Raw genomic sequence first — 115,343 nt, 5'->3', positions numbered from 1 at the left:
AAAATCCTTTTACCTTCAGTTCGGGGTCGCTATCCGCATGCGCATACAAAGTGATTTTGTGGCCGAGACATATGTACTCTTTACATAATGCGTAGGTAAACGCTTCTAAGCCTCCTCGAAATGGCTCAGCTATCGGCAGTCTGGTTTTGGCTATAACAGCAATCTTCATATGCCCACTTTATTTCAATGTTCGCGGTTGTAAGAGCCTATTGATAACACGCGGTCGTTTTCGGATATAGCTTCTTCACCAATACCTTCTTGCAACAATACTTCTCTATATAGCTTTACGTAGCTCGAAGTCATATTTTGTATATTCATGGTCGATGCAAATTCTTTACATGTACCCGGACTGATAGCATTACTCTTTCTAACGAGCTCTACTAAGTCTTGCCAACGGAGAGATGCAGTTGTTAATACACTTTCATGCTCCCAATTCGGCGGAACAGCGGTATTAAAGCCAACGATTGGCACGCCGCTCGCCAACATCTCTAAGGCAGCCAAACCAAACGGCTCTTGCCATGTTGCCGTTGCGAGATAAGCAGACGCTTTTTTCGCTAAGCCGCTCAGTTCGCGCTGGGTCACGTGCCCAACATACTGAATTTGATTATTAAGGTGCGGTTTGACCTTCTCATCAAAATAATGTTGGTCAACAATTCTGCCAGCAATCTTCAGCGGCAGCTGCATATGGTTTGCCACGCAAATGGCAGCTGCAACATTCTTTTCTTCATTGATTCGTGCCGACCACAGCAGATACTCACGGTCCCCCGAGCTGTTTGTCGGCCAAAGATCCATGTTTATACCGTTGTATATGAGTGGCATATCTATACCAAGCGCCTGTTCCCATTGACGTTTGACCCTTTCTGATATCGCTACGAATATGACATCGCTCTGCTGCGAAAGCTTTTTATAGGCCGATATTCGTGTGCTGTCAGCCGGCGAATGTAGCGTCAGAAACGATGTTTTGTTGTAATGCAATCCTGCCTCTAACAGATGCGGGTAAAACATATTATAGTGAATGACATCATATGAATCGACACCCAGATTTTTAAACTGACGCTTTTCTTTTAAACGTGTAAAAAAGTTAGGTCTTTCTGAAGAAAATGCAGTAAACGGGTTTATGAGCATAAATTTAGCGCCAGCTTCCGCCTCATCCGCAACAACATCTACCGCATGCCCTTCATCAACAAGTTGGTTGGCAAAAGAAACTATAAACGCTTCTATACCGCTGTTATAAGGCTCTTTCAGTGAGATGCCAGGACCTGACACAAGTAAAATATTCACGTATAGAAATGAAAGTTATAAAGTGGTTATCTAATTTGTAAATATAGTTTTTTGATGGAGTATAACGGTGGCACAGGGATTCGCGATTCAGGGATCTTGCAAAAAATGCGGGTTTAAAATGATACGCCTGAGGTTGACCATTTAGTCAAAGTGATTCAATCCGGAATTGCTACACTGAAAACATGTGCATTTTTTGATATGATATGAAAAACAAAAATGCCCGCAAATCATTGATTTACAGGCATTGTGTTTGACCTTGAACTTATTTCAAGGGCGGCCGCCGCGCGGAGGGAGACGGGTCTCGAACTTTGCCTTTAATCGGCTCATATTCAAGGTTTTAACCCCGTTATTTGAAGTGAACTACACGAAAGACTCACTATTTTTTATACATATAGTACAACAGTATATTTGTTATGTATAATTCTTTTAGCGAAAATTGAGGTGTTTAGGGGTGATTTTCGCTGGGTTTTGAGTGCGTTTTCGGGTGGTTTTTGGTGTTCAAAGTTTGGAAAATGCCTGTGGGTTTTGGCGGTGGTAACTGCGATTTTGCTTCACAAAGTTAAGCAATTATCGTACTCTCAAACTTCTTTGGGCGCTTACCTTTTACCTCTTGTGATGAATTATTTTTATTCCACCTACCATATGCTTTTCCGTAAATAGCCTCGCATTCTTTTCATATATGAAAGTTCCAACAAACGGTCATTTATCCACCTGACATTAATATCGATCAGCTCAGGGTGTACTGGATGGAGATTTGCCTTTCCATTGTCGTAATCCGCGGTAAATATTCTGAAACCAGTGTCAATGTCTTCATCGGCCTTCGCAAGAGAGATATTTGTAGCGTATCCAGTGGTAGCACCGCAGTCACGAGCATAAAGAATGGCTTTGTGAGCTCGGTTAGGCGAATACAAAGTTTCATATCTCGTATTCTCACAATCTGGTAGCCATAAAATAAATACAAATAATAACAGGATTGACATTCCAATCAGCCATCCTACCATTAACAACCCAGCTCGTACGAAAATCCAGAGAGTACGTATCAATTTTGCAAGCCAATGTTCAGTTTTAAGGCCAAATCATGAAAATACTGAGGACTCCAAATATCCAAAACGCTGGCATTCGGTATAAATCTCCGAATGTCATCCTTGATCCGCTGGAAGTTAACCGCATCTATTTTGGCATTCAACAGTTCCCGAAACTCGGCTTCACTGATATTTTCCTGCTCCCAATCTCCGCTGTCTTTTGCACGTAATGCGAAGTGTTTTAGGTTCAATGGAACGCCTTTTCGGATATACCATTCCATATCATACCAGTCTCGACCCTTCACATTGTCTTTCCATTTTCTGAAAAACAGTGCGTGCATTTTTCCAGCGAAGAGGTCTGAAATGCTGAAACATTTTACATAAAATGAGAATGGTTTCAGCAGCAGCTTTTCTTCGGTATCAAAGCCCGACGGCGGCATCGTATCGACTTCCAGTTTGATCTTGATACTGGCCGTTTGTCCGAGCCCTTGCTGAGGCACGACGCCTTCCAAAACCAGTTCGCGCCAAATTGTCTCTGACTTTAAAAATGCAGAATCAATGTTGGTTTTAACCGCTTTCTGTTTTTCCTTGATTGATACATGCATTCCCAGCGCCTTGAATTCATCGACGAGAGCAGGCATGTAGGTATTGATCGAAAAATTGGGGTCAACTTCGAGCAGGGAGAAGTCGAGATCCTCTGAAAAGCGGTCGAGTCCGTAAAAGATGCGGAGTGCAGTTCCACCATAAAATGCAGCCTTTTCAAAGAAGCCTTTCCGATATAGTCCAGCCAGGGCAACCTCCTGCATGATTTCACGCAAGGCCTGAGCGGCATCATCCTTGTTGGCGGGATTATAGCTCGCGAGCCAATCTTTAATCATAGTTCCTCGATGAATTTAATGACTTGTGCCAAGCTCTCGCGTTTAGGGGAGTCCGTTAGCCAGGTTTCCATTGTTTTTATACCCAGCTGCTGCAACTGATCCGCGTCTATTCGCAAGTTTTCAATCAGGTAGTCGCTGGCTGCAATTTTACTGCGTAGCTTCAAACCTGCTGTGTTGACTATTTTGTCGAATAGCGCTTTTTCAGGAGATGCGATCAGCACATTCTGGTTTTCTCCCAGCTTAACTTGATGAATTCCGAAGCTGTAATAAGGAAGTGGCATTCGTGTAAAGCTGAACGCGCCTGTCGGTGTATTAAAGCTGCGGGATGCCTTTATCGTTGCGGAAGATACTTCGAACACCCTCTCTGGAATTAGTCCATAGTATGAGAGTGCGCTGTCAAAAGACACGTAACTGGGGCCAAGCATGTGGTTTGCAAGGAGGAATGGCTCCGTACGCGTTTCTGAAAGTTTCGTCGACGGCAAATATAAACCCTTTTTTATAGGTTCAATAATGCCTGATGAGATGAGTTCATGGATTTTATCATTGGGACGTTTGTAATCCTTCAACAGCGAGCGGAGCAACTGGTGGGTTAGTGGCTGGCTAGAAAGACTTAGTATACTTTGAATCAAATCCATGTGTAAATTTAATAAGATAATCGGATATATACCGATTATCTTATTAAAAAAAACCATTGTTTGCCGCTTGCAACACGTCTTAAATTTGACACGGTTTAATAAGAATATCACAGCATCATTTAATATATTTTCAACGACTCGCGGCATCCGCATGTCTACGCCGCAATCGGCACTGATCAATAGCTTATATGCGTAATACTACTGATAAATGTAAAGCGCTCTAGTATGTAGTCATTGGAAAATGCCAGTGAAACAGAACATTGAATCTTTTGCTGCCTTTCTGAGCCATATGGTCAACTAGGGTATGCGGGGTAGAGTATACGACACTACCAGTGCCGGATTGAAAAGTGGTTGAATCTAAACGCTTTTCTGTATGATAGTAATGATTCTCCCCCTCGTCTTCAAATTCCTGGATAATTAAAGTCCGACGCAGCTAGCAACTACCTATACCTCGCCGCTCGAAACGATATCGATTCTATTTCTATAATGGCATCGTTCCATTTCATTTTTTGAGTAGGAGCGGTGAATAGAAACTTTCCGCCAGTCAAAAGCGCCTTTGCTAATTTTTGAGTCACGACTTCTTGTATTTCTTCCGTCAAAAGGAACATTAGCCCCTAGCAACAATCGCATCGAATTGCCGGTTGAAAAACGAGGAATCTTCCACGGATTCACAGGCAACGGTACTATATGGGAAGTTCTACTTGAAGATTTGAACCATTGATGGTGAGGGGTCGATGCCATAAACAGTTAAACCATCATTTACCAATGCGATCGAAATCGGGTCGCCTTCGCCACAACCTACATCCTGAACAGTCGCATTTAAAGAAAATTACCTTGCCCAGTTTTGAACGGACGCCGCATCGACTCCATCAATACCCTTGGAGCGACAAAATATGAATGTCACTGCGTTTACTCATATCCGTTTGATTTGTCCTGATAGTCGTTTAAATGCATGAGGCGGAATCAGTTATCCTGTCCAGATTGCTCGAGGTGAACCAGGGAATGGAGATGTATCCAATACGCAGTAGAACAACATCATTTTTATTTCTAATTTAATCAGACCTTTTTGGAGACAATTGGCATGATGCAGAATTTGCCAATGGGTGTGTGGACTGTTTAAAGTCTTATTATACGAATGCACAGGTTAGAACAGAAAAATTCATTGTATATATAAACGATTTAGTATATTTATTAATTTAAGAAAGAAGTATGCTTTTCTAACTATATCGCCTTCCATCATGGGTCTTAAAGATTTTTTTAGAAATTTGGCATCATCCCCAGCCGAACTGCCGGTTTTTTTTCGCATTCCTAATGAGAATATTGACATTGGTGCTGACCTAAAAGGCCAGTTTGAGCCAAATCAGCATTATTTTACGGTTAAAGTAAATGAAATGTTCTTATCAGAGAGACGAAGATGGTTCAGAGAAATTGAGCCTATGGTTGTTTGTCTTTCCAGCTATATTTACGGAGAACAGGAAATAGATAATCCCTTTATAGTCGGAAGAAACTTAATAAAAAATAAGGTTCAAAACATTCCGGAGGGTATGCTTTTTAGTGATACCAGGGTAGCAGGTATCCACCCTTATTCTGGGGGACGCGTTGTTGTGAGCATGGTGTTATGCGAGTCTTTAACGCAAAATCATCTCTCCAATTCACTAGATTTTATCGAAAAGGTTGCGAGTGTTTTCAGCGAAAATATTGCTTCGTTAGTTAGCAGTTATTTGAAGATTGCTAATGTAGTATTAGGTGCAATCGATACGCTGCTTGACACAAAAAGTCTAAAACCAATTTTAGGTTTCAGACAAGAATTTGATAGGGATGCGAATGATCAATTTGCGCCTGGGTATCACGTTATAATTGATAAATCAACAAAAAATTGGAATCCTAAACATTTTTTTGTCATTGGAAATAGACTTTACTACGGCAGTAGTCAAAATGTAGCAAAGGTTTTTAGGGAAGATGAATATGTTATGTTTAGCTTAACCCGTTCGGAGACGCGAAGTGATATCAGGCTCTTACCGGTATGGCAATCCTATCAAAAGATTCTGAATGAACTTAAGGTCACAGAGGTATCCGCAGATCATAAGGAGCGGATAAAAAAAATGCTTACGGTATTGAGTATAGAAATGCGACAAAGTCCAGACCTCACTCAGGCTCACGCTAAAAAGCTGATCCTGGACTTCGCAGACGAAGTAAAAAGCCTAATTAAGCCTAAATTCAATCTGGGGGCGAATCATACCAACACAGAAAGTGAAGAGTTTTGGGATATGATTAACTCCAAAATAGCAGCAATCTAACTCATTAATCATGGCTGAAAATAATTTTGTTAACCTCAGAATTAGTATTGGAAAGGAGAAAATTACCTTTATAGATAAGTTGCTGTCTGCAAACGATGTGTCTTTCAATTTGGATGATAACAGCGAAAACACACCGATCGCCAAAAATATTCGTATTGAGCTCGGCATCGCCAAGGTTTTTCATAAAGTTCTTAATTTGATCAAAGCCGAGAGGGATCTTTTCCAGAAACAAGATTTTGAGTTTTTGGGCGAAATGCTCGCAAGAATTTTATTTGGTAAACCCAATGATAAAGACATCAGGGATTATTTTTTGAAAGTAGCAGAAACCGATTTGGAAATTTCAAGACGCGATGCTACAAAAATTTGCCGGATATTTCTCGAGTTCGACGAGAAGTCCGGAATGGCCATGCTGCCGTGGGAATATATACTTTATAAGACACGAACACCGGAGGATTCCAAAGCCATCTACCTCTCAGCAGACATTAAGGGAAGATTTCAGCTTATTAGACGGATAAAATCTAATGTGACTGTTCATCCCAATGCGGAACGACTGTTTGTTATCGCACTTATTAATGTTGGGGGTAATCGAAATGCTGCGCCTCCCATTGACAGTCGCCTGGGTGAATTATCAAAGGTTAAAGCATATTTTACGAAACTCCAGGGGAAATTCCCGGACTCTATTGTTGTGGAATATGTAGAGTCAGCATCATTTGGAGAAATTAAGTCTATCATTGAGACTATCTACAGACAGTGGCAGAATGATTATGAAGATGAGCCATGTTACGTCGTACATTATCTGGGGCATGGAATGCTAGACAAACAGATTGGGATGCTTGTACTCCAAGACGAAGATAAAATTCCTGAATGGAGGGAGGATAAAAAATTTGCGGCTCTATTTGGGGAAGACCGGTTAGATGTAAAACAGCCAGCACTTGTGAGTTTTCAGGCATGTGATAGCGCGAAAATCGGAAGTATCAATGACACTTTAAGAGGTATAGCTTTTGAGTTTACGAAAATTAACATACCGGCAGTTATTGGTATGCAGAACGAAATAGACATGTCGTTTTCCAGTGCCTTCTTTGAGAGATTATATGAGCAAATTTTAGAGGGAAAAGATATTGCGGAAGCGATAACCGCTGCCAGAGATTATTTGGGTAGAGGATTTGGAGTTGAAGATGAGATATATGTCAATAATTCCTTTGGAAGCCCTGTTCTGTTCATTACGACACTGGAGCCAATCACACTTATCAGACGAGAAATTCATTCAGGAGTTGATTCGAATGACAGCATAATACTAAAATCCGAATCTCCTATTATTCAACGAACGCCTTTTAGTCTTGGAGCAAATGATGGGAGGCAGAAAAAAGAAACTAGTACACCTGCCGTAGCCAAAAAAATAAATCAAAACCTGATCGCCCAGACGGATCTAGCCAGAGAAAGCGGCGATGGAAATTCTGAAAAAATGGTGCAAATAGAGGATACGTCTTCTCCTGTTAACCCACCCAATCAAACAGACCAATGATTACAAAACAGGATTTAAGAAGCCTTTTTTCAAAATCTTACGCTGAGACAGCCATGTTTGAAAATGTCGACATGCGTCTTACGGCCGATTTACTTGAGACTATCAGAGAACAGCTTGATCTTTCAAAACCTTATGTTGCCTGGGATTTTATCAATATTGATGGAAAGAAGTTCGACAGTGATTTATCACTTAAAGCACTAATCCAGTTACGGGAGTCTTATTATGCCTTGTTGTTTCAACAACAGCTTGCCAGCCTGGATCAGCTATTTGACACAAACAAAGACGAGGCAAGAAAGCTTTGGTATAAATTTTATGTGGATGCCGCAATTTATTTTCGTGATGAATTCATTTATTTGCTTTGTGTCAAAAGGAATACTTGGGATAAGGGAGCGGCGGACAATTACATAAAAATCGCTACCTATATTAGGGAAAACCGTTGGCCGGATTGCGTGCCGTTCTACAACGAAATTGCTGAAAATTCCGAAGTTCCGGCAGAGATACGGGCACAATCACAGATCGTGATGGCCCAAATAATAATCTATTATTATCCTGAGACTTCTCTGGTATCAGGTTTTCTGGAATCGGCTGCAAAACACTTGCCCCACACGGTTGAAATTAAAAGGGCTGAGGCAGAGCACCTAATTAAAAAGGGCAGTTATCAGGAAGCGCAGGATTTACTGGTGCAAACGATTGCATCTAAGCCGGCTGATTATTCGTCCATTAGTTTAATGGGGGATTGCTTTTTTGTAGAGAACAAGCTGGAAAGCGCTGAATTTTGGTACAATGAGGCTACACGAGTCAATTTTTTGCAACATCACTCTTATAAAAGGCTGCTAAATCTTTACTGCCTGGATACTTGGATAAAGGATAAAGAGCCCCTAATTCTTACTTTGCTCGAAAAAATTGAAAGCAGACCAGAAGTGTTTCTTTCTGAGCATCCATTGATTCCTATTGACAGGGTTGCGGGAAGTTTCGAGAACCTGGTCATTTATGATTCTTATCGTGAGCTGGGATTGGCGTGGCTGGTGGTCAAAGAGTGGGACAAAGCTGAGTTCTGGTTAACAAAGGCGATTAAGCTTCAACCATTGATCGCCCCTGCTTATCTTAATATAGCGTCGTTGTACAAAGAAAATGGGCAAAATGAAAGAGAACTTTCCAACCTGTTGAAAGCGCTGCAAGTTGATCCGGAAAATTTCGATGCTCACATGGCACTCGCTGATTATTATGATCGCTCCAACAGGAAGATGGAAGCTCTTGACCATTATGAAAAAAGTATCTCTATTCGCCCTCACTGGGCAGACTGGGTTTACAATTTTATTGGAAACGTCTATTTTTCTATTGACAATTTCGAGAAATCTGAACATTTTTATCAAAAGGCGCTTGATTTGAACGGCAATCAGCCGGTTTACAGAGAAAATCTCGCAGGGGCAATTGAAGCTCATGCCGATGCTTTAACTACGAAACTTCAATTTGATGAGGCTCAATCACTCTATCTGAGAGCAGTCCAGATAGATGATGGTGCCGACAGGTGGAATGCCTTCGGTACTTTTTACATGAAGAAGGAAGACTGGCATCAGGCGCTGGAATGTTTTAGCAAGGCCATCGACTTAGAGCCAGATAGACCTGACATTTACGAAAATATCGGAGACGCGTATCAAAATTTGGATAGATTGGAGGACGCAGAAAGAAGCTTTTTAAAAGCGCTTGAAATCGCTCCGACAGACGACATCTACGCGAACAGGCTTGGCGTATTTTACTATGAAACTAAAAACTATAAAAACGCAGAGCAGTATTATAGGGAAGCGCTAGCGAAAAACCCATCCAGTCCAGTATATCTGCAAAATATTTGTTTGACATTCGTCGAACTAAACGAATTGGACCAAGCGGAACCATTTTGTTTGGGATTAATTGAGAAGGAGCCATCTAATGGCTATGCGCTAAACTTATTGGGAACAATATACTATCATCAGAAAAAATATGATGCCTCTATTAACTGCTTTATTAAAGCAATAGATGTTGACCCATCAAACATCATATATTATGAAAATCTTAGCTCTTCCTATCGAGAAACTAATCAGTTTTTATTAGCGATAGGGGCGCTTGAGAAAGCGCATCAATTAGATCCAGGTAATGATGTTATTTTAAACAATATAGGGGTTCTATATTTTAGTAATGGCGATTTTGGAACGTCCATTGAATTCTATTTCAAAGCACTTCTGATTAAACCGTCTACTTCTTTATACTTAAAGAATATTGCTGCGTCATATGATCTTCTTAACGAGTTTGATAAGGCGGTAGAATATTATCAAAAAGCACTCGAATTCGATCCGGATAATGCACCTCTACTGAACGCAATTGGACTGATGCTCTATTACAAAAGGGACTACGGACAGGCCATTACATTTTACAGCAAGGCGCTTGGTTTGGATAGCAATAATGGCACATTTCAATCAAACCTTGCGCTGGCTTTGAATGGTAACGGGCAAGTATCGGAGGCGATAGAGGCTTATCGTGAAGCGATAAAATTGAAACCTGATTATTATTTAAATTGGAACGATTTGGGGATTTTGCTCTACCAAATACGCAATTTTAACGAGGCGATTGAGTGTTATAATCAAGCAATTTTGCTATCACCGACTGATGCGGTGCTTTATGTAAATTTGTCATTGGCTTTGTATGAGAGCGATAAAGCTGCTGAGGCGTTAAACGTACTTTCTCATCCTCAGCTTGATAATGAAACTGAAAGCAGGGTAGAAAGTCTGTTAAAGCAGGCTATTCCCGCACTTTTTTGACTTTAAAGCATTTGAGAGATTTTAGATTCATTTAATTTGTTGGAATCGTTTTTGGTTTGGATTATTGTACCACTACGGCTGCGTCTTATCCCGTTTTTGCCATGAATATGCCGCAATCGAATTCTTCCAGAAGTATTTTTCTGCAACATTCGGGTCTTTTTCCATGAAGTAGGCGCGAACCAGATTTAGTCCATCTGCAAAGGAAGACATTGGTCACTATTGGGCCAGTCGCTTCCGTAAAGTATCCTGTTCTCTGCTAATGTCGCGTCGAGCGCATCCATTCGTTCACGGTAAAAATCCAGATCAGTCGGGATCTGTCTAATTACCCGGCGAACTACCTCGGAGGTTTTTACAAATGTATGCGTCCGATAAAACCATGTTTTAACAGATCTATGTGGCTCATAATCTTGTTTCATGAAAAATGAAACATAGAAAATGCCTGATTTGTACGATCAGTGGCAGACACAAGGGATAAGCAAACAGGCTTTTTGCAATCGGAATGGTATGGGATACTATAAATTTAATTACCGTGTTAAAAAATTCCGTGGTAAGAATGTGGCCGGGTTCGAACAGTTGGGCGCGAAAGCTTAGAGATTGAAGGACTGTTGGCGACAGTCCTTTTTTATTGTAGCTCAAAAAATAGCTGCGGAACAACCTATCGCCCGGCGCGATGCTCTGTGAAAAGAAAGGCAGTGCCTTCGTTTCTTTGGATTGTCGCTTAAATTTGAAACTATTATTTTTCACCTCAGCGCAATCGCCTATTCTCACACAAAGCAAAAAGTGACTGGGTTCACCCCTTGGCTGCAAATCCATAAGGCGGTTTAAGGAGCGGCGCCAGCCGCGGTAAATAGCCTCATGGACTTGAAGTCGTCACTTTTTGCTTTGTACCTTTCGTTGCACTGTGGTGCAAGCGCATTCCTCCAATAACTCAAAATCCCATCGAAAACCCTTTCTGCTTCTTACGTTTCGGCTTCTTCAACTGATGCGGTGTATACTCTCCGTCCTTAACAGGAGACAACAAAGAATCAAGAGACTTATCATTCTCTAACGAGCTACCATTTCCGGCATGATAAACATTACCTGCACCGGCAGATTGGCCGACATCCAGCCCTATCCTTTGAGACTTTTGCTGATGAAGAGAAAAAGGATCCTCGATGCATCGCTCGGCAATTCCCTTCGCGCTATACTGCTTACCCAATGCACTTCCGTTGAAGACGGATCTCGTACGATGATCACAGTATGTGATCCCGTACAGCAGGCCTTCCTCATTCTTTCGGATTACCGTATCGATCCCGTCTTTTTGAAGAATATCGATCAGCCTGGGCAATGACACGTTTTGTTTGCCATACAAAGTAAAATCTATACTATTCCTAATTCGTAACGAATCCTTCGTACGGTTTGGATTCATCTCATTGAAGAGAAAACGCACTTTCAGATTTCTATGTGTTGGCTTGAAATGAAAGTCGCTTGCTTTGATGGGCACCCCAACCCGGTTGCCATCCTTATCCAGTACTCGGTATAAAATGCCATTGTTCTTCCGGATCCTTGAATCCTCTGAGCCAATGTCCGCAGCAACATTATAATGGTTGAGCACTGCATTTAATTCTCCCATCGTGGTGAACTTGTAATCGTTCAGAACCTTTTCGAGCACATTGGCAATGGCCTTCTTGGTTTCTGACCTTCCATACTCCGCTTTGATGCTGACTGGCTTCAAAGTAAACTCCTGCGCTTTTCGGTCTTGTGCCTTCACCAAACCAAAATCTACCTCGATCTCCTTCCTGGTTTTCTCCGATTGATTTTTGCCCAGATTGTGCAACGAAATCCGGCTTCCATCAGCTTTGATGTTGGTCGTCACAATATGCACATGTGGGTGACCGGCATCCCGATGCTCGTATACGAGGGCGGGTTGTTTCTCAAATCCAATACCCTTTAAATAGGATTTTGAAATCTCCGCAAGCTGTTCTTTGCTCAGCTTTTCCGACGGATCAAAGTTCAAAGACACGTGAACCGTATTGACCTTTGTCCTTTTGTTCAAAGCCAGCTGCCGCTGAATCCGGTTCAGCTTTTGATCAAAACTCAGCGCATCCGCATCCTTAGGATAGTTGATTGCCGAAATGCATTCCGCATGTCCCTGTTCCAGCTTGTTCTCATTGTATTGCAGCACAGCCCGGAGCCGGTTGCTGGTGTGGATTACTGCAACCATCGATCTGCCAGTTTATCGGTTTGCAATTTGATCTTGTCCAATATCGAAAACAGGAATGCCTTTTCAGTTTCGTAGCTGGCGATCCAATTTCTAAACTCTGAGATTTGGTTGACGGCATTGAGGCGTTTGGTTGCCTGGTTGAAGTTGTTGCCAAGCCGGTTGAGCTCTTCCCGCAGCTCCGATAATTCGCCAATCATCTGATCTTGCGACCCGTTCCTTTCGATCACAGTTACCGGTCGGTTGAAGATCAAGAGTCGTAAAAATTCACTTAATTTCCGACAAGTGGTGCGGCTGCGTTTGGCTTCCAGATTGGCGTATTCTTTGGGTGTTAACCGGAAGATTACAAGCTTTGTCTTGTTCGATTTTTCTTCTTTCATCACGATCCTATCTCCACTTCAAACGTTAAAAACTCCTTCACAAACCTGGACCGACTTTGGAGGGGAAGGCCAGATCGGGTGCGCAGCAACCGGCGATTGTATTACAATCGTACATCTGGCCAGACGCGCAAAGCAGGCGGCTCGTTTGGATTTCAAAGTCTCTAAAACCAGGTGCTGAGCCGATTTGTGAATCTAGTTTATTGAAATGGGATTTGCCTATCCTGTGTAAATTTGACTTAGGATAAAACCTCCAAAGGACACTATCTGACTGATTGAAAAACGTCTAGGTCTTCCTAAAAAAAGTCGAAAATGTTACGAGAATAAGCTTGGTAAAATGCGTTTCTAGAATGTTCTGAAGCTTCGCAAATCTCCTCACGGTTTGCCAGTGTTTATTTTCTGATAACCATTATATTTACACACGAATATGTTATGGAAACAAGACATATACCTATTAGTACTATTTGAAGCTCTACTGCTTTGGGACTTTTTGAATATGTGAGCCCAGCGCAAACTAATATTATAGAAAATTTATTTATTCGTTTTACACAACCAAACGATTTGAACGACCTTTCGAGCTGTTGTTAAATATGTCCGCCTTGATGACGGAATCTCAATATCGAAATTTTCTTTATCTAATATTGACACATTCTCAAGTAAAAGAATCGAAGGAAACTCAGCCACTTCAAAAACTAATCTGGGCATTTAACTGCAACTAACATTCATTAAAAAATTTTGCTTGAGAGCGTAAAACAACACCAATCCGATGTCTACAGAACTTCCAGCCCGACTTTTAGCTAAGACCCGATTCTTGACACCTGAAAACCTTGAAAACAATTTACTTAAGCAGGAAGATGAAATATTTCTTGCTGGGTCATGGAATTTAAGCAAGATAACATCAGGCTTGTTTTTTGATCTATCGAGTGTTGAATGGGTAAATATCGGCGCAGCTGTCAGACTGGCGGTCCTAATTGAAAGCGCACTAAAAATGAAAATCAGGGTGCTTGTTGCTCTTCCTTTCTGTAAGCCCGGTGCTTCTGAAAAATTCGAAGATAAGATTGCAAGAGCAAAAAGACGGAATGCAGCAAACATTTTTCTGAAGACAATTCAATTCGATTCGGCGGTACAATGCGCTCACATCTACCAAGAAACGGAAATTCTGCTAAGCGAGAGTTTCGACTTTTCTAAACCATATAACAACATTTCTCTTATAAATGAATTTACAAAGTCGAAAGTTCACTCAGTTGATTTTTCAGAAAACAACATTCGATTTAACTACAATTTTATAGTCCCCATTTCTTGGATCGATGCTAGTTCTGATGTAGAGATCGAAAGTAGTCTTGACAATCTATTCACAAAGGTGCTAACAAATGAAGAGCGAGGTTTAGATAGCATCGATTTAAAATCCATTAAGAACGTTATCCTAAGCGAGCTTATAAAAAATGTCGAAGAACATACCAATTGCAATAAAGCATTGATAGCCATTGGTCTACTACCGGTAAGAACGCTGGTAGCAAATAGAGAATCAAACTCAAAAATATACTCAAACAAAATCGAAGAAAAGTATGTTAAATGGGTTGACCAAAATGGGATCAACAATCTTATTGAAATTTACTTTGGAGATTCCGGAGGAGGCTTAATAAGTCATGATTTGCAACGTTCTTATCGCCGCAAATCAAGTACCGATTACATACACAAAAGTAAAAGCGAAGACTTAGAAATTTTAAAATGGTCTTTCGATAAATGGTCATCAAGGAAGATAAATGAAGAGATAAGAGGCACTAAAGGATTGTATCGAATCAATCGAATTGTTAACAAATACAATGGAATATTTTTAATAAGAACTCAAAAACTATACGGAGGGTACCAGAAGGGAGGATATTCATCGTCACACTGGGTTGACAATGAAAATAAGAAGTTATCCAGTTTTCCTGGAACATTGATTGAATTGAAGCTATGTCCATATTCCGAAATTAAGGAGTTCACTTTTAAATTTAAAAAATCCGGAAATCGCCGAAAATGGAAAACTGCTCAATTTATAGTCAAGGACAAGCACACTGATTTATTTAAAAAACTAATCGATGGCCTGAATAATAGCTCATCAACATACAACTTAATTATAATCTTCAAGTCAGAAAAAAACTTATCATTCACAGACTTTAAGGAATTTCTTTCCGCTAGCCTACAGTATTTGAGCTACATTCGTCATCCTAATGGAATTGTTGTATATATACTAGACGAAATTGGAAAGGACTTGCAGGATATTATCGCCGATTCTGCAAATGAACTGAGGCAAAAAATGGATGGCCATACCCTTGGCCAGGAAGTATCTAATCCGCACAATGAAATTGTTTATGATCCAATACTAATTCTTGGAAATGACACTATAAGTTGGTTTGGAGGGGACCAAAAGATTATCGAAATACTCAACGAGGCCTATCTTGATGGTCGAGAGGCTACAAACCTACTTAAGTTATCAAGCTTTAACCGCTTGATTCCAGCTGATCGAACAATGATACTATTTCACTTCCAAAACGACGACTCTCTTGTTACAGTATCGGATAAGTTTGATCTTGAGTTCAATTTTACACATATCGGTGATCTATTTCGAAAGAAACTATCAAGCTTTTTGAGTGGCATTAGTCCCTCTGAAAACCTGACATGTACCCCGACACTCAAACCAGTGACCAAATGGTATGATGTCAAGGACATTTTGAGAAACGGCGACCGCGTGGGTTATGCACTTGCTATGTACCTTATGATGAAGGAGCAATTCAGCAGTTGGAAGCCTTCAAAGGTTACCCGCATATTAATAGATCATAGTTATATATATGAGCTTGCTGCGGAGTTTAGCAAAATTTATGGAATCGGACCACACAACATTGTTAATATCAACGACGATATCGACTACGACATTCCAAGACGTAGTAGATTATTCAATGCCGGTGATGAAGTAATAATACTCACTAGTATAATTTCATCGTCTGAAACCATTAGAAGGCTTGATAAGTATGCAAAACGCGATTTAGCTAATGTGTTATGTATAATTTGTCTGGCAAATTTTCGTGAAAGAAATGTAGATAACTTGACAACTTGGGGAAGTTCCACACCTATACTCAGTATTTACAAAAAACACAAAGTCGATCAAATCAGCATTAATATAAGCTCTTCATTTATAGATTCTTATAAAAGAAATGCGGACACACTAGCGAAATGTAAGAATTTTATACAGCCCGATTACAATATTAAAGGCGAAAACTCAATCTTCATTGAATCGAATGAGCCTTTGAAAACTGAGGTGAAGGAATTTTTAATTCGAACGAAATCGTTACATTACAATCATTATGGAAAATTTAATGGACGTCATTTCACCTTTGCCCTCGATCAGAAGAAAATATTAGAGACACCTAGTTTCGTTTGGTCGCGTTTTACTAGTATAATAGCTGACTGGCAGGGCGATCGGTTTGATCATTTTTCCATAGTTAAATCGGGAGAAAAGCGTGGAAATGCACAGTTTTTTAACGCTCTTATTAGACATCTGAGAAATCGTTTTCGCGTTGAAGCAGTCGTAAACGCATTGCCGGACACAAATATTAACGCAAGTTCAAAAAATGTCGTGTTTATCGACTTTGGAGCGCTTACAGGCGAGTCCATCAATAAGCTTTTTACTACAATTCGCGATGTTGATAATGTACTAGTTTGTATCTTATTTTCGCAGTTTAAGAACAATGAACAACTTTTCTACGAACGAATAAGGACGATAGGCGTTCCTATAACTCTTGGCCCATTTGAGGGTAAGCAGTTCAATCTTTTTGATAACAATCCGCTTAACTATAAAACGGGAGAAGCCCAAACACAAATTACCTTTTTGTTCAACTTTCCACTGAAGTTCTACACATCAGCAATATGCCCAATCTGTGAGCAAGATCGTGCGCTTAGCCTCTATCCGGTACAAAATAAATATGCTAGTGATTACGCCCAAGACAGGAAACGCAGAATCAGGATTAAGGACAGAATAGATATGCCACAATTTCCTTGCGACTTTTATCTCGGCTCGACGGACGAAGATAATAATTTTGAACTGTCTAGTAGATTGATAATGTTGATGTATGAGCTTAGTGTCCTCATTGAAAATGCTACTATCGATACATCAAGCAGAGTGAAGCTATATTGGTATCTCGTAGATGTTCGCAGTAACATGGCTGAGTTTTCAATGGATCCAGACTCCAAATTATATGCTCTTCTGTATCTATTTTCAAATGAAGTCCATTTGCTACAGCGACAGCCGCTTGTATTTAGAGATCTTAGAAACATGGTGGCCGATATGGCAACATACATATGCACTGTTCCTGCTGACAGGTTAGTTGAAGATTTCTACGACCCAGACGCTTCCCATACTAATCCTTTAAGACTTTGTGTACGGTTTAAATTTGCCGCAATCACCGTTTTAAGGGCGTCAAACAAGTACAAATTTTGCGAACTGTTAGCTGATATTGTCAAGGCATCGCGGTACGATAATCGAATACGTGACAATTTGCTGCAGAACATATTTTTTCATGTACAGACCTTGCATGAAAACCAATATAATAGGAGCACTGATTATTTCTCTCTGTTGCAACATCAATTTAATCAAATAGATAGAACATTATTTTCGACAAATCAAAAGGCTGCCTATTTTTCACTAAGAACTCAAAATCAGTTAGTTAGACGTAGTTTAGAGTGGGATCGAAACAATACCATTTCTCCGAAAAATGTCATCAAAAGTTTGAAGCAGGAGTTTTTTGCACTTTATAACCTCGATAGTCATCCACCACATTATGAATCATTTGTGTCACTTGATTTTCGAAACCTAGATTCGCATGCCTTTCCTGACTTTATTCTTAATCGTGAGAGTTCCCCCTTTTATAGGATTTTTAACCAGAAAATCAGCTATTTGCTTGACAGGTGGGATCACGTAAATCATGTTATCAAACCAATCGTGAAGCTCTATCTAGACAAAATCGAACCTTTGATGTTTGAAAGCCAGATTTTTCAGCGGTATTCTATTTCCGAAAAAGTCATATCAATATTTGGATCAAAGAAATCGAGGAGAATTGCACAGGAGTTTTTTCTTCTAGTTAATGAAATATCTATTAATCCTATATCGCTCATTGATAAGTATCAAGAATATCACGATTACTATGACGACATGTATGAGGCAATAATTAGCTATAAAAAAGCGCAATTCAACCAAACAACAAGTTCATTACTGCTACGCTTTTTAGATAATTTTCCATGTGATGTCTACGAGGCGTGTTCTATGATCTTCGGATCCGTTGGTTTCGGATCCGTCAGTATTGAGATCGATAAACGAGACAGGATGGTCTTCTATCCAAAGGAGGTACTGAATTACTATCTCGACCATATAAGGCAGAATATTCTAAAAAGAAAGAATCCAGGTGTTGTTGAGTCCCATATTCACATTCGAATTACAGGTAACAGAGATCAGGAGGAGAATGAGGCATCGGTAAACTTGAAAATCGAATACAATGGCACCGATATGTGTACGGATGAGAGAAAGTTAGACGGAGGTTTGAGCCAGTTTGAACGGGATTTACAGATTTTCTCCGGCACACTGGATCATGGCTCAAGAAATAGATTGTATCAATTAAATATAACTATGCTGTCTTATGAATAGAATAATTCGCGTATTTCATTATGAGGACAATCCATCGACTCAGTTAGATGTAGATTCTTATTTCATTTCAATGAACGCAGAACTTCAGCGATATGGAATATCATTTCACTATGTACCGTTTGGAGATACGTTGCCTATGGAGAAGGACTTACGGACGTCGCCTCCCGACATACTAATTTTGGACATGTATGACTCGAACAACAGACAGGTCGGTGAACATGTACTCGAAAAAATCAAATCTCTGGGTTTAAACATTGAAGTTCTTGTCTATACTACAGGCAGCCTGTCAAGTGGTTTGATTGACTATGACGAGCTTCATGACAGGTATGCATACATCGGGCCAATTTTAAAAAGTGTACGAGCAAGCGAGTTAAAGAGACAAGTGAGACGTATTGCCCTCTCTAAATTCTTGACGACAGAGTTGTTTTCTTATGACGTGGACGATATCGGCTTGGAAGCTAATATTCAATCATTAGGTAAATCGTCCGTTAGAGACTTAGTTTTTCAAATAAAACAGAAATTGGACTATCAGGATGAATTATCGCTAGAAAGCTTTCAGTCGGGTTTGAGTGGGGCAGTTAATTTTCGACTAAAATTTCGTGATCGAAGTTTCATTCTTAAAATCTCTAAAGATAAACCATCTCTTAAGACTGAAATTCATAATGCATCCGAATTGTATCTACGTTTTCCTGCGAGGTTTAGGACCAATATCGCGCCGATATACTACGAAAATGAAGAAATTTTAGGTGTTCTAGTAGAGGAAGTAAAATCAAGTGAGACTTTGTTTAAGTGGCTACAAAAAAATCCGGATAATGATAAAATTGATTTCTTTCTTAATGAATTGTACTTTCGAAATGGACTAAAGGATCACTTCATAGCCAATAACGCCGCTCCCGAAAAGTTCTACTTCATTTTTGAGAAATTTTCTTTCTCGGGATTTAACCTCGTCCAAACCGCAATAAGCGAATTGAAGCCAATTTTGGATGCCTTTCCACATGACTTCGATCCGGTCCAACTTCGAAATTTTATTGTGGGTGGAAGTTTTAGAACTCTTGGCAAGCAAGACTCGTCAGGTGTAATCACAAAAAAACCACTGGTCTTGTCTCATGGGGATTTTCATGCTAGAAATATTTTAGTTCAAGGAAATAGGCCGACGTTGATTGACACTGGCGGTATAAAGTATGATTATTGGTGTAACGATATCTGTCGATTAATTGCTTATCTATTTATTGTTGGACTTGACCATGGCTGTTATGAATACCATGATATTAGTTACTTAACTCAGCAATATTTGACCGGTAAAAGAATTGTGGATAGAATGATGATTGAACTCGACGGGAGAAATGATGGCACGATTCAAGGAATTAACTGGTTAATAGTGAACGTCGATACTATCTATCCAAACTATTTTAGTCTTTGGGAGTTCAATCTTGGTTTTATGAAAGAATTACTTCAGCTTTCATATAAAACTAATTCTATTCCCGCTCACAAAAGGGCCTTAGCACTATTTGTCGCATATTATAGCTTGCAGAGATCCGAACAAGATTTTAGTCAATTAATCCGATCTTAACTTTGCGCAATATCCAGCTCCATTCAACTAAATATTCTATTCGATGGAATTTATAAGGTTGTATCGAAATTGAAGCGAACTTAATTCCAGTAATTGCCACTCGCCCATCTTGATCTGGCCTCAATGAGCATTACATCTCGTCGATCCTATTGGCAAGCTTGTGCCAAGAAACTTTCGGCTCGCTTTGATGATCATCAGCTGAAAATCCGTACATCAAAATCTCACGCTGCATAAGATCTCAGTCATGGCCTACTCAGGAGCCAACGTACTCTGCTTGTCGGTAAGCCATATGGCCAAGTAATCAAACTCGATTGCCTGTTGGAAGTCTTTACTTTAATTTCTTGACCGGATTTCTCTACCCTTTTAAAGTACCTAGGCTTCTGGAAAGACCTATCCTTACAATTGTCAAGAAAACCTCCGTTTTCCTTACTTGGTGCTCCTTGTTGTGGCGGTGCAGGCTGCTTCATGAACGAGGTTTTTTTGAGATTGATGTTCAAAAATTGTAAACAGTATCGATAATAGTAGGACTCATTCTCTTTATTCTCTCGTTAACGGCATCAAGAAGTTTATCAATATCATGGACAAAATACGAGTCCTTTTTAGGATCATCAAACTTTCAAGTTTTCCGACATCGTCAAAATTCCCTGAAAAGAAGTCTCTGAGTTCAGATGAACCCTTGGTCAGACTCTCTGTAAGAATCTGATAACGCTTCATTGTCTCTTTATGACCCTTCGCATTTTTCTTTTTACCGGCAGCGAGATGATTTTTCTCTCTCACATACTCGTAGCGATACTTCTGTAAAATATCAAGTTTTTCAATCCATTTCTCTAAATCCATAATTTCTAGGCGTTTGGTCTTATTCTTTTCAGGGTAATCCAAGAATGTCACAAAATGTATTCATCAAAGGATCTCTCCGTTTTATAAGCATTTGTGACAGAGCATGTTTTACAAAATGAAACGAATCGCGATGAATACTTATCTTTTCAATAACTGGCCTTTCCAAAAAATGGAGGTATGGAATTGGACTAAAGTGATCAAATTTAGAATACATGTCATATAGGCCACGAAACGACTTTATGTGATTCGACCCTTTTAAGTACTCAATAAACCCATTTGTTGACACATGGTTTAGTATTTTTTTCTTTCTATTATTATTTATATCTTTTTTACAGCCGACATTGAAATAATTCGCCCCGTTCATAATTTCCTTATCCCTTACTGCAGACAGGCCCGATGGAGTCATCAGGTAAGACGACACTATTAAGTCTCTTATAAATTTAGATACTCTGCTTTTATCCTTGACCCAAGCGCTCATCAATAATGAATCCAATATACAGCTGCGTAGGATTACATTTATGGAGAATTCAAATCTGTAAAAGTCTTCATGTGAATGTGTGTCTGAAAGAGTGCTTAAAGTCTTAAAGTGTTCATGGGCCCTAAGAATGAATAATTGGCAGCCTATTATAGCCAGTTCTTCTTTAGTGCATTTGCCAGAATAGTCATTAGGATGAGTTATACCTATCTTACAATTTTGCGCATAGTATGCACAGGCGGCGGCAATCTCACGTATTTCTCTTTTAAGTTTCGAATATTCTGATTGATATAGTAAGTCTGATACTGTGGTTATTATATCGGACAACCTATCCTCGGCATCAGGAATATTTCCATTGCCGTCTACATACCAATCTACCACCTGACTATAATTTGGGGTCGATATTTTCAATAGTACTATCTGTTCAGGCTTAACAGTCTTTATTTTAAAAGTGATGTTTAACTTAGCAAATAGCGTGTTCTTTAATGCTTTTGAAAATTCTTCCTTGTTCATAGGGTTTGATTGGTTGACTAGTGCAAAATACAATTTTTTGTACTTTGACGGAGACACAGAGAAATAAGTAATTATCGGACTACCAAGTATGATCCGGGCCTCAGATAACAGAGGCTGCCCTGCAAAATCCGTGATCTGCATCGCGCAGGGCACACCTATTCAACTCATGTGCTTACCGAACTAATTGCCTTGATAAGGTTACTTAACTAGCAAGAGTCAGGGTTCTAAACCGTTACGTAATAAGTTAAGCTTGCTTTTCAAATTAGCATTGTAGGCATGTTGGCAGTCTTTATTTTCCTTTATTTTTTCTATAAGCCCATCCCTGATTAATGTAGCCCTTACTTTCGAATTTAGTGTAGCCTAGGACGGTCTCTGCATGCTGACAGGGAAAGGAGTATTCCATGATGTTATCATATGCCACTACTTTTGCACCGTACACTTCTGCCGCGAATTTATTAAGTTCTTTATCGGACGAAATTAGCGTTCCGCCACTGTTTATGACTTTTGACAAAATAAGTATGTCATTCCACGAGTTTCGAAAATCAGGTTTCATATTGTGCGTATCAGTGAAGGTGTCTAGCAATTGATATGACCTTTCAATATCCTCTTTTGTCAATGGATGGCAAACCAAGTTATTCTCTATAATGAACTTGAACTTTGATTTAAGCTCCTTAAAATCTTGCTTTTCTAAAAAAAATATTGAAGCTTGATACAAACTTGCCTGTTTCTCATTAATTGCATTCGCAATTGATTCATTGTTGTATAGAACATAGTTATTAGCGTTCTGCTTGAATTCAAATGATATGGAATCGGAGTAAGAACTACGAAACGGCCGCTTTCCATGTAACTTTAAATATTCTCGATTTATAAAATCATGTGAGCCAAATCGATAAGGTACATAGTACTTTGATCGATTTGGGTGTGATTTTTCTATATTTTTTAAGAATTCCAGGGCGCTAATGGATACGATATTTGTACCTGATATGGTATCGGGGTATGAGTTTGAAAATTTGTAGTAAAGGATATTGGTATCAATAAATTTCATACGCATTTGATTATTTTGAGAAGATTACAATGGATATGTCGCTTATTTTTTTACAATGAAAACAACAAGGTATATTAGTTTTGGATTCGATCCAGCTGGAGCCGAACATGGTATTTATTGATCAAATTCAACCTTGAGAAAGAAATTGCATATTTTTACTAAAATTCGAACTCTATCAGCCATTGTTTGTCTGATGGTTGTCTTGGTGCGTTGTGGGTCTAACAATGATAGCCATGGCAACCAACCTTCTGAATCACAGACAGTTTACAAAGATTCAACTGGTATTCCGACAAGTGAAAACGAACCTGACACTATTCGGCAAGCTGAAAAAATTTATCAACAAGTAAAATTTAAGATACCAGATGGTATCGACAAAAGTCATTTTGTGGTGGCCTTCTACGATGAACCTTGTAAATGTCCGATTGTAATCGTCTACGACGATGCCAAGCACAAGAAGGCTACTAGAATCACATTTTACCCAGATGGAAGAACTTTCCGGAAGACGCTAATACCACAATCCGGATCTTCTTTTGGGGAGAGATTTGTGGATTGGCCGGAGGATAAGCCACATTATGAAATTTATCCGGCTATTGTTCAGTATGTTTATACAAGTGGGAGCATTGGGGCAACATACGAAGTTTTGCAAGTAGAGTAGAAACAATTCAGATCGAAAGAACAGGTAAAAAATGGGAAATTATCGAAACGTTGAAATTGATTTTATTGAACGAACCTTAGAACTGATATCTCAATATGAAGGACTTTTGTATAGGTTCAAATTTGATAAACAATTCAATTATACTTTGTTAACTAATTGTCTATTGGGTATAATTGTTTTTCCAAAAGAAAAAGCGATAAGCTTTTTACCAAAAGATAGGATTACAGAAAAACTTAGAGTTACAATGGGGATCAATGAATCCACAATAAACAAAGACTATGTTGATTTGCAGAGCTTCGTTTATGCGTTAAGGAATTCAATCGCTCACTTCAACATAGAGTTTGAGTCCCAGAATGAAGAGTTTTTAATTGATCGAATTGTCTTCAATGACTATCAAAAAGCCGCTGGCCATGTCGTTGCTTCATTTGTTCCAGTAGAGTTGTTGTCGTTTATCCGGTACTATGGATCATGGTTTGTTAGCAATGCCCGAAAATATAGGAAGGATATTTACGAAGCTCCATCATGAGCAATGATCAAGCCTATTCGACATAACTGTAAACAGCGTCGGAAGTTGCTCTAAATAAGCTTGCATGACTTCGGGGAGTGAGCCAAGTACTAGGCTTTCAATCTGATATTTGGCTCACTACCTCGACTACATCCCCTTCAACCGCTCCCTCAACCCCTTCATATCCTCACTAATCTTCACATCTAAAATCTTAGCATAAATCATAGTCTGCTTCAAAGACCGATGCCCAAGCATCTTCGAAACCGTCTCAATCGGCACCTTATTACTCAGTGTCACCGTAGTGGCGAACGTGTGCCGAGCAATATGAAAAGTCAGCGTTTTCGAAATCCCACAGAGGTTAGCAATCTCCTTCAAGTAAGCATTCATCTTCTGATTGCTCAGAACTGGCAGCACAACGCCAGCCGCACAGCATTGCGGATGATCCTTATACTTCTCAATAATTTCCAGCGCCGTATCCAGTAACGGAATACGTGTAGGCGCATCCGTTTTTTGCCTTGTTGTGTCAATCCAAGGCTCGCCATCCATGCCGACAACAATATCCGTTGTCTTCAATTGCTTTACATCCACATAAGCTAGTCCGGTGTAGCAGCAAAATAAAAAGATGTCCCGTACCTGGCCGATTCTTTCGACCTCGAACACTTTTTCCGTTAGTCGTTTCAGCTCATCCCTGGACAGCGGGTTCTTCACAACTTCTTTCTTGGTCAACTTAAAGCCTTGGAACGGATCTTTCTTCAACCATTTGTTATTGACACAGATCAGCACAACCTTTTTGAGGTTACTCAGGTATTTGATTGCCGAATTGTGATTGCATCCTCTCGCGCTGCGAAGCCAAAAATTAAATTCAGTAATGAATTCAAAATTGAGGTTTTTGATTTCAAAGTCGTCCTTCTTGTATTTCCATTTGATGAAGGAGGCGGTATGCTCCTTGGCAGTTTTGTATCGCTTTAAAGTAAGCGGCGCGAACTCTTGACCAACCAATGCTTCCATTTGCTCATTATGGCGCTGGAAGACTTCAAGAATCGTGCGAGTCTCATTGCTCTTCCCGAGCAGAACATTCTTCAATGCCTCGGCTGACAATTCCTTGTCATCCTCGATCAACATCTTCTTCGCTTGAAAAACTTTTGAGCTCAACATGTCCAAATAGGCATTGAGCGTCCGGGTGTCTTCTTTTTGGCCGATGGCTCTGCCCGCATCCACATTCCATCTGGCGGGGCTCCAAAGTTGTTTTGTGGACATTTCGACGGGCTTGCCGTCGACGGTAATTCTGAGGTAAACGTAACGTAAACCATCCTTCTGATTCTTGGCTTGTTTTAGATAGAAAAACAGGCCGAAAGTTTTTTCCAACATGACGCTAGCATTTAAGTGGTTAAATATCGCGTTACCAGCCTTTTCAAACAAGATGTTTATCTCGTAAACATGTTGTTAATCAGAAACTTACGGGCATTTTCCAGCGTCTTTTTTCGCAAAGCGTCGAACTACACGAATGACGCTGGAAAACATGGGAATTTTTGCATTTTTTGATATAATCTGAAAAACAAAAATGCCCGCAAATCATTGATTTACAGGCATTTTGTTTGACTTTGAACTTATTTCAAGGGAGGGAGACGGGTCTCGAACCCGCGACCTCTAGAACCACAATCTAGCGCTCTAACCGACTGAGCTACAACCTCCGTTCTTGGGGCAAAACCCCTTTCGAGGACACAAAATTAGGAAAAGGTTTGAAGGTTGCAAGGCTAATCGTGCAATTTTTATCGACCTCCAAACCCAATTCTATATTTTCAATCCTTATTTCGCTGCAACGTAGAGAGCGTCAGCAGCTTTCCAGTCCACTACATTCCAATATGCTTCGATGTAGTCCGGACGCTTGTTTTGATATTTCAGGTAGTAAGCATGTTCCCACACGTCCAGACCGATAACGGGCGTTCCTTTTGCCTCGGCAATATCCATCAACGGGTTGTCCTGGTTTGGGGTAGAAGTGATGGCAACACCGTCGCCAGTTGCGATAAGCCATGCCCAGCCTGAACCGAAACGGCCGATGGCTGCTTTCTTGAATTCGTCTTTGAAAGCTGTGAAAGAACCGAATTTTGCGTCGATTGCTTTTGCAAGCTCTCCTGTTGGTTCTCCGCCGCCGCTGGAAGAAAGTGATTTCCAGAAAAAGCTGTGGTTCCAATGTCCGCCGCCGTTGTTGCGTACCGGTGCAGGGGCTTTGCTGATGTTTGCAATGATTTCTTCTATGGTTTTGCCTTCCAATTCGGTTCCTGCTACTGCTGCATTCAGGTTAGTAACATAAGCCTGGTGGTGACGGTCATGATGTATTTCCATGGTCAATGCATCGATATGCGGCTCTAATGCATTGTTTGCGTAAGGTAAGGGATCAAGTGTAAATGCCATTTTCAGTGTAGTTTAAATGAATAACAAATATAATCTATTGGTTGGCTAACAGTAGAAGAACGCTTTATGTTCTTAATTGCCTAAAAAATTTGAGGAGCAATTCCTGTGATTCTGTGGCTAAAATGCCATTTGAAAGCTTGGTTTTGGGGTGTAAAATGGGCTTTCCAAGTCGGGAATAGCCGCGCTTTTCGTCTGCCGCTCCAATCACCACTCTTTTCATCTGGGTCCAGTAGAGCGCACCTGCACACATCACGCAAGGTTCCAGGGTAACATATAAGGTGCAATCGGTGAGATACTTGGAGCCCAGGTGGTCCGAAGCCGCGGTGATGGCGATCATTTCGGCATGGGCAGTCACATCGTTAAGCAGTTCGGTTTGGTTATAACCTTTTCCTATGACTTTTTCACCGATCACCACGATGGCGCCAACGGGGATTTCGCCTTCGTCGTAAGCTTTATGGGCCAGGCGCATGGCTTCTGCCATAAAGTAGTTATCAAGAATGTCGGCCTGGATATCCACGTTGACGATTAGGGTTGAAAAAAACAGGACACCTGATGCATGGCAGCAAATGTCCTGTTTTAATTTAAAAAATGAATTGCGATTAAGGTTTCATAACCCGCTGAACGGTGCTCAGGTTTCCATTCTGAATGCGTAACAAGTACAATCCGGAGGGGTAGTTTACAAAGTCAACTTCGGTAATTTTTCCCTGGATCTCACTGCTGTATTTCGAACGGCCATTTAAGTCAAATACTTCCACACCGGCTTGTTTCGGTGAAACGACGCCCGGAATTTCAATGGTAACCCTGGATTGCGTGATAATGGTAGGATATACCTTGACCCAGTCGGCCGACGCAGGCGGTTCAACACCAAGAATCGGATCTACCTGTATTCTTGCGGATCCTACTCCTGTACCGATACCGCATCCATTGGTAACCTTTGTAATCGTGTATGTTGTGGTGGTTTTTGGCGTAACATTAAAGTTATATGGAGTTGCAACGGCCGTGATCAGCGAATCTTTGGTCCCGTTGTTCAAGGTAAATGTCCAGGGCGATTTGCCTGTGATCTCCGCTTTCAATGTCACAGTTTCTCCAATGAGAATGGTTTGAGCCCCAGTTAGTGTTGCAACTGGAAGCGGACTTGCAATGATTGTGATAGAACTTACACTCCCTTTGACGGTAAAATCAGGATTTGTACCAGAACTGATCACCCTGATGTAGTAGCTTCCACCCTTGGTCGTATCTGGGAATGTTGCGGTAACCGAACTAGCTGTGGCTACAGAAGGAATGGTCCAGAATTGCGCGTCAACATTCGCAGGTGCTATTTGTACTTTAAATGTGTTGCCGGTAGGAAAATCCCCCGACTGCTGGAATGGAATGCTGAAAGATTTACCTGCACACACTTCTGCAATAGAAGGGTTACCCGAATTGATGGTGGGGACTTTAACCGTTACCAGGGCGCTGCCAATTGGTAAGCCTTTACCGCAAGCATTGGAAACTTCGGTCACGACGTAGGTGGTGGTGGTACTTGGTTTCACCTCAACCGGATGGTTTGCCTGATTGGTTGTGTCGGTAATGCCGTTTGAAAGCACATAGATCCATGGCCCGTCGCCTGTGAATTTAATGTTGATCGTCGCTGTTTTGCCGAGATCAATTGTTGCATTGCCGGTTATGGTCGCCGATGGCAGTGACCTGATGTGGATCTTGATTTCCTCCTTCGGACTTTCGCAGCCATTTTCCGCACCGGTTTGGGTTACATAAAAGGAATAATCCTGCACTTTTTCGGTAAATGGTGTAAAAGGTACGCCCTGAAATTCGGTGCCGTCAGCTTCGCGGTACCATTTCAAAACATTGCCTGTCGCGCTCAACGGGCCAGCAGCCTCATTCTGGCAGAAAGCCAATGCTGTGGTAGTGGTAGGTTTTGGTGTGGTATTGATCTTGACATCGATTTTGGCGCGGTCGCTGAAACAGCCGTCAAGCGACTGGGCCACATAAAATGATGTTGTTCCTCCTTCGGCCGTGGATGGTGTCGGCGCGGTGTTACTGGCACTTCCGCCTGTCGCATTTGTTCCATACCAGCTCAGAATGCCGTTAGCAACCTGTGTTGCAGTCAATGGGGCCGCTTTGATAAACTGGCAGTATTCTATTAACGGCTTTTCAATGGTCGGTAAACCCGGGAGAGATTTCACGCGAACTTTTTGGATCGCGCGGTTCAAGCTTTCGCAACCTTTTGCAGAAGATTGTGTGGCATAATAAGTGAATTCGCCAGCAGTTTTAGCATTGATCGTCGGAGTAGTTGGTGAAGCAGTTCCGCCAGTTGTGATCGTATACCAATTCAATGTATTTCCCTGCTCAGCTGTGGTTGGGAATTTATAAGTTGAATCCACTCTTGACTGGCAAAAAACGTCCGAAACTGTTGGTAATGCAGCTGGTGTAGGATTTACGACCACATCTTGTTTAGCGCGAGGACTTTCGCAAACCAACGCACCATATGTATTTGATTGAGTCAAATAATAAGACGTTGTTCCCGGAGTAGTTGTCAACGGAGTTGGAGCAGTAGCTGATCCAGCGCCGCCCGACACAGTTGTGTACCATCTGTTAGTTCCACCAGTAGGCGTGAGTTGGTTCGCTTTTACGCCAACGCAATAGTCTATCGGAGTGACAATCGGAGCAACTGGGGTAGTGTTTACAATAACATCAATTTTGACCCGCTCACTTTCACAGCCGCTAGCTGAGGTTTGTGAAACGTAATAACTGGTAGTGCCCGCAGTGGTTGCGTTCGGAATAATCGCCGTTGTCGATCCGGTTCCTCCATTTAAGGTTGTATACCATTTAAGAGTATATGTGTTGTTCGTCGCTGTGGCTGTCAATGCTGCTGCTGTTGGCGACTGACAGATATTCAGTGGGGTCACTACTACTGGTAAAGGCAAAGTAGCAGGGCATGGAGCTATCGTAACTATAATCTGTGCTCTTGCACTTTCGCAATTATTGACGGTTTGAGAAACGAAATAATTGGTGGATCCCGCTTTTGCTGTTGAAGGAACGGGTGCGCCTTGAAGTGGAGAACCTCCCGTTGCTGCCGCATACCATTTCAAATTGGTGCCGGTGGCAGTTAATGCGGTCGCGGTTTCTCCGAGAAAGTAATTCCTATTAGCAACCGTCGGTGCCGCTGGTTGCGTACATGCACTTACTGTGACAACGATTACCGCTCTGGCACTTTCACAATTACCGACCGTTTGAGATACAAAATAACTGGTCGAGCCTGCTGTTGCTGTCAAAGGGGTTGGAGCGACCGCCAAAGGTGATCCGCCTGTTGATGCGCTGTACCATTTCAATGCAGTACCTGTCGCTGTTAAAGCTACGGCTGCGTCGCCAACCGTATAACTCTTATTGGCAACTATTGGCGCAGGAGGAGGAGTACACACGCTGATCGTTACATCAATTTTCGCGCGGGCGCTTTCGCATCCACCAACTGTTTGAGTTACATAATAACTGGTAGTACCAACAGAGGCAGTTGAAGGCGTAGGAGCGCCACCGAGTGGAGATCCGCCAGTCGCGGCGCTATACCATTTTAAAGCAGTACCACTTGCAGTTAATGGCGTTGCCGCGTCTCCAACCGTGTAACTTTTATTAGCAACTCCCGGCGCAGCCGGTGGTGTACATGCAGATACCGTTACGACAATTTCTGCTCTTGCACTTTCGCAGCTATTAACTGATTGGGATACAAAATAGCTGGTTGCACCTACGGAAGCAGTGGAAGGAGTTGGTGCGGCACCCAGCGGTGATCCGCCAGTTGACGCGCTGTACCATTTTAAACCAGCGCCAGTCGCAGTTAATGGCGTAGCAGCGTCTCCAACCGTGTAACTTTTATTGGCAACACCCGGCGCGGCTGGTGGCGTACATGCAGAAACTGTTACAACGATTTCTGCTCGTGGGCTTTCGCAACTGTTAATCGTTTGAGAAACAAAATAGCTTGTTGCACCTACCGAAGCAGTTGAAGGAGTTGGAGCAGCACCCAGCGGTGATCCGCCGGTTGATGCGCTGTACCATTTCAAACCGGTACCAGTTGCCGTCAATGGTGCCGAAGCATCACCTACAGTGTAACTTTTATTGGCAACACCCGGCGCGGCGGGCGGCGTGCACGCGGATACCGTTACGACGATTTCAGCTCTTGGGCTCTCGCAATTGCTAACTGTTTGGGAAACAAAGTAGCTGGTCGCACCCACCGACGCGGTTGAAGGAGTTGGAGCAGCGCCCAGCGGCGATCCGCCTGTGGAGGCGCTGTACCATTTCAAACCAGCGCCAGTCGCAGTCAATGGCGTTGCTGCGTCTCCAACCGTATAACTTTTATTGGCAACGCCCGGAGCAGCAGGTGGAGTGCACGCGGATACCGTTACGACGATTTCAGCTCTTGGGCTCTCGCAATTGCTAACTGTTTGGGAAACAAAGTAACTAGTCGCTCCAACCGAGGCAGTTGAAGGTGTTGGAGCCGCGCCCAGCGGCGATCCGCCTGTGGAGGCGCTGTACCATTTCAAACCAGCGCCAGTCGCAGTCAATGGCGTTGCTGCGTCTCCAACCGTATAACTTTTATTGGCAACGCCCGGAGCAGCAGGTGGCGTGCACGCGGATACCGTTACGACGATTTCAGCTCTTGGGCTCTCGCAATTGCTAACTGTTTGCGAAACAAAGTAACTAGTCGCTCCAACCGAGGCAGTTGAAGGAGTTGGAGCAGCGCCCAGCGGCGATCCGCCAGAAGATGCGCTGTACCATTTTAAACCATCACCGGTTGCTGTTAACGGAGTAGCCGCATCGCCAACGGTATAGCTCTTATTTGCAACGCCCGGCGCAGCAGGCGGCGTACATGCAGATACCGTTACGACGATTTCAGCTCTTGGGCTCTCGCAATTGCTAACTGTTTGGGATACAAAGTAACTACTCGCTCCAACCGAGGCAGTTGAAGGTGTTGGAGCCGCGCCCAGCGGCGATCCGCCTGTGGAGGCGCTGTACCATTTTAAACCGGAGCCAGTTGCAGTCAATGGCGTTGCGGCTTCTCCAACGGTATAACTTTTATTGGCAACGCCCGGAGCGGCAGGTGGCGTGCACGCGGATACCGTTACGACGATTTCAGCTCTTGGGCTCTCGCAATTGCTAACTGTTTGGGATACAAAGTAACTAGTCGCTCCAACCGAGGCAGTTGAAGGTGTTGGAGCCGCGCCCAGCGGCGATCCGCCAGAAGATGCACCGTACCATTTCAAGCCATCACCGGTTGCTGTTAACGGAGTAGCCGCATCGCCAACGGTATAACTCTTATTGGCAACACCCGGCACAGCGGGAGGCGTGCAGGCTGATACTGTTACAACGATTTCAGCTCTCGCACTTTCGCAACTGCCGACGGTTTGAGAAACGAAATAGCTCGTGGCACCCGCAGAGGCAGTTGACGGAGTAGGCGCGCCACCCAGGGGAGAACCGCCGGTTGATCCGCTATACCATTTAAGACCTGCCCCGGTTGCAGTCAAAGGCGTAGCCGCATCTCCAACAGTGTAAGTTTTATTAGCAACGGTCGGAGCGGCGGGCGGTGTGCATGCTGCTACCGTTACGACAATTTCAGCTCTTGGACTTTCGCAATTGCTAACGGTTTGGGATACAAAATAACTTGTGCTTCCCGCAGAGGCAGTTGAAGGCGTTGGCGCTCCGCCAAGCGGTGATCCGCCTGAGGATGCACTGTACCATTTCAAACCGTCGCCGGTTGCGGTCAGAGGTGTAGCAGCGTCTCCGACTGTATAATTTTTATGAGCAACACCCGGAGGGGCTGGCGGTGTACAAGCTGCTACTGTTACAACAATTTCAGCTCTTGGACTTTCGCAATTGCTAACGGTTTGGGATACAAAATAACTTGTGCTTCCCGCAGCAGCAGTTGAAGGTGTTGGGGCTCCGCCGAGTGGTGACCCACCTGTAGACGCACTGTACCATTTCAAACCGTCTCCGGTTGCAGTCAGTGGAGTAGCTGCTTCGCCGACCGTATAACTTTTATTAGCAACTCCCGGCGCGGCTGGCGGCGTACAAGCATTAACCGTCACGTCAATCTTCGCACGCGGGCTTTCGCACCCGGCAACCGTTTGGCTAACATAATAGCTCGTTGTACCTACCGTTGCAGTCGACGGAACCGGTATAGTTCCGGAACCTGTTCCGCCGTCGGCAGCATCGTACCAGAGTAAGCCCGTACCTGTTGCGCTTAACGCGACGGCAGCTGCATTTTGAGTATATACTATGGGTGATGTAGCGGTAGGAGCTGCAGGAATAGCGTTGACTGTGAACGGGTCACTTGCAGCGCCATCGACGGCCGGAGAAGTGGATATTGCCCTGGCTACATAACCTGCGCCAGCGGCAGCACCTGCTGGAATGGTAACATTAATTGGACTGGCAGTACCCGTAGCGGTTGCCAGAGGAGTCGTAAACGATCCTGCTGCGTCTGAGACCTGTACGGTGTAGGTTGTTCCTGCCGGGAAGGTAGCGGGCGTAAATTGGACTGAAATTGAATTGCCCGGACACACACTTGCAGGACTGGTCGTGCTCTTAGAAATAGTCTGTCCAAATACAGTTGCCACAGACAAAATAGTGGCCAGAAGTGTGGTAAAAAGGTTTTTTTGGGTAAATGCTTGTTTCATGTAATCGTCTAAATATCTTTCCGCTACCTGTTTGATTGGTAAAGTTAGAGATATTTTTGAAATACACTTCCACTACATTAAGGAAGCTGGCTTTTCCTTTCCAGGAGCGAACTGTAGACAATGTCCTGGATTTTTCTCCGCGTTCTTTGGGTGGTAATGCTGGTGTTTTCAGCATCAGGATTCACTCTGTTTGAAAGAAATATGAACATTAAATCTTCCTCCGGGTCTATCCAGACCATCGTTCCGGTAAAGCCGGTGTGGCCAAAAGAATTCACTGACGCCTGTGAGGAGACGTAAGAACTATTACCATCTGCAGGTGCTTTATCCCAGCCCAATCCCCGGTGATGCGACTCGTCATATATCCTTGAAAAAAAGGGTACGGTAGGTTGCTCAAAGTATCTTTTCCCGGCATAATTACCTTTCCAAAGGTTCATTTGAAATAGAATAGCCAGGTCCCTCGCCGTTCCAAACAAGCCCGCATGTCCTGCCACGCCGCCTACAATGGCGGCCATCTGGTCATGGACGGTTCCCTGCAATAATTGGCCGCGAAAACGGTAATCATTTTCGGTTGGGGCGATTTGTTTCTCAGGGAAACGCTTTAAAGGATTGAAACCGAGATATGCCAAACCAAGCGGTTCATAAATATTTGCAGCAACAAAAATATTCAAAGGCTGCCCCGTAACCCGTTCCACGACTTTTTGAAGAGTAAGAAATCCGAGATCGCTATAAAGGAACCCATAACTTCCTGACCGGTCCTTCCTGTTATTCATTGGCGATTCGATCACCCATTTCCATACTGAATCGCGCAATGCAGCTTTGGCAAAAAGCTTGGGAGCGACCTGCAGATAATAGGTTGTATCTGCTTTAGAACTATAATATTCCTGCAATAAACCTCCCGCGCTGGTTTTGGTACGGTCCCAAAGTGGCGGATAAAAGGATACCAGCCCCGACCGGTGCATCAGCAGATCGCGGACTGTAAAATTCTGTTTGTTGGTTTCAGCAAGTTCGGGCAGATAAAACGATGCTTTTTCATCCAGGTCGATCTGCTTGCGGTCGTATAAAAGCATGATTGCCTGCAATGTCGCGGAAACTTTGGTGACCGAAGCGAGGTCATAGATGGTTTCTGAGGTTACCCTTTCCGGCGTACGATAATTAAGCCCGCCGAATTGCTTATCGTAAATGATCTTGCCTTTTCTTGCAACCAATACTTCACAACCTGGGAAAACGTGATCATTCACAGCAGCATTTGCCACTTCGTCAATCCGTTTCAGCCAGCTTCCGTTCATCCCCACGCTTTCAGGGGTTCCAAAGGCAATTCGGTTGATCGAGGTAGTAGTAACCCCGGTTCCAAATTTGTAGGACGATACAGACACAGGTAATTTTCCCTGCGAACTCATTGCACCGAAAACAATCTGCGGAACAATCTCCTGCTGTTCTTTCCCATCCTGGTTTGCACAGATCAGCACGTCCGTTTCCGGGAAGTACTGAATGCTGTATGGTGTTCCGAAAAGGCAGAGTATGACCTTTTTGTTTTGCTGTTTCAATTGGCTCACAAAGTCGGTCATGCCGGAAGTAACGCCGTAATTTCTTTTTGGATTCGAAGCGATGCCGTGGATATCTACAATCACGGTATTGTAAGGTTCCAGATAGGTCAGCATTTCTGAAATCTGCTCCTGGGAAGACGGCCCTTCATAAAAAGCGTAGGAACGCATTGGTTTGTAGGTCGATAGCATTTTCTGAAACGAGGCACTGCTGCCTTCTCCAATGCTCACCGAAGCCATGTTATTGTCGAGCACCGAGCCGATGGGGATCAGGTCATTTTCATTTTTAACAACCGTTACCGATGCCTCACAAAGTTCTCGGTAAAGCTCTTTGCTATTTTCGGTATTAAGATCGGTATATAGGTTATAGACGTCGATAGGCGTGTATTGACTGAGTCCTGCCCAATATTTGGCTTGAAGGATTCGCTTAACCTTATCGTCAATGATTTTTTCGCTGATCAATTTTTGATTGATCGCATCCTTAATTTTATTCACTGTCTCCGCAATGCTTTCGGGATAAAGCAACACATCATTACCTGCGATAATTGCTTTTAGATTCACATCCGCCGCCTTTCCGTTTTTCAATACCCCTTTCATATTCATTGCGTCCGTGAACACTAGTCCGCGGAAACCCAGTTCTTTACGCAAAAGACCATTCACGACCTTTTCGGATAATGAGCTAGCCTGATTGGGCGTGTTATCAAGAGCAGGAATGTTGAGGTGCCCATTCAAAACGCCCATTAAACTGTCGGCGATCATTTCGCGATAAGGGTACAGATCCGTCTCGGTTAGCTGATCAAGTGAATGTGCTAAGACAGGTAATGTAAAATGCGAATCTGCGTCTGTATCGCCGTGGCCTGGGAAATGCTTGGCAGTGGCGATGACCTTATGATGCTGCAAACCCTTCATATAAGCAATCGCTTTGCGGGTCACATTCTCACGGTCTTCACCAAATGAACGTATACCTATCACCGGATTGGCCGCATTGCTGTTGATATCGGCTACCGGCGCGAAGTTAATTTGTATACCAAGCCGGTTGCATTGGCGGGCAATGTCGCTGCCCATTCTGTAAACCAGCTGATTGTCCTGAATAGAACCCAGCACCATTTGTTTTGGAAAGGTAACCGTGCTGTCGAGCCGCATACCCAAGCCCCATTCGCCATCGATACCGACAAAAAGCGGAATATTGGAATGTGATTGATAACGATTGGTGAGCAGAGCCTGACCGACTGGTCCGCCCTGAAAGAAGATTAATCCGCCAATGTGAAATTCGCTGATCAGACGGTCGATGTATTTGTAATGTGCCTCGTCGCGGTTGGAAAAAGCGGCAACCATAAAAAGTTGACCGATCTTTTGGTCAATGCTCAGGGATTTGAGTGTGCTGTCGACCCATTCGTTTTCGGGAAGCACCAGGACTGGATCAGCTTTCTTTTTCGGCGCTTTTACAACTGGTTTTTTAACAACATTGGTTTCCAATGCGACGGTTTCAGTCCTAACATTCATACGCTTCCAGGCAACGGAAGCCATTGATGTTAAAATAACCAATACCACAATATTTACGACAACACGAAACCGGCTAAAAAACCAATCTTTCATATTTGTATCACTGACTTTAACGAGGGAAATGTTAGCTTAATCAAACGCGACACGGACATTTTAAAGTAATCGTTGATTATTGTTATAACAGTTTAAAGTTGCTATAAATGCGAGCAAACGCCTTTTTTAATACAATTCTAATAATTGTTTGGATGATTATGGTTTAGACAACTAAGCCCATCTAATATACTCAATTAGTAAGCTGCCGAAAAATTTCTTCCAAAGAATTTCCAGTTGCCCGAAGTTCGTCCAGTGAGCTGTCGCTCACCACTTTACCTTTATTAATGATGATCACGCGGTCGCACAATGCTTCCACTTCCTGCATAATATGGGTCGAGAAAAGAACCGTTTTGTCTTTGCCTGCCGTGCGGATCACATCCCTGATCTCCTGTATCTGGTTCGGATCAAGACCGGTTGTGGGTTCGTCCAATATCAACACCTGCGGATCGTGCAGAAACGATTGCGCGAGCCCAACACGTTGACGATAACCCTTTGAAAGCTGCCCTATTTTCTTGCGCTTTTCGGGTTCCAGGCCGCACATGGCAATCACTTCGTCCACCCTGGTTTTGAGTGAAGTTCCGCTCATGCCATATAGTTTTCCTGAAAAAAGCAGAAATTCTGTCACGTACATATCAAGGTAGAGCGGATTGTGTTCGGGCAGGTATCCGATGGATTTCCTTGAGGGCATAGGTTGCTCCACCACATCAAAATCCGAAACCTTCGCCAGTCCTTCCGTGGGTTTGAGATAGCCGGTCAAAATTTTCATAGTGGTCGATTTTCCTGCGCCATTCGGGCCAAGGAAACCTACGATCTCACCCTTTTTCAACGTAAATGAAATCCCATCTATCGCCCGCTGCGCTCCGTATACTTTTGTTAGATTGGTAACTTCGATGGACATATTTTTTAGTTTGGGGAGGAAGGGGAGGATGGAGGAAGGGGAGGATGTAATAACGCTTAATATTAATAATCCCTTTCGTCCCTTTCATCCCTTTCCTCCTTTTTCCCTTTCTCCAATGTTATACTTTTAGGAAGAGTTTGTTTCGATATAGCAAATACATAAATGCCCATTGGACCATGATGAAGGCGATTATTTCTCCCACGGCTTCAACAGGTTCGGGGAAGTAGCTGAGGATACCGCCAAAAATTGCATGTGTGGTATATCCAAAAGAAATAAACCGGCCGATCATGTATATCACGATGGAATTCATCCCGATCACAACAAAAAACAATGTCCATTTGCGGTAGTTTAGTACGTCCACAATCCAGTAGAACAAGGCGAGCAGCAATGTGCTGAAACCGCCTGCGCAAAGCACAAACGAACTCGTCCAGAGATTCTTATTGATCGGGAAAAAGTAATCCCAGACAACACAAACCAAAAGGCTGACAACGCCTGCAAAAACTAGATAAACGACTTTGTTATTTTTTGATAAGGTTTCTTCACTGGTCCGCAGCAGTTCTCCGGCGAAAATTCCCATCAATCCGGTTGCAATGGCAGGGATTGTGGATACCAGCCCTTCAGGATCATGAATGGTAAGGTGTAAACGCCCGGGAATGATCATTTTATCAATATAACTGGCCGGATTACAATCCATTGTAAGCAAACCTGCTCCGCAACCAGGAACCGGATAAAATGTCATAAATAAATAGTAACCGATCAGTATGCTACCAAACCAGATCCACCTCGCCCTTTTTCCAGTGTATAAATAAATGATCTGGGCAAACATTCCCGCCAAACCAATGCGCGCCAATACGCTTGGATAGCGCATGTTGTGCCATTCCGTTTCAAAAATCCCATTATTATAAATAATCCCAAGCAATACAAGGATAAGCCCTCTTTGGATGACCTTTCGGATCAGTTGTGATGGCGGAATGCCTTTATCCAGCCGGCTTCCCAATGAAAATGGTGCGGACACCCCGGCCATGAATAGGAATGTAGGAAAGATCAGATCGTAGGCGCGGAAACCGTTCCAGTCGGGATGTGTGAACTGGTGGGCCATGAAGATCGCCCACGACCATCCGGTTACTTTGGCAAGTACGGCGAAAATTTCTTCGCCTCCCGAAATCCAGAACATGTCAAAACCACGCAACGTATCCAGCGACAATAACCTTTGTGGAGGGGCACTATCTTTCATTTGATAAATAAGAGTGAAGGGAAATAAAATTTGGAAAAATGGGGAGACATTAAAATAAAAACTAATGATAGGTACTGCAAAGATGCTAAAAAATACCACTTCCAGCTTTCCGAAAATTAACATTTATTCGGATCAGCCTGAGTAACAACCGAGGTACATGTGAAAATTAATACTATTAATTTCTGAACCGTCCGAATGTCAAACTCAGATTGAAGCCTCTTACTACTTTGGCATTGTTCAAATTTGTGAATATCGCACAGCCAGCAGCCATATGTGTCCTCAGGCGATAAGTCAGACGCACCTTACCGTTCAAGCCTGGCACGAAACTGGTTTTCTCATTGAAATCATAATTTCCTGATGAGAAAAAATCAAAGCCTGCACCCTCACTGCGGAAGAATTCGTGGCTGTCATATTTAATCAAAGAAGGCCCTGCTAAAACGCCGAGGCTTAATCTTGGATTTTTAAGCGACCATTGGTAAAGCCCCATCAGCGATACGGTCAGTACTTTATCCTGTGGAAGGCAGTTACCGAAAAAGCACGTTCCTTTTTGATAATTCGGGGGCAATTCGCGACATCTGTAAATGCTATAATTCGCATCCGCAGAAATGCCGAGGTGATTGGAAGACACCCAAAATAACTCGCCGCCAAGAACGGGCCTGTTGTTTTGAATGCCGATCTGGCCACCGCCATAAATACCCGCCATGTCGGCCGGATCATTCAGGGTATTCTGGGCATTTGTGCCCAGGCAGCTCAATAATAGAAAGAGAATGCAGTGATACTTGTTCATAAAATGGGTTCGGATAAAATGAACAATGCTTGGCTAATGTATCTGACTGATGGTAATGATGAATGAGAGAAATTTGTAGGGAACTGTTACATTAAAAACTTGTACCGCCCCAAACAGAAGGGCAAAAGCGATGGATTGCGGGTAACTCAATTTATAAAACCGCCTGGAACCTACTGCAACAAAAATGCATGCGCCCAGGTAAACGAGAATTGCCACTATTCGTTCGGCAGGACGGAGGTGCGTGTGATTGATCGAATAATTGACGTAATCAGCCAGGAGCAGAAGTACCGGGAATGCCAGAAATCCCCAAAGGAGAAAAATGCAATTGGCTTCTGTAGCGAAGATAATCTGGTCAAAAAAGTACTTTCGCCTCCGGAAAGTCAACAGCCAAAAGAATAGGGCGGTAAGCGGAATGAGGACCGGGAGCAGGAATTTCGAAGTCTTCTCGCTTTTTGCCCGAAAGACTTCTTCGAGCTGCGCAAAGGACATGCCTGTTTTCTGCATGACTGATTTAATTTTCTGACCCGCAAATTGGCCGTAGACTGGCTGACGTTCGTAAAACTGCAAACGCATATTGAGCCCCTCAAATTTGGGAAAGAGCAGGTATAATACCACCAGTAAAAGGTACAGGGAGATTGGTTTGAAATATTTCTTGCGAATCCCGAAACAGTAATCGTCCGAAACTTTTCCGGGGTGGAGAATAAAGGTTTTAATGGTGGTTAGAAGCGCCCCCTCAAAATGAGTGGCAAAGTGAAATACTTCTTCCAGAAAATGCAGTACCGAGCGATCGTGCTCTCCGTAGACCTTCTCCCCGCAGTGGCTGCAATACTTGCCCGAAAACTGGTTCCCACAATTTTTGCAGGCGATTAAAGATTTCTCCATAACGTAAAAAGTGCGGTTGAGCCCGGCCGAATGTCTCGTAATAATACATTTTTTTATATTTCTGAACCACAGCTTTGCGTTATATGCATCAACATTTTAATCCCGTAGATGTCTGACATGAAAAAATCCCTGATGCTGTTTTTTGTGATTACCACATTGTGGCTCACAGGTTGTGCGACGTCCAATACCGCCAATACGAGGGACAATGATGAGAGTTACCGCAATGAAGAGCAGCCAACCAATAATAACCTGAATAACCGCAGGTTCGAAAAAAACCTCGACCGTTTTGCAGAAGAACTGAGCCTGAGCAAACGCCAGCAAAAACAGTTTAAGAAAATTGACAGAAGATATAACAGGTTGGAAAGGAAGCTTTCCCGGAACGACGATGCCAAACGCCGCGACCGCAAAAGGCTGGCGGAAGAAAAAAGGGCTGAAATGATCGAGGTACTCAATCCTGAGCAGCAGCAACAACTGGAAGCATTGGCCAAGAAAGGGAGGTTTAGCCTCGATCAGTTATTTGGCAAATAGCATTGGTCTTCCACTTCAATATTTCAATTCTTTCAGCTTTGTAACCACCCGGTTGGCCACAATCTGGTAGCCTTTATCATTGAGGTGTATTTTATCAGTGCTTTCGTTAGCTCTGAGGCCCCTCGGGAAATTCATATTTTCCAGATCCGTATTATCCTCAGATGTCGGCGTGTAACCGATTGCTTCCAATTCGGCGGCGGTCGGTGGCGTCATGGGCACAAATGATTTGCCGTATCTAGCCGCAAGCGTATCATTGATCTCCGTCACCTGACCGTATTTTACGGTTCCTCTAATGTCTGGTGAAGCAAGTAATACTCCAAGAACAAGATATCGTTTCGGGTCCGTAATGTAGGCGATAGAGCTTTCCAGCGCTGTAAGGATCTTTTCCTCCGCAGACGCATCGCCAACGTCATTGCGGCCATACCACAAGATTTGCGTTGCGGTTTTAAGATGGACCGCATCGTCGAGGATGAATACCGAGTCGGCCGGGATTTCGGTCGTGCTGGTAGATTCAGGTGTGATGGTATAGCTTTCACCAGAGGCGGAATTGGCTGTCCTCGTGATGGTACACTTTATGTCGGCAATTGTGCCGGTTCTGCTATACGTATTATCGTTGATTGGCGTGGATAAGAACTCGTTGCTTAATTTGGTGATCTTAACCGCATTTGTCCCATCGAATTTTCCTCCTTCGACAGTTATTGTAACTGGTGTTCCGCCCTGTCTGATGGAAATCGACTGTGCGATCTGGCCCACAATACCATCGCTGAAAACGGTCCTGCCAGATAATGCTGCCCCCACTAATGCTCCGTATGGGCGGGTACCGCCCGTTCCAATGGTGAGGCTGTCGCCAAAAAATGCCAGCGTTTTGTCCCGTAAAGGCGGCTCCGGTTCTTCTAATCCCGGCTTGTCCTTTTTCGGGAGCAGGTCGTCCAGTACACCGCTGCAGGATGTTAACATGTTGGTTGCCAGGATTGCTGCCCCGGAATGTAGAAAAAAGCGTCTGCGGGTCAATAAATTGTCCGGGCTACCAGCGCCGGATTTAGTCTGATTCTCTTGATTCATTCTTTTAGGGGAGCTTTGAGTATTTTCCGAGGTACATACAACAAGAATCATTCCAAGATTTTTGAATATGCGGTAGTAAAACGTGCAACCCAAACTTGGCTTATATTCGCCCGCACTTTGTCGTGAATCCCCTCTTCTGTCTTGGAATGTGACAATTACCTTTGTTTCATGCCATCACCAAACATTAGCAAGTCAATTCAGCCCAAAGCCGGACGCCGCGAATGGGCCGCATTGGCCATACTGATCATTCCGACACTCCTGGTATCGGTTGATATGACCGTCACTTACCTGGCACTGCCGGTACTGAGCATTGGCCTGAAGCCCAGCAGTACCCAACTTCTGTGGATCACGGATATCTTTGGATTTATGAATGCGGGACTGTTGATTGTAATGGGTTCGCTTGGCGACCGGTTGGGAATGAGGAAGGTACTTTTATGGGGAGCTTTTGCATTCAGTGTTTCGTCGGTCATGGCGGCTTTCGCACCTTCGGCTTTCTGGCTTATTATCGCACGAGGGATTATGGGAATTGGCGGCGCTGCTATATTGCCTACCGTGCTTTCACTGATACGGAATATGTTCGTCAATGAATCCGAGAGGACCTTTGCTATGGGATTGTACACCACCTGTTTTTCATCGGGAACAATGTTGGGGGCCCATCGTTGGTGGCTTTTTGCTCAATCATTTCTGGTGGGGTTCGGTCTTTCTGATGCCGGTGCCACTTATTGTCGCGTTACTGGCAGCTGGGCCGTTTCTATTGCCTGATATCAAGGATACCCAAGCCAAATCCATGGATCTGCTTAGTGCTGTATTGTTAATAGCGGGCATTCTGGCAATTATTTTTGGTATCAAACAAATGGCACAAGACGGAATCAGCCTCATTGCATTGTTAAGTACTCTGCCCGGCTTCGGGATTATTTTTATTTTTATTCAAAGGCAAAAAAAGCTTGAATTGCCGCTGATTGACCTGAAACTTTTTTCCAATGCCAGGTTCAATGCCGCTTTGGGGGCGTTGTTTATCGGGATTTTTAGCTGGTCGGGTATGTTCCTCTTTGTAGGGCAGTACCTGCAATCGGTATTGGGGCTTGGATCATTTGAAGCTGGATTGTGGATGCTGCCGGGTGCATTGGGTAGCGTTGTTTTGTGTATGCTCGCGCCAATTGCGCTTAAACATTTTAGCCGGGGCGTTGTTATCACCGCCGGTCTTTTGCTGCTGACTACGGGAATTGCATCACTTTCATTGCTTACTGACAATGGATTGCCCTTGCTTGTGGTGGCCATGGTGCTGATGTCGGCAGGATGCGGGCTGACGGTAACCGTAGGCATTGACCTTGTTCTGGCATCGGCGCCGGCCCAAAAGGCAGGTGCGGCAGCAGGCCTTTCCGAAACTAGTACTGGATTTGGTGGCGCATTGGGCGTTGCCATTCTGGGCAGCGTATGGAATACACTCTATCGCCATGATATGGACAATTCCACCGGCAGCGCGGTATCCCGCGATACGATCGGCGGCGCAATAGCGGAAGCACACCGGTTGAATGACACCGGACTTCTAGCACAGGCAAAGCAAGCATTTATACATTCTCTGCACATAACTTCATTTTTGAGTGCCTGCATTATTTTTGTTGTTGCCGTTCTGGTTGCGATTAAATTCAGCAGATAACCAATCGGAATGCAGGCAGGCATTGCAACAGAACCGGAGTTGCTGGTAAAAATCAGGGGTTAAGTGCTTTTCATCAATGAAAACTTAACCACTTCTATGAAAATCCACCCAAAACATATCCTTGCTAAAAGTCTGATTTTAAGCTTTTGCTATCTCGCATTCAACTGTACGCAAAAAAGTGGGAACGAAAGTGACGACAATTCAGAGGCGACCGATGATAAATCTGCTTACTACACCGACGAAGACTTCGGGAAGATTTCCAAAATTAATACCCACGTACATTTCAAAGTGTATGATACCACTTTCATTGCCCAGGCCAAAAGGGATCATTTCAAATTAATAACGGTCAATGTGAATTCCGGCTATTCCCCGCCGATCGGAGAGCAGCAGGGGCTGGCTGTAAAACTGTTGAAGGCTTATCCAAATGACCTTGCCTATGCGACAACAATTTCGGTGAAGGACTTCAATGAGCCGGGCTGGGCGCAGAAAACGATTTCCTATCTGGACGATTCCTTTGAAAAGGGTGCGATTGCGGTTAAGATCTGGAAGAATGTCGGGATGGAGTTGAAAGATGCCAAAGGTAAATTTGTAATGATCGACGATCCGAAGTTTGATCCTGTCCTGGATTTCATCGAAAAGAGTAACGCTACGTTCATTGGCCACATTGGCGAGCCCAAGAACGCCTGGCTGCCCGTTGACAAAATGACCGTGGCGGGTGATAAAAATTACTTTTCTGAACATCCGGAGTATCACATGTACCTGCATCCGGAATATCCAACACATGAATATATCATGGCGGCCAGGGACCATATGCTGGAAAAACATCCGAAGTTAAAGTTCGTAGGAGCGCATCTGGGAAGCTTGGAATGGGATACGGATACATTAGCAAAGCGATTGGACCTCTATCCAAATATGGCCGTAGATATGGCCGAGAGGATCACACATTTTGAATTTCAGGCGGTAACAAATCCAAAAAAGGTGCGCGACTTTTTTGTTAAGTACCAGGACAGACTTGTGTATGCCACCGACGAAACGGTTAATGAAAAAACGCCCATTGATGTATACAGTAAACAAGCGCATGAAAATTGGCTGGAACATTGGAAATTCTTCACATCCTCGGAAAAAATGAAGGTTGCGGACGTGGAAAAGGAATTCAATGGATTAAGACTTCCAAAAACCGTTGTGGACAAAATTTATCGGACGAATGCTGAGAATTGGTTTTCGCTGGAAAAATTTAAGTAGTGAAGTCCCAGGCACGAAAATTGAGGCGGCCATTTCATAAACTTCATCAAAAATGGCAAAGGCGAAAACAGGGAGCAGGAAAAAGAATAAGTTGGGTGTAAAGAACTCGCTGGTTAACAATATCAATGCAAGAAAAAAGAAAGGCACTTCCCGCCCAAAAAGTAAGAAAACCGTTGACAAAAAGTCTTATTCCAAAATGAAGACAGACTGGGGTGAGAAAAAGAAGGATGAATAAGCTACGAAACCACGTTCATTGGTTTGCCTTCCATGAATTCTTTGAGGTTATCTGCCACCATTTGAAGCAATCGTTTTCTTGACTCGAAAGTAGCCCAAGCCACGTGTGGGGTAATGACACAATTGGGTGCTGAAACGAGTGGGTTATCGGATTTAGGCGGCTCAGTAGACAATACATCCAGACCTGCCCCTGCAATCGTACCTTCTTTAAGAGCATTGGCCAGATCAACTTCATTAACCAACGGGCCCCTACCCGTATTGAGTAAAAACGCGGTTGGCTTCATTTGAGAGAGGGAGTGCTTATTGATGATCTCCCTGGTATCATCCGTAAGCGGACAATGTAAACTGATCACATCGCTTTTTGTGAAAATATCGTCAAGTGTGACCATTTCTATACCTTTGGTTTCGGCCGGGTGTTTCCGGTAAGCGATCACTTTCATGCCAAATGCCTGCGCTATTTGGGCGACCTGTGATCCAATATCTCCCAATCCAATCAAACCCATCGTTTTTCCAGCTAATTCAGTGAGTGGCGTTTTCCAGTAGCAAAAATCCTGCGATGCAGCCCAATCACCTGCAAAAACGCTTTGACTGTGCGTTTCGGCCCGATTAACCAGTGATAGTAGCAAGGCGAAAGTCTGCTGTGCGACGGACGCCGGGCCGTATGCCTTCACATTAGTTACTGTAACGTTATTTTTCTGAGCCGCAGCGATGTCAATGTTATTAAATCCCGTAGCCATTACCCCAATGTATTTCAGCTTTGGAAGCTGGCTTAACGTTGATTCTGACAGGACCACTTTGTTAACAAGCAATACCTCCGCATCCTTAGCCCGCTCCAAAATTTCATCCCCTTGCGACCGATCGAATATGCTCACATTCCCAAGTTTAAGAATCGGTGCCCAGTCCTGGTCACCCGGATTTAATGTATAGCCGTCGAGGATTGTGATGTTCATCATTAATAATTATTAATTCAAATATTTCTCCAAGCAGAAACTTTGTATTGTGTCCGCTGCTGGTCAACACCTCCTGCGTAAATCAGTGTTTTTGTTCCAACTTTGCTGCCTGCCATCTCGCTAAAATAATTCATTCCTTTAAAATGCTCTGTCATGATTGTATGGGTGGATTTGATTTCGAAAATATCAAAAACATTGCCATTTTGGGTTAAGAGGTCAATCTCATGACCATTAGAATCCCGCCAGAACCAGTAGTGACGATGCAGGTACTGATGTTCACTTTTCTTATAAAACTCTGCTGTGATCAGGTTTTCAAAAATATTCCCTTTCAGCGCATTTTCCGTAAGAACTTCTGTATTTCTGATCCCCAAGACATGACATAATAGTCCTGTATCATAGAAATAAAGTTTCGGTGTTTTAATGATTCGCTTGTTGAAATTTTGGTAGAATGGTTGCAGCTGAAATACAATGTAACTTTTTTCCAAAGTTGCTAACCAGGCCTTTGCAGTAGGCTGAGATATACCGCACTCATTAGCTAGGGAGTTTAGATTTAATAATTGCCCGACTCGTGCTGCACATAGTCCAAGAAATGTCCGAAACTGTCGGCTATCTCTAATATTAGTTAATTCTGCAACGTCTCTCTCTATATAGGTTTGGAGATAGTTTGAGTAAAACACCGATGGGTTTATTGATCTGTCATAAATAGCAGGGTAAAATCCATTGATACACGCATCAGCAAAATTTTCTGCAAGAAGGCTCGCTGATTTCATTTCATCAAAATCGAAAGGTAGGAGTCTAAATAATGCGACCCTGCCCGCCAAACTTTGCGTGATATTGCTTAATAAGTGGAAATTCTGCGAGCCTGAAAGAACAAATTGCCCCATTTTCCCGGATTGATCAACAAGAGTTTGAATATATGAAAACAGGACCGGAGCCTGCTGTGCTTCGTCAAGGATAACGCGATCCTGATATATGCTGAGAAACCCCAGCGGATCTTCATTTGCAAAGGCTCTGTTGTCTGGGTTTTCAAGAGAAATATACCGGTAATCTTCAAACAGGTTTTTCAAAAGCGTTGTTTTACCTGACTGTCTTGGACCAGTAACAGCTATAACAGGATACTTCTCTTTTTGTATCCTGATAGCTGATTCGATATGTCGACTTACAAAGCTCATAATCTTGTATTTAACACACAAATATAAGTCCTATTTTGAAATTACATAACATCTATTTTGAAATTACATAGACTTTACTTTGAAATTACATGAACTTTATTTTGAAATTACATAGGTTTCATTTTGAAATTGCATAAAAAATCCTTCCTGATGCTGACCCAGGAAGGATTGGACTTATTGGAATTTTGAATGCTAATTTTTAGGATCTGTGCTGATCTTACCGGCTCCTTGGCCTTGCTCTTGCATGGGGTTTGGCGCTTTTTTGGTTTGATCTTTGAAAATTTGAAAACGGGTTGGTTTGGCAACACGAGGGAAAGAATTGTTCTCGGTATCAATGTCCGCAATTTGCATGTACGGATCCAGCGTCCACTGCACAACTTTCTTCCTGGTCGAGATCACTTTATTAATTTGCTGGTCATTGAAACGCCAGATTTCAGCTGGGAAGACCGCTACTGAATCGGTGCCGTCCTCAAAACCCATTTTAACGATGACTGGCATTGGCAACCCACCTTTATTTTTGACTGAAATAGTGTAAAAATTCTGGTTATCCTGGATCAGCTGGCGTTCACTTTCGCTTAATGTCGCCAGATATTCATCATATTTCTGCTTATCCGCGGCTGTTACCTTAAATGGATCGTAGCGATTGTAAAAGTCGGCCATGGTCGAATCCTGTGCGACAACTGTTTCGCCTTTTGTTTTGGCATCCTGCATTTTGCTCATGGTACCTAGTTTCCGCTCCGCTTCTTTACGAGCGATCTCCTTTTCAATTTCGGGGTTCTGGGTGTTAATGTTAAACCAATCTACACTTACCAGATCCTGATCAACCGGTTCGGTTCCATAAAACCATCCTTTCCAGAACCAATCCAGGTCCACGCCGGAGGCATCTTCCATGGTACGGAAGAAATCAGCCGGGGTGGGGGTCTTAAATTTCCATCGGGTTGCATATTCTTTGAAAGCATGATCAAACAATTCGCGACCCATCACGGTTTCGCGAAGAATGTTCAATGCAGTTGCCGGTTTCCCATATGCATTGGGTCCCAAGCCAATCACATTCTCTGCGGAGGCCATAATGGGTGTAAGTACCGATTTGTCGGAAGACATGTATTGGGTGATCATATTCGGCTCGCCGCGGCGGGTCGGGAAGTTATAGTCCCATTCTTTTTCGGCAAGATACTGGCAGAATGTGTTAAGCCCTTCATCCATCCACGCCCATTGACGTTCGTCGGAATTGACGATCATTGGGAAAAAGTTATGCCCTACCTCGTGAATGATCACGCCGATCATGCCATATTTTACAGCTTCCGTATATGTACCATCCTCTTCGGGGCGGCCACCATTGAAGCTGATCATCGGATATTCCATTCCACCACCTGAAACGCCATGACACGAAATGGCAACCGGATAGGGATATTCAAAAGTGCGGTCTCCGTAAGATTTCAGGGTATGGGCTACTGCGCGGGTCGAATATTGCTCCCAAAGTGGGTTACCCTCTTTTGGATAAATAGACATGCACCAGATTTTGCGCCCGCTTTTGTAAACATCCGTTTGCATAGCATCCCAAATGAATTTCCGGCTGCTTGCAAATGCAAAATCACGCACATTATCTGCTTTATAAACCCAGGTTTTCTTTCCGGGCGTTTTATTCTCGCGTTTCTCTGCTTTTTCAGCTTCTGCCTGGGTTACGATCAGGACGGGAGTTTTGGAAGTTTCAGCTTTTTTCAGACGTTGCTTTTGGGTGGACGTCAAAACTTGTGCAAAATTCTGACATTCGCCACTTGCCGCTACGACATGGTCGGCGGGAACCGTGATGGCTACTTTATAATTTCCAAATATCAATGCAAACTCACCCTGACCCAGGAATTGCTTGTGGTTCCAGCCATTTACGTCGTCATAAGGTGCCAGACGGGGAAACCAATGCGCAATGAAATAATTGGCATTACCATCTTTTGGAAAGTGTTCATAACCGCTGCGGCCATAATATTCGGTAATGTTATAGCTCCAATCTACCGAGAAAACGACATTTGTTCCCGGTTTCATTGTCACGGGAAGATCAATACGCATCATGGTATTATTGATGGTATATGTCAATGCTTTTCCGGTTTTATCTTTTACGGCCGATATCTTGTATCCATACTCAATTTTAGGATCCAGCTTGGCACCACGCCCGTTGTTCAAGTCAGCCAATTGGTCGGGTGTCATTCCCTTTTCACTATTAATCGTTCCGGTCCTGGACATGGCGCCAATACCATCTTTCTTGAAAAGATTCTGATCCAGCTGCATCCAGATGTATTTCAGGTCATCCGGGGAATTGTTAAAAAAAGTGATGGTTTCGGACCCGATTATCCTGCGGTTATCATCGTCCAGCTCGGCTTTAATGTCATAATCGGCGCGTTGCTGCCAGTATTCCCGTCCTGGCGCTCCCGAGGCTGCGCGATAGGAATTGGGTGTTGGCAATCCTGTTCCAAGTTGCTCGAAACGGTCGTTGTACTTGAAATTAGATGAAGTTGGGATCTGCTGGGCTATCGAAGCGGTGGCAATCAGCAGGATCAGTAATGGGAGCAGTGTTTTTTTCATAGTTGGTTATTCATTAAGATGTTGACAGGCACTAGTTGACAGGCGATCCTACCGCAGGCGAGCTTGTAAGTGTTTCAAACAATGCGTTGTTCAAAATAAGTGATAACGCCATTCCGACTATAATTCCTGATAAGATGTTGATCCAACTCGTTCTTTGGATCCTCAACAGTTCGATCAGTACAAAGGCGACGGATAAAGTAATTAGTACAATAACAAGCTGGCCTAGTTCAAGGCCGATATTGAAACCTAGCAACGGATAAAAGATTTCGGCTTCCTTGCCCAAGAGTGCCTTTAGATAATTGGAAAAACCGAGTCCATGGACGAGGCCGAAAAATAATGCAATTGGATATCGTAGCGAAGAGGGTTGTTTCTTTTGGGAAAATGTGCTTTTTGGCTCTTTATAAAAAAAATTAAGGCATGCGGTAATGACAATGGTTACAGGAATCAAAAGCTCTATCCAATCGGGTTTAACAGCGACGTAACCCATGGTTGCCAGCGCAAGTGTAATGGAATGCCCCACGGTAAATGCCGTTACCAGCACGATCACTTTTTTCCAATTAATTAATGTGTATATAGTACAGAGCGCCATGATAAAAAGAATATGGTCATAGCCATTGGAATCGGTAATATGAGAAAATCCTAACTGAAGGTAAGCCTGGAATTCGGACATTAAATGGAATAAAAGGAAAAATCCTGACAAAATAATTGTCAAGACAAAGTAAGTGAATCCGAAGATATTCTATTCAGGGCAGGAAAACAATATGGAAAGAAAAAGACCGGAAGCATATGCTCCCGGCCTTTCTAAATTCTGACACCAATTATATAAGATTTTTATTAATTATAAGGCGTATTCTGGGGATCAAAGTTCGTCCAGCCAGTGGTCCAATCAGTGGTACCGAAAGCACCTCTGAAAAGTTCTTTCGTAAAGAACGCATCAGCGCCTTTACCTTCCCAAACCGCATCTTTCAACAAGGGTGAAGCGGCCAGTGGCAAGAATGCAGGAGCAGCTAGATTAAAGTTGGCTGCGTTCAGCATCAAGGTAGGAATATCGGTTACCACATTCTTGCGTGTAGCAGCATTGAAATATGCTGTTGCTTGGGCGTCCGTCACACCAGTTGCGGCGCGGTCGCCTCGCAGCGGTGTAGTCACATTAGCAAGTACTATTCCTTTTAGGTCCAATGTTCCTGCAGTGGCATGTGCCAAAGTGTTTGCACCGTCCAAACGAAGTCCTTCCGGGTATCCGACAAAAAGAGAGTTTAAGATGGTAATGTCTGTATTACGGCGTAGATGCATCGCTGACTGATATGATCCGCTTCCGGATGCAATAGCCGAACTAGGCGTTCCGCTGAACACGAAATTACTAACGTTCGCAAACACTGGTGCTGTTAACGGCAACCCGTTATTTGGTCCCGTTGCAGGCTCACCTGTACCGTTAAAGTTATCAGATTCAAAACCATTAGAACCTGACTGGTCGGCAAACAAAGGATCACGAAGGGATAACGCGTACTGTACTTTTCCGATAAAGCCCCAGTCTGTATCAAAATCGTCATCAAAACCCCTGAAAGCTACAAGGTACTTTGAATTGACAGTTCCGCCAAACCATTCAAAGGAATCATCACCACCGTAAGAAACCTGAATGTGGTCCATTATTGTACCTGAACCAACACTGTAGAGCGTCAATCCGTTGATCTCACTTCCTTGAGAAAGCGCGATACCTGGAAACTCGATACGAACATATTGTAACGTACCTGAATTGTCTGCTGCAATAGCATCACCACCAAGCTGACCGGAAATACCACCTTCAAACCCTTGGCTTACAAGACGGTTATGCGGCGCTTTTCCAATAATCACTACTCCACCCCAGTCGCCGTACTTACGGGCTCCAACCGCGGCATTTGATGTGAAAACGATAGGCTCAGTAACAGTACCGACTGCCATTATTTTCGCTCCGGCACCAATGATCAGCGTTCCGCCCTTTGCAGAACCCGCAGGGTCCAAAGCAGGTGCACCACCTTTTATGATCGTTCCTGCCTCGATAGTAAGCGTAGCTCCTGACGCAACCGTAACAAAACCTTTCAACAAATAGATATTATTTTTTGTCCACGTTTCGCTGGCGGCAATGGTTCCCATTTTTTCCACAACAGCGCGGGCTGCTATGTCAAAATTCCCAGTACTTTTTGCAGTTGTTCCAGCGACGGTCACTGATACCAAACCTGTAGTTGCGCCCGCTGGAACCGTCACTTCAAGAGTTGTAGCGGTTGCAGCAGTAACCACAGCAGGAGTTGTATTAAATAAGACGGTATTGTTTGCTGGTGTAGGATCAAATTTGGTACCCGTTATGACCACTTTCGTACCAACCGGTCCATTTGAGGGAGTCAGTGATTTTACAGACAGTACTTCTGCTGGTGGTGTGGGTTCATCATCGTTATCACACGAAGCAAGTCCTACAAAGAGACCCATCATAAGGAGTAAAAAGTACATCCGGTTTTTTAAAATATTCATAGTAATTGTTATTGGGTTACAAAATAATTGATGAAAAATGTAGAAGAAATTCTTTTCTTATTCGGCCTTACCTGTTGATTTTCAAGGAATTACCGTTCTTCTGCCAAAGGTATATGCTGCTGTAATCGTAAAGTAGCTGCCTCTTTTAAATTTCCGCACGTCCTGATCCGCGTCGGCAGTCTGGGAAGTTACATCGCTGCCGATTTTACCATCGCGGTTAAAATCCTGGGCAAATCTTACTGGCTGGTTCAGGATATCCTGGATACCCAACCTGATTTCAAGATTCTGTTTGATTCTCTTGCTGATGTTCAGGTCTAGCACATTCCTGGGCATTTCATAAACAGTCGGGTTGTTTTGGTTACCCACAGCGAAAATACGTTGACCGAACACATTGTAAAGTACATTCCACTGCCATCCCGAGGCTGGATCGGCATAATAAACTCCTGCATTGATCAAAAAAGGCGATTGGTTTGCCATCGGTCTCTTTTTATCAGTAAGCCCTGTCAGATCGTAGTTCTGAATCGTCCCGCCCAAATCTGGACCTTCAATGAAATCACCCAGATTGATACTACTGTTGATGAATGAGGCATTTCCGATCAACGTCAGGTTTTGGAAAAATTTGCTGGATGCCCCTGCAAAGCCTTTTCTTATTTCCAATTCAACTCCATAATTTTCAGCAGATCCTGCATTTATGAAAGTGTAAGCCAGGCCACTACCTGTTGGAAGCAGGAAAGACTCGATTGGATTTTTGAAATGTTTATAAAATCCGGTAACTGAGATTAATTCGTTTGGAGAAGGATACAATTCCCATTTAACATCCACGTTCTGCACTCTTGCCGTTTTGAGTGTCGTGTTACCTCTGATCTCAGCCAAAAGGTTGAAATCAAAATAGACAAACGGGGCAAGCTCTCTAAATTCTGGTCTGTTCAGAGTTGAAGAATAAGCAAATCTTAGATTTTGCTTGTCTGTGAGCTTGTAGGTGAAGTTAACGGATGGCAGCGGGATAAAGATCTTGTTATTGACCAACTCTCTTTCCTCATTAACGATGACCGAAAGGAGCTGTTGATTGTTGTATTCCCCACGGAAGCCAAGCGTAAGAATGGCCTTGCTTCCAAAGTTGACATCACCGCTTAGGTATGCAGCTCCGTAGTTATTGATCCCCTGATAAGAGTCAAGATCTTTTGATCCATCACGAATCGTAAGCCCGCCCATTTCTCCATTTACGTTCTGGGCCGAAAATATAGAACCGATTGGCTGGCTTAGAACGGCACTGGAATTGCCGATGCTGTTGTAGCCATAAAAGTGGGCAGAATAATCCCTGTCCTTTCGTTCGCCATATATGCCAAAACGAATGCGGTTAGGCTCGCGGTCCGTCGGATTTCCGAGGGTGCGTTCTCCATTAACCGAAAGCGTAAGTACTTTTTCGCCCAGTTTGGAGTAAAAGCGACCAACCTCCGCAGCAGTAGGATCAGTAGGTGTAACGACAGTAAATGCAGAAAGTTGACCGTCTGGTCCCATGGACCCTGTTACGCGCTGAAATCTGACACGTTTCCAGTCCGGCTCCCAACGGCCAGTATATCCAAAACCGGAGATCCAGTTCAATTTGGTAAGTTCTCCGAATTTGTGGTCGCCGGAAACCTGTGTAGTAACGATCGTCCTGTTTTCAAATCTTTGGGAATAGTTGAGCGCGTCGTAACCATCCACGACCTTTTGCCCTGTTCGAACTACCGTTTCAGTATTTCCGAGTTGGTTGAACAACGTTTTCCATTCGAGGTTGAATACCGGCGAGAAGCGGAATGTCCAGTTATGTAGTACGCCAATGCGGGATTGACGGGCAAAGTTGGCGTCCGAGTAAGTTTCAGCTACTTCGTTTGCAGTGACGCCATTTTGAAAAAGTGAGAATGCAATATCGGCGCGTTGGTTGGTCAGGGAATAGTTGATGTTTGTGATGTTGCTTGCATCTACATTTCCTATGTCAAACCTTCTGCCCAGATTTAGGGCAAACCGCAGGTCGGGCGATATATTGAGATCTTTAAGGGCCCAGGTATTAGGAAACAGTCTGCCGAAAGAAGCCCGCTGAGCATCGGAAAGAACATTAAAATCAGCTGATCTGGTGGGGAATGCACTGGAAAGCTGCTGGTCAGCGCCCCACAATCCCAGCCAGTTAGCACCGCTTCGTGTATGCGTTTGTGCGTTCTGAAAGGTTGTATTTCCACGATAACCGATCGTCGCAGCTGCATCCATAAAATTCTGGTCAGGACGCCGTTTCGTGTAAATTTTTATAATACCTCCCGCAAAATCGCCGGGAGACTCGGCCGACCCTGATTTGTAGACAATCATCCGGTCGATGATATTGCTCGGAACCAGGTCGAAAGAGAATGCACGTGTGTCAACCTCGCTGGACGGTGTGATCACATCATTGATCAAAACAGAGTTGTATCGTGACCCCAGGCCACGGATCATTACAAATCGATTGTCGACAATGCTAACTCCGGGAACCCTGCGAATGGCCGCAGCAGCATCCCTATCTTGTGATTTCTGGATTTGCGCGGCTGAGATACCAACCGCTATGGGCTTCAATTGCTTAATCTCGCTGATCACGGCTACCTCTGTATTGGTTGCACGTGTGCCCCTTACCACAACTTCCTGTAATGCAGTACCTTCTTCGTCGAGTTCGGTATCAATAACCGTTGTATTACCAGATTCAACTCTTACATTAGGGATTTCTTTTGTTTTGTAAGAAACAAATGTGATGATGACTTTATGCGATCCTGCCGGTACATTGGAGAGGACAAAATTGCCGTCAATGTCGGCCGCGGCACCTATCTGTGTGCCTTCAATCAGGACGGAGGCGCCGATGAGGGCTTCTTTGGTTTTAGCGTCTTTAATGGATCCGCGAATGGATCCTGGGTCTGCGAATGCTGTCAGGACAGCTGAGAGGGAAAGTAGAATAGTAAACAGTTTGGTTTTCATCATTCGGTGTCAATTTTTTCGACACAAAAGTAGATCTCCAATGTTACCTCAATGTTAAGGCTAGGTTATGACTCGGTTATTTAAAACTGACTTTTCCTTAATTATCAGACACTTATTCCACAATACCTTGTCCTTTCTCAGCTGTAAAATTGTCCAGATCGTGCACGAAGCCGTTAATTACCGCATATTTAACTTTGCCAGCCTTTTTAAGAATGAATGTTGCGGTGCTACCCAATCCGGGCGTACCCGACGGAGACGCCTGCCCAGCGCGGAGGATATGCAATGGGGATGTTGTAAAGTAAAGCCCCAGGGCACGGGTATTTGAATCAGCGCTCAGCCGTATATACGTATAACCGTCTTTCAAAAGGTTCAGCACATTGAGTTTGCTGATTTCGCTGACGTTCTTGTAGGTGGTTGGATATACTTTCCCTTTTTCAATGGTTAATCCCGCTGCATCCACTTCCTGGCTTCCATATTGCGGATGCAGGTCACCAAAATCCTCTATTTTACTGTAATAAAAGAATTTGGTGGCATTGGAATAGCTTACCTCATTGCGATTGATGCCCAAATCGGCCGTGAATGATTTGCCGGCCTGTCTTACGGTAGCATTGCGGACGACAAGATCGTAAACCCACCTTCCGTTTTCGGGAATTTTATAGTAATCCTCCCGGTTTTCCTTGGTCAGCGAATTGTCGGAAATCTTACCTAATGCTGATAAGATGGCCATAAAGTTTAGCTGGCGGATGTATTGTTTCTCCGGATCGCCCACATAGCCTCCCGATTCGATCAAGACGAGCGTTGTACCCCATTTTTGAACATTATCACCAAAGCCTCGCGGTTCATGATCATCCGCATATCGGGCCACCTGGCCTGGAATGTACTTTTGGAGAATGTTATTCATTCCAACGATCAGCTGCATGGAGCGTTCGCGCACTTTGTTGATGGAAAGCTCATAATCATAGGAAGTTGCCAGAAACGAAATCGTGGCAACTTTCGGACTGCGGCCCGCCGAATATCGTGGGCTTTGGTCATGCAGATTGAAACCAAAATCAGGTTTTAATTTATCCACCAATTCTTTTAGTATCACAGCCTCAGGTGTTTGCCTGGATGCCGCATCGCGGTTCATATCCACACCCTGTGCTGTCCGTCGCTGGTAGCGTTCGGCACCGTCTGGATTGAGCATAGGGACAAAGTATAAGGTCGTATTTTCAAGCAGATCTTTGCGGAAGCTGTCGAAGCCATCATTTTTTCCTTCCAGAAAGTTGAAAATATCGAAGCTGGCCATTGTGGCGGTAGGTTCGTCACCATGCATTTGACTCCATAACAACACCTTTTTCTTTCCCGAGCCTACTTTGATCATCTGAATTGACCGGCCCTCAAACGACTCACCAACTTTTTCAATGGTATAAAGCGGATTGTCCTGGCGCTTTGAAATCAACGGAAGAATGTCCTTTTGTTTGAACCGGCGTTGGGTTAGGGAAGCTTCCCGGTAAGTTGCGTGTTTATCAAAAAGCCGGCGGGCCATTTCTTCGGACTGCGCCTGGGATTCAATGGTGGTCAAGGTAATGATTGTAAAGAATAATTGTGAAATGAATGGTCTCATGCGTCGCAATGCCTGTTTACGATCGCAATGTACAAGAATTTTCTAAGCAAATTTTAATGTAATATTTACAAGGAGGCTATCCTTCATTTGTAATTTTTGCTTACATTTGTTCCATGTTTAAAGCTGAAACATATCATCAATATCATCATTGCCATCTGGCTTTCGGACGTCTTGGATGATATGTTTTTGCAAGTAGTGTTGTAATAAGGTTGAATACATAGTATCCCAGAAGCCCGATTTTTTTGAATCGGGCTTTTTTTATTTGTGCCTCAATATCACATTTCAATGAAAACCGTAATTATCAAATACAATGCAGGTAATGTACAGTCGGTGATGTACGCGCTGGACCGCATTGGCGCGGGATACCTGTATACGGACGATGAGGCTGAGATAAGGTCTGCCGACAAAGTGATTTTCCCGGGCGTGGGTGAAGCGAGCACGACCATGAATTATTTGCGGAAAGTAGGATTAGATAAAGTGATACCAACATTAAAACAGCCCGTTTTTGGTACCTGCGTCGGAATGCAGCTGATGTGCCGGTTTTCAGAAGAAAACAGTACCGAATGCATGGGCATTTTCGACGTAGACGTAAAACGTTTTCCTTCCGATACCAATCTGAAAGTACCGCATATGGGTTGGAACAACATTTCCAATTACAAGTCCGCGCTCACTTACGGTGTACCCGACAATGCGTTTGTATACTTTGTGCATAGCTTTGCGCCGCCCGTTTGTGATTATACGGTAGCGATTTGCGAATATGTAATGCCTTTCAGCGCCATGTTGCAAAAAGGTAATTTTTACGCAGCCCAGTTCCATTGCGAAATCAGCGGGGATGTGGGGCAAAAAATCATTGAAAACTTTTTGAAAATCTGAATTAGTAAACCCACCAATAAATGATTGAAATAATACCAGCCATTGATATGATCGACGGAAAGTGTGTCCGGCTGACTCAGGGAGATTATGGCAAGAAAATAATCTACAACGAAGACCCGCTGGAAGTAGCATTGGAATTTGAAGATGCGGGATTGAAAAGATTGCATCTGGTGGATCTAGATGGGGCTAAGGCCAAAAAAGTGATTAATTGGAAGGTATTGGAAAAAATCGCTTCAAAAACTTCCCTGCACATTGATTTTGGAGGTGGGGTACAGTCCGATGATGACCTGCGGACGGTTTTTGAAAGTGGCGCAAAACAGGTGACGGGCGGGAGTGTAGCGGTGAAGCAGCCGGAGATTTTTCAAAACTGGCTTGAAGTTTATGGCGGCGAAAAAATCATTCTGGGCGCTGACGCAAAAAATGAAAAGATAGCAGTAAGTGGCTGGGAAGAAGGGACGCAGATTTGGGTTTATGATTTTGTTGAAGAGTATGTTGAAAAAGGCGTAAAATATACGATCAGTACAGATGTTGCCAAGGACGGGCTTCTTAAGGGACCCTCATTTGATCTTTATAAAAATATTCAGGATAAGTGCCCTGACCTGAAAATTATTGCCAGCGGAGGGATCAGTGGGATGAAAGACGTAGAAAAACTGGCTGAAATGAACATTTATGGTGTGATTATTGGCAAGGCGATCTACGAAAGCAGGATCACCCTCGCCGAATTACAGCGTTTTTCTGCTTAGGATATGCTCACAAAACGAATCATCCCCTGTCTGGATGTAAAAGATGGCAGGACTGTGAAAGGAGTCAATTTTGTGAATCTCAGAGATGCAGGCGATGCAGTGGAGCTGGGCGCATTGTATGCTGCTCAGGGAGCGGACGAGCTGGTTTATTTAGATATCACTGCGACAATTGACGGTCGTTCAACCTTTATTGACCTTGTTCGGCGAGTGGCGCAAACGGTTAATATTCCGTTTACGGTAGGAGGCGGAATTTCGTCCATTGCTGATGTTTCTGCATTGCTTCTTGCCGGTGCGGACAAAGTTTCCATCAATTCGGCGGCTGTAAGAAATCCGGACCTGATCAATGAGCTTGCGCTTGAATTTGGCAGCCAATGCATTGTTGTAGCGATCGATACGCGTTACATTGCAACGGAGAACAGTCAGGAACATGTCGTGCACACACATGGGGGCTGGAAACCCACCGAAATTCGAACAATACCCTGGGCAAAAGAGGTGGAAGAACGCGGTGCAGGGGAAATATTACTTACATCTATGGACACGGATGGTACGAAAAGCGGCTTTGCGCTTGAACTGACTGCAACCATCTCTGGAAATGCAAGTATCCCGGTGATCGCATCGGGTGGTGCAGGTACCATGGAACATTTCTATAACGTTTTTACCACCGGAAAAGCCGATGCAGGGTTAGCAGCCAGCATTTTCCATTTTAGGGAAATTGATATACCTGATTTGAAAGCATTCCTTAATTATAAAGATTTGCCGATCCGGATGACCCGATAGAGCTTCCCGGCGTGCATCATAAAATTTAACCGACAGACGTAAATGAGCGAAACCTATTCAACCATTGATTTTGACAAATCGGCCGACGGGCTTGTACCAGTAATTGTCCAGGACCTGCATACAGATAAGGTGCTGATGCTGGGCTATATGAATTCTGAGGCATTGGAAAGAACAAAAAAAGAGGGAACCGTTACTTTTTTCAGCAGGAGCAAACAGCGGCTTTGGACCAAGGGTGAAACTTCCGGCAACTTTCTTTTTGTAAACGAGATAATTGCCGATTGCGATGGTGATACAGTGCTCATTAAAGCCACACCGGCAGGCCCTGTATGCCATACGGGAGCAGATACATGTTTTGGGGAAAAAAATAGTCAGCATGCGCGGATCGGGGAAGCCGATTTTCTCAATTACCTTCAGAAAAAAGTGATCAGGGAAAGAAAATTAAATCCTACCGAAGAATCGTATACCAGCAGCCTTTTTCAGAAGGGAATTAACAAGATTGCGCAGAAGGTTGGTGAAGAAGCGGTGGAGGTAGTGATTGAGGCAAAAGACGATGATAGTGACCTTTTTAAGAATGAAGTTTCGGATTTATTGTTCCACCTTTTGATCCTTCTGGAACAAAAAAACATTGACTTAGACGAGGTAATTGACGTACTTCGTAGCCGTCACCAATAAAAAAGATACCGCATGAAATTACTCCTACGTCTTGTAATCAGTACTTTGGCAATTCTGGCCGCCGGTTATTTTGTGCCGGGAGTTGTAGTTTCCAGCGTTGGTTCAGCCTTCGTTGCCGCGATCGTATTGGGAATTCTGAACACGTTTCTTAAACCTATACTTCAGATTTTAGCCCTGCCGATTACAATCCTCACGTTAGGTCTGTTTTATTTTGTTATAAATGTGTTGGTCATTTATCTGGCTACGTATCTGGTTGATGGATTTGCGATAAGCAATTTTATTTCCGCCTTATTATTCAGTCTTGTGGTTTCGGTCGTGTCGGCTATCCTTGGTATGTTTTTGGATTAGTGTTAAAGCGGCCTGAAAATCAGGTGGCCTGCAAAAGGCTATAATGTTCATGCACATGTTCTGACAACTACTACTATGCTAAGTCAATTAGAGGATATCAAAGACACACTTTTTAAATATTTCGAGACAAGGATCGATCTGTTTAAAATCGAAACCAGAGATAAGATTGAACGCGTAGTGGTCATGGCCATTTATGCCGCCCTGGTGTTATGTATTGCGCTGACGATATTGATTTTGATCGTCATTTTGGTGGGGACTTTCCTCAATAAATGGCTTGATAGTGATTATTTAGGATATCTTATATTGTTGGGTATTTTCGTATTAAAGCTGATCCTTTGGATCGTCTTTAAGGAAAAGCTGATCACCCTAATTCGCAAGATTATTGTTCGATTTGCAGGAGATAAGGAGGAATAATACTTAGGATGGCTTAATTTGGGAATAAATCGCCTGCGTCACTATTTAAAATTCCTTTCAAAATTTTATAAACCACTAGTAAACAGGGACAAAATGAATGTGCCAATAGACTCTTCGGTAAAAATAAAACCGTTTTCTTCTGATACGGATAAAGATAAGCAAGGCTTATTACTTGATGCAGAAATTTACCGCGATAAGCTTGACAACCAATGGACTGACCTTAAAACAGAAGCTACCGGATATGGAAAGAAAGCATTGGTGATAGGAGGAGTTGTAGCAACCACTTTCCTGGTAATGAATGCTTTTTTACCAAAAAATAAAAAGGCAAAAGTGAAACCAGAGCCGCCAGAAGAATTAGTTTTGGTTGAGAAGAGTAAAGTTTCAAAAAAGAAAAGCCAGTCGACAGTTGGACAGGCGGTTCAAAGTTTAGCCTGGACATTGGCCGTGGGATGGGCTAGAAAGAAACTTAAGCATGTCATTGAAGACGAACAAAAAACTGAATGAAAGCAGCGAATCATCAAATCGCAGACCTCCTTTCTACTCGAAAAAAGGAAAAAAGGAAATCGTTTGCTGTTCTCTTAGATCCTGATAAAGTTAATTTTTCTACCTTTCCCCAGTTCCTCACATATGCGGAAGGGCAAGGTGTTGACTTCTTTTTTGTGGGAGGAAGCCTTATTACCAATTACGCGATCGATCAATTGATTGCCGCAATTCACGAGCATACCAGTATTCCTGCTATCCTTTTCCCCGGAAGCAGTGTTCACATTGAGCCATCTGCCGACGCAATCCTTTTACTTTCATTAATTTCCGGACGCAACGCAGAGTTGCTGATTGGCCAGCATGTGATCGCCGCTCCATTGTTAAAACGCAGCGGCATTGAAGTATTACCTACAGGTTATCTATTAATAGAAAGCGGGAAACTGACAACAGTTTCCTACATAAGCAACACCATACCCCTTCCAAGGGACAAGCCTGGAATTGTAGCTTGTACTGCCCTTGCGGGAGAATATCTAGGTTTAAGAAACATTTTTCTGGACGCTGGCAGCGGCGCACAGTTCCCGGTAACTGCTGAAACGATTGCCGCAGTACGGGCAACAGTGGATACGCCTATTATTGTAGGAGGAGGCATCGATTCTTACGAAAAGGCGGATAATGCATTAAAGGCGGGTGCCGATGTGATTGTTGTGGGTAACGGAATTGAACAAAATCCAGATCTTCTCCCGGAGATAGCTGCCTGTGTGAAAGCGTTTAACAGGAAATTGGAACGTGTTTAAGGAAACGTAGCAGAATTAATAGGACTTTAGGAAGTGTTTAGAATATTTTCTAAGGAAATTTTAAGTTCTTGGAAAAATACAAACTCAAAATTTAGGAATATTGCAACTGTTCGACTTACCTTTACATCGAACCTTAATTACACCCAAGAAATGAAAAAAATCTTTGCTTTAGCGTTCGTTGCCGGGATGGTAACTTTCGCTGCTTGTACTAGCAAACCAGCTGATGAATCTGCTGACACAACTGCTGTAACTGTTGAAACTCCTATGGTTGATACAACTGCTGTTGATACAATGGCTACTGATACAATGTCTTCTGACACTGTTAAGTAATCAGGCGTACAAGTCGAAAATCTTGAAAAGCTCTATGAAAATAGGGCTTTTCTTTTTTTATTTAAGGGATGAAAAACATATCCTTCGCCATGCATGTACCTGCGCTGGCAAGCTCATATTGTGAAGAGTTATATCATAATCATAAGTTCGAATTCTTTCTCTCACGCCCTCGCAGGACCCGGCTTGGTGATTTCACAGCAAGGCCAGGTTTCACACCAAGAATTACTGTCAACGTCAATTTGAATCACTACAACTTCCTGATTACCTACTTACACGAAGTTGCGCACTGTGTGGTGCACTATAAATATAAAGGACGGTTAAAAAAACGCATAGCACCGCATGGCGCCGAGTGGAAACAAGAATTTCGGACGCTGTTACTTCCAATGATGACAGAAAGTATTTTTCCGGAAGATATACTTTCCCCGTTGCTTCGTTATGCTCAAAACCCTGCTGCATCTACCGGAAGCGATTTGTTACTTTTTAATGCGATCCGGCAGTATGATGAACAGGCTTTACAAATGGGAAGAATTGCCCTGATGCAATTGAATGAAGGATCGAACTTCGTTTTTCAAAACAGGACGTTTACCCGCGGTACTATGCGGAGGACCCGAGTACTTTGCACGGACAAGGCTTCGCAGCGACTTTACACAATTCCAGCCCATGCATTGGTTGAAGCATGTTGAAGTACAGAAATTGAAGTTCCGGATGGTATTTACCTGTCTGGCAGTTCTACTCAATTTTGCTTTGCTAGCTCAGAAATCGGTGCTGTCAACGGGTGAATGGTATAAGCTTGCAGTAACCCGGACAGGTATTCATAAAATCGATCCCTCATTTTTGCGTAAAATGGGTGTCGATCCCAATAAGATAATTCCCAATCAGTTACAGATATATGGTAACGGCGGCGCCATGCTGCCTCAGTTAAACGTTGCAGATCAAAAGAATGCCTTGACCGAGAATGCCATCTGGGTACAGGGTCAAGAAGACAGCAAGCTGAACAGCACAGATGCCATATTTTTTTATGCAGAAGGACCCCACGTAATTTTGTTTGATTCTTTAAAGGCAGAGTTACAACACCAAATCAACTGCTATTCCGACACCAGTTTCTACTTTCTTACTTTTAATCAGGGGCCAGGATTAAGGGTTAAAAATGCGCCCGAAATTGCTGGGGAAAATGCCAAAGTAATCGATCATTTCACAGACTATTGGTACCATGAATCGGAATCCTCAAATTTGCTCAAATCTGGCCGGGAATGGTTTGGGGAATATCTCGGCGGCGCACCATTGACGATCAATGCTGACATACCCGGCGTAATTCCTGAATCGGAAATAATCGTCAGGACTTCTGCGATCGGCGCTGCACAGATTGCCACTAAGTTTGTCTGGCAGCTCAATGGCAATGTGGTAGGAGAAAGCCCAATCGGGACGGTTAGCAGCGGAACCTATGATGTAAAGGCACTTCGGTCTGATGCTACGTTTTATCAAAAAGCGGTTTCACCTGCGCCAGCATCTTTTAAGATCAACATTGCTTACAATAAAAGCGGGCAAGGATCAGCACAGGCATACCTTAATTATGTTGCGTTGCAAGTGCAAAGGGAGCTAGCCATTTATGAAAAGCAACAGCTATATTATTTTCTGCCTGAGAAATTCGACAAGGGTCAATATCAATTCAAAAATGGTGGCAATGACTGGAATCTGTGGAATGTTACCAATGCACAAAGGCCTTCAATAATCCTAAATACGACAGGTAACTTTTCATTCGCGACTGACGAAGCCAGGAAACTGAGTAAATACATTGGTTTCAAAACTAATGAGGCCTATGAGCCGACTTCTGGCCGAAGAATCGCCAATCAGGATATCACATCTCAGGAAGCGCCAGACTTATTGATCGTCACGCCCAAAACCTGGGAAAGCGAAGCAAGACGACTTGCGGCTTTCAGGGAAACACAGGACAATCTTCAAACACTTGTGGTTACCAGCGAGCAGATTTATAATGAATTTGCTTCCGGAAAACCGGATCTCACTTCAATCCGGGATTTCGCTCGAATGCTTTACAACAAAACCCCCGGGAAACTTAAGTATCTGCTTCTTTTTGGAGATGCTACTTATGACTACCGCAACAAATGGAAAAATCAGAGCCAGGAGCAGCGCAATAACTGGATACCAGTTTATGAAAGTCGGGAATCTTTAAATCCGGTATATACCTATTCCTCAGACGATTACTTTGGGTTCATGGAAAATGGAGAAGGGGAGTGGTTAGAATCTCTATCCGGTGATCACACCATGGACATTGGAGTAGGCAGGTTGCCCATCAAAACGGTTTTTGAGGCCAAGACGATTGTTGATAAACTGATACGATACGAATCCAGTCGATCGACCGGTAATTGGAAAAATGTGATCAAATTCGTTGCTGATGACGGGGACGGGAACATTCATCAGAGGCATGCGGATGAACTGGCCAAGCTCGTGCAGGGACAATTCATGTCGTCCCGTTTATTTGTCGATGAGTTCAGGCAGGCGACGACCAATGAAGGTGAAAAAGCCCCGGAGTTAAATAAAGCAATAAGAAAAGACATTGAGAGAGGGACTTTGATCCTTAATTATACGGGACACGGCGGGGTAAGTGGCTGGGCGCAGGAACAGATCCTTACGTTGGCCGATATGCAAACAGCCCGTGGTATTGATAACATGCCGCTTCTATTCACCGCGACCTGTGATTTTGGCCGTTATGATGATCCCGGAACCGTTTCAGGTGCAGAGCTTATGGTTTTAAGTCCAAAAGGAGCTGCTATTGGCGCCATTAGTACAACGCGCACTGTTTATTCCAGCACTAATTTTACACTAAGCAAGGCGTTTTACGAATCTTTGGTCCAGCCTGGGCGTGACAAACGCATGGGTGATTTTTTCAAGAAAACTAAAAATGGTGCGCTGGTAGGGAGCCTAAACCGCAATTTCGCACTCCTGGGCGACCCATCCATGAAGCTGGGGCAGCGGGAAAAAGCAATAAGATGGACACAACTGCCGGATACATTGCGTGCTATGCAGAAAATAGTACTGAAAGCCGAGATCTTTGATCAATTAAACGGTTTGAGGGATAGCCTTTTCGACGGTCATGCACGAATAACGGTTTACGACAAACAAACAACATTCCCGACTCTCGGTAATGAAGGTAACCCCGAAAGCTATTCAGAATTCCGAAGCAAGCTGTTTGATGGCAATGTAACCGTCAATAAAGGAATTTTCACTTGTGAATTTATTGTTCCCAAAGACATTGATCTCAGGATCGGAACCGGGCTGGCAAGTATTTATGCAACAGATATTGATAGCACATTGGACGCTGGTAGTCAACTGAATCTGGTCATTGGTGGAAGGGGTAACACCGTAACCGATAATACCCCGCCGGAGATTTCAGCATATCTCAACAATCAATCGTTTAGAGATGGCGATGTGGTAAATCCTTCTCCAATTTTGTGGATAAGAGTAATTGATGAAAATGGCATAAATATATCTAAAACCGGCACCGGACACGACATTACCCTGGTCATCAACGATACGCTGACGATTGGTCTGAATGATTATTTTATCGCTGATCAGGATGATTACAGATCAGGGATGATCCGATATCCGATGGATAATTTGCCGACCGGTAAATATGTGTTGCGTGCAAAAGTATGGGATACTTATACTAACTTTTCCGAAATAGCGTTCGGATTTCTAGTGGAAGCGGCAGATGGCATTAAAGTTACCAGACTGAATGTTTATCCAAATCCTTTTCACAAAGACCTTTCATTTGAAATGGATCACAACAGGATAAATGAAGATCTGGAAGTTACGCTTCATTTTTTGCTTTCAACAGGGCAGCATTTGGAAGGATTTCATTGGCAATATTACAACAGCGAGGCGACCATCAGGGAAACATTGAATTTGAGCAACCTTGGAAAAAGAATCCAGCCAAATACAATGATTTTGTATCAAATGCTGATTCGCTCCTTAAAAGATAATAGTACTGACCAAAGATCAGGAAAGCTTATCAGCTCTCCATAATTGAATAAAACTTATCATTTTTTTAGTAATAACTATCTTTCATCGTATTTTTGACCCTTTAAAGAGGCTGAATCAAAGCTTCCTATCGCAAATCCAATTTCTATGAGACTTTTTTTTGGTGCATTATCCTCACTATTCATTTTATCTTCAGGCACACTTTTGGCGCAAAGTAGAATTCCAGCCTCACCACTATCTTTTTTAACTTTTGCCCCTGATGCCCGAAGTGCCGGGATGGGGGAAGCAGGTGTAGCATTAAGTCCGGATGCTAATTCAACTTACTGGAATGCTGCCAAGCTTCCTTATAACACGAGGGATTTCGGTGTTTCAGCTTCTTACACGCCCTGGCTTAGAAATTTGGTTGACGATATGTGGCTCGGGTATTTGTCGGTTTACAAAAAATTGGGCGATAGACAAGCCGTAGCCTTCTCCGCAAATTATTTCAATAACGGTGAACTTGATTTGCGCGATGCTGTGGGAACGCAAATGGGCTATTTCAATTCAAGAGAAGTTGCATTAAACGGGACATACTCACGTCAGTTGGGAAGAAACTTTTCAATGGGACTAACATTAAAATATATTTCCTCAAACCTGGCAGGAACGGCCGTAATTAATGGCGTGTCATTGAGTCCGGCGCGCGTAGCGGCAGGTGATATCAGCGCTTACTACCGCAAGGAAATCAAAAATGAAGAAACAGGTGGCGAATTTACCTGGTCTCTTGGTGCAGTACTTTCAAATCTTGGTGGTAAGATTAACTATGGTTCGGGAACCGAAACTGAAAATTTTATACCGACTAACCTCAAACTTGGTGCCGGTCTTTCATTCACGGGAGACGGAAGAAACCGGTTCAATTTTATCGTTGACGCGAATAAGCTGATGGTTCCAACTCCGGACGGAATAACTAATATTAATTCAAAACCTCTTCTACAAGGCATATTTGGGTCATTCTCTGATGCACCTGATGGATTTAAAGAGGAAATGCAGGAAGTGGCCATTGCAGCCGGATTAGAATACTGGTACAACAATATCTTTGCTTTACGGGCTGGTTATTACGGAGAAAACAAGAATAAAGGAGATCGCAGGTTTTTCACCGCTGGTGCTGGAGCAAGATTTATGGACAAATATTCTGTCGATTTTGCGTATCTATTCCCAATTACTCAGGGCAGCCCTTTGGCACAAACACTTCGTATCACGCTTTCACTTGGCTTGAATAAAGCCGAAAAACTGGACGTTAGTGATACAGAAAATTAACTGAAATAAGAAAATTATTTTTTCCGAACGAATGGCGTTATTGCGACGTCATTCGTTTTTTTATACTCAACCTTCCGCATGTCACTCGACCGCACCATAGCCCCTGATTTTAAAGTAATCAATTCAGTAAACCTACCAGAACCTAAGACTTACAACCTCGATAATGGTATTGCATTACATGTGATCAACATTGGTGAGCAACCCGTAATCCGTTTGGAGTGCATTTTTGAGGCTGGGAGCTGGTATGAGAAACACATTGGAGCATCTTATTTTGCGATCAAAATGCTGTCAGAAGGAACGGTTAATATGACCTCACAGGAAATTAGTGAGTCGTTTGACAGGCTTGGAGCATTTACAGAAATGACACATACAGCCGATCGTATAGGAGTTGTCGTTTATTGCCTTTCGCGGTTTCTACCGGAGGTTTTGTCATTGGTAAGCCAGCTGATTAGTGATGCTTCTTTTCCCGAAAAAGAATTACAGGAATTAAGAAACATCACTATTCAAAACTTAAAAGTAAATAAAGAGAAAAACGCATATCTCGCGACGACGGAGTTCAGAGAAAAATTATTCGGCATTGATCATCCCTATGGTCAGAGTCAGGATGAAATTAACATTACAAAGTTATCCATTGATTCCATCCTGGAACATTACAACCGATTTGTAAAGAGTGGTAGGTTTACGGTTGTGCTGGCAGGGCAGGTTGCTGAATCAGACGTGCGAGTTGTGAATGAGACGCTTGGCAGAAGTCAATACACTATTGATGCCTACAATGGAATCTTTGCGCCGTCAGTCTCTTACCAGAATACGGAAGCGTTGGTTGAAAAACCTGAAAGTGTACAGTCTTCTATCCGGATGGGACGAATCCTTTTCAATCGGCATCACGAAGATTATTTCAAAATGTTGGTAACCAACGAGATATTGGGCGGCTATTTTGGGTCAAGGCTAATGAAAAATATCAGGGAAGAGAAAGGACTGACTTATGGCATTTCCTCTTATCTGGTAACGCTTCGCAACGAAGGTTACTTCATGATTGGAACCGACGTTAAGAAGGAGTTTACCCAGCAAACCATTGGCGAAATCAAAAAGGAAATCCATAAGCTGCAAAATGAACTGGTGACCGAAGAAGAACTCACAACAGTCAAAAATTTTATGGCCGGAGAGTTTGCAGGATCACTGAATACGGCATTTGAAGTCGCCGACCGTCAGAAAGTGCTCTTACTAGATGGCCTGCCTGCTGATTTTTACAACCATTACATCGACAATATCCACGCCACAACTAGTGAAGATGTACTGTTGATGGCCAAGAGGTATCTGCAACCCGAGGATATGCTGACAGTTATCGCGGGAGGTAAATAAATTTACTGCCCGGCTTTGTCTAGGGCTTGCTTATATGCAATTAGGCAGCGTTCACGTGCCAATTTATGATCTACCATTGGTTCGGGGTAGTCTTCGGTCCCAAATTCGGGTATCCATTTCTTGATGTATTCCTGTTTTGGATCGAACCTTTCGGCCTGCGCCATCGGGCTGAAAATCCGGAAGTAGGGAGCAGCATCAGTCCCAGATCCTGCCGCCCATTGCCAGCCACCATTGTTTGCGGCCAGATCGAAATCCAAAAGCTTCTCAGCAAAATAAGCCTCCCCCCAGCGCCAATCAATGAGTAAATGTTTGGATAAAAAGCTTGCTGTGACCATTCGCACCCGGTTATGCATAAAACCAATGCTATTTAATTGTCGCATTCCTGCGTCGACCAGTGGATACCCTGTTTTTCCTTCGCACCATTTTTTGAAGTCATCCTTATCATAGCGCCAATTGATATTATCATATGCACTTCGGAATGCTTTACCCTTTCCTACTTCCGGAAAATTCCAAAGTATCTGCTGATAAAAGTCCCTCCATATCAGTTCGTTGAGGAATATATCGCTATTTTCTTTTGCTTTTCTTGCCAGTTCACGAATACTGACCGTCCCGAAACGCAAGTGAACACCAATTCTGCTTGTAGCCTGATCAGCCGGAAAATCCCTTTTTGCCCGGTAGTTTTTCAACAAAGCGGTTTCCACCTCATCCGCCGGAAAAGCATAGTCAGAGGCCTCAAAACCCATGTCTTTCAATGAAGGAATGTTAGATGCTTTCCATTTTAGGAAATTTTTAGAATATTTTTGAGTAGGGTAAGACGATAAGAAGAATTCATTGCTTTTATCTCTCCATGCCCTGCTATATGGGGTGAAAACAGTATACGGCGAGTTCTGGCCCGACAGAATTTCTTTTTTTTCAAAGATGACCTGATCCTTGCAGCTTTTAAAAAGCGTCTTTCTCTCGTTTACTATTTTAAAAATGTTCCGGTCTCTTTCTGTCGCGTAGGGCTCATAATCCGTATTGGTATATACTTCGGCAATGTCATATTCATCGCTCAGTTCTCGCCAGATTCTTTCAGGAAAGCCGTATTCGATCAGGATGTCAGCCTCAACTGAAATCAATTCCTTGCGAATGCTTTCCAGGGCATTATAAATGAAAGTAAGGCGATCATCCTTTTTATCGAGGTCATCGAGGATGTTGCGGTCAAAAATGAACAACGGGACTACCGGGTATCCCGAGCGCAACGCATAATACAAACCCGCATTGTCCTGCAATCTCAAATCCCTTCTAAACCAGAATATGGCTATTTTCTCTTTGGCTATTAAGCTCATGAATGTCTTGCGTAAGTATATCCACTCTCATAATGTCTCGAATTATTCAAAGGACAAAAATCCGACCACAGTTTGCGGTTTACCCAAACCATAATCATGAAAATACAATTAATAGTCCTGTTCAGCCTGATTTACGAGACGGTGATGGGGCAAAAAAGTACAGATAAGCAGGAATGGAAGCAGCTTTTCAACTGGAAAAACCTGGACGGCTTCGATATCAAAGTCTGCGGCTATGATCTGAATAATAATTATAACGATACTTTTCGGGTCGAGGCTGGCAAAATGGTTGTCAGTGATAATAAGTATGATGACTTTAACAAAAGTATGGGCACATTTTCCACAAAAGTGAATTCCTACTGCCGCACACTGGTGGAATACCGGTTTGTTAGCGATCAGGAGTGAAAGCCACCCAGTCGAATTCAGAAAGGTTGAAATTTTGAATCTAAAAGGAAGGGCGACATTTACAATCTCACGATCTCGGCGCCGATTGCATTTAGACGCGTATCAATATTTTGATAGCCGCGGTCAATTTGCTCAATGTTGTCGATGATACTTACTCCTCTCGCTGACATGGCTGCAATAAGGAGCGCTACACCTGCACGTATATCCGGAGATGTCATCCGGATGCCACGAAGCTGAGTTTCCCGGTTGTGGCCGATTACAGTTGCCCTGTGCGGATCGCAAAGAATAATCTGCGCACCCATTTCAATGAGTTTATCTACAAAAAATAACCGGCTCTCAAACATTTTCTGATGGACCAGAACGGTTCCCTGCGCTTGCGTTGCGGTAACCAGGATAATACTCAGCAAGTCGGGCGTGAAACCTGGCCACGGCGCATCAGCAACCGAAAGTGTAGAGCCATCCAGATAATTTTCTATGCGGTAATGTTCCTGTGCGGGTATAAAAATATCATCCCCACGAAATTCCATTTTTATACCAAGTCTTTGGAAGACATCCGGAATAATACCCAATTGAGGTATCTGGCAATTTTTGATGGTAATTTCGGATTGGGTCATAGCCGCCAGACCGATGAAACTACCAATCTCTATCATGTCGGGAAGCATCGTATGGTCTGTTCCGTGCAGCTCGCTCACACCTTCTACCACCAGAAGGTTGGAAGCAATTCCGGAAATCTTAGCACCCATCCTGTTTAGCATCTTGCATAATTGCTGTAAATATGGCTCGCAAGCTGCATTATAAATCGTAGTGATACCTTCGGCCATAACCGCCGCCATCAACACATTAGCAGTTCCTGTCACCGACGCTTCGTCCAGTAGCATATACGTACCTCTTAGATTGGCGGCATCTACTTTGTAAAAGCCTCCATCCTCCTCATCGTAGCTGAATGTCGCACCTAATTTTTCGAAACCAAGAAAATGGGTGTCGAGTCTCCTTCGGCCGATTTTGTCTCCACCTGGGCGTGGTATCCTGCCTTTGCGGAATCGGGCCAGCATTGGGCCAAGTAACATAACAGAACCGCGTAAAGCTGCCGCTTTTTGCTTGAATGAATCCGATTCGATGTAATCCAGGTTGATTTCGCTCGCTTCAAACCGAATAGCGCTTTCGCTTAAACGCGTCCGGCGGACACCCAGATCGCCCAAAAGGTTAATCAGTTGGTTTACATCGCGGATATCAGGAATGTTATGGATGGTGACGGCCTCTTTGGTCAGGAGCACCGCACATATTATTTGCAAGGCTTCGTTTTTAGCGCCTTGTGGTACAATTTCACCGTTGAGACGTTTGTCCCCGGTTATTTTAAATGAAGCCATATAAGGTGTTGGGCAGTTGACTCAAACCCGGTTTTACAACCCAGGTTTTTTGCGGTTATTGCGGTTGTTGCTGTTGTTATTGCGGCCGGAGAATTTGTTATTAGGCCTGTTGCGGTTGGGATTATTGGGATTACCCTGGTTATTTCCTCCCTGCCGTTCCGGATTGTGATTCGATTGTGCCTTGAAGCTTCCGCCGGCATGATTACCACGGTTGCGTTCCTGACCACCATTATTGTTACGATCTTTTGGAGCAGCGTCAACCGGACCATTCTGACGGATATAGTCAATTTCCTCTTTTAAAGAGCCTTTGCTTAACTGTTCAAGTTGCCCGAGAAGCACACTGTCCTCCGGGTTATCCTTGTTCCAGGCATTGAAGAAAGAGCGCATAAGTCTAAAAATATAAGACACAAATGCCAGCTTATCTTCCTTATTCTCAGTTTGAACCGCTTTCTCAAGTAGTAAATCAATGTTTTTGCCGTAATGGCGGTACATCAGATTCGACTGGTTGTAGCCCACTTTAAGAGGTTTCCTACCGAGCGCTTCTGGCGAAGGAGGTGGAAAAGGGCTGTCTACATCTAATTGGAAGCCGGAGATAATGTACAGGTCGTCCCACAATTTATTGGTGTAATCCTGATTGTCCCTCATATTCGGATGTATTTGCCGCATAAGTTCAATCAAAATGTGGGCGTAGAGATTGCGTTTTGCCTTATCCTCCATCTTTACGATGTGTTCGGCAAGCTTTTGTACGTTACTACCGTATTCTTTCAAGGGATTGTATTTGTTATATAATTGACAAAAATAAGAAGTTTTTACCAAAAGAAAATTCTTAGCGAACCCATAATAATCGTCCGCTTAAAGCCTTTCCGACCTCAGGGGATGCAGGTGGGATGTTTTTTGATAACATAATCCGATATAAATATGCACCTGTTGGAAGCGTTCCTGGATCCCACGTCCATTCATTCAGACCAGGATGACATTGAAAGGATGTTTCTAAAAGGAGTTTGCCAGAAATGTCGGATATGAAAAGTCTTGCTTTTTCCGTCGGCACTGTTCCTTCAAGCTCCAAGGTAAACCTGAATAGATAATCGGTCGGATTAGGTGAAGCGTTAACGCTAACAAGGCCCGACTTATCACTGACCCGGAGGTCGATTTGATAAAGAGGTGCGAAGTTTCCTATCAAATCTTTGGCCTGAACCGTCAAAAGGTAAGAACCATTGGCCAGCTTATTATGGAACGGTATTTCTACGCTAATATGTTCCGGAGAAATGCTTTTCCAGATCGCATTGTTCAAATAAACTCTCTTTTCCACACATCCGGTGCATTTTTTCTTTAACCAAATTACAATGGCCGTAGTGTCACGGGCAGCGAGATGCTGATCAACAAGTTCAATATTGATGGTAGGTTGGGATGAAATAGCGTCATTATTAGCCAATTGTCTTCCATCAATTTCTACCATTAAAAGCGGAGGGATCATATCTGGTTGCGTGGACGAACTTTGAATATCAGCGACACGGATGACCAGTTTATTATTTACTTCATTTTCCTCTAACAGCTTATTGTCTTCGTCAATAATGAATTGCAATTGATCCTTTTCGGTAATACGCGGATTATTTGGAATCGTAAAATACATTGTATCCAAAATCGGCGGCGCTGGTAATGTTGTCAGAAACTGTTGCAGGATCGTTGATCCCGCCATTCTTCTGAAAGTGAATTGATAGTTCTCCTTTTTATATCTACCATTATTTCTAACCACAACTTTGACCAGAATGCTGTCGCTGGAAGTATTCAATTCTTTTCCGGATAAATCAAAAAGCCCAACAGACGACGAGTCAGGCAGATAATCGGGTAGGGCCGCCGGAAAAATCCGTATGGCCGGATCTCCGTGCAATGTCATTTGCTGAATTGTCGTCCGATCGTAAATGCTGTGACTACTTTGCAAATTTCTTTTTATCATTTCCTGTTGAATTTCTCCAAAAGCCCGATTTGTAAAGACACTATCGGCAAGTACCTCGTAAAAGAAATCAGTATACCGTTTAAGAGATGAAGAGACACCATTAAAGGTATGTGCCAGAAAAAGTGCTGCACCGCTTTTGGGCGCAAAGATCCAGTCACTGCTGAGGGTTTTATCAGAATAAAATATACTACCTAAGGCGCAGCCATTGACGACTACGGCCGGATATCTTGGATGATTGTCAATCATTCTCTTTGGGTCGCTCGCATACCCAATGTCAATGTCCGTCACGTCAAGACTTGAATGTCCAAAGAGCGTAACCAGCGCGGCACCTTTGTTGATTGGAATATTTGTTTTTAGCTGTTCGACGGGGTCATCAGTTTGCTTCGAAATGGTTGCAATTGACGCTCCAATTGCCGAACCTGAGATTTTTTGCTCAAAGGATTTTACATATCCTTTAAAGACCGATAATTCATCGCGAGACCGTCCACCGCTCAAATGCAGGATATTTTTTCGCCAGGCAGCGGAGGCTGGTTCGGCTTCCACGGCCTTTACTTTGAGCAGATAATCATGTACATTTTGAGAAGTCAGTGCATTGATCCTCCCAATCGGTATGGAAGGGAATGTCTGGGTTGAATCCGCTGGATCCATCGTCAACGCAATGTCCGAACCCGGCCAGCCTGCATTGGGTACCATATCAACTTGTCGGGCTTCCGGCGATTTTCGTGCTTTTTGCGGATCAATGGACCTGCCAATTAAAAACACAAACTTTAATCTTTCGGCATTATGGAGCCAGGAAATCATATTTCTAATTCCCTGCGGCCCGGGATCTCCAAAATTGAATTGATTATAGACTTCGGAGGAATTAATAATCAATGGCTCATATCGTCCGCCTGCCGTCGAAGCGCGGTAAGCCGCATATGCATTGACAGGATCAATTCCTTCGACTGGCAGGTGCATGAGCGGATGGGAAATAATAAGGTAGTCGAAATCCAATGGGTTGATTTTCCTAAAATGAATTTGGCTTATCTCGCTGACATTCAATGCTTGTTTTACTCCCAATACTTGCGTGGAACCATCAAGTAAGATGCCGAAATCTGTTCTTCTTAATTTTCTGGGACTTAATGGATCTGAAACATCATAGAATGTGATACCAGAATTTTCGTCAGCCATCCAAAGGCGGTTTTTGGATAGATCAAATGAAAATTTTTTCTGCGTTAAAATGTCTTTGAATCTTGTCTGCTGCGGGTATTTCAGCAAACCGTACGAAAGAGATACATGACCGCCTTTTCCCACTGGAAGTATAGTTAGGGTCATTTTTCTATCTTCCCCAATATCCGTTGGTTTCAAGAAGGCGTGAATGTCGGTGGAGTTGTAATTAGAAAAGGCGATGTCGGAAAGCTTTCGTTTCAACCTAGTTTTTGGGCCGGACCATAGTTCGAAGGAATGATTTCCCGCTGTCCAGCCTGCTAGTAAAAGCTCAATTTCTGCTTTTTCAAAATTTGATGTAATCGCATTTTCGATGTTGAATGTTATCTCAAGAAATTGATTTTCTGGTATCTGCGGCCCGGTCCAGCCTTCTCCAACATCGTAGTCACTTAAAATCGAGCCGGTATCAAAATTGCTTCCCGGCGGATAGAAGTTGCCGGGGAGATAATGAGAAGTGAAAAGCTGTATTGATTCTTCAAAATTCCATGCAATGCTGTCTATTGTGCCTTGTGGCTCTCGTTCAGATATCCTTTTGCCAAAACCGCCATCCACGCGCCAGCTGAGAAAGTACGCGGCTGTATCGGAATAAAGACTATAATGTGAATGCGGCATTGCTCCGGGAGAAATGTAGAGCGACGAATCAGTGTGGCCATCATTCTTTTCTCCGTAAAAGGTAATGTAAGCCTCATTTCCCAGCGAGCCGAAATTTACGTCAATCGCTATTTCCTTGCCCTGCCTGAACATTTGGAAAGCAGTAGGCGGAATGTCTTCAATAGAAATTCCTGAACTGCTGAGATCATGTTTGGTGATCTGATATAAGCCGGTGTAGGCTACGGGAATTTTAAAATAGCTTTGAGAGGGATTAATCCATTCGTTTCCGTATTTCTTCTGCGCACTTAATTGCTGGAAAAACAGAAAAAAGGAATAAACAAAGGTGTGTGCAAAAATCCTGACCATGGAATTAAAGATTAACCCAAGTCAGGTTCAGCACTTATTCCGGTTCCTTTCTGATATAAAGGTTCATAGAGAACGAAAATGCATGCGCATCATCGGTACCATGGTATTCAGAACTGACCAGCTCCCAGTCATTTTGATCAACAACCGGAAAATAAGCGTCTCCTTCGACTTGCGCGTGAACAATTGTTAAATAAAGTCTTTGAACCAAAGGGAGCATCTGACTAAAAATCGATGCACCCCCTAATACAAATACTTCCTTTTCATCAGAAAGTAACGCAAGTGCATCAGAAATATCTTTGGCATACTCTGTCGAATTTTCCTTAATATCCGGCGCTTTTGAAGTGACAATGACATTCCGGTATAAAGAATGCAAAGCGTCGGGCGCCTCATAGCTTTTTCTCCCCATTAAAAATGGCTTCCCGTCAGTCACTTTCTTGAAATGTTTCCATTCGTCTGGTAAGTGCCAGGGCAGATGGTCACCTAAACCAATGACCCTGTTTTCGCTCATAGCGGCGATGATATATAGTTCCGTTTGCGATACCAAAACGCTCTAATGTTAGGTTTTAAATGCAATATAAAAGCCGGGGGAAAACGTCCTACTTAGTCATCGTATTATTAGACCGGTCAACTATCCTAAATAACCGTTCCTCCCTACAAAAACATTTTTTTAACATGGTACCTTGCATCGCAAAGTACCTGTGTATACCTTTGCTATTATAGAAACTTCGAATTCTATCTTTTAGCCATGAACTTATTCATTTAATTAACACATGAAACCACATGAATATTGAAAATGCCCAAGTGCAGATGCGGAAGGGAATTTTGGAATTCTGCATCCTGCACATCATATCAAGGGGCGAAGTATACGCTTCTGATATGTTGGATGAACTAACGTCCGCTCACATCATGGTGGTGGAGGGGACGTTGTACCCTCTTCTCACCAGATTAAAAAACTCAGGTTGGTTGGACTACAAATGGGTGGAGTCATCATCAGGGCCTCCAAGGAAATATTATGTTTTGACGGAAGAGGGGAAAATATTTCTGGACTCTATGCAGTCCACATGGGTTGAGTTGGCAGAATCTGTGACAACTGTGATACATCGCACAGAGGAATTGAGCAAAGCAGCTGCAACTAATCTTTCTGACCCTAACTGATCATTTAGAGACATTCGATTATTTCAATCATGAAAAAGACAATCAGCATAAATATAGGTGGTATCATCTTTCACATTGAGGAAGATGGGTACGAGAAGTTAAAAGGTTACTTGTCTTCGATTCAAAAGTACTTTTCTTCATTTGCCGACAGCAAGGAAATAGTATCTGATATCGAAGGAAGGATCGCCGAACGATTTACCAATAAGCAAAAAGCGGAGGCCAAGCAGGTTATTTCGCTAACAGACGTGGATGAGTTGATTGCCGCAATGGGTACCGTTGCAGATTTCGAAGCTATTGAGCAAGCCCAGGATATACTGGCCGATCCATTGGAGACAGCAACTTCACAAACGTTTGTACCCAAGGATGAACCCGTATCTGGATATACCCCGCCGATTACAGAACCAGCAAAAGCAGGTGCTCCCAAAAAACTTTACAGAGACCTTCGCCGGAAATTATTGGGTGGCGTAGCAGCTGGTCTGGCACATTACTTCACCGTGGACCCGATTTGGGTAAGGCTGGCCTTCCTTTTTACAGTGGTAGGTCTGCCAGCCGGTTCAGGCATGCTGGGTTTGAATATGGAGGATGAATTCGGCCCGTTCTCTGGATTTATGGTACTTGTTTACATAGCCATGTGGGTTGCGTTCCCTGGTACCGTTGGTTTGGAAGAGGATACTAAAATTAAAAAATTCTATCGCGATCCGGATCGTAAAGTGGTAGGTGGCGTGGCAGCAGGTGTGGCTTCCTATTTCGGGGTAGACCTGGGCGTTGTAAGGTTTCTGTGGGTATTATCCATCCTGCTTTTTGGTACAGGGGTACTTATTTACATTGTTCTCTGGATTATTGCCCCGGTAGCTCACACGTTAACGGAGAAAATGGAAATGCAAGGAGAGCCTATCACGCTTTCCAATATCGAATCCAACATTAAACAAAGCCTTAATCTGGAAGAAAGAGGGGGCGAAGAGCATGGGCTAACCAAGGTTTTACTATTCCCTTTCCGTGCGATTGCGCTAATCATTGGTGCGCTGGGAAAGTTGCTTAGGGGTCTTGGGCCAATTCTCAGGATCCTGATCGGTGCCATGCTGATCGCCATGTCCGTATTATCATTGCTTGCGCTGGTTATCGCTGGGGGTGTAGCGCTTGGCTTAACAAATGCCGCCCAATTTGATGGTTTGCCAGCCCCATTGCTGATATTTCAGGAATTGCCTGACATTCTGGTCCTTTCCGGAATCCTCGTTGCAGCCGTTCCGCTGATCACTTTCCTTCTGTTAGGACTAACGTTACTGTCGAATAAGAGAATTGTGGGCAGTTCAGTTTGGTTAACAATGCTTGGACTTTGGATTGTAGGGATTATAGGAAGCACGGTAGGTGGGGTTTCGTACCAAAGAAATTTTGCGAAACGCGGAGAAGTGGTGCAATCGGCCTTTTATGCAGTTCCGGTGGGCACGCTTACTTTGGACTACGATAATAATTATGATCACAATGAGGATAATGTTGACATTTCCATTCGCATTGAGGGGTATAACAATGCTGATAGCGTAAAGTTGGAAAAGACGTTGTCTGCCAGAGGCCGTAACCGTGAAGACGCGGAAAAGAATGCTGAAATGCTGAAATATGATATCGCTTTCAAAGATTCGACCCTCTTGATCAAAGAAGGCCCGGTTTTGGCAAGCCACGGTCCCTTTCGCGACCAGCGGATTGAGCTGGCACTAAGCGTTCCATACAATAAGACCTTTATCATGACCCGTGATTTTTACTATTCGCTGAGTCATTGGGACGGTTCCTATCCGAACATGGGCAAGTATCATCTTGATAATAATGAAGTGAAATGGAACACGCTGAAATGGGAGATCCGCAGCGATTCAGGATTGGTTTGTATCAATATGCCGGCTAAATTTTTGAAAAGCCCTGACGAGGAAAACAATAGCGAGAAGGAAGGTTTCACTTTTGATTATGATGACAACAGCGGCCTTGAATTGGGTGAAAAAGGAAATTATATCAAACAATTCACAGTAACTGAATTCAATAAGATTGACATTGGCGGTGCATATTCGATCGTGATCCAGCAGGGAGCCGAATTCAACGTGGCTGCGGATGCCGAAGAGCAGGAAGCCATTGATGATATTAAAGTATTCGTCGAAAATGGTACGTTAAAAGTAAAAAGATCAGAAGAGTTTAACCTTTTCAACAATGACTGGAAACGCGTTGGACTGGTGATTACCATGCCGACCATCGAAGGATTATCACTTTCAGGCGCAAACAAAACCTTACTAACAGGTTTCATCGGTCTGGCGAAGCTGAATGTAGACATTTCAGGTGCGTCCAAAACAGAGCTTAACGTAGATGTCGATCAATTGAGTGTAGGTATTTCGGGTGCTTCAAAAGCTACATTGAAGGGATCGGCTAAATCGGCCAATCTCGATGCACACGGAGCCTGCAAACTGGACGCTACTGAAATGAATATTCAAACAGCAGACGTTGAAGCTTCCGGTGTTTCTAAAATGGAATTGGGAAGAATCCCTAATCTGGACCGCCACGCGAGCGGCGCAAGTAAAATCAATGTGCAGCAGTAAGATAAAGGAACGTGCAACTTTTTTGACTTTCCCTTCATCTTTCAAGAAATCCAACCAAATAAAATCATGAAAAAAATAATTGCCATTAATGTTGTTGCATTCATACTCATCACATTGTCACTGAATGCGAATGCGCAGGATACCCGTAATTTCTCTGCCTCCGGTTTTAATAAGTTATCCATGGGCAGTGCATTTAAAATTGAAGTGAAGCAAGGCAGCGGTTTCAGTGTTTCTACATCAGGACGTAAGGAAGATCTGGACGACCTGGAATCATCCGTTCGCGGCGGAACATTCCATTTGGGATACAAAAGCAATGGCTGGAATAAAAACCGGAAAACGGTCAATGTTAATATCACAATGCCTTCGTTGGAGGGCGTGGAGTTTTCCGGGGCCAGCAAAGCCAATGTCGCCAATTTTCCAGGAACAAAAAGTTTGGGTATTGATGTGTCAGGAGCTTCTTCTGTTACCATCAACAGCGCCGCTCCAAAAGTTACCTTCGATCTTTCCGGAGCATCAACACTTATCCTAATTGGTACTGGCGATGTTTTGACCGGCGAAGTGAGTGGGGCATCCTCTTTTAAAGGAAAGGATTTCTCAGCCAGAACGGCAAACATTGATGCATCAGGAGCGAGCAGTGCAGCAGTAGTTGCTAGCGCGACCGTAAATGCAGAAGCCAGTGGTGCAAGCAGCGTTCGTTATTCAGGCGGCGCAAAAGATATTCATTCCAGCACCTCGGGTGCTAGTTCTGTTAAAAGGGCTGATTGAGTTTATGGAATATATATAATGCAAAAAGCCGGACAAGCCGGCTTTTTGCATTATATATATTCCATGTGTCTGGACTATGCCATTTCCATTTTGCCGGAATTACGTTTACGGTCGTTTTCTTCCAGATAAATCTTGCGCATACGCATGCTGTGCGGCGTAACTTCAAGATATTCGTCTTTCTGAATGTATTCCATCGATTCTTCCAGAGAAAAATTGATTTTTGGAGCGATCCTCAATCCATCATCTGTACCTGAGGCACGCATGTTGGTCAATTTTTTCGCTTCCTGAAGGTTTACCACGATATCGTTCGGGCGGTTATGCTCGCCGATAACTTGTCCACCGTAAATTTCATCACCTGGCTCTACAAAGAAACGGCCGCGATCCTGTAATTTATCAATGGTATAACCAGTGGCTGGTCCTGTATTTTTTGAAATGATAGAACCGCTGATACGCCCTGGAATCGGTCCGCGGAATGTCCCGAATTCTTTGAAACGGTGGGTCATTACGGCTTCACCTTGAGTAGAAGTCAATACATTGGAACGAAGTCCAATCAAACCTCTCGAAGGTATCAGGAATTCAAGATGTTGCAAATCACCTTTCGGCTCCATTACCAGCAATTCACCTTTACGTTGCGTTGCCAATTCTATTACTTTGCCGGCAGTTGATTCCGGAACATCCACTACCAAGGTTTCGATTGGTTCAAGACGCTCGCCATTTTCATCTTCTTTGAACAATACCTGCGGCTGGCCTAATTGCAATTCATAACCTTCACGACGCATGGTTTCGATCAAAACAGACAAGTGAAGGATACCGCGTCCAAAAACAAGGAATTTATCTTCAGTATCGGTTGCTTCAACGCGTAATGCAAGGTTTTTCTCGGTTTCTTTCATCAAACGGTCACGAAGGTGGCGTGATGTAACAAACTTGCCTTCTTTACCAAAGAATGGCGAATTGTTAATGGTGAACAACATATTCATTGTGGGCTCATCCACAGCAATACGTGTAATTGGCTCCGGATTTTCAAGATCAGCGATCGTATCACCAATTTCAAAATCTTCAATACCTGTTACAGCGCAGATATCGCCTGCTGTTACCTCAGATACTTTGACACGTCCAAGTCCTTCAAAAGTCTGAAGTTCTTTTATCTTCACTTTTTTGATTACACCATCCGCTTTGCAAAGAGACAGTGTTTGCCCTTCTTTAATCGTTCCTCTTCTTACACGTCCGATAGCGATACGGCCCACAAATGCATTATAGTCGAGAGAAGTGATCTGCATTTGCAGGGTACCTTCGTCAATCACAGGTGCAGGGATTGATTCGATAATGGTATCCAGCAAATAGGTAATGTTATCAGTTGGGTGCTGCCAATCAGGGCCCATCCAGCCTTGTTTTGAAGAACCGTAAACGGTTACGAAGTCGAGCTGGTCTTCGGATGCGCCCAGGTTGAACATTAAATCAAAAACGCTTTCCTGAACTTCTTCGGGACGGCAGTTTTCTTTATCTACTTTATTAACAACCACGATTGGTTTCAAACCCAAATCGATGGCTTTACCCAATACAAAACGTGTTTGGGGCATAGGACCTTCAAATGCATCGACCAGCAACAAAACGCCATCTGCCATTTTCAGTACACGTTCCACTTCACCGCCAAAGTCGGCGTGACCTGGAGTATCGATTACATTAATTTTATAGTCTTTGTAACGAACAGATACGTTTTTGGAAGTAATGGTAATACCCCGTTCCCTTTCAAGGTCATTGTTATCTAGGATCAGGTCGTCAAATTCCTGATTGTCCCGAAAGAGCTTTGAAGCATGGATGATTTTGTCAACCAAAGTGGTTTTACCGTGGTCAACGTGTGCAATGATTGCGATGTTACGAATGGCTTGCATTTTTTCTCTTAGATGAATTGTTTACGATTCATTTAACCTGTAACAGATTGGTTAACAAGAACCGTTGAGTTTGCTTGACTGAAGTTTAGTCAAATAAGGTGCAAATGTACGAGTTTTTCCCTGAATAACAGTATTTTACAATTAATTAATTGTTAACAGCCAAAAAAGAGACATCAGGCTAGGAGAAGTACAAAAAGTGAAGAAAAATATCAGAATCTTTCAATTTTACTTTCTGACATATTGTAAAGGTTATCTGGATCGAAATCGACTCCATTATCCCAGCTCAATGTTCCATATGAGTCCAGCCTGACAGTTCTGAAATAGTCTGGATCAGATAATTGACTTACAAGACCATCATTTATCTTTTTATATTTTTCGATAATACTTGTGAGATCAACTGCCTTTACCTCACCTGTATTGAACAGGCAGTATATTGTGTAGTTTTCAACGGATACTATTTTCTTGATGTAGTGTAGCATGTTAGTTGAGCGGCTCTATTTTATTCCAGGATTTAATGTCCTTCCCCAGATTATTAAAATTTTCCAGCAACTGTTCCTCGTGCAATATCGCCCAAGCCTGAACCAATTTTAACTGCTTTACTGGAAGGTAGCCATCAATTAATTCGGCACTTTGAATAGCAACTAAGGCCTTATATTCCTGGAATTCAGCGTGAAAATGGGGAGGGTTGTGGTCATCGAAAAACATTCTGATAACGATTCCAAAGAAGCGGCTTATTTCGGGCATTGATGAGTGTGTGTTATGAACTTGAATATATAAAGTTACGAAGCATTCACGTATATCATTTTCATGTTAACTATTAAAGTTTCAGAATTTTGCAATCGCCTCATCCTTTCCGTTCTTTGTAATAACTGACATACCACTAATACTTCAAAATGAACAAAAACTTAATTGGCGGATTGCTGCTACTTGTGAATACAGTAGCATTTGCCCAGGATGACGTCACTAAATACGCTGAAAGCATCACGCCGGAAGATTTGAAAAAACATCTGGTCATAATTGCGTCGGACAGTCTCGAAGGACGCGATACCGGATCACCTGGCCAGAAGAAAGCGGCTGAATATGTGACCAAATATTATAAGGAATACGGTTACCAGCCGGCGGCCACTGCTGCTGACAGTTCCAAAAGTTATCTGCAGAAATATACTTTACACAAGCGCAGCTGGGGGAAAGTGTTTGTAAAAGCTGCTGGCAAACAGTATGAATTTAATAAGGATTTTTATCTCAATGGACTCGTTAATGTCCCTCAGGAGGCTGGCACCTCGGTAGTGATGGCTGGTTACGGCATTCAGGATAAAAGTTACAGTGATTATGACGGTTTGGATGTGAAGTCTAAGTCCGTTGTTATTTATGATGGCGAGCCAAAAGGCGGCGGAGAAAAATATCTGTTGAGCGGTAGCAGTGAAAGAACCAAATGGAGTGGCCCGGTTAGTTGGAAGGAAAAAGTTAAACTAGCAAAAGAAAAAGGGGCGATTTATGTTTTCATTGTTACTGATAAAACCGGTGAGGATTGGAACAAGGAAGTCAGGCAGCATGCGGTAATGACGCGCCGATTTAGTGCACCCACCTTAAAGCCTGTTCAGGAAGATCCGGAGAATCTTTCGGCATTTGTCATATCTCCCGAAATGGCTTCCAGTATACTCGGCACATCTGCTCAGAAGTTGGGCGAAAGTAAATCGGAGATTGACAAATCTGGTAAGCCCAATCAAAAGAAAATGAATGGTGAAGTAAGCCTGATAGCTGAAAGAGTGAGCGAGACCATTGAAACGGAGAACGTTGCGGCTTTCATGGAGGGTTCTGATAAAAAAGATGAAGTACTGGTCATCAGTGCGCATTTGGACCACATTGGAAAATCGGCAAATGGCGAAATTAACAATGGCGCGGACGACGATGGATCTGGTACGGTTTCACTACTTGAACTGGCAGAGGCATTTAGTAAAGCAAAAGCTGATGGCAAAGGGCCAAGACGAAGCATTCTGTTCCTGAATGTGACGGGCGAGGAAAAAGGATTATTTGGGTCGGAATATTATTCAGAAAACCCGTTGTATCCATTGCAAAATACGATCGCAGATCTGAACATTGATATGATCGGCCGCATTGATGAGGCGCACAAAAGCGACCCGAAATATGTGTACCTGATTGGTTCGGACAAACTGTCTTCCAAGCTGCATGAAATCAGCGAGGAGGCAAATAAAAAGTATGTGAACTACAAGCTGGATTATACATTTAATGATCCCAAGGACCCTAATCGTTTCTATTACAGGTCCGACCATTACAATTTTGCAAAAATGGGCGTGCCCGTCATTTTCTATTTTACGGGCGTTCATGAGGATTATCACAAGCCAGGGGATGACGTGGAAAAGATCATGTTCGATAAGCAGTCATCGATTGTGAAACTGGTCTTTTACACTGCCTGGGAATTAGTAAACAGGGACGAAAAAATCGTCGTTGACAGTCACAAGCAATAATAAGCCAGATATGAAAATAATTTTGTGGGGAATGTTATTTTTTATCATTGCGAATTTAAGTCTGGCTCAGGTGCCGACTGAGAAATCTTTGCTTTGGGAAATCAAGGCGCCGGGCGGCGCTACGCCGGGCGTCGAAAAACCATCCTATCTTTTCGGCACCATTCATTTAATCTGTCCTGCCGATTTTTCTTTGAGCGATTCACTCAAAGCAACATTGGCCCGTTCACAGCAGGTAGCGCTGGAAATCGATATGGATGATCCGGGTATGATGATGGCGATGATGAAAACCATGAACATGCGAGAAGGAAATGCTTTGAGAAAATTACTTTCGGAACAGGAATATGCGAAGCTGAGCCAGTTTTACAAGGATTCTGTTGGGATGGGAATACAGATGTTTGAGCAAGCCAAACCATTTGTTTTAATGGGGCCGCTTTTCAATGCGGTATTGTCATGTCAGCCGCAATCTTACGAAATGTCGCTGGTTGAGCTGGCTGCAAAACAAAAATCGGAGGTAATCGGTATTGAAACATTGGACGAACAAATGGCCATTTTCGATTCGATTCCTTACAAAGACCAGGCAAAAATGATCCTGACCATGATCGATAATCTGCCAGCCGCAAGAAAGGAATTTAAGGAATTGGTTAACCTGTACAAGGCGCAAAAAGTCAACGAATTGTACAACCTGACCATGAAAAGCGAATTCGGGATGGATGGAAATGAGGAGATCATGCTATTTGCGAGAAATAAAAAATGGATCTCCCGCATCCAAAAAATAATGTCCGAAAAGCCTACTTTTTTTGCGGTTGGGGCAGCGCATTTGGGGGGCGAAAAGGGGGTGATTGCTTTGTTGAGAAAGGAAGGGTATCAGGTGCGGGCGGTTTTGTAGCCTAAGATTGCCCACTAAAAAATAATTTGTCTAATTTCCGACAAAACTGTATATTTGAAATATGACAAGCTTCGATACCATACCAGAAGCGTTTGACTGGTGGATCAAGAATCATTATCCTGCTTTAAGCCCGGAATTGAAAAAGGGTAAAGCTGTTCGGGCTTGGAAGGATTACACTTATAACCAAGGAATTTCCGAAAAGCGTATGCGGGAAATCCTGATCGAATTTGGCCATTTCAAAATAAAGACAAGCATAGTACATGAGCCGTGAGGCTTTTTATTTAAATTAAATTTGTCGGAAAATAGACAAATTTAATGCCAAAGAAAACCCGGATACATCGTCTTGCAAACTCAAATAACTGGGTCAGTTTAATTATTTAACAACTAAACATTAGTAAATGTATGAACACCACACAAAATTCGCTTAATGCAATAGTCGAGGATTACTTATTTGCCGATGGCCTTGAAAATGTTACCTTTTCGATGCGAAAACATATTGTAAACCAGCTCAGGGTAGCAACATTAGTCGCCAGACTGGAAAACAGCTATAAGAACATAGTGAAACTATGAAGAGGCATTTGTCGTAGTCATATTTCAGCATTAAAACTGGGCACTTGATGCTGGTCAGGTGCCCAGTTTTGACAACCAAGTTTATTCAGCTTATAGAAGTTGCTACGATGAATTGGGATCTTTTTGCCGGTGGATAAAATAGTAGTTTAAGCTAAAATGAAGAATCAACATCCGGCAATGAAAACATTGATATAATAGTTGCGATCGACTTTTATAAAGTAGGAATCAATAATTCCGACGATAAGGCCATAGAGGACAATGGCGAACCAATGCTTTTTGCCTGATGGTCTTCTTTTAAGTAAGGACAGAAATCTATTGATATTCATGTTATTACTTAATATAGGTTTACGGATCACCACTTATAATGATAGTCTTCCATGTTTATAATTCTCAGCTCAGAACCTTGCCGATTTATCATTTCTAGATTGAAGCCTAGTCCAAGCGACGGGAATTGCATTCTTAGCTTCACCAACGATCCTGCCCTTTATAAGTAAGTTTCTACAACATTAATCTGGACGCCCCGCCTGCAGAATCGATAGGAATTGCTGGCAGACTTCCTACTCCGCCACAATGTTACCCAACCTCCCAATCTCAAAAAAGGTACAATTGTACCTACAGTTGAAACTATTTTTTGGAATGATACCCGCTATATTGACACAGGATTAATTCCCGATTGCTGCGGCAGAATTGGGCGAGTGTATGGGCGCCTTTAAGATTTAGTTTGTCTCCGATGGAGTTTCTGAGATTGATGACAGTTCGCCGTTTGAGGTTCAGCGCAACCATAATGTCCTGATTTGTGAAGTCGTCAATGAGAAGGATAAGCACTTTCCATTCTCTGGGTTTCAGGAGGGAGAAATTGTGTTCGACTAACGCAGGGTTGCCGATGGCAGGTAATTCTAGAAATTGCATCAACGATCGAAAATTGGGTTTACACTAATTTTTTCGAACGATGAGTTTTCTGTTACTGCAAATATATACGCTCTTTGGTAAATTTATTTCTATATGTATTTCAAAAAGCAGATATCCATTTGGTCAGCCAGTCTGGCCTGAAAAACAGAAGTAGAATTGTGAGTGCGAGAAACCCTGCGATTATTTTCCCAGACAAGCTCCTATTTCCCTTATAATCAGTTTGTTTTGAATTCTTGAAAAATAGCAGATAAGGAAGTCGCAGGTAATAGGCGAGAGATATGGCAGCATTAAGTATCCCACCAATCAACAACCAAAGCATCCACGGGAATTCCTGTTGGTGGTAACTTTCCCAGAGCGCCGAGAATATTAATAATTTTGATGTAAATCCAGCAGTAGGCGGCAAACCGGCCAATGCGATCATGATGACGGTGAGAATACCGGATATCCATATTGAATGTCGGCCAAGTCCTTCATAATCAGACAATGTTGTTTCAATGCGTGGTTGCAAAAGGTCAATCAAAAAGAATGCTGCGAGGTTGATCACCATATAAACCGAGGCGTAAAAAACCGCGGACTCGAAGCCAAAGCGACTGTAAGTGGCTATGCCCACCAGCAGATAGCCAGCCTGTGCAATGGATGAGTATGCAAGAAGCCGGCGCGCATTGGTTTGCCATAATGCTGCCACATTTCCAACGGTCATGCTAATCAGCGCGATTCCTCCCAGTACCGGGAAATATTGTGACGGGAAAATTCCAGCCAGACGCATTAAAACCAATACGACTGCAATCTTGGGCGCAACCGATAGAAATGCAACCAACGGTGTAGGTGCAGCTTCGTAAACATCAGGCGTCCAGACGTGAAATGGGACAAGGGAAAGTTTGAAAAGAAGTCCGGCCAGCGTCAGTACAATGGTAACCGTTACCACCAGATCGGGGTTATTTGATAGCCCGGCAGTCATCGCCTCGTTGGTGATATCGAGCGTTCCGGTCAGGCCATAGACGAATGAAATGCCATATAGCATCACCGCTGAGCTCGCGGCACCAAAAAGGAGGTATTTAATCGCGCCTTCGGCCGCCTTTTTGTATGGTGACAATGCCACCAGCAAGTAGGAGCTGATGGAAATTAACTCTAGTGAGAGGTATATCGACAATAGATGTGTAGACATACTCAGCAGGTTCATACCGGTTACCGCAGCAATAAGCAATGCATTGTACTCCGGCGGGAAATCGTATTTCAGAACACGAACGTGGATCAGGGTGAAAATCCATGAAATCGCGATCAAAAGTTTGAAATAAACGGCTTGTTTGTCCAAAAATAGCAAAGGCTGAAACCGGTAAGCAGGTTCTTCATTCCATTGGGCAATGACCAGGAAAAGTGTGATAATGGCGCCTGCCAATGCAATGTTCTGAAGATAGGCGGAGGCTTTTTTCTTTTCAAACCGGCTTGAAAGGAGCAATTCTGCGAAAAGGAAAAGGCAAAAAAGAATTGCCAGAAATATTTCCGGAACGATTCCGGCCAGACTTTGGCGTATATGTATTAGCTGTTCGCTGATATCCAATGGAACGGGTACAATTTTTTTGGCAAAAGTACTGAAAGATGACAGGCAATCTAAACTCTCCCGTTTAACTTATCAAATTAACCAACTTAAATCATGAATTATTTACGAAGATTTTTTTTACTATCTCCGCTTCTGATCGCACAAGTCGCAATGGCGCAGCAGGATTCTACCGGACTATCAGGCACTCCATACAAGGAAATGCAATCTACCAGCGGTGAAAATTCGAGTTATTTGTTTAAAGAATGGTATTCAGGAAGTGTAAGGACCAATGACGACAAGGTGCACGATGGAATCAAACTCCGATATGACTTAGGAAAGGATGAAGTTGAGTATAAGGTTGATTCTGCCATGTATAGGGCGTCCACTGGTGTAACAGAGTTTAATCTTCCAACCGGTACGGACCTTTACAATTTCAAAAATGGCTACCCGGCTGTTGGCGATTATACCGATAAGAGTTTTTACCGATTGCTTTATGACGGTAACACAAAGCTTCTCAAAAAATATGTGAAGCCTATCCAAGTGGAAAAGGCTTCGGCCACCATGACTATTGATCCTTCGGCCAAGCTGTACATTCTAAAAGATGGCAAGATGAATCCGGTTCAATTGAAAAATAGGAGCAGCTTTCTTAAGCTGCTAACCGACGAGAAGAACAAACTGAACTATGTGATCAGAGAACAGCAGCTTGATTTCGCTGCGGATGATGATCTTATCAAGTTACTTGAAGAATACGATTCTTACAAAGCAGGGAGAGGAGGTAACTAATTGGTTATTTGTCAACAATCCAATAATTGGCATTGTTGTATTTTGCTTCTAATACGATTTTGAAAAAGCCGGGAGGATATTTACTGATATCTATCTCGGCTTTTTCATTTGCCAGATCGACCTCATCCATTAAATTATACAGGTCACGATTGCCTTTTTGAAAATGATTGGTTGTAGTCAGCCATATCTTCGCTTTTCCGTCTTTTTCAATGGTTTTCCACCAAAGTAACACCTTACTACCCTCTTTTTTTGCTCTAAAATCCGTGGCGGATACTTTGCCTGTCAACGAAATTCCATCCACTTCAAACGACTGTTCTTTCGGGATATGAATATCCATATGCCTGGCCACGGTGGGCATGATATCGACAATTCCTGGTGTGTTCTTGAATGAAGCATTCAAATCCTTCGCGTTGGTAACAATCCAGGTTCCGCGTTCACGGTCCGATTGCCCGCCATGGCCTTTGCCGGTTTTACTATCCCTGCCATGATCAGTGGTGACCACAACCAGCCAGTCTTCATTGAATGTCTTCTCACGATATTGGACAGACTTCCATAACCGTCCCATCTGATCATCCATCGTTTGAATGGATTTGTGAAATTGCTCGCTATCGCCATAACGGTGGCCCATATCGTCCGTGAATTCCAGATATACCCACGACATATCGGGCGAGTTGTCATGAATATAAGATGTTGCTTCATTCACTACTTTTTCGTCGATCAAATGGATGTATTGGCTTGTTTTATCATGAGGAAAGTGAACGGTATCCAACTCAAATCCGTCAAACGAATAATCCAGGCGCAGTTTTTCTGTTTCTGGAAGTCCTTCACCCACCAATTTCGTGCGATTGTCCAGCCATGTGGAGAATACCGCGGTTTTCTTATTGGGGTATTGACTTTCAAAAAATCGGAACAATGTCCAGTAGTTGTAATTGGGATCTTTAATGTCATTATCCCATACATTATGTTTGTTCACCCAAGTACCTGTCAGCAGGCTATTGTAACCAACCGCAGATATTGTTGGGGTTTGCGAGTAAGTGTCTCTTTCACCACCCACATGCGCGCGGGTATACCCACCCACTTTTGCAATCGCATCCAGGTTTGGCGTAGCTATTTTTTCTTTACTGTCGCTGGAAATGCCGTCTACAATGATGAAAAGGGTTTTCTTAGCTTTTGTCTGAGCAATAACGCCATCAGCATATCCTAAGAAAACAAATAGGAGAATAAAGCAGGGTAAGGATAGTTTCATAGGAGTATGAGATGACTTAGAAATAGAAATGCCCTCAAATAAAAGGTAATTTACCGAATTTGAAGGCATTTGAAGACTAAGAAATTATTAATAAATATCAGGGATTCGTTGTTGGTGCGGGGAGTACCTCTTCTTTTTTCTTCTTGCCAAAAACATAAACCAATCCGAAATGGCTTTTCAAAACGCCGCTATCGAACTCATCTTTTACATAAGGATTAAGTTCAAGTGCCAGCTGGACGTTGCGGTTTTTAGGTAGTGGAGCAATTCTTACGCCAAAATTAATGGAATAGCCGTCGATGGTAATCAAATCTGCATCTGCGTCTGCAATGCGGTACAGCGGGTTCAGCCGTAATCCACCGCCAAGATACCACTGCATCACTTCGCCTCTTTTGAGATTGATCATAGGCAGAATGTCCACGCTGAGGCTGCTGAACAGCGAATTGGTCTGAAAGCGGGTGTCCAGCCATACCGCTTTTCGGGAATTGGTACTAATGGATAGCAGGCTGCTCCAAGGATAATAACCAACTGAGGCCTGCGCTTTCAGTGTTTCAAAACTGCAAATGGATAAGAGGGTGATGAGCAGGATGATTTTTTTCATTGCTAGCGACGTACTGCTTTGCCCAGTTTACCGGCGGCCTGCATGGTATTCATCTTTTTCATCATTCTTCGCATTTCATCAAATTGCTTGATCAGATTATTCACCTGTAAAATGGAAGTTCCGCTGCCCGTAGCTATTCTTTTCTTACGACTTCCATCAATCATATCTGGATTTTCCCGTTCCTTTGCGGTCATGGATTGAATGATGGCTTCAATGGGTTTGAAGGATTCATTGCTGATATCAAGATCTTTCATGGCACTGCCCATTCCAGGTATCATCCCGATCAGGTCCTTCACATTACCCATTTTCTTGATTTGCTGCAATTGGCCCAAAAAGTCATCTAAATCGAACTTATTCTGACGCATTTTAGCATTGATGCGTTTCGCCTCATCCTCATCAAAAGCCTGTTGTGCTCTTTCAACCAGGGAAATCACATCACCCATACCCAAAATCCTGCTCGCCATACGATCAGGATAGAAGGAATCAAGGGCTTCCATTTTTTCGCCGGTACTGATGTATTTGATGGGCTTATCAACTATCTGGCGAATGGATAATGCAGCTCCACCTCTCGCATCGCCGTCCAGTTTGGTCAGGACAACACCATCGAAATTAAGTCTCTCATTAAAAGTCTTTGCAGTATTCACCGCATCCTGCCCGGTCATGGAATCGACCACAAAGAGGATTTCGGAAGGTTTTACGGCAGATTTAATGTCTTGCACTTCCTGCATCATCACCTCATCCACCGCCAAACGGCCGGCCGTATCGACGATCACGATCTTCTTGCCAATTTTCCGGGCGTGAGCAACGGCATTCTGAGCAATGCTTACGGGATTAGTGTTTTCCGGCTCAGAGTAAACTTCCACACCCACTTGCTCGCCCAATATCTTCAACTGATCAATCGCCGCGGGACGGTATACGTCGCAGGCGGTAAGTAATACCTGCCTTCCTTGTTTTTTGAGTAAAGCTGCCAGTTTTCCAGAAAATGTGGTTTTACCGGAACCCTGCAGACCTGCGATCAGAATGACTGCCGGGTCGCCTTTAATGTTAATCCCTTCAGCCTGTCCGCCCATCAGTTCGGTCAGCTCTTCCTGAACGATCTTGACGAACATTTGTCCGGGCTCAACGGAAATGAGTATTTTCCGTTCGAGCGCCTTTTCGCGGATACGGTCGGTGATATCTTTGGCGACTTTGAAGTTAACATCGGCGTCGACCAGTGCTTTACGAACCTCCTTGGTGGTCGCGGCAACATTTATATCAGATATTCTATCCTTGCCTTTAAGTGTGCGGAAAGCGTTGTTGAGTTTGTCCTGTAAGTTTTCAAACATGGAGTAATATGTATGATTCTGATCCTGATTTCAAGTAATACACAAAGGTATAAATAAAATAAGGAGTACAGGATCGAGAATCCTGTACTCCCACAAATTCGGCGGAGTAATCCGTTTCAAAAAGCTTAATCTTTTGACTTAAATTTCGCAGCGATCCAACGGAACATTTTCTTTTCTTTTTCCCAAAAAAATGAGAACTGACCTAACAAAAATCCATACAATAGCAAAAGCGTCTGGTAGGTAGGAAAAATGAAAAGAATGTAGGTAATTGTTTTTAGCCACATTGGCGTGGCGTCATCGAAACCCAGCAAATGGAAAAGACCTTTGCGCAGCCAAACCACCGAAGAACCTGATAAGCTAAAAACGGCTAGTACCAGTAAAACCTGCCTGGTTGTTTCCAATCCCCACTTTGCCTGCATCTTTCCCAACCATGGCTGTGCGTTTTTTTCTCCGCTTTGCATATATCTTATCAATTGAATGTCTTAAAATTTTCACAAAGAAACAACGCGAAGCGCAATTATCCTTGATTTTAATAAATGTTTAATCAGGGGGTTCTGGCTAGAATAACCAGCCTAATTGAACAAGCACGCGTTCTTTTGCAATGACATGTCCCGAGGCGCTTTTCTGGGCAAGTGGCTTTTGGGCATTCACACCTAATGTCCATCGATTGGCAAATAATGTGATTCCAGCCGCTCCATTAAGTATCGTACCGCCTGTTTCTTTCAGGATTTCACCTTTTTGAATACCATGTTGGGATTTTTCACCATAAATTCCGACGCTGGGTGTGAGGGAAATGTTGCCGATTGTAAATGACCGGTAAAGATCCACAGAGCCAAATGATTGATTTCCGAAGCGATAATCCTGGGAGTTGGTTGTATTGAACTTCCTGGACACATTGGTTGCAAGTCCCCATTGATCTTTATTAATAGTATAAAATACATTTACAATGGCGTCTACACTTCCTGTACCAAGCTGAAAATTGGCATTGGCGACTTGTAAAGTGTTATTCTCGTCAAATTTAAACTTCCCGGTCGGCAGCTTGACCCCGCCGCCAATCATTAAGGTGTGCGTGAAAGCCGACTCGCTTTTGGTGTCCATCAAAGTGTTCAGCACATTGTAATTAGCTAGAATCGTAGCATCTCCAAAGCCATGCTGTTTTTTTACGTCCGCTGAAGTTACTTGTCTGTCAACACGATATGGCAAAAAAGCCATGACCTGAACCCTTTTGATCGGGAAAAACCGGGCATACAATTCACTGACATTGAAATGTTCCTCAGTCCGCAGCACGGTGCTGGACGAATGCGTTACAAAATCCAGTCGCTGATACCTGACTCCGAAAAGCGACTTATTTGATTGTGGCAATAAGCCAAAGTACGACCCGCTATTGGCGCAACCGCAGATGTCGCAAGCTTGCGTCTTCGGGGTTAGGGCCAAGAAAAGGATTAAAATGATATATCTGATCCTCATAATTTTTTACATTAATAATTAAAATGATGTGCCTACTCCTGGATCCGAAAGCTTGGCATCCTTTACGAATTGCTCGTCGCTTAATGTTCGCAAAAAGGCGACAATGGATTGTTTTTCTGCCGCCGTTAGCGCAATGCCGGTTTTCCCATCAGACTTTATAAAAATGGGATCCAATGTCGCCGAACTGTGAATGCTGTCCGAATAATGATCCAACACTTCTTCCAAAGTGCGATATCGGCCGTCGTGCATATACGGAGCAGTTAATCCTGCATTTCTCAGGCTCGGTACTTTGAATTTGTACTTGTCAGTTTCCGTTCCGGTCACTGCAAAGCGTCCCTGATCATTAACTTTAATAGGAACCAACCCATTGTTCCTGAAACTGAAATCCGTAAATAATTCGCCACTATGGCAACTGCTGCATTTGTTTTTAAAAAGCACTAATCCTTCTTTTTCCTGCGCTTTGAATGCGGTGACGTCGCCTTTTACGTAATAGTCGTATTTCGAATTGGCAGAAACCATGGTCAGCATGAATTGCGACAAGGCTTTCATCATCCGCTCACTGTTGATTTCCTCAGTACCAAATGCTTTTTTGAACATTGCAGGGTAATCCACAGGCTTTTTCGCGTTGGCAACTGGCGTGCTTTTGAGTTTCGTGATTACATTCTGCACTTTTTCTCCCATTTCCACAGGATTTTCAATCGGATTAAATGGCAGCAGATCAAGATCATGGACGCCCCCGTCCCAGAAAAATGACGGGTTCCAGGCCAAATTCTGCACCGCAGGAGAATTTCGCGTCCCAAGCAAATCGTCCACTCCATGACTCAGTTCGTGACCGTGATGGGTAAAAGCAGCTACCTGCTGGTGGCAGGTACCGCAGCCGATCTGATTGGTACGGGAAAGAATGCCGTCATAAAACAGGAAACGCCCGAGCTCAACGCCTTCTTCCGTCAAAGGATTCCTGCTCATATCGTAAACCGGATCGGGGAAATGGGCCGGTTTGATCCAGGTAACAGGGGTAGGCTCCTTGTCTTCGATAATGGGCTCAGGCGTTTCCGTTTCTTTTTTGCAAGAGAAGATGACTATGATTGGAAATCCTAACCACATCAGCATGGGCTTTGCACAAAGAAATTTGAATACGTTTTTCAATTTTTAAAGTTTATTGACTTTAATTATGAATATGGTCCAGCGTAAACATCTTGGCGTAATTGTTGGCAATCTCCTGTGATTTTGCCGCCTGCTGGCTCATAACGGTGTTATTTTGCGCAATGGAGAGGTTGGTGCCGGGGCCGTTAAACACTTTAAGTGCGTCCACCAACAAATGGACCTCCGGAACTTCCTCTGCTGTCACCGAGGCTTTGGACGACCCGAATTCCAGCTTGACAATTCTGGTATTATTTACTGTTTTTGTGTCAAAACCTCCAAAAAGGCCGATATGGTAGTAAAATTTACCATTTGCTGAGGTGGCTTTGCTGGAAGTGCCTTCCATTTTAAGAAATATGTAACCAGAGTTCCACGCCCAATACATCCCATCCTCCATGGTGCCACCCGGATCCAAAACGCCTTTACGTTTTTCAATTGGGGATGTGCTCCTTAAACTATCCACGCCTACCATGAACTCGACACCTGAGTAATCACCAACTGGTACATTTTTCAATTTGATGAACTGAGACTCTTTGTTATCTTCCTGAATAAGAAAATAGCTGGAATCCTGCGGAATAACGTGGCTGGTGCCGTCGGAACGTAATAGCTTAATGTTGGAAATGAAGTAGTTAAACTTGGTAATCACAAAGTCTTCTCCGAATGCATTGGTATTGGATGGACCACTCAAGACAAGATTTTTGTCGCCAACAACATTGTCGAATTCCAGGGTAATTCCTGACGCTGCGGTAGGTGAAGGTTCACTATCACTGCAGGCAGATAATGTAAGTATAAACGCACCCGCAAACAGGTATGCGCAAAAAGTGAATAGACTTTTCATGAAAATAGAATTTGAGCATCTGTATGACCAACAGACAGGCAAAACCTGAACGCCTTATTGGGCGAGGACAATACGAAATGCAATAAAAAAATAAGGAATCTTAAAACAGAAGCTGAGAGGTCAGCAGAGGGGCGGGTGAAAAATATCCCGTATATTGTTGGACGACCAAAACGAAGTAGCGAAACTGAATTTGGTAGTCTTTAAAAAAGTAAAAGCGAATTCAGGAGCGATGGCAATAGAACGAAAAGCAGAAAGATCCGTAGCGGATACAAGCAGTTTGGATAGGAAATCATTTTCTGCCTGCTTCTCTTCTTGTTTCTTGGCATCGGCAATTTTTTTTGCCAGATAACACTTTCCATCGCAATGCAACTGCGGACGGTTTCGGTTTTCGCAAAGATTGGCGATAATGTAGTCTCGTCGAACCTCAAAGTCCAGATATAACAAAGGGATCACCATTACTTTTACAAGCATGAGACTCAGCAGGCTGAGTGAAATCCATTGTTTTGTCAGACTTTTCAAAAATGCAATCGATCGGATAGTATCAAATTCAAAGGTAAAGAAGAACTCGTAGAGATACATGCACTAATTTCTTATTTTTGTTAAAACAACATTTCAGCGATGTCAGCAGTAGCACAAACCACATACTCCGAAAGCGACTATCTTCTTATGGAAGAAAAGGCCAGTTATAAAAGTGAATATTTTCGTGGGGAGATATTCATGATGGCTGGCGGCACGCCAAGCCATAACCGTATTAAAGAAAACTTATCAGGAGAAATACATTCTATCCTTAAGGGCCGACAATCCTGCAGAAGCTATTCAAGTGACCAGAGAATTCATATTCCTTCAAATACATTGTATACTTATCCCGACCTGGTAGTAGTTTGTGGGCCAGACAAGTTTTCCGAAAAGGATAAGAATTCAATTACAAATCCTACAATTATTATTGAGGTGCTTTCTGCTGGCTCCACAGGTTACGATCGTGGAGATAAATTCAGATTATACCGGGATATAGATAGCCTTCAGGAATATATTCTAATTAACTCTCTTAATATAGGTGCAGAAGTTTTCCGCCGCACCCCAGATAATCATTGGCTTCTTGCTTCTGAAGGGTACAAACTAACCGATTCGATATCCATTAAATCATTGGAAGCGTCACTATTGTTATCGGATATTTACGACAGGACTCAGAATGTGCTTGAAGGTGTTGTGGCAGAGCCCTCCGAAGAGTAATTTTCCTATATTTGCCCTTTAAACAATACGGGGTTACTTGCTCCGTTTATGTTCAAAGTTGTTTTTACACCCAATTGACCTCAATTTCATTCTCTTAACCGTTCACTTTTTATCTCTCATATGATGCTTCTGCAAGCACTTACTGACTCTACCGTGGCAGCACCCATTGCTGACCAGGGGCTTTCCGTTATAGATCTTCTCGCAAAAGGGGGCTGGGTCATGTTGCCGCTCGGACTTTTATTTCTGGCAACCCTTTTTCTGATTATTGAAAGGTTTTTGGGGATTAATGCGAATGGAAAAATTGAGCCGCAAGTCATTGATAATGTGAAAGATTTTATCCAGCAGGGAAATTTAAAGTCAGCAGAATCGCTTTGCAGAAACCAGCGGAACGCATCCGGGAGAATATTAGAACGCGCGATCGGCCGCATCGGATATCCAATCAAAGACATTGAGACAACCATCGAAAACGCAAGCCAGATTGAGATTCAGCGTATGGAAGGCAACTTGCCATATTTAGGTGTAATTGCAGGTATCGCGCCAATGCTTGGTTTCGTAGGTACCATTTCTGGTATCATCCGTATCTTTTATGATATCTCAATTTCCAATGACTTCAATATCAGCACGATCGCTGGGGGTATGTATGAAAAAATGATCACTTCCGGCTCCGGTTTGATCATTGGTCTGATTGCTTATGCAGGTTATCACTTATTGAACATGAAAATCGACGGCTTTGCATTGAGACTGCAAATGGCTGCTTCCGATTTTCTGGATGTATTACAGAAGCCGGTCGCTGCTAAGTAAAATATAAAAATATGAAAATACGTCGCAAGACCCGGTTTGTGCCGGAGGTGTTTACGCACTCTCTAAACGATATCATGTTTTTTCTTCTGTTGTTCTTCCTGATCATTTCGACAATGTCCAATCCGAATGTGATCAAGCTGATGTTACCAAAAGCATCGGCATCACAACAGATGTATAAAAAGCAGATCACGCTTTCAGTGGATGAAAATAAAGGTTATTTTATTGATAAAGAGCCTATTCCTTTTGATCGTCTTGAAGCAGAACTTCAAAGTATTTTTGCCAATGTTGAAGAGCGTACCATTGTGCTAAGGGTTGACAAAAACCTGGCCGTTCAGGATTTGGTAGATGTGCTGGAACTTGGAGCGAAGAATGACATTAAAATGGTCATGGCAACTGCAAAATAGAGCCATCATAAAATACCAATAAAACTGCCCTGGAAATTAAATTTTCAGGGCAGTTTTATTAATAAGCTACTGTTGAGCGCTTTGATAGATCCGCTCGACGATTTCCTGTAAAACCGCTCCTTGCTCTGCATTGCAAATGTTACTCTGCTTTCCTGTACATGCATCCAGGAAAGCAGCAGTATTTTTAAGCTGAATATCTGTTTCTTCAAGATGTGGAAACTCCATATTGGTTAGCTCGCCGGCGAATTCTGTATATATCGTAAATGGGTTCAGTAGCGCCCCGGCGCGCGTCCCGAAAACCTCCAGGTTTACATTTTTTTGCATTTTGGTATTTAAAGCAAAAGAGGAGGATAGCGATATGCTGGCGTTATCACTGAAAGACAAATGTGCAAAACAAGCGTCTTCGACCTCAAATTTTTCCGGATCCCAATCACCCATCAATCCTTTTCCACCGGCTTTCCCAATGAAATCATAGGTGTTGGCAACAATGCGATCAGGTATCTGATAATCCAGAATTCCCAACGCCAGATCGAGAATATGAACGCCTAAATCGATCAATGCACCGCCTCCCTGAATGGATTTGTTTGTAAAATTCCCCCAGCCTGGAATTCCCCGTCTGCGCAGGAAGTTGGCTTTAATGTGGTAGACCTTTCCTAATTCACCATTGCTGAGACATTTTTTGAGTAATGCGTATTCCTCCGTTTGGCGCAATTGGAAGTTATATGATAGAATTTTTCCTTTGTGAGCGGCCATAGCGGCCATTTCCCTGGCTTGCTGGCCGTTCATCGCAGGAGGTTTTTCACAAAATACGTGACAACCATTTTCCAGCGCCTGAATGGTAAAAGGGTGATGCAGATTATTCGCAGTGCAATTAACGACAATGTCCGGCCTGCCTCCACTTGCATACATTTTGGCCGCATCATTAAATGCAAACGGTATATCGTGTTTGTCTGCAAGCGCTTTTGCTTTGCTTAAATCGCGGCTGCAAATCGCCGTGACTTCAACCTGATCCGAAAGTGTTTTTAATGCGGGAATGTGATTTTGGTCGGCGATACTGCCGCCCCCGATGATGGCTGCTTTGAGAATTGACATGCAGTGAAATGAATAATGTTTCGAATGTGAAAATATCGAAACATTATTCAAATTCAACAAATGACTTTTTGACCAGTTTTGCTAGTCGTGCCATGATCGCTTCTAGTATTGGGTCGGCTTGTGATACTTGTACCGCGGAGTTGCAATTTGATAAGGAATGTATCTGTAGGTTACGTGGGAAGTACGAACTGTGTCACTTTTAACCGGTGTCGGGACGTTCTCAAGCACTGAAAAATCAAAGATTTTCTTTAATTGTCTTCCAAGGTCGTCCATTGTAAACAAACTTTCCGGTTGTTTGACTTTTAGGAATAAGCCCTGCCTTGTTTTGAGTCTCCCTTCTTCAAGGTCAAACTTGATTTCTATCGCTTGAGTCATCGCAACGGGCTTTCCGTTCTGAATGGCAGGCTCCCATTTAGGCATTTTTTTTACCAGATTTACGGCTTCCCAGTCAATTCCGAAACCAATACCTTTAATTAGCACAACGTCGCCAATTTTGCCCTCCTCATCAACTGTAAACTGAACAAGGGCAATCCCTCCAACATTGACCATCAAGGCGCGTTCAGGATATCTCATATTATCTTTCAGCCAATCTATCATGGCCGCATGCCCGCCAGGAAACTGTGGCTTTTGTTCGATCACTTTAAACCCGCTTTTGGTGGATTGATTTGATTTACCAACATTATAGTTGACAAATTTGTCCCCGGACTTCTCTGCGACCGAATTGACCGCAGCGTCTTCATGCAGCGTGATACTATAAATGGTTTTGTTCTTTTCTAAAAGCAATTCGAGCGACTTGAATTTTACGTGGCTGATCACCAGTCTGCCGTCAACAGGCATTGCATTTAATTCAAATTTCCCATCCATGTCTGTCGAAGTACCCCGTTTTGATCCGGCCAGAACAATGATCGCGTCTGATATTTTATTGCCTTTTCCATCAATCACGGAACCGCTGATGTTGACAGAGTCGCTTTTCATAAAGACGATTTTATCCCGGACTAACTCAACCTTATTCTGAATGCTTTGCTCAGGCACTTGTTCACGGGCAGCAGTAAGAAAAACAGCCAGCAATGTGATTGGTAATATCAAAATATATTTTCCCAGCAACCAGCGCGATGTCGGATTTTTATAGATCATGCGGATCCTGCTTTTGAGTAATGATGAATCAAAGAAATGATTGGTAACCGTTGTTTGAGGCACATTAAGTGCATAGGACACAAGGAAATTGGCGTATTGATCACGGTCAGAAATCTGCTGATCCGCTAGAAATTCGTGAACGGCCTGCATCGAACGTTTGTAAAACCAAACCACCGGGTTTATCCAAAAAACCACTTTCAGGAATTCAACAAATACAATGTCCAGGCTGTGCCATTGCCGGATATGGACATATTCATGTCTTAAAATGACATCTGGATTGTGTTTATAATCTTCGGCGCTGACAACTAACCATTTGAAGAAGGAAAAAGAACTGGTATCCACCCGTTGCGTTTCATCCAACAGTACAAGGGTGTGCCCTTCAACATTAAGACGGGCGCTTTTTTGTATTGTAATAAAAAGCTTATAAAAAGATAGAAGGAGGCGAGAAAGAAACACGATAACGCCCGCGCAATAAATGGGTAGCAAGAATGTTGTCCAGTCCAGCGCTGGTTTTTCGACCTGGGAAACAGCCGCCAATGTCTGCGACGCCGGAATGTTATAAATAGCTGCCGGAATAGATTCTGTATAAGTTTCTGAAACCTTAATGGAAGGAAGTATTAGAGAAATGATAAGCGATCCTAAAAGGTAAAACCGGTTCCAATGAAAAAATGTGTGTTTGCGGAATAGCAGCCAAAAGCAGCTATAAAATACGGCGAGAAATACATTGATTTTTGCAAGATAGAGGAGCGTTTCCATAGCTTCACTTTTTTGTAGTGATATAAACAACGCCGTCGCGCCCTTCCGCGCCGTAATTTGAAAGAGGATTCTTTACAACAGAAATAGTTTTGATAACATCCCGGTTCAAATGCTCATACGCCGCTGAACCGCGCTGTTCTTGCTTGATACCGTCGATAATAACCAGCGGTTGTGCCGTAGAGAGACTGCTTTTTATAGATAGTTGTGTCAGTGAGCTTGACGTTTGATCAGGAACGGCTGGCTTTTGTAGATTCATAGCTGGTCTGTCATCGGAGATCGTGACATCGGTTCGCGGTGTATTCGCTGCTGGCGCATCGCCAACTTCGATTTCCAAAACGCCGTTTTTCCCCTTATCGCCATATGCTACCAGTGCATAATCGTCTTTTAAAACCTTTACGCTTTTGATGTTAGCCGTATTGACTTTGGCAAGGTCGCTCGTACTCATCACTTTCCCGTTCACGATCATTAAAGGTTTTTTACCATCATTTGTTTTGAGAACAAGGCCGGATTTGGAAGTGCCTTTGTTTGCACCAGTTTCATCTTCAATCTGAAAGTTGATGGGCAGGTTATACCTTACATTTACAGGGATACCGCCCTGTTTTCCGGGTTCCCATTTTGGGAATTGAGACAAAACTCTGATCGCTTCCTCATCGCAGCCATATCCAAGCCCTTTCAACACCTGAATATCAGCTATTTCGCCATTTTCTGTTACAACAAAGGAAAGGAATACCCTTCCGGTTATGTTTGATTTCACCGCCTTCTCAGGATATTTTAAATGATCACCAAGGAATTTAAACATCGCCTTATTTCCTCCTGGGAATTTGGGTTGCTCTTCAACGACTGTGAAGATCTTCTTATCAGCAATTGCTTCCTTACCCAATGCTTTTCTTTCCGCGATGGGCTGGTCATTTTCCTTGCGTTCACAACCGGCGATGATTAAAGCCGCAAAACCAATGAGACTAAATGCGATCAAATAAGTACTCAATAACCATTTCGAAGTTCTGTGTTTGTAGATCATCTGGATTCGGCTTTTGATTTGTGATGGTTTGAAAAAATGATTGGTAAGGGAAGCAACGGGTGCGTGAAGAGCGTAGGCAACCAAAAATTTTGCATAATGTTCCCGATTTGGAGCTTGTTCATCAGCGAGAAACTCGTGTACTTCCTGAAAAGAGCGCTTGTAAAGCGGCAACACTGGATTGAACCAAAAGACAACCTTCATCACCTCGGTAAACAAAATATCTAAACTATGCCACTGATGAGTATGCACCATTTCGTGCCTTAGAATCGAATCAAAGTGGTTTTCGTAGTCACTTCTATTGATTACGATCCATTTTAGGAATGAGAATGATCCAATGTGATTGGAATCGATCAGCACCACTTTACAGTCATCTAAGTCAATGATTTCACCTGCATTCAAAAATTTTTTCAGTTGCAGGATATGGTAAGCCAAGTGATAAGTTGCAATCGAAAAACCGATTCCGTAAATAAGCCAGATTATCTGAGGCCAGGTCATCAGTGGCTTTTCAACATTTTCCGTTGGCGCAAATGTGAAATCGGCGGCTGTAATTTCATAGTTCACCGGAAGCGTTGGAGCAGTTTCCGGATAAATAATGAGAGGCAATGTAAATGCAATGCATAAGGACCCGAGAAGATAAAAGCGGTTCCATTTAAAAAAAGTATGGTTACGCAACATGAGCCAGTAACAGGCGTAAAGCATAATCCAATACAAATTAACCTTGCCGAAATAGATTAAAGTATCCATGGCTAACAGATTTTATTGGTCGTTTTTATGATCATTGATGAGTTTCATAATTTCATCCAAATCCTTGGTTTTGAGATCATTGTCTTTCACGAAGAATGAAACCAGATTGGGGAGAGAGTTGTCAAAATAATTGACCATCAACTGTTTCATCTCGTAACGCTTATATTCTTCCTCGCTGATCAAAGGGAAATATTCGTGGGTTTTTCCGTAGGCGGTGTAACCTACAACCTCCTTTTTCTCTAAAATCCGGATGATCGTGGAAACTGTATTGTAGGCAGGCTTGGGTTCCGGAATCTCAGCCAGTATATCTTTTACAAAGGCTTTTTGGAGGTGCCAGAGTATCCTCATTATTTCTTCTTCAGCGCGGGTAAGCGTGCGAATATCCATATTAATTGATCTTTTAGTACTAAATAAACCGGTAAATCAAAGTTAATACTATTTACTTAGTTTCAAAACTATTTTATTAGTTATTAAGCAAATAAAAAACGGCGAAGGATGATTCGCCGTTTTCTGAGTTGACTTAGTTAGGTATAGTTTATGCAAATTCAGATCCTTTGTCTTTAAGGTATTTTCCAACGTTACAAATAATTCCATCCAAGATGATCACATCCTGGTTCCAATCCAGTACCTGCCAGTCTGAACCTGAGGTCGCGATCATCACTTTCTTAGGCTCAGTTGAAAACCAAATCACTTTTTCAGCACCAAAATCCAGGAGTTTCTTGGTTTTCAGGGTTATGTAACTGTTTTCAGAATATTCTTTGGTCTCGATGTTTGTGTCAACCTCGATGCAAATTTTGGGAGTTACCGATATATACTTTTTATTAATCAACTCTATCGGGAGTTGATTGTTTTCAAAAATCAGAATGTCGCCTGCAAGGTTATTCTTCCTATCCAGATGAAGTCCAGCTTCATTGGTCAAAAAGGTATATTGATTCTCATCCAAATGTCTGACAATGATTGTGAGCAGATATGTAATAATAAATGCTTGTAGCGAGCTGGTTCCCAATATGTCGTCAATTGTCCGGGTTCTGTTCAATACATCACGATAACCTTTCCGATAGTAAGGTTTGCCGTCTATTATTTCATGAATCAAAACGTTGGGTACATTCTTCGCAGAGGCTTTTGGAAAAACATTGCTCGGAACTGGTGAAGCTATCATGGTGGTGATCCGTTTGCTTAGTATCAAATATAATCAATTTTGATTTTCCGTATTTCTTATTTTTCCTGCGGTAGAATATCAATTTTCTAACGGTAAAATATCTGAAAACCAAGAAGCAGCAAGGGGATACCCTGCTGCTTCCTGAAATAAAATGCTATATTCTTTTTACTCAACCACACTCAATTTCACTGTATTCGTTTTGCGTTGCCGCGAAACAGGCATACTGAGGGTGTTGATAAATACATCGCCTTTTTGCAATTCTCCTTTTTCAACCAGGAAAAGCTTAATATCCTCGATTAGATCATCCGTGGATACGCCCTGATCACGATCGTAAAAGAATACTTTGGTGCCCCAATACAATGCAAGCTGGTTCATAAGCACTTTATTGGAAGTGAAAATCAGTAAATTGGCTTTTGGACGGTGATGGGATAATCTGAAGGAAGTGTAGCCAGAGCGCGTAATCCCAATAATCGCAGCGGCTTGCGTATCACGAGCAAGACGACAGGCGCTCATCACAACATTATCGTTCAGCTTATAAGTACCGGAATTTTCATTTACAAAGGCATGGTGTTTAAAATATATGCTGTTAGTAGAAGATTCCACCTTTTCAATCGTACGTGTCATACTTTCTACGGCTAGCAGCGGATACATACCTGAGGCAGTTTCAGCACTTAACATTACTGCATCAGCGCCGTCCAAAACGGAGTTAGCAACATCATTTAGTTCCGCACGGGTTGCGCGCGGACTTTCGATCATGCTTTCCAGCATTTGAGTTGCCACAATGACCGGTTTCCCTGCCTTATTGCATTTGTCGACGATCATTTTCTGGATCATCGGAACTTCCTCTGCGGGAAGTTCTACTCCCAAGTCACCACGAGCTACCATTATCGCATCAGTAGCTTCAATGATTTCATCAATATTCAATATCGCCTCCGGCTTTTCTATCTTGGCAACGAGCCGCGCCGTTTTACCCTTGCTGGTAATATATTCTTTTATTTTTATGATTTCAGCAGCCGTACGAACAAAAGACAATGCGACCCATTCCACGTTATGTTCAAGGCCAAAATCCAGATCTTCATAATCCTTGGTAGTTACTGATGGCATGGAAACTCTGGTATTGGGAAGGTTTACGCCTTTTTTTGATTTGAGATAACCCCCATAAATCACCTCCGTAACCACGTCGGTTCCGTCCATTCCGGTAACCAGTACTTCCAGCTTTCCGTCATCCATCAAAATACGATCGCCAATTTTTACATCATTATACATGCCGTCGTAGGGCGTACTAACCTTTTCGGCTGTTCCCAGAACTTCGGTATTAGATAAGATCAGTTTTTTACCCGCTTCAATTAAAACACCTTCCTTATCGGCGACAAGACCAATCCGGATTTTTGGGCCTTGTAAATCCTGCAAAATCGCAAGGTTCAGACCATATTCTTCATTGATTTCGCGAATGGTAGTTAATCTTGCAAGGTGATCGGCGTGCGTGCCGTGGGAGAAATTAAGCCGAAAAACGTTGACTCCGGCTTTTGCCAATGCATATAATGTTTCTTTCGTTTCAGAGGCGGGGCCTACGGTTGCAACAATTCTTGTTTTTTTGGAAGACATAGATGAGTACGCAGTAAGTAATGGTTTTTAGAAACAATCCACATCGATGACAACCTGGATGCTTTTTAATGTCTTATCGGTCAATGTGTCAATTACCTTTTCCTGAATAAATGACTTAGCCGCCTTAAAATTAATCTTTTCTCGTTCAAGTTTGATGAGAATATCGAACAAAAACTGATTTCTTACTCTTTCAACCAAAGGTGGTTGAGGTCCTAAAATCCGGCTTGCACCCAGATTAGACGTTAATTTTTCCGCTAAAATCTTAGCAGCTCTTTCCGAAGTTGCCTCATCTGGATGCTTGACGGTGACCTTTATTAATCTGGTAAATGGCGGATAACTGAACTTTTCACGCTCCACGATCTCAGATTCATACATTCCTTCATAATCATTTGTAACGATCCGTTCGAGGAGCTTCTGCGATGGGTTAGCAGTTTGGATCAGAACTATACCGGGCTTATCGGCACGCCTTCCTGCCCGGCCACTTACCTGGGTCAGCATTTGAAAGGCACGTTCAGATGCACGGAATTCAGGGAAATGAATGATCCTGTCTGCGTCAAAAATGCCAACCATGCTGACATTATCAAAATCAAGCCCTTTACTAACCATTTGTGTGCCCACCAGAATGTCAATCCCACCCTCCTCAAATTCCTGAATGATCTGCTGATAAGCATTTTTCGCGCGGGTAGTATCAAGGTCCATACGCTGAACCCTTGCCTCGGGAAACATTAGATGTAGCTCATCTTCAATCTTTTCTGTGCCGAAACCCATTGTTTTTACTTTGGGCGAACCACAATTCGGGCAGGTCCTTGGCACTTCCTCTTTATGCCCGCAATAATGACAGCGCAATTCCTTAACCTTCATGTGGTAAGTAAGACTTACATCGCAATTGGGACATTCAGAAATCCAGGAGCATTCCTCACATTGCAGATAAGGAGAATATCCGCGTCGGTTTTGAAATAGAATAGTCTGCTCTTTGTGGTTAAGATTATGTTTTAAATGCTGGATGAGCACAGATGAAAATTCATTTTTCATCTGTTTTTGTTTTTTTTCTTTTTTCGTATCAATCAGTTCAAAAGTAGGCAAAGCCGCATTTCCAAAACGCTCCTTCATTTCCACCAGCCCATATCTCCCGCTTTTGGCGTGATAGTAACTTTCCAGAGAAGGGGTCGCAGATCCCAGCAATGTTTTTCCTTTATGCATATATGACATGATCACTGCCACATCACGGGCATTGTAACGTGGGGCTGGGTCGTGCTGCTTGTAGGAAGTTTCGTGCTCTTCATCCACAATGATTAATCCGAGGTTATCAAACGGAAGAAATATGGCGGACCTCACGCCAACTACAAATTGGAACTTCCCGTCCAATATCCCCTTCCAAACTTCGACACGCTCATTGTCAGAAAATTTGGAGTGGTAAATACCCATTACATCTCCGAAAACCTTCCTTAACCTGATCACAATCTGGGTAGTAAGGGCAATTTCAGGCAGGAGAAACAATACCTGAGAGCCGCTTCCTAAAACCTGCTTGATCAATTCGATATAAACCTCAGTCTTGCCGCTTCCAGTGATTCCATGAAGCAAAACAACTTCTTTTTCTGCCAACAAGTCCTGGATCTGTCTTGAAGCCTCTTTTTGGGATTCTGATAGTGTTATATTGGCCATGTTACCGGCTGGAATGTCCTCAAATCGAGAGACAAAAATTTCGAACTGCTCAAAAATGCCTTTTTTAATAAGGGTATTTAGTGATGCATCCGAGATCCCTTCATCCACGGCAAAAATGGCTTTATCTAGTCCTTTTTGGTTCAGTTCCGGATTGTTATAAACTGGAATGTAACTCAGGTATTTTAGCAGGATATCCTGCTGCTTCTGTGTTTTTTCCAACGACGCGGCAAGCTTGGAAAGAGCCTCTTGGGTAATGTATGAAGCGGTAAGCCTTATTTTTTTGACTACTTTTGGCTTGTACCTTTCTTTAACTTCTTCATAAAGAATGACAGCGCGTTTGCCAACCAATGACTTAATGATCGAAGTAATGTTCGATTTTTGCAACAACCTCTCTACTTCTTCGTAGGATAGGGTTTGATGTCTCTTAATTTCCTCAATGACAATCCTTTCCTGATCGGTCAGCAAGTCTTCGTACTCAAATTCCGGGTTAAGTTGTATTCTCGACTGACTGGTGATTTTGAGGCCGGCTGGCAGTGCAACATTAAGTACTTCGCCGATGTTGCATAAATAATATTCTGCGACCCAATTAAAGAGTTCAAGCTGCTTCGCAGTTACAATCGGCTGATCGTCAAGCAATTCCAAAATATACTTTGCCTGGTATTTAACCGGAGGATTCGGATGAATCCTGGCGACAACTGCCGTAATAACCCTTTTTTGCCCAAATTGAACAATCACCCTGGCACCCACTTTGATCAATTCGCTCATTTCCCTGGGCACCCTATACGTAAACAATGCAGGAACCGGGACCGGCAAAATCAAATCAGCGAATAAAGTGGTTTCTTCCTCGAAAAAGGAGGTCATTGATTGTGTGATAAGTTCATCTCTTGGGTTTAAAAAAGATTTTCGTCTTTTTTGGGTGCTTTCGAGTATCAAATACGGCCAGCAATGCGATCCGATCTAGATAGATTTTATAGATCAAAAAGTTGTGTTTTGTTATTAACGCTTCACGAACAGAGTTCTTTTGAGAGATTTGTCTATATATGCGGGGATGTTTGGCAATTAAAGCCAGTAGTTTCTCTGTCCTCTCGACAAAGGCTTTTGTAACTTGTTCACTCCAAGTTTCTTCAAGGTAAGCGATAATGTCGTGAAAATTATCAAGTGCGCGTGGCGACCAAATAATCTCTAAAGCCATTTTTTGTAAGTTTCTCTGGCAATATTATGGGGTATGCCCTTACCAGCATCTACTTGCCTGATAGATTCCTCAACATCCGAAATCACCTTTTCCGGTAGATCATTCCAATTGCCAGTCTCATCAACAGTTTCAAAAATTAATTTAATAGCATCAATAATGCTTTCGTTGTCGGTATCCAACAACCGCTTCGCCAGCTCGATCTTTTCAGTCTGAATATCCATAGTCAAATTTACACTTTTGAATTTTAGTTACAATCAACCAATCAGCCCAACTTCCAGCGTAGCTGCATTCTCCCAGCCTACCATTGCATTAAAAAGTCTGATTTTGTGGTACGTCAAAATCTCGTTCTCCGAAATATCCCTTTCCTCAACAACCCCCGAATCCAGCAGAAAAGCCCTTTGCGTTCCAGGCAGGAGGTAAGTCGATGGCGTAAACCATTTCGCCCCGTCGAAAAAAGCGACATTGCAATAAAAGGAGTCAGTTACCATTCCATCTTTAATGATCAGGACTTCATCGGCGTCTTCGCGCTGCGCAAATAAGGTGTTTAGCTCGTCGCGATCATTGTATTTATAGGTATAGTCAATGGTATCATCATAAACCTTCCGGATTTTCCGGATTGCTCTGGGAGCGTAAGGTTCCCATTTAATGTTATCGATCTCTTTACCGTAGGCAATTCTGCATTTATGTAGCTCATTTTCAATACAGTCGGGAAGGATAATCATTTCGGATAGGTTCCAGTAATCCGTAAAACCCCAAAGTTCCTTTCTCGTTTTGTTTAACCTTGCTTCGTGGTAATCCAGATGTTTAAATTCACGGTTTTCAACGCGGATTGTTTCAATACACAGTGTGTGGGACATGGCTGAAAGGAAGGTAAACTTTATCAATTAATTCCTGATACTCATTTTGTGCATTGCTGAGCGCGGTGATTCCGCCGCCACTTTTAAAAATAAGACTGTCCTGCTGATTTTCGATAAACCGTATCATCACGGCACTTTCAAAATTTTCACCATCAAAATAACCCATCACACCGGTGTAATAACCCCTGTCATAGCCCTCCGCTTCCTCAATGATTTTCAATGTACTCGGTTTTGGAGCCCCGGTTATGGAACCAGCCGGCAGCAGCCTCAAAAGCAGATCTCCATATTTGCCTCGAAAACTTTCTGGTAAAATACCCGAAATTTCGGAGCTGACCTGCAAAAGTGTTTTATCATTTGTCTCAATCCTGTCGATATACCGATATTTTTCAACCCAAACCTTTTCTGCAACCATGCTCAGGTCATTTCGGATCAAATCGACAATCGTAGCATGTTCAGCGGCTTCCTTAAGATCCGACATAATCACTTGTTCCGCATTCGGTATCGACGCGTCGATGGTACCTTTCATTGGGAAGCTGGAAATGCGGTTTCCATTAATCCTGACGAAGATTTCCGGAGAAAAACAGACAAAATCATTTTTATACCAAAGCCTGTAAAGTGCTTCACTATTTGTATAAATCTCGCTAAGGGTAAGATTTGTGCTAATTGCTGTTGGAACTGAAAGATTAACCAAAAAGGAATTTCCAGCCTTCAGGTTTCTGATCACATAATCAAATTTGATCTGATATTCCTCAAATGAGATAGGTCTTCTATGGAAATAATAGTCCTGAGAAAGCTCTTCTTTTGCTAGTAAATAGTGATTTGTGAACCCATTGAAATCAAATTGAATGGAAGTCGGATCAACATCTTCCAATTTCCAGGCAATTGGATTTTCAAATTTATAGTCCACGAAAAACAGAAAAGGGGTATTCGATTTTCCCCATTCGTTCAGATTACCAACAAAATTGTGGACGGTATCTTTCAAACTAAAAGATTATAATTGAACAATTTCAACAGTTAGCTAATTTACAAAGTTCAGAAACCAATATCTAAATTAGAGAGTTAAAAGAGGTACAAGGAAGCTTTAATACCGACTGCCAAAGCCGATAGCCATTAAAAAAATGCACATATACGACGTTATTATCATTGGGGGAGGGCCTTGCGGACTTGCTATGGGTGTGGAAGTTGCAAAAAGTGGTTTAGACTACCTGATCCTTGAAAAGGGAAATCTTACCGAATCCATTCGCCGCTATCCGCTACGGATGAAATTTTTCTCAACTGCGGAAAATATTGAGATTGGAGGCATTCCGTTTGCGATTTCGGATGTAAAGGCAAATCGAAATGAAGCATTGCAGTATTATCGGAAAGTAGCATGTTACTTCCACCTTAATTTCAAGCTTTTTATTGATGTAGACCGTGCAGAAAAGCAGGCCGATGGTACATTCCTGACTTATTCGAATGATGGACAAATCTTTCAGTCAAAAAATGTGGTACTGGCAACAGGCTATTTTGATGTGCCCAGAATGCTGAATGTGTCCGGAGAAAATCTTCCGCATGTTTCACATTACTATGATGAGCCGTTCAGATACTCGTATACGAATGTGGTTTTGGTGGGAGGTTCCAATTCATCTGTGGAGGCGGCATTGGAATTGTACCGCCACGATGCAAATGTGACCATAGTTCACAAGGAAGCCGATTTTCGGACCAAAGTGAAATATTGGCTGGTGCCGGATGTGAAAAATCGGGTGAAGGAAGGGAAAATCCACACGCGTTTTAATAGCATTACCCAAGCCATTGAGCCGGGAAGAATTCAGATCAAGAATATTGAAAACGGTGAAACAGAGTGGCTTCCCGCTGATTTTGTATTTCTGCTGGTAGGTTACCTGCCCGATGAACATTTAATCGCAAGATGCGGAGTTGAACTCGATCCAGTTACCAAAGTGCCGACTTTTGATCCCGATACTTTCGAAACCAACGTGACCGGCTTATATCTTTGCGGTACAGTAATGGCTGGCGTTTTTACTGAAAAAGTATTTATAGAAAACGGCCGCGACCATGCGGCTGCCATTGCGGATCATTTGTCAGGTAGGGAAATTCGGAAAGTAAAAGAACTGATTGACAGGATATGAGCTGCCGTCATTCCTCTACTAATGCCAATTTTCTCTTTTTCTTTTTCATGGATACACGTTCAATTTTACCAACCAATCCATTTGCCCCGACTCCGTAACCGACATTTCCAGCAAAACTGAGCGAGTGAAATCCTTCTTTTCCGAGTTTACGCCAGGATTTGCCCTTATCGATGGAAACACTTGTTCCCGAAGGGCCGCTGGCAATCAATGCATAATCATCCCAACGTAATTCAGTTTCTCCTGTCCAGACGGCGTCCGTTTTGTGGTAAAGGGCTACAACTTCTTTAAGTCCGCCTGGTTTTGTCATACCCGTAAGTTGCCAGGTCACACCGCCGTCTTTGGTCATTAATACATTTTGTGTTGAATCAACAGTCTTTTTATAATCTCCACCCACCGCCATTCCGTGTTTTTTTGACCAAAATCTTAAACCAAAAATGCCACTCGTCGGGCCGGCTGGCAAAGGTGTGGATGATACTTGCCAGGACTGTCCATAATCCTCGGATCTGAAAACGCGGGCCATTTTGCTTCCACCAGTTCCAATGTAGACATGACCCTTCCCATTTGTTAAAATAGAAGTACCGCTTGCGGCAAAGCAGGCCTCTCCCGGCTCGGCCACCGGTCGCTTTTCCAAGGGTTGCTCTTCCCAGTTTTTGCCGCCGTCATTGGTAGTGATGATAAACAATCTGCCTTGTATCGGATCTCCCAGACAAATGCCTTTATTTTTGTCCCAAAAGTCGATTCCATCCAGAAAAACCCCATTTTGTGTAGTTTGGTACACAAGCTTCCAGCTCTCTCCTCCGTCCTCAGTACGGTAAATTTTGGCCTTGTCGCTTTCCGAAGGACCCGCGCTCATAGCGATTGCCGTTTGCCTATTAAAAACATGAATATCACGAAAATCAAGTGAGTCGGCGCCCGATACCTTATAGGTTGACCAGGTTTTTCCGCCATTAAGTGTTTTGAGAATGGTACCTTTTGAACCGCCAATCCAACAAATGCTTGGCGTAATGGCATGAACGGCCCGCATATGAATAGCAGGCTTTATAGTGTAGATTGTCCATTGGGCAAAAGTCGACGAGGGGATGGTTATGCCGAATAACACTAACAGACAACCAAACATCCTTAAGTAAATCAAGTTGGACTTTTTCCGGTAAATTGGCACAATATTTTTGTTGTAAGCAGTTCAATTCATTTAATCACAAAATAAGAAATTCATATGAACAAGAATCAAAAATTTTTGATCGCTTCAATTGGTGCTCTGATCACAGGCATTGCAATTGGTCTGTTGGTTGCCCCGAAAAACGGAAAGGATACTCGCAAATTAATTAAAAATAGGGCTAACGATCTTGGTGGCAACGCGAAAGATAAATATGAAAAAAGCCTTGAAGAGTTGTCTGTTTTGGCTGATAAACTGAAAGAGGGATTTTTGAAAAACGTGAATACTGTAAAAGACAAGGCTACTACGGTTGCTGAGAATGTGAACGATAAAGTTCGCGGTGTAGTAAACAACAATGCTTAGTAGTAAATATTAGGAATTTCTAAGGGCTGCTTTTTAGACGGGGCAGCCCTTTTTATATGTCTTTACTTTGGAATATCGCCAATGATTTCCTTGATTAATTTATCGATATCAGCGGTGAAGCTCTTACTTTTTTCAGGGATAATTCCGCTGCCGCCACCTTGCCACACCATTTTGTTATTAGCAGCGTCCACCAGGTCGATCATCAAAGTCCCTTCGCGGTACTTCCCAATGACAACTTCTTCGCTTTTCCAGGAATACCTACGTTGGCCCATATACCTGGGCAATCCTTCGGTCCTAAAATCAGTTTGTCGGGTTTGCAATTGATCTTTTACCGAAAGCGCAATGTTGATTTTCAGGTTTGCGTCCCGGGCTTCATCCAAACCTCTCGCCTGCAGGTTCTCGGCTATGGCATTTTTGATAATACCAACGTTCGTTTCAAAATTTTCAGGAATTGTGTCGCCGTGGGCTTCAATGTCATAAAAGCCAAAGGTAGAATAATCAGAAAGTCGGAAATTAACTTCCTTTTGCGGTTTTAAGATCTTGTAAGAAGCGCTGCAATTAAAAAGCAGAAAGCAGGAAAACAGCAAAAGTGGGCGCAAGGAATTTTTCATATTGAAATAATTAAAGGATTAACCGATAACACTTCCTAATTCTTTCGCAGCAGCCATGCTGATGCTTTTGTAATGCATGAACTCAGTCATGATGGATTCCTGTTCTTCGCCAGTATTTGCATGAACTGCCTGTTGCAGACATACCTTCATTTTTTCCTCAATAAAAGCCTTTTTAAGCCTTAGAATGTTGTTGAAAGACGTTTTGTCGAGCACATCAATTTCTAAAGGAACGTCAATGTGATGTTTGTCCTTCCATAAATCGCTTAATTCATGTCTGACAGTCAACCACTCTATCGTTTGATCACGGATTTCTGATTCATGGTGATTTAAAAAATAGTCAGTTGGCAAAACGTGATTCCTACCGAAATTTTCACGGAACAATGTCAGCAAATGATGAAAAATGGGGTCTTTGAAATCAATACCATCTATTTGACCCAATACATATTGGCATACGCTAATGGTAGGTTCAAGTTCTTTGGTTCCGTAAACAACCAGCAGTTTTACAAAGGCTTCTTCCTGATAATGCAGCCTACTTCTTGGCGGCGCTTCTGCAAAATCATTTTCCAGCGGGAAAAAATCGGCAGAAATTTCAGCATTCTGCCGGGATTCATCATTCGAAAACGACCCAAGATCCTTCGGGCCCTCTGGGGATGATATTTCGGATGGTTGCCGTCTATCCTGGCTTTTTTGAGTCTGAAGTTTTCTGAGTTGTTTATTCCCTTCCGTTATTAGCATTTGCTCATCCACCTTCATCATTTCTGACGTCCTGTGGAAAAATACCTGCCGTTTAATGGCATCCGGTATTTTGACAATACTGTTAACAACATCTCCAATCACCGCTGCCTGTCTGAATGGATCGTTGCCTGCATCCGCCAATAGAATCTCTGTTTTGAACGAGATAAAATCCTTGGAAGCCTTTTTTAAATGCACTTTGAACGCTTCCGCACCAACCTTCCGCACGAAACTGTCCGGGTCGTCACCATCGGGAAAAAGAACGACATTGACATTCAAACCTTCCTCCAATACCAAGTCGAGACCGCGCAATGCGGCCTTAATTCCAGCAATATCGCCATCGTACAGAATGGTAACATTGGGCGTGAACCGGCCGATCAAACGTATCTGCTCTACCGTAAGCGAGGTCCCCGAGGAAGCAACCACATTCTCGATCCCAGCCTGGTGCAGCGATATTACA

At 43.1% G+C, this 115,343-nt stretch carries 102 protein-coding genes and 1 tRNA gene (2 of these 103 cut by a window edge); 40 read left to right on the top strand and 63 right to left on the bottom strand.

The window, feature by feature from the left end; all coding sequences use genetic code 11:
- The 6 genes from FHS68_RS22535 to FHS68_RS26870 form a co-directional block, all read right to left on the bottom strand.
- Positions 1–169: the start of a glycosyltransferase gene (locus FHS68_RS22535; protein ID WP_167275256.1), read on the bottom strand. It extends 854 nt beyond the left edge of the window; only the first 169 of its 1,023 coding nucleotides appear in the window; it begins with the start codon at positions 167–169; its stop codon lies beyond the left edge, outside the window.
- A gap of 14 nt (positions 170–183) precedes the next feature.
- A complete protein-coding gene (locus FHS68_RS22530) occupies positions 184–1,281 on the bottom strand; it encodes a glycosyltransferase (protein ID WP_167275254.1) in 1,098 nt (365 codons plus the stop codon).
- A 635-nt stretch (positions 1,282–1,916) separates the two neighbouring features.
- Positions 1,917–2,324: a hypothetical protein gene (locus tag FHS68_RS22525; RefSeq protein WP_167275251.1), complete on the bottom strand. Its 408-nt coding sequence runs from the start codon at positions 2,322–2,324 to the stop codon at positions 1,917–1,919.
- Positions 2,321–3,181: a nucleotidyl transferase AbiEii/AbiGii toxin family protein gene (locus FHS68_RS22520; protein WP_167275248.1), complete on the bottom strand. Its 861-nt coding sequence runs from the start codon at positions 3,179–3,181 to the stop codon at positions 2,321–2,323. The genes FHS68_RS22525 and FHS68_RS22520 overlap by 4 nt, the downstream gene beginning before the upstream one ends.
- Positions 3,178–3,816 carry a type IV toxin-antitoxin system AbiEi family antitoxin domain-containing protein gene (locus tag FHS68_RS22515; protein WP_167275245.1) on the bottom strand — a complete coding sequence of 213 codons (639 nt, stop codon included), beginning with the start codon at positions 3,814–3,816 and terminating at the stop codon, positions 3,178–3,180. Before FHS68_RS22515 ends, FHS68_RS22520 begins: the two co-directional genes overlap by 4 nt.
- Positions 3,817–4,513: 697 nt before the next feature.
- On the bottom strand, positions 4,514–4,582 hold the full coding sequence (locus FHS68_RS26870) for a hypothetical protein (protein ID WP_374757532.1): 69 nt from the start codon (positions 4,580–4,582) through the stop codon (positions 4,514–4,516).
- A 472-nt stretch (positions 4,583–5,054) separates the two neighbouring features.
- Between FHS68_RS26870 and FHS68_RS22510 the strand changes: the two genes are divergently transcribed.
- Genes FHS68_RS22510 through FHS68_RS22500 form a run of 3 tightly spaced genes read left to right on the top strand, consistent with a single transcriptional unit; the run spans position 5,055 to position 10,427 of the window.
- Complete coding sequence (locus tag FHS68_RS22510; RefSeq protein ID WP_167275243.1) at positions 5,055–6,113, top strand: hypothetical protein; 1,059 nt, start codon at positions 5,055–5,057, stop codon at positions 6,111–6,113.
- 10 nt (positions 6,114–6,123) lie between these two features.
- Positions 6,124–7,635, top strand: coding sequence for a CHAT domain-containing protein (locus FHS68_RS22505; protein ID WP_167275240.1), 1,512 nt, complete (start codon positions 6,124–6,126; stop codon positions 7,633–7,635).
- Between the two features lie 53 nt (positions 7,636–7,688).
- On the top strand, positions 7,689–10,427 hold the full coding sequence (locus tag FHS68_RS22500; RefSeq protein ID WP_208408402.1) for a tetratricopeptide repeat protein: 2,739 nt from the start codon (positions 7,689–7,691) through the stop codon (positions 10,425–10,427).
- A 72-nt stretch (positions 10,428–10,499) separates the two neighbouring features.
- Here FHS68_RS22500 and FHS68_RS22495 read toward each other — a convergent pair whose 3' ends face one another.
- The gene (locus FHS68_RS22495) at positions 10,500–10,637 is read right to left on the bottom strand and encodes a hypothetical protein (RefSeq protein ID WP_167275235.1); all 138 of its coding nucleotides are present in this window, start codon (positions 10,635–10,637) and stop codon (positions 10,500–10,502) included.
- Positions 10,613–10,843, bottom strand: a complete 231-nt coding sequence (locus tag FHS68_RS22490; RefSeq protein ID WP_167275232.1) for an amidohydrolase family protein — start codon at positions 10,841–10,843, stop codon at positions 10,613–10,615. The genes FHS68_RS22495 and FHS68_RS22490 overlap by 25 nt, the downstream gene beginning before the upstream one ends.
- A gap of 19 nt (positions 10,844–10,862) precedes the next feature.
- On the opposite strand from FHS68_RS22490, the gene tnpA reads away from it, so the two are divergent.
- Positions 10,863–11,018, top strand: a complete 156-nt coding sequence (gene tnpA, locus FHS68_RS26900; protein WP_445438746.1) for an IS66 family insertion sequence element accessory protein TnpA — start codon at positions 10,863–10,865, stop codon at positions 11,016–11,018.
- 337 nt (positions 11,019–11,355) lie between these two features.
- Here tnpA and FHS68_RS22485 read toward each other — a convergent pair whose 3' ends face one another.
- Both FHS68_RS22485 and FHS68_RS22480 read right to left on the bottom strand, forming a co-directional pair.
- Complete coding sequence (locus tag FHS68_RS22485) at positions 11,356–12,630, bottom strand: relaxase/mobilization nuclease domain-containing protein (protein WP_167275230.1); 1,275 nt, start codon at positions 12,628–12,630, stop codon at positions 11,356–11,358.
- On the bottom strand, positions 12,618–13,007 hold the full coding sequence (locus FHS68_RS22480) for a plasmid mobilization protein (protein WP_167275227.1): 390 nt from the start codon (positions 13,005–13,007) through the stop codon (positions 12,618–12,620). Before FHS68_RS22480 ends, FHS68_RS22485 begins: the two co-directional genes overlap by 13 nt.
- A gap of 763 nt (positions 13,008–13,770) precedes the next feature.
- On the opposite strand from FHS68_RS22480, the gene FHS68_RS22475 reads away from it, so the two are divergent.
- Positions 13,771–18,681, top strand: coding sequence for a hypothetical protein (locus FHS68_RS22475; RefSeq protein ID WP_167275224.1), 4,911 nt, complete (start codon positions 13,771–13,773; stop codon positions 18,679–18,681).
- Positions 18,674–20,251 (top strand): response regulator, encoded by a 1,578-nt coding sequence (locus FHS68_RS22470; RefSeq protein WP_167275222.1) that lies wholly within the window; start codon positions 18,674–18,676, stop codon positions 20,249–20,251. The genes FHS68_RS22475 and FHS68_RS22470 overlap by 8 nt, the downstream gene beginning before the upstream one ends.
- Before the next feature lie 537 nt (positions 20,252–20,788).
- On the opposite strand, the gene FHS68_RS22465 is transcribed toward FHS68_RS22470, so the two are convergent.
- The 3 genes from FHS68_RS22465 to FHS68_RS22455 form a co-directional block, all read right to left on the bottom strand.
- The gene (locus tag FHS68_RS22465) at positions 20,789–21,088 is read right to left on the bottom strand and encodes a hypothetical protein (protein ID WP_167275219.1); all 300 of its coding nucleotides are present in this window, start codon (positions 21,086–21,088) and stop codon (positions 20,789–20,791) included.
- 28 nt (positions 21,089–21,116) lie between these two features.
- A complete protein-coding gene (locus FHS68_RS22460; RefSeq protein ID WP_167275217.1) occupies positions 21,117–22,076 on the bottom strand; it encodes a hypothetical protein in 960 nt (319 codons plus the stop codon).
- Between the two features lie 289 nt (positions 22,077–22,365).
- A complete protein-coding gene (locus tag FHS68_RS22455; RefSeq protein ID WP_167275215.1) occupies positions 22,366–23,121 on the bottom strand; it encodes a glycosyltransferase family 4 protein in 756 nt (251 codons plus the stop codon).
- 133 nt (positions 23,122–23,254) lie between these two features.
- Between FHS68_RS22455 and FHS68_RS22450 the strand changes: the two genes are divergently transcribed.
- Entirely contained in the window at positions 23,255–23,776 is a 522-nt protein-coding gene (locus tag FHS68_RS22450; protein WP_167275213.1) for a hypothetical protein, read from the top strand.
- Between the two features lie 31 nt (positions 23,777–23,807).
- Positions 23,808–24,302, top strand: a complete 495-nt coding sequence (locus FHS68_RS22445) for a HEPN family nuclease (RefSeq protein WP_167275210.1) — start codon at positions 23,808–23,810, stop codon at positions 24,300–24,302.
- A 126-nt stretch (positions 24,303–24,428) separates the two neighbouring features.
- On the opposite strand, the gene FHS68_RS22440 is transcribed toward FHS68_RS22445, so the two are convergent.
- The 10 genes from FHS68_RS22440 to FHS68_RS22395 form a co-directional block, all read right to left on the bottom strand.
- A complete protein-coding gene (locus FHS68_RS22440) occupies positions 24,429–25,649 on the bottom strand; it encodes a site-specific integrase (RefSeq protein ID WP_167275207.1) in 1,221 nt (406 codons plus the stop codon).
- A gap of 248 nt (positions 25,650–25,897) precedes the next feature.
- Positions 25,898–25,973, bottom strand: a tRNA-His gene (locus FHS68_RS22435).
- A gap of 114 nt (positions 25,974–26,087) precedes the next feature.
- Positions 26,088–26,693, bottom strand: coding sequence for a superoxide dismutase (locus FHS68_RS22430; RefSeq protein ID WP_167275205.1), 606 nt, complete (start codon positions 26,691–26,693; stop codon positions 26,088–26,090).
- Positions 26,694–26,757: 64 nt separating this feature from the next.
- Complete coding sequence (locus FHS68_RS22425) at positions 26,758–27,174, bottom strand: nucleoside deaminase (protein ID WP_208408421.1); 417 nt, start codon at positions 27,172–27,174, stop codon at positions 26,758–26,760.
- A 118-nt stretch (positions 27,175–27,292) separates the two neighbouring features.
- The gene (locus tag FHS68_RS22420) at positions 27,293–33,352 is read right to left on the bottom strand and encodes an Ig-like domain-containing protein (protein WP_167275202.1); all 6,060 of its coding nucleotides are present in this window, start codon (positions 33,350–33,352) and stop codon (positions 27,293–27,295) included.
- Positions 33,353–33,429: 77 nt separating this feature from the next.
- A complete protein-coding gene (locus FHS68_RS22415) occupies positions 33,430–36,489 on the bottom strand; it encodes a serine hydrolase domain-containing protein (RefSeq protein ID WP_167275201.1) in 3,060 nt (1,019 codons plus the stop codon).
- Positions 36,490–36,679: 190 nt separating this feature from the next.
- A complete protein-coding gene (locus FHS68_RS22410; protein WP_167275197.1) occupies positions 36,680–37,387 on the bottom strand; it encodes an ATP-binding cassette domain-containing protein in 708 nt (235 codons plus the stop codon).
- 118 nt (positions 37,388–37,505) lie between these two features.
- Positions 37,506–38,621, bottom strand: a complete 1,116-nt coding sequence (locus FHS68_RS22405) for an acyltransferase family protein (RefSeq protein ID WP_167275194.1) — start codon at positions 38,619–38,621, stop codon at positions 37,506–37,508.
- 175 nt (positions 38,622–38,796) lie between these two features.
- Positions 38,797–39,408, bottom strand: coding sequence for a hypothetical protein (locus FHS68_RS22400; protein ID WP_167275191.1), 612 nt, complete (start codon positions 39,406–39,408; stop codon positions 38,797–38,799).
- Between the two features lie 33 nt (positions 39,409–39,441).
- Entirely contained in the window at positions 39,442–40,290 is an 849-nt protein-coding gene (locus tag FHS68_RS22395; RefSeq protein ID WP_167275189.1) for a DUF3667 domain-containing protein, read from the bottom strand.
- Between the two features lie 117 nt (positions 40,291–40,407).
- Between FHS68_RS22395 and FHS68_RS22390 the strand changes: the two genes are divergently transcribed.
- A complete protein-coding gene (locus tag FHS68_RS22390; RefSeq protein WP_167275187.1) occupies positions 40,408–40,818 on the top strand; it encodes a hypothetical protein in 411 nt (136 codons plus the stop codon).
- A 15-nt stretch (positions 40,819–40,833) separates the two neighbouring features.
- On the opposite strand, the gene FHS68_RS22385 is transcribed toward FHS68_RS22390, so the two are convergent.
- Positions 40,834–41,880 carry an SGNH/GDSL hydrolase family protein gene (locus tag FHS68_RS22385; protein WP_229212025.1) on the bottom strand — a complete coding sequence of 349 codons (1,047 nt, stop codon included), beginning with the start codon at positions 41,878–41,880 and terminating at the stop codon, positions 40,834–40,836.
- A gap of 168 nt (positions 41,881–42,048) precedes the next feature.
- Between FHS68_RS22385 and FHS68_RS22380 the strand changes: the two genes are divergently transcribed.
- From FHS68_RS22380 to FHS68_RS22365, 4 genes are all read left to right on the top strand, one after another.
- Complete coding sequence (locus FHS68_RS22380; protein WP_167275184.1) at positions 42,049–42,642, top strand: MFS transporter; 594 nt, start codon at positions 42,049–42,051, stop codon at positions 42,640–42,642.
- Positions 42,551–43,537, top strand: a complete 987-nt coding sequence (locus FHS68_RS22375) for an MFS transporter (RefSeq protein ID WP_167275182.1) — start codon at positions 42,551–42,553, stop codon at positions 43,535–43,537. The genes FHS68_RS22380 and FHS68_RS22375 overlap by 92 nt, the downstream gene beginning before the upstream one ends.
- 96 nt (positions 43,538–43,633) lie before the next feature.
- The gene (locus FHS68_RS22370) at positions 43,634–44,779 is read left to right on the top strand and encodes an amidohydrolase family protein (protein ID WP_167275179.1); all 1,146 of its coding nucleotides are present in this window, start codon (positions 43,634–43,636) and stop codon (positions 44,777–44,779) included.
- Positions 44,780–44,831: 52 nt separating this feature from the next.
- Entirely contained in the window at positions 44,832–45,014 is a 183-nt protein-coding gene (locus tag FHS68_RS22365) for a hypothetical protein (RefSeq protein WP_167275177.1), read from the top strand.
- Position 45,015: 1 nt separating this feature from the next.
- Here FHS68_RS22365 and FHS68_RS22360 read toward each other — a convergent pair whose 3' ends face one another.
- The 7 genes from FHS68_RS22360 to FHS68_RS22330 all read right to left on the bottom strand — a co-directional run bounded on the left by FHS68_RS22360 (position 45,016) and on the right by FHS68_RS22330 (position 56,787).
- Complete coding sequence (locus FHS68_RS22360) at positions 45,016–45,963, bottom strand: D-2-hydroxyacid dehydrogenase (RefSeq protein ID WP_167275848.1); 948 nt, start codon at positions 45,961–45,963, stop codon at positions 45,016–45,018.
- 17 nt (positions 45,964–45,980) lie between these two features.
- Positions 45,981–47,135, bottom strand: a complete 1,155-nt coding sequence (locus FHS68_RS22355; RefSeq protein ID WP_167275173.1) for an ATP-binding protein — start codon at positions 47,133–47,135, stop codon at positions 45,981–45,983.
- Positions 47,136–47,327: 192 nt separating this feature from the next.
- Entirely contained in the window at positions 47,328–49,709 is a 2,382-nt protein-coding gene (locus FHS68_RS22350; protein ID WP_167275170.1) for a M1 family metallopeptidase, read from the bottom strand.
- A gap of 31 nt (positions 49,710–49,740) precedes the next feature.
- Positions 49,741–50,379 (bottom strand): HupE/UreJ family protein, encoded by a 639-nt coding sequence (locus tag FHS68_RS22345; protein WP_167275168.1) that lies wholly within the window; start codon positions 50,377–50,379, stop codon positions 49,741–49,743.
- 164 nt (positions 50,380–50,543) lie between these two features.
- Positions 50,544–52,211 (bottom strand): beta-helix domain-containing protein, encoded by a 1,668-nt coding sequence (locus FHS68_RS22340; RefSeq protein ID WP_167275165.1) that lies wholly within the window; start codon positions 52,209–52,211, stop codon positions 50,544–50,546.
- An 81-nt stretch (positions 52,212–52,292) separates the two neighbouring features.
- The gene (locus tag FHS68_RS22335; protein WP_167275845.1) at positions 52,293–55,184 is read right to left on the bottom strand and encodes a TonB-dependent receptor; all 2,892 of its coding nucleotides are present in this window, start codon (positions 55,182–55,184) and stop codon (positions 52,293–52,295) included.
- Between the two features lie 112 nt (positions 55,185–55,296).
- Positions 55,297–56,787: a M14 family zinc carboxypeptidase gene (locus tag FHS68_RS22330; RefSeq protein WP_167275162.1), complete on the bottom strand. Its 1,491-nt coding sequence runs from the start codon at positions 56,785–56,787 to the stop codon at positions 55,297–55,299.
- A 285-nt stretch (positions 56,788–57,072) separates the two neighbouring features.
- Here FHS68_RS22330 and hisH point away from each other — a divergent pair, with 285 nt between their 5' ends.
- The 13 genes from hisH to FHS68_RS22265 all read left to right on the top strand — a co-directional run bounded on the left by hisH (position 57,073) and on the right by FHS68_RS22265 (position 68,866).
- A complete protein-coding gene (hisH, locus tag FHS68_RS22325; protein ID WP_167275159.1) occupies positions 57,073–57,660 on the top strand; it encodes an imidazole glycerol phosphate synthase subunit HisH in 588 nt (195 codons plus the stop codon).
- Between the two features lie 20 nt (positions 57,661–57,680).
- Positions 57,681–58,403, top strand: a complete 723-nt coding sequence (gene hisA, locus FHS68_RS22320; protein ID WP_167275156.1) for a 1-(5-phosphoribosyl)-5-[(5-phosphoribosylamino)methylideneamino]imidazole-4-carboxamide isomerase — start codon at positions 57,681–57,683, stop codon at positions 58,401–58,403.
- Positions 58,404–58,406: 3 nt separating this feature from the next.
- On the top strand, positions 58,407–59,180 hold the full coding sequence (gene hisF, locus FHS68_RS22315; RefSeq protein ID WP_167275153.1) for an imidazole glycerol phosphate synthase subunit HisF: 774 nt from the start codon (positions 58,407–58,409) through the stop codon (positions 59,178–59,180).
- Between the two features lie 42 nt (positions 59,181–59,222).
- Entirely contained in the window at positions 59,223–59,852 is a 630-nt protein-coding gene (gene hisIE, locus FHS68_RS22310) for a bifunctional phosphoribosyl-AMP cyclohydrolase/phosphoribosyl-ATP diphosphatase HisIE (RefSeq protein WP_167275149.1), read from the top strand.
- A gap of 12 nt (positions 59,853–59,864) precedes the next feature.
- Complete coding sequence (locus tag FHS68_RS22305; RefSeq protein WP_167275147.1) at positions 59,865–60,200, top strand: phage holin family protein; 336 nt, start codon at positions 59,865–59,867, stop codon at positions 60,198–60,200.
- A 75-nt stretch (positions 60,201–60,275) separates the two neighbouring features.
- A complete protein-coding gene (locus FHS68_RS22300) occupies positions 60,276–60,614 on the top strand; it encodes a phage holin family protein (RefSeq protein WP_167275144.1) in 339 nt (112 codons plus the stop codon).
- A gap of 93 nt (positions 60,615–60,707) precedes the next feature.
- Positions 60,708–61,118, top strand: a complete 411-nt coding sequence (locus FHS68_RS22295) for a hypothetical protein (RefSeq protein ID WP_167275142.1) — start codon at positions 60,708–60,710, stop codon at positions 61,116–61,118.
- A complete protein-coding gene (locus tag FHS68_RS22290; RefSeq protein ID WP_167275140.1) occupies positions 61,115–61,888 on the top strand; it encodes a phosphoglycerol geranylgeranyltransferase in 774 nt (257 codons plus the stop codon). Before FHS68_RS22295 ends, FHS68_RS22290 begins: the two co-directional genes overlap by 4 nt.
- Positions 61,889–62,038: 150 nt before the next feature.
- The gene (locus FHS68_RS22285; RefSeq protein WP_167275137.1) at positions 62,039–62,218 is read left to right on the top strand and encodes a PG1828 family lipoprotein; all 180 of its coding nucleotides are present in this window, start codon (positions 62,039–62,041) and stop codon (positions 62,216–62,218) included.
- Positions 62,219–62,286: 68 nt separating this feature from the next.
- A complete protein-coding gene (locus FHS68_RS22280) occupies positions 62,287–62,901 on the top strand; it encodes a hypothetical protein (protein WP_229212024.1) in 615 nt (204 codons plus the stop codon).
- Positions 62,879–66,259: a type IX secretion system sortase PorU gene (porU, locus tag FHS68_RS22275; RefSeq protein WP_229212023.1), complete on the top strand. Its 3,381-nt coding sequence runs from the start codon at positions 62,879–62,881 to the stop codon at positions 66,257–66,259. Before FHS68_RS22280 ends, porU begins: the two co-directional genes overlap by 23 nt.
- 102 nt (positions 66,260–66,361) lie before the next feature.
- Entirely contained in the window at positions 66,362–67,507 is a 1,146-nt protein-coding gene (gene porV, locus FHS68_RS22270; protein WP_167275135.1) for a type IX secretion system outer membrane channel protein PorV, read from the top strand.
- A 78-nt stretch (positions 67,508–67,585) separates the two neighbouring features.
- Positions 67,586–68,866, top strand: coding sequence for a M16 family metallopeptidase (locus FHS68_RS22265; protein ID WP_167275132.1), 1,281 nt, complete (start codon positions 67,586–67,588; stop codon positions 68,864–68,866).
- Between the two features lie 2 nt (positions 68,867–68,868).
- On the opposite strand, the gene FHS68_RS22260 is transcribed toward FHS68_RS22265, so the two are convergent.
- Positions 68,869–70,194 (bottom strand): cryptochrome/photolyase family protein, encoded by a 1,326-nt coding sequence (locus FHS68_RS22260; RefSeq protein WP_167275128.1) that lies wholly within the window; start codon positions 70,192–70,194, stop codon positions 68,869–68,871.
- 96 nt (positions 70,195–70,290) lie between these two features.
- Here FHS68_RS22260 and FHS68_RS22255 point away from each other — a divergent pair, with 96 nt between their 5' ends.
- A complete protein-coding gene (locus FHS68_RS22255; protein ID WP_167275126.1) occupies positions 70,291–70,596 on the top strand; it encodes a hypothetical protein in 306 nt (101 codons plus the stop codon).
- Between the two features lie 59 nt (positions 70,597–70,655).
- Here FHS68_RS22255 and murA read toward each other — a convergent pair whose 3' ends face one another.
- The 4 genes from murA to FHS68_RS22235 are packed head-to-tail and all read right to left on the bottom strand — an operon-like array spanning position 70,656 to position 76,624.
- Entirely contained in the window at positions 70,656–71,963 is a 1,308-nt protein-coding gene (murA, locus tag FHS68_RS22250; RefSeq protein ID WP_167275124.1) for a UDP-N-acetylglucosamine 1-carboxyvinyltransferase, read from the bottom strand.
- A gap of 33 nt (positions 71,964–71,996) precedes the next feature.
- Positions 71,997–72,731 (bottom strand): DUF4290 domain-containing protein, encoded by a 735-nt coding sequence (locus FHS68_RS22245; RefSeq protein WP_167275121.1) that lies wholly within the window; start codon positions 72,729–72,731, stop codon positions 71,997–71,999.
- Positions 72,732–72,789: 58 nt separating this feature from the next.
- A complete protein-coding gene (gene porU2, locus FHS68_RS22240) occupies positions 72,790–76,080 on the bottom strand; it encodes a putative type IX secretion system sortase PorU2 (RefSeq protein WP_229212022.1) in 3,291 nt (1,096 codons plus the stop codon).
- Between the two features lie 34 nt (positions 76,081–76,114).
- A complete protein-coding gene (locus FHS68_RS22235; RefSeq protein ID WP_167275119.1) occupies positions 76,115–76,624 on the bottom strand; it encodes a dihydrofolate reductase in 510 nt (169 codons plus the stop codon).
- Between the two features lie 236 nt (positions 76,625–76,860).
- Between FHS68_RS22235 and FHS68_RS22230 the strand changes: the two genes are divergently transcribed.
- The 3 genes from FHS68_RS22230 (at position 76,861) to FHS68_RS22220 (ending at position 80,570) form a co-directional block, all read left to right on the top strand.
- Positions 76,861–77,235: a PadR family transcriptional regulator gene (locus tag FHS68_RS22230; RefSeq protein WP_167275116.1), complete on the top strand. Its 375-nt coding sequence runs from the start codon at positions 76,861–76,863 to the stop codon at positions 77,233–77,235.
- A gap of 29 nt (positions 77,236–77,264) precedes the next feature.
- Complete coding sequence (locus tag FHS68_RS22225) at positions 77,265–79,805, top strand: PspC domain-containing protein (RefSeq protein WP_167275113.1); 2,541 nt, start codon at positions 77,265–77,267, stop codon at positions 79,803–79,805.
- 66 nt (positions 79,806–79,871) lie between these two features.
- On the top strand, positions 79,872–80,570 hold the full coding sequence (locus tag FHS68_RS22220) for a GIN domain-containing protein (protein WP_167275111.1): 699 nt from the start codon (positions 79,872–79,874) through the stop codon (positions 80,568–80,570).
- A gap of 74 nt (positions 80,571–80,644) precedes the next feature.
- On the opposite strand, the gene typA is transcribed toward FHS68_RS22220, so the two are convergent.
- From typA to FHS68_RS22205, 3 genes are all read right to left on the bottom strand, one after another.
- Positions 80,645–82,459, bottom strand: a complete 1,815-nt coding sequence (gene typA, locus FHS68_RS22215) for a translational GTPase TypA (RefSeq protein WP_167275108.1) — start codon at positions 82,457–82,459, stop codon at positions 80,645–80,647.
- Between the two features lie 209 nt (positions 82,460–82,668).
- Positions 82,669–82,938: a DUF2442 domain-containing protein gene (locus tag FHS68_RS22210; protein ID WP_167275106.1), complete on the bottom strand. Its 270-nt coding sequence runs from the start codon at positions 82,936–82,938 to the stop codon at positions 82,669–82,671.
- Between the two features lies 1 nt (position 82,939).
- Complete coding sequence (locus FHS68_RS22205; protein WP_167275103.1) at positions 82,940–83,203, bottom strand: DUF4160 domain-containing protein; 264 nt, start codon at positions 83,201–83,203, stop codon at positions 82,940–82,942.
- Between the two features lie 149 nt (positions 83,204–83,352).
- Here FHS68_RS22205 and FHS68_RS22200 point away from each other — a divergent pair, with 149 nt between their 5' ends.
- From FHS68_RS22200 to FHS68_RS22185, 4 genes are all read left to right on the top strand, one after another.
- The gene (locus FHS68_RS22200; RefSeq protein ID WP_167275101.1) at positions 83,353–84,945 is read left to right on the top strand and encodes a M28 family peptidase; all 1,593 of its coding nucleotides are present in this window, start codon (positions 83,353–83,355) and stop codon (positions 84,943–84,945) included.
- Positions 84,946–84,955: 10 nt separating this feature from the next.
- Entirely contained in the window at positions 84,956–85,831 is an 876-nt protein-coding gene (locus tag FHS68_RS22195; RefSeq protein WP_167275099.1) for a TraB/GumN family protein, read from the top strand.
- A gap of 61 nt (positions 85,832–85,892) precedes the next feature.
- Positions 85,893–86,102 (top strand): hypothetical protein, encoded by a 210-nt coding sequence (locus tag FHS68_RS22190; RefSeq protein ID WP_167275096.1) that lies wholly within the window; start codon positions 85,893–85,895, stop codon positions 86,100–86,102.
- A gap of 131 nt (positions 86,103–86,233) precedes the next feature.
- Positions 86,234–86,401, top strand: coding sequence for a hypothetical protein (locus FHS68_RS22185; protein ID WP_167275094.1), 168 nt, complete (start codon positions 86,234–86,236; stop codon positions 86,399–86,401).
- Positions 86,402–87,025: 624 nt separating this feature from the next.
- On the opposite strand, the gene FHS68_RS22180 is transcribed toward FHS68_RS22185, so the two are convergent.
- Both FHS68_RS22180 and FHS68_RS22175 read right to left on the bottom strand, forming a co-directional pair.
- On the bottom strand, positions 87,026–87,310 hold the full coding sequence (locus FHS68_RS22180; protein WP_167275092.1) for a LuxR C-terminal-related transcriptional regulator: 285 nt from the start codon (positions 87,308–87,310) through the stop codon (positions 87,026–87,028).
- Positions 87,311–87,410: 100 nt separating this feature from the next.
- Positions 87,411–88,868: an NADH-quinone oxidoreductase subunit N gene (locus tag FHS68_RS22175; RefSeq protein WP_167275089.1), complete on the bottom strand. Its 1,458-nt coding sequence runs from the start codon at positions 88,866–88,868 to the stop codon at positions 87,411–87,413.
- Between the two features lie 93 nt (positions 88,869–88,961).
- On the opposite strand from FHS68_RS22175, the gene FHS68_RS22170 reads away from it, so the two are divergent.
- Positions 88,962–89,630 (top strand): hypothetical protein, encoded by a 669-nt coding sequence (locus FHS68_RS22170; RefSeq protein ID WP_167275085.1) that lies wholly within the window; start codon positions 88,962–88,964, stop codon positions 89,628–89,630.
- A 4-nt stretch (positions 89,631–89,634) separates the two neighbouring features.
- On the opposite strand, the gene FHS68_RS22165 is transcribed toward FHS68_RS22170, so the two are convergent.
- From FHS68_RS22165 to FHS68_RS26290, 8 genes are all read right to left on the bottom strand, one after another.
- Positions 89,635–90,876 (bottom strand): alkaline phosphatase family protein, encoded by a 1,242-nt coding sequence (locus FHS68_RS22165; RefSeq protein WP_167275083.1) that lies wholly within the window; start codon positions 90,874–90,876, stop codon positions 89,635–89,637.
- A 97-nt stretch (positions 90,877–90,973) separates the two neighbouring features.
- On the bottom strand, positions 90,974–91,474 hold the full coding sequence (locus FHS68_RS22160; RefSeq protein ID WP_167275080.1) for a hypothetical protein: 501 nt from the start codon (positions 91,472–91,474) through the stop codon (positions 90,974–90,976).
- A gap of 2 nt (positions 91,475–91,476) precedes the next feature.
- Positions 91,477–92,799 (bottom strand): signal recognition particle protein, encoded by a 1,323-nt coding sequence (gene ffh, locus FHS68_RS22155; RefSeq protein WP_167275077.1) that lies wholly within the window; start codon positions 92,797–92,799, stop codon positions 91,477–91,479.
- Positions 92,800–92,924: 125 nt separating this feature from the next.
- Entirely contained in the window at positions 92,925–93,260 is a 336-nt protein-coding gene (locus FHS68_RS22150) for a DUF6787 family protein (protein WP_167275074.1), read from the bottom strand.
- Positions 93,261–93,357: 97 nt separating this feature from the next.
- Positions 93,358–94,266, bottom strand: a complete 909-nt coding sequence (locus tag FHS68_RS22145) for a transporter family protein (protein WP_167275071.1) — start codon at positions 94,264–94,266, stop codon at positions 93,358–93,360.
- 18 nt (positions 94,267–94,284) lie between these two features.
- On the bottom strand, positions 94,285–95,412 hold the full coding sequence (locus tag FHS68_RS22140; RefSeq protein WP_229212020.1) for a cytochrome-c peroxidase: 1,128 nt from the start codon (positions 95,410–95,412) through the stop codon (positions 94,285–94,287).
- Between the two features lie 19 nt (positions 95,413–95,431).
- Positions 95,432–96,244 carry an MbnP family protein gene (locus FHS68_RS22135; protein WP_167275069.1) on the bottom strand — a complete coding sequence of 271 codons (813 nt, stop codon included), beginning with the start codon at positions 96,242–96,244 and terminating at the stop codon, positions 95,432–95,434.
- A gap of 120 nt (positions 96,245–96,364) precedes the next feature.
- Positions 96,365–96,823, bottom strand: coding sequence for a hypothetical protein (locus tag FHS68_RS26290; protein WP_208408400.1), 459 nt, complete (start codon positions 96,821–96,823; stop codon positions 96,365–96,367).
- Between the two features lie 39 nt (positions 96,824–96,862).
- Here FHS68_RS26290 and FHS68_RS22125 point away from each other — a divergent pair, with 39 nt between their 5' ends.
- The 3 genes from FHS68_RS22125 (at position 96,863) to FHS68_RS22115 (ending at position 98,679) form a co-directional block, all read left to right on the top strand.
- Entirely contained in the window at positions 96,863–97,474 is a 612-nt protein-coding gene (locus tag FHS68_RS22125; protein WP_167275066.1) for a Uma2 family endonuclease, read from the top strand.
- Between the two features lie 120 nt (positions 97,475–97,594).
- A complete protein-coding gene (locus tag FHS68_RS22120) occupies positions 97,595–98,275 on the top strand; it encodes a MotA/TolQ/ExbB proton channel family protein (protein ID WP_167275063.1) in 681 nt (226 codons plus the stop codon).
- Between the two features lie 11 nt (positions 98,276–98,286).
- The gene (locus FHS68_RS22115; RefSeq protein ID WP_167275061.1) at positions 98,287–98,679 is read left to right on the top strand and encodes an ExbD/TolR family protein; all 393 of its coding nucleotides are present in this window, start codon (positions 98,287–98,289) and stop codon (positions 98,677–98,679) included.
- A 66-nt stretch (positions 98,680–98,745) separates the two neighbouring features.
- On the opposite strand, the gene FHS68_RS22110 is transcribed toward FHS68_RS22115, so the two are convergent.
- From FHS68_RS22110 to FHS68_RS22060, 11 genes are all read right to left on the bottom strand, one after another.
- Positions 98,746–99,771 carry a Gfo/Idh/MocA family protein gene (locus FHS68_RS22110; protein WP_167275058.1) on the bottom strand — a complete coding sequence of 342 codons (1,026 nt, stop codon included), beginning with the start codon at positions 99,769–99,771 and terminating at the stop codon, positions 98,746–98,748.
- Positions 99,772–99,873: 102 nt separating this feature from the next.
- The gene (locus tag FHS68_RS22105) at positions 99,874–101,661 is read right to left on the bottom strand and encodes a M56 family metallopeptidase (protein WP_167275055.1); all 1,788 of its coding nucleotides are present in this window, start codon (positions 101,659–101,661) and stop codon (positions 99,874–99,876) included.
- 4 nt (positions 101,662–101,665) lie between these two features.
- Positions 101,666–103,423: a M56 family metallopeptidase gene (locus FHS68_RS22100; RefSeq protein WP_167275053.1), complete on the bottom strand. Its 1,758-nt coding sequence runs from the start codon at positions 103,421–103,423 to the stop codon at positions 101,666–101,668.
- 12 nt (positions 103,424–103,435) lie between these two features.
- Positions 103,436–103,810 carry a BlaI/MecI/CopY family transcriptional regulator gene (locus FHS68_RS22095; protein ID WP_167275050.1) on the bottom strand — a complete coding sequence of 125 codons (375 nt, stop codon included), beginning with the start codon at positions 103,808–103,810 and terminating at the stop codon, positions 103,436–103,438.
- Between the two features lie 148 nt (positions 103,811–103,958).
- A complete protein-coding gene (locus FHS68_RS22090; RefSeq protein ID WP_167275047.1) occupies positions 103,959–104,582 on the bottom strand; it encodes a Uma2 family endonuclease in 624 nt (207 codons plus the stop codon).
- Between the two features lie 165 nt (positions 104,583–104,747).
- The gene (gene pyk / locus FHS68_RS22085) at positions 104,748–106,187 is read right to left on the bottom strand and encodes a pyruvate kinase (RefSeq protein ID WP_167275044.1); all 1,440 of its coding nucleotides are present in this window, start codon (positions 106,185–106,187) and stop codon (positions 104,748–104,750) included.
- A 27-nt stretch (positions 106,188–106,214) separates the two neighbouring features.
- Positions 106,215–108,710, bottom strand: a complete 2,496-nt coding sequence (gene priA / locus FHS68_RS22080; protein ID WP_167275042.1) for a replication restart helicase PriA — start codon at positions 108,708–108,710, stop codon at positions 106,215–106,217.
- A 16-nt stretch (positions 108,711–108,726) separates the two neighbouring features.
- Positions 108,727–109,041, bottom strand: a complete 315-nt coding sequence (locus FHS68_RS22075; protein ID WP_167275039.1) for a type II toxin-antitoxin system RelE/ParE family toxin — start codon at positions 109,039–109,041, stop codon at positions 108,727–108,729.
- Complete coding sequence (locus tag FHS68_RS22070) at positions 109,032–109,262, bottom strand: hypothetical protein (protein WP_167275036.1); 231 nt, start codon at positions 109,260–109,262, stop codon at positions 109,032–109,034. Before FHS68_RS22070 ends, FHS68_RS22075 begins: the two co-directional genes overlap by 10 nt.
- A 33-nt stretch (positions 109,263–109,295) precedes the next feature.
- Entirely contained in the window at positions 109,296–109,898 is a 603-nt protein-coding gene (locus FHS68_RS22065) for an aminotransferase class IV family protein (protein WP_167275033.1), read from the bottom strand.
- Positions 109,876–110,880: an aminodeoxychorismate synthase component I gene (locus FHS68_RS22060; protein WP_167275031.1), complete on the bottom strand. Its 1,005-nt coding sequence runs from the start codon at positions 110,878–110,880 to the stop codon at positions 109,876–109,878. Before FHS68_RS22060 ends, FHS68_RS22065 begins: the two co-directional genes overlap by 23 nt.
- Before the next feature lie 136 nt (positions 110,881–111,016).
- Here FHS68_RS22060 and FHS68_RS22055 point away from each other — a divergent pair, with 136 nt between their 5' ends.
- Positions 111,017–112,024: a YpdA family putative bacillithiol disulfide reductase gene (locus FHS68_RS22055; RefSeq protein ID WP_167275028.1), complete on the top strand. Its 1,008-nt coding sequence runs from the start codon at positions 111,017–111,019 to the stop codon at positions 112,022–112,024.
- Between the two features lie 7 nt (positions 112,025–112,031).
- Here the strand turns inward: FHS68_RS22055 and FHS68_RS22050 are convergent, their stop codons facing one another.
- Positions 112,032–113,048 carry a WD40/YVTN/BNR-like repeat-containing protein gene (locus FHS68_RS22050; RefSeq protein WP_229212019.1) on the bottom strand — a complete coding sequence of 339 codons (1,017 nt, stop codon included), beginning with the start codon at positions 113,046–113,048 and terminating at the stop codon, positions 112,032–112,034.
- Between the two features lie 189 nt (positions 113,049–113,237).
- Here FHS68_RS22050 and FHS68_RS22045 point away from each other — a divergent pair, with 189 nt between their 5' ends.
- Positions 113,238–113,540, top strand: a complete 303-nt coding sequence (locus FHS68_RS22045) for a YtxH domain-containing protein (RefSeq protein ID WP_167275023.1) — start codon at positions 113,238–113,240, stop codon at positions 113,538–113,540.
- A gap of 62 nt (positions 113,541–113,602) precedes the next feature.
- Here the strand turns inward: FHS68_RS22045 and FHS68_RS22040 are convergent, their stop codons facing one another.
- Together FHS68_RS22040 and dnaG are read right to left on the bottom strand one after the other, a co-directional pair.
- The gene (locus FHS68_RS22040; protein WP_167275020.1) at positions 113,603–114,151 is read right to left on the bottom strand and encodes a DUF4136 domain-containing protein; all 549 of its coding nucleotides are present in this window, start codon (positions 114,149–114,151) and stop codon (positions 113,603–113,605) included.
- A gap of 18 nt (positions 114,152–114,169) precedes the next feature.
- A protein-coding gene (gene dnaG, locus FHS68_RS22035) for a DNA primase (protein ID WP_167275018.1) crosses the window boundary here: on the bottom strand, positions 114,170–115,343 show its 3' portion. It continues 857 nt past the right edge of the window; 1,174 of the gene's 2,031 nt are visible here — the last part of the coding sequence; the start codon falls outside the window, past its right edge — the gene reads right to left on this strand; its stop codon occupies positions 114,170–114,172.

It is taken from the genome of Dyadobacter arcticus, assembly GCF_011762185.1.
Lineage (GTDB): Bacteria > Bacteroidota > Bacteroidia > Cytophagales > Spirosomataceae > Dyadobacter > Dyadobacter arcticus.
The sequence above is the reverse complement of the archived record's forward strand: the minus strand, read 5'-3'. Positions and strand labels throughout refer to the sequence as shown.

Excerpts from the sequence above, each read along its gene's own strand:
- FHS68_RS22520 (WP_167275248.1), bottom strand. The coding sequence starts at position 3,181 with ATGATTAAAGATTGGCTCGCGAGCTATAATCCCGCCAACAAGGATGAT.
- FHS68_RS22515 (WP_167275245.1), bottom strand. The coding sequence starts at position 3,816 with ATGGATTTGATTCAAAGTATACTAAGTCTTTCTAGCCAGCCACTAACC.
- FHS68_RS22510 (WP_167275243.1), top strand. The coding sequence starts at position 5,055 with ATGGGTCTTAAAGATTTTTTTAGAAATTTGGCATCATCCCCAGCCGAA.
- FHS68_RS22505 (WP_167275240.1), top strand. The coding sequence starts at position 6,124 with ATGGCTGAAAATAATTTTGTTAACCTCAGAATTAGTATTGGAAAGGAG.
- FHS68_RS22500 (WP_208408402.1), top strand. The coding sequence starts at position 7,689 with ATGTTTGAAAATGTCGACATGCGTCTTACGGCCGATTTACTTGAGACT.
- FHS68_RS22495 (WP_167275235.1), bottom strand. The coding sequence starts at position 10,637 with ATGTCTTCCTTTGCAGATGGACTAAATCTGGTTCGCGCCTACTTCATG.
- FHS68_RS22490 (WP_167275232.1), bottom strand. The coding sequence starts at position 10,843 with ATGAAACAAGATTATGAGCCACATAGATCTGTTAAAACATGGTTTTAT.
- tnpA (WP_445438746.1), top strand. The coding sequence starts at position 10,863 with ATGCCTGATTTGTACGATCAGTGGCAGACACAAGGGATAAGCAAACAG.
- FHS68_RS22485 (WP_167275230.1), bottom strand. The coding sequence starts at position 12,630 with ATGGTTGCAGTAATCCACACCAGCAACCGGCTCCGGGCTGTGCTGCAA.
- FHS68_RS22480 (WP_167275227.1), bottom strand. The coding sequence starts at position 13,007 with ATGAAAGAAGAAAAATCGAACAAGACAAAGCTTGTAATCTTCCGGTTA.
- FHS68_RS22475 (WP_167275224.1), top strand. The coding sequence starts at position 13,771 with ATGTCTACAGAACTTCCAGCCCGACTTTTAGCTAAGACCCGATTCTTG.
- FHS68_RS22470 (WP_167275222.1), top strand. The coding sequence starts at position 18,674 with ATGAATAGAATAATTCGCGTATTTCATTATGAGGACAATCCATCGACT.
- FHS68_RS22465 (WP_167275219.1), bottom strand. The coding sequence starts at position 21,088 with ATGGATTTAGAGAAATGGATTGAAAAACTTGATATTTTACAGAAGTAT.
- FHS68_RS22460 (WP_167275217.1), bottom strand. The coding sequence starts at position 22,076 with ATGAACAAGGAAGAATTTTCAAAAGCATTAAAGAACACGCTATTTGCT.
- FHS68_RS22455 (WP_167275215.1), bottom strand. The coding sequence starts at position 23,121 with ATGAAATTTATTGATACCAATATCCTTTACTACAAATTTTCAAACTCA.
- FHS68_RS22445 (WP_167275210.1), top strand. The coding sequence starts at position 23,808 with ATGGGAAATTATCGAAACGTTGAAATTGATTTTATTGAACGAACCTTA.
- FHS68_RS22440 (WP_167275207.1), bottom strand. The coding sequence starts at position 25,649 with ATGTTGGAAAAAACTTTCGGCCTGTTTTTCTATCTAAAACAAGCCAAG.
- FHS68_RS22430 (WP_167275205.1), bottom strand. The coding sequence starts at position 26,693 with ATGGCATTTACACTTGATCCCTTACCTTACGCAAACAATGCATTAGAG.
- FHS68_RS22425 (WP_208408421.1), bottom strand. The coding sequence starts at position 27,174 with ATGGCAGAAGCCATGCGCCTGGCCCATAAAGCTTACGACGAAGGCGAA.
- FHS68_RS22420 (WP_167275202.1), bottom strand. The coding sequence starts at position 33,352 with ATGAAACAAGCATTTACCCAAAAAAACCTTTTTACCACACTTCTGGCC.
- FHS68_RS22415 (WP_167275201.1), bottom strand. The coding sequence starts at position 36,489 with ATGAAAGATTGGTTTTTTAGCCGGTTTCGTGTTGTCGTAAATATTGTG.
- FHS68_RS22410 (WP_167275197.1), bottom strand. The coding sequence starts at position 37,387 with ATGTCCATCGAAGTTACCAATCTAACAAAAGTATACGGAGCGCAGCGG.
- FHS68_RS22405 (WP_167275194.1), bottom strand. The coding sequence starts at position 38,621 with ATGAAAGATAGTGCCCCTCCACAAAGGTTATTGTCGCTGGATACGTTG.
- FHS68_RS22400 (WP_167275191.1), bottom strand. The coding sequence starts at position 39,408 with ATGAACAAGTATCACTGCATTCTCTTTCTATTATTGAGCTGCCTGGGC.
- FHS68_RS22395 (WP_167275189.1), bottom strand. The coding sequence starts at position 40,290 with ATGGAGAAATCTTTAATCGCCTGCAAAAATTGTGGGAACCAGTTTTCG.
- FHS68_RS22390 (WP_167275187.1), top strand. The coding sequence starts at position 40,408 with ATGAAAAAATCCCTGATGCTGTTTTTTGTGATTACCACATTGTGGCTC.
- FHS68_RS22385 (WP_229212025.1), bottom strand. The coding sequence starts at position 41,880 with ATGAATCAAGAGAATCAGACTAAATCCGGCGCTGGTAGCCCGGACAAT.
- FHS68_RS22380 (WP_167275184.1), top strand. The coding sequence starts at position 42,049 with ATGCCATCACCAAACATTAGCAAGTCAATTCAGCCCAAAGCCGGACGC.
- FHS68_RS22370 (WP_167275179.1), top strand. The coding sequence starts at position 43,634 with ATGAAAATCCACCCAAAACATATCCTTGCTAAAAGTCTGATTTTAAGC.
- FHS68_RS22365 (WP_167275177.1), top strand. The coding sequence starts at position 44,832 with ATGGCAAAGGCGAAAACAGGGAGCAGGAAAAAGAATAAGTTGGGTGTA.
- FHS68_RS22360 (WP_167275848.1), bottom strand. The coding sequence starts at position 45,963 with ATGAACATCACAATCCTCGACGGCTATACATTAAATCCGGGTGACCAG.
- FHS68_RS22355 (WP_167275173.1), bottom strand. The coding sequence starts at position 47,135 with ATGAGCTTTGTAAGTCGACATATCGAATCAGCTATCAGGATACAAAAA.
- FHS68_RS22350 (WP_167275170.1), bottom strand. The coding sequence starts at position 49,709 with ATGAAAAAAACACTGCTCCCATTACTGATCCTGCTGATTGCCACCGCT.
- FHS68_RS22345 (WP_167275168.1), bottom strand. The coding sequence starts at position 50,379 with ATGTCCGAATTCCAGGCTTACCTTCAGTTAGGATTTTCTCATATTACC.
- FHS68_RS22340 (WP_167275165.1), bottom strand. The coding sequence starts at position 52,211 with ATGAATATTTTAAAAAACCGGATGTACTTTTTACTCCTTATGATGGGT.
- FHS68_RS22335 (WP_167275845.1), bottom strand. The coding sequence starts at position 55,184 with ATGAAAACCAAACTGTTTACTATTCTACTTTCCCTCTCAGCTGTCCTG.
- FHS68_RS22330 (WP_167275162.1), bottom strand. The coding sequence starts at position 56,787 with ATGAGACCATTCATTTCACAATTATTCTTTACAATCATTACCTTGACC.
- hisH (WP_167275159.1), top strand. The coding sequence starts at position 57,073 with ATGAAAACCGTAATTATCAAATACAATGCAGGTAATGTACAGTCGGTG.
- hisA (WP_167275156.1), top strand. The coding sequence starts at position 57,681 with ATGATTGAAATAATACCAGCCATTGATATGATCGACGGAAAGTGTGTC.
- hisF (WP_167275153.1), top strand. The coding sequence starts at position 58,407 with ATGCTCACAAAACGAATCATCCCCTGTCTGGATGTAAAAGATGGCAGG.
- hisIE (WP_167275149.1), top strand. The coding sequence starts at position 59,223 with ATGAGCGAAACCTATTCAACCATTGATTTTGACAAATCGGCCGACGGG.
- FHS68_RS22305 (WP_167275147.1), top strand. The coding sequence starts at position 59,865 with ATGAAATTACTCCTACGTCTTGTAATCAGTACTTTGGCAATTCTGGCC.
- FHS68_RS22300 (WP_167275144.1), top strand. The coding sequence starts at position 60,276 with ATGCTAAGTCAATTAGAGGATATCAAAGACACACTTTTTAAATATTTC.
- FHS68_RS22295 (WP_167275142.1), top strand. The coding sequence starts at position 60,708 with ATGAATGTGCCAATAGACTCTTCGGTAAAAATAAAACCGTTTTCTTCT.
- FHS68_RS22290 (WP_167275140.1), top strand. The coding sequence starts at position 61,115 with ATGAAAGCAGCGAATCATCAAATCGCAGACCTCCTTTCTACTCGAAAA.
- FHS68_RS22285 (WP_167275137.1), top strand. The coding sequence starts at position 62,039 with ATGAAAAAAATCTTTGCTTTAGCGTTCGTTGCCGGGATGGTAACTTTC.
- FHS68_RS22280 (WP_229212024.1), top strand. The coding sequence starts at position 62,287 with ATGAAAAACATATCCTTCGCCATGCATGTACCTGCGCTGGCAAGCTCA.
- porU (WP_229212023.1), top strand. The coding sequence starts at position 62,879 with ATGCATTGGTTGAAGCATGTTGAAGTACAGAAATTGAAGTTCCGGATG.
- porV (WP_167275135.1), top strand. The coding sequence starts at position 66,362 with ATGAGACTTTTTTTTGGTGCATTATCCTCACTATTCATTTTATCTTCA.
- FHS68_RS22265 (WP_167275132.1), top strand. The coding sequence starts at position 67,586 with ATGTCACTCGACCGCACCATAGCCCCTGATTTTAAAGTAATCAATTCA.
- FHS68_RS22260 (WP_167275128.1), bottom strand. The coding sequence starts at position 70,194 with ATGAGCTTAATAGCCAAAGAGAAAATAGCCATATTCTGGTTTAGAAGG.
- FHS68_RS22255 (WP_167275126.1), top strand. The coding sequence starts at position 70,291 with ATGAAAATACAATTAATAGTCCTGTTCAGCCTGATTTACGAGACGGTG.
- murA (WP_167275124.1), bottom strand. The coding sequence starts at position 71,963 with ATGGCTTCATTTAAAATAACCGGGGACAAACGTCTCAACGGTGAAATT.
- porU2 (WP_229212022.1), bottom strand. The coding sequence starts at position 76,080 with ATGGTCAGGATTTTTGCACACACCTTTGTTTATTCCTTTTTTCTGTTT.
- FHS68_RS22230 (WP_167275116.1), top strand. The coding sequence starts at position 76,861 with ATGAATATTGAAAATGCCCAAGTGCAGATGCGGAAGGGAATTTTGGAA.
- FHS68_RS22225 (WP_167275113.1), top strand. The coding sequence starts at position 77,265 with ATGAAAAAGACAATCAGCATAAATATAGGTGGTATCATCTTTCACATT.
- FHS68_RS22220 (WP_167275111.1), top strand. The coding sequence starts at position 79,872 with ATGAAAAAAATAATTGCCATTAATGTTGTTGCATTCATACTCATCACA.
- typA (WP_167275108.1), bottom strand. The coding sequence starts at position 82,459 with ATGCAAGCCATTCGTAACATCGCAATCATTGCACACGTTGACCACGGT.
- FHS68_RS22210 (WP_167275106.1), bottom strand. The coding sequence starts at position 82,938 with ATGCTACACTACATCAAGAAAATAGTATCCGTTGAAAACTACACAATA.
- FHS68_RS22205 (WP_167275103.1), bottom strand. The coding sequence starts at position 83,203 with ATGCCCGAAATAAGCCGCTTCTTTGGAATCGTTATCAGAATGTTTTTC.
- FHS68_RS22200 (WP_167275101.1), top strand. The coding sequence starts at position 83,353 with ATGAACAAAAACTTAATTGGCGGATTGCTGCTACTTGTGAATACAGTA.
- FHS68_RS22195 (WP_167275099.1), top strand. The coding sequence starts at position 84,956 with ATGAAAATAATTTTGTGGGGAATGTTATTTTTTATCATTGCGAATTTA.
- FHS68_RS22190 (WP_167275096.1), top strand. The coding sequence starts at position 85,893 with ATGACAAGCTTCGATACCATACCAGAAGCGTTTGACTGGTGGATCAAG.
- FHS68_RS22185 (WP_167275094.1), top strand. The coding sequence starts at position 86,234 with ATGAACACCACACAAAATTCGCTTAATGCAATAGTCGAGGATTACTTA.
- FHS68_RS22180 (WP_167275092.1), bottom strand. The coding sequence starts at position 87,310 with ATGCAATTTCTAGAATTACCTGCCATCGGCAACCCTGCGTTAGTCGAA.
- FHS68_RS22170 (WP_167275085.1), top strand. The coding sequence starts at position 88,962 with ATGAATTATTTACGAAGATTTTTTTTACTATCTCCGCTTCTGATCGCA.
- FHS68_RS22165 (WP_167275083.1), bottom strand. The coding sequence starts at position 90,876 with ATGAAACTATCCTTACCCTGCTTTATTCTCCTATTTGTTTTCTTAGGA.
- FHS68_RS22160 (WP_167275080.1), bottom strand. The coding sequence starts at position 91,474 with ATGAAAAAAATCATCCTGCTCATCACCCTCTTATCCATTTGCAGTTTT.
- ffh (WP_167275077.1), bottom strand. The coding sequence starts at position 92,799 with ATGTTTGAAAACTTACAGGACAAACTCAACAACGCTTTCCGCACACTT.
- FHS68_RS22150 (WP_167275074.1), bottom strand. The coding sequence starts at position 93,260 with ATGCAAAGCGGAGAAAAAAACGCACAGCCATGGTTGGGAAAGATGCAG.
- FHS68_RS22145 (WP_167275071.1), bottom strand. The coding sequence starts at position 94,266 with ATGAGGATCAGATATATCATTTTAATCCTTTTCTTGGCCCTAACCCCG.
- FHS68_RS22135 (WP_167275069.1), bottom strand. The coding sequence starts at position 96,244 with ATGAAAAGTCTATTCACTTTTTGCGCATACCTGTTTGCGGGTGCGTTT.
- FHS68_RS26290 (WP_208408400.1), bottom strand. The coding sequence starts at position 96,823 with ATGTATCTCTACGAGTTCTTCTTTACCTTTGAATTTGATACTATCCGA.
- FHS68_RS22125 (WP_167275066.1), top strand. The coding sequence starts at position 96,863 with ATGTCAGCAGTAGCACAAACCACATACTCCGAAAGCGACTATCTTCTT.
- FHS68_RS22120 (WP_167275063.1), top strand. The coding sequence starts at position 97,595 with ATGATGCTTCTGCAAGCACTTACTGACTCTACCGTGGCAGCACCCATT.
- FHS68_RS22115 (WP_167275061.1), top strand. The coding sequence starts at position 98,287 with ATGAAAATACGTCGCAAGACCCGGTTTGTGCCGGAGGTGTTTACGCAC.
- FHS68_RS22110 (WP_167275058.1), bottom strand. The coding sequence starts at position 99,771 with ATGTCAATTCTCAAAGCAGCCATCATCGGGGGCGGCAGTATCGCCGAC.
- FHS68_RS22105 (WP_167275055.1), bottom strand. The coding sequence starts at position 101,661 with ATGGAAACGCTCCTCTATCTTGCAAAAATCAATGTATTTCTCGCCGTA.
- FHS68_RS22100 (WP_167275053.1), bottom strand. The coding sequence starts at position 103,423 with ATGGATACTTTAATCTATTTCGGCAAGGTTAATTTGTATTGGATTATG.
- FHS68_RS22095 (WP_167275050.1), bottom strand. The coding sequence starts at position 103,810 with ATGGATATTCGCACGCTTACCCGCGCTGAAGAAGAAATAATGAGGATA.
- FHS68_RS22090 (WP_167275047.1), bottom strand. The coding sequence starts at position 104,582 with ATGATAGCTTCACCAGTTCCGAGCAATGTTTTTCCAAAAGCCTCTGCG.
- pyk (WP_167275044.1), bottom strand. The coding sequence starts at position 106,187 with ATGTCTTCCAAAAAAACAAGAATTGTTGCAACCGTAGGCCCCGCCTCT.
- priA (WP_167275042.1), bottom strand. The coding sequence starts at position 108,710 with ATGACCTCCTTTTTCGAGGAAGAAACCACTTTATTCGCTGATTTGATT.
- FHS68_RS22075 (WP_167275039.1), bottom strand. The coding sequence starts at position 109,041 with ATGGCTTTAGAGATTATTTGGTCGCCACGCGCACTTGATAATTTTCAC.
- FHS68_RS22070 (WP_167275036.1), bottom strand. The coding sequence starts at position 109,262 with ATGGATATTCAGACTGAAAAGATCGAGCTGGCGAAGCGGTTGTTGGAT.
- FHS68_RS22065 (WP_167275033.1), bottom strand. The coding sequence starts at position 109,898 with ATGTCCCACACACTGTGTATTGAAACAATCCGCGTTGAAAACCGTGAA.
- FHS68_RS22055 (WP_167275028.1), top strand. The coding sequence starts at position 111,017 with ATGCACATATACGACGTTATTATCATTGGGGGAGGGCCTTGCGGACTT.
- FHS68_RS22050 (WP_229212019.1), bottom strand. The coding sequence starts at position 113,048 with ATGCGGGCCGTTCATGCCATTACGCCAAGCATTTGTTGGATTGGCGGT.
- FHS68_RS22045 (WP_167275023.1), top strand. The coding sequence starts at position 113,238 with ATGAACAAGAATCAAAAATTTTTGATCGCTTCAATTGGTGCTCTGATC.
- FHS68_RS22040 (WP_167275020.1), bottom strand. The coding sequence starts at position 114,151 with ATGAAAAATTCCTTGCGCCCACTTTTGCTGTTTTCCTGCTTTCTGCTT.